Annotated in this window: 97 protein-coding genes and 3 pseudogenes (2 of these 100 cut by a window edge); 35 read left to right on the top strand and 65 right to left on the bottom strand. The window is 46.3% G+C overall.

Going from position 1 to position 115,343, the window contains the following annotated elements:
* From G7035_RS06675 to G7035_RS06725, 11 genes and pseudogenes are all read right to left on the bottom strand, one after another.
* Positions 1-498, bottom strand: a pseudogene (locus G7035_RS06675) (FAD-dependent oxidoreductase); it reaches 1,112 nt to the left of the window's first position.
* Between the two features lie 25 nt (positions 499-523).
* On the bottom strand, positions 524-1,465 hold the full coding sequence (locus tag G7035_RS06680; RefSeq protein WP_230877453.1) for an ROK family protein: 942 nt from the start codon (positions 1,463-1,465) through the stop codon (positions 524-526).
* A gap of 116 nt (positions 1,466-1,581) precedes the next feature.
* Positions 1,582-2,421, bottom strand: a complete 840-nt coding sequence (locus tag G7035_RS06685) for a MurR/RpiR family transcriptional regulator (RefSeq protein ID WP_017425714.1) — start codon at positions 2,419-2,421, stop codon at positions 1,582-1,584.
* The gene (locus G7035_RS06690) at positions 2,399-3,118 is read right to left on the bottom strand and encodes an N-acetylmannosamine-6-phosphate 2-epimerase (RefSeq protein WP_019685891.1); all 720 of its coding nucleotides are present in this window, start codon (positions 3,116-3,118) and stop codon (positions 2,399-2,401) included. Before G7035_RS06690 ends, G7035_RS06685 begins: the two co-directional genes overlap by 23 nt.
* A 5-nt stretch (positions 3,119-3,123) precedes the next feature.
* Positions 3,124-4,665, bottom strand: coding sequence for a DUF4127 family protein (locus G7035_RS06695; protein ID WP_019685890.1), 1,542 nt, complete (start codon positions 4,663-4,665; stop codon positions 3,124-3,126).
* Between the two features lie 103 nt (positions 4,666-4,768).
* Complete coding sequence (locus tag G7035_RS06700) at positions 4,769-6,586, bottom strand: protein O-GlcNAcase (RefSeq protein ID WP_230877838.1); 1,818 nt, start codon at positions 6,584-6,586, stop codon at positions 4,769-4,771.
* A 50-nt stretch (positions 6,587-6,636) separates the two neighbouring features.
* Positions 6,637-7,527: a carbohydrate ABC transporter permease gene (locus tag G7035_RS06705; RefSeq protein WP_019685888.1), complete on the bottom strand. Its 891-nt coding sequence runs from the start codon at positions 7,525-7,527 to the stop codon at positions 6,637-6,639.
* Complete coding sequence (locus G7035_RS06710; protein WP_016820245.1) at positions 7,527-8,408, bottom strand: carbohydrate ABC transporter permease; 882 nt, start codon at positions 8,406-8,408, stop codon at positions 7,527-7,529. Before G7035_RS06710 ends, G7035_RS06705 begins: the two co-directional genes overlap by 1 nt.
* 64 nt (positions 8,409-8,472) lie before the next feature.
* Positions 8,473-9,747, bottom strand: coding sequence for an ABC transporter substrate-binding protein (locus G7035_RS06715; protein WP_019685887.1), 1,275 nt, complete (start codon positions 9,745-9,747; stop codon positions 8,473-8,475).
* A gap of 184 nt (positions 9,748-9,931) precedes the next feature.
* Positions 9,932-10,498 carry a DUF420 domain-containing protein gene (locus G7035_RS06720; RefSeq protein WP_013369012.1) on the bottom strand — a complete coding sequence of 189 codons (567 nt, stop codon included), beginning with the start codon at positions 10,496-10,498 and terminating at the stop codon, positions 9,932-9,934.
* A gap of 288 nt (positions 10,499-10,786) precedes the next feature.
* A complete protein-coding gene (locus G7035_RS06725; RefSeq protein WP_013369011.1) occupies positions 10,787-11,062 on the bottom strand; it encodes a GNAT family N-acetyltransferase in 276 nt (91 codons plus the stop codon).
* 192 nt (positions 11,063-11,254) lie between these two features.
* On the opposite strand from G7035_RS06725, the gene G7035_RS06730 reads away from it, so the two are divergent.
* The 3 genes from G7035_RS06730 to G7035_RS06740 all read left to right on the top strand — a co-directional run bounded on the left by G7035_RS06730 (position 11,255) and on the right by G7035_RS06740 (position 13,787).
* Entirely contained in the window at positions 11,255-12,217 is a 963-nt protein-coding gene (locus tag G7035_RS06730; RefSeq protein ID WP_019685886.1) for an ATP-dependent DNA ligase, read from the top strand.
* Between the two features lie 110 nt (positions 12,218-12,327).
* Positions 12,328-12,879 carry a MarR family winged helix-turn-helix transcriptional regulator gene (locus tag G7035_RS06735; protein WP_016820242.1) on the top strand — a complete coding sequence of 184 codons (552 nt, stop codon included), beginning with the start codon at positions 12,328-12,330 and terminating at the stop codon, positions 12,877-12,879.
* The gene (locus G7035_RS06740) at positions 12,864-13,787 is read left to right on the top strand and encodes an alpha/beta hydrolase (protein ID WP_019685885.1); all 924 of its coding nucleotides are present in this window, start codon (positions 12,864-12,866) and stop codon (positions 13,785-13,787) included. The genes G7035_RS06735 and G7035_RS06740 overlap by 16 nt, the downstream gene beginning before the upstream one ends.
* A gap of 74 nt (positions 13,788-13,861) precedes the next feature.
* On the opposite strand, the gene G7035_RS06745 is transcribed toward G7035_RS06740, so the two are convergent.
* Positions 13,862-14,797 (bottom strand): manganese-dependent inorganic pyrophosphatase, encoded by a 936-nt coding sequence (locus G7035_RS06745; protein ID WP_016820240.1) that lies wholly within the window; start codon positions 14,795-14,797, stop codon positions 13,862-13,864.
* A gap of 362 nt (positions 14,798-15,159) precedes the next feature.
* On the opposite strand from G7035_RS06745, the gene G7035_RS06750 reads away from it, so the two are divergent.
* The gene (locus G7035_RS06750) at positions 15,160-19,452 is read left to right on the top strand and encodes a S8 family serine peptidase (protein WP_019685884.1); all 4,293 of its coding nucleotides are present in this window, start codon (positions 15,160-15,162) and stop codon (positions 19,450-19,452) included.
* An 84-nt stretch (positions 19,453-19,536) separates the two neighbouring features.
* Here the strand turns inward: G7035_RS06750 and G7035_RS06755 are convergent, their stop codons facing one another.
* Together G7035_RS06755 and G7035_RS06760 are read right to left on the bottom strand one after the other, a co-directional pair.
* Positions 19,537-21,033: a sensor histidine kinase gene (locus G7035_RS06755; RefSeq protein ID WP_019685883.1), complete on the bottom strand. Its 1,497-nt coding sequence runs from the start codon at positions 21,031-21,033 to the stop codon at positions 19,537-19,539.
* Positions 21,030-21,716: a response regulator transcription factor gene (locus G7035_RS06760; protein ID WP_016820237.1), complete on the bottom strand. Its 687-nt coding sequence runs from the start codon at positions 21,714-21,716 to the stop codon at positions 21,030-21,032. The genes G7035_RS06755 and G7035_RS06760 overlap by 4 nt, the downstream gene beginning before the upstream one ends.
* A gap of 289 nt (positions 21,717-22,005) precedes the next feature.
* Here G7035_RS06760 and G7035_RS06765 point away from each other — a divergent pair, with 289 nt between their 5' ends.
* The 5 genes from G7035_RS06765 to G7035_RS06785 all read left to right on the top strand — a co-directional run bounded on the left by G7035_RS06765 (position 22,006) and on the right by G7035_RS06785 (position 27,730).
* Positions 22,006-24,348, top strand: coding sequence for a glycosyltransferase family 39 protein (locus G7035_RS06765; RefSeq protein WP_019685882.1), 2,343 nt, complete (start codon positions 22,006-22,008; stop codon positions 24,346-24,348).
* Between the two features lie 17 nt (positions 24,349-24,365).
* Positions 24,366-25,457 carry a glycosyltransferase family 2 protein gene (locus tag G7035_RS06770; RefSeq protein ID WP_016820235.1) on the top strand — a complete coding sequence of 364 codons (1,092 nt, stop codon included), beginning with the start codon at positions 24,366-24,368 and terminating at the stop codon, positions 25,455-25,457.
* Positions 25,458-25,460: 3 nt separating this feature from the next.
* Complete coding sequence (locus G7035_RS06775; protein WP_019685881.1) at positions 25,461-25,862, top strand: GtrA family protein; 402 nt, start codon at positions 25,461-25,463, stop codon at positions 25,860-25,862.
* A gap of 17 nt (positions 25,863-25,879) precedes the next feature.
* Positions 25,880-26,761 (top strand): UTP--glucose-1-phosphate uridylyltransferase GalU, encoded by an 882-nt coding sequence (galU, locus tag G7035_RS06780; protein WP_017425700.1) that lies wholly within the window; start codon positions 25,880-25,882, stop codon positions 26,759-26,761.
* A 141-nt stretch (positions 26,762-26,902) separates the two neighbouring features.
* A complete protein-coding gene (locus tag G7035_RS06785; RefSeq protein ID WP_016820232.1) occupies positions 26,903-27,730 on the top strand; it encodes a class I SAM-dependent methyltransferase in 828 nt (275 codons plus the stop codon).
* Between the two features lie 166 nt (positions 27,731-27,896).
* Here the strand turns inward: G7035_RS06785 and G7035_RS06790 are convergent, their stop codons facing one another.
* The 12 genes from G7035_RS06790 to G7035_RS27300 form a co-directional block, all read right to left on the bottom strand.
* A complete protein-coding gene (locus tag G7035_RS06790) occupies positions 27,897-28,643 on the bottom strand; it encodes a glycerophosphodiester phosphodiesterase (protein WP_019685880.1) in 747 nt (248 codons plus the stop codon).
* Positions 28,644-28,733: 90 nt separating this feature from the next.
* Positions 28,734-29,795 (bottom strand): hypothetical protein, encoded by a 1,062-nt coding sequence (locus G7035_RS06795; protein ID WP_019685879.1) that lies wholly within the window; start codon positions 29,793-29,795, stop codon positions 28,734-28,736.
* A gap of 24 nt (positions 29,796-29,819) precedes the next feature.
* Positions 29,820-31,715 carry an HSP90 family protein gene (locus G7035_RS06800; protein ID WP_019685878.1) on the bottom strand — a complete coding sequence of 632 codons (1,896 nt, stop codon included), beginning with the start codon at positions 31,713-31,715 and terminating at the stop codon, positions 29,820-29,822.
* 424 nt (positions 31,716-32,139) lie between these two features.
* Positions 32,140-33,654 carry an arabinosylfuranosidase ArfA gene (arfA, locus tag G7035_RS06805; RefSeq protein ID WP_019685877.1) on the bottom strand — a complete coding sequence of 505 codons (1,515 nt, stop codon included), beginning with the start codon at positions 33,652-33,654 and terminating at the stop codon, positions 32,140-32,142.
* A gap of 182 nt (positions 33,655-33,836) precedes the next feature.
* A complete protein-coding gene (locus G7035_RS06810; protein ID WP_019685876.1) occupies positions 33,837-35,426 on the bottom strand; it encodes a S8 family serine peptidase in 1,590 nt (529 codons plus the stop codon).
* A 146-nt stretch (positions 35,427-35,572) separates the two neighbouring features.
* Complete coding sequence (locus tag G7035_RS06815; RefSeq protein WP_019685875.1) at positions 35,573-36,355, bottom strand: hypothetical protein; 783 nt, start codon at positions 36,353-36,355, stop codon at positions 35,573-35,575.
* A 97-nt stretch (positions 36,356-36,452) separates the two neighbouring features.
* The gene (locus tag G7035_RS06820) at positions 36,453-36,728 is read right to left on the bottom strand and encodes a peptide maturation system acyl carrier-related protein (RefSeq protein ID WP_019685874.1); all 276 of its coding nucleotides are present in this window, start codon (positions 36,726-36,728) and stop codon (positions 36,453-36,455) included.
* Positions 36,729-36,741: 13 nt separating this feature from the next.
* Positions 36,742-37,866, bottom strand: coding sequence for a TIGR04066 family peptide maturation system protein (locus G7035_RS06825; protein ID WP_019685873.1), 1,125 nt, complete (start codon positions 37,864-37,866; stop codon positions 36,742-36,744).
* An 11-nt stretch (positions 37,867-37,877) separates the two neighbouring features.
* Complete coding sequence (ccpM, locus tag G7035_RS06830; protein ID WP_029514785.1) at positions 37,878-39,332, bottom strand: Cys-rich peptide radical SAM maturase CcpM; 1,455 nt, start codon at positions 39,330-39,332, stop codon at positions 37,878-37,880.
* 73 nt (positions 39,333-39,405) lie between these two features.
* A complete protein-coding gene (locus G7035_RS06835; RefSeq protein ID WP_080561119.1) occupies positions 39,406-39,591 on the bottom strand; it encodes a CLI_3235 family bacteriocin precursor in 186 nt (61 codons plus the stop codon).
* A gap of 106 nt (positions 39,592-39,697) precedes the next feature.
* Positions 39,698-40,288, bottom strand: a complete 591-nt coding sequence (locus G7035_RS27295; protein WP_230877419.1) for an ATP-binding cassette domain-containing protein — start codon at positions 40,286-40,288, stop codon at positions 39,698-39,700.
* 38 nt (positions 40,289-40,326) lie between these two features.
* The gene (locus tag G7035_RS27300) at positions 40,327-41,439 is read right to left on the bottom strand and encodes an ABC transporter transmembrane domain-containing protein (protein ID WP_230877420.1); all 1,113 of its coding nucleotides are present in this window, start codon (positions 41,437-41,439) and stop codon (positions 40,327-40,329) included.
* A 330-nt stretch (positions 41,440-41,769) separates the two neighbouring features.
* Here G7035_RS27300 and G7035_RS06845 point away from each other — a divergent pair, with 330 nt between their 5' ends.
* Complete coding sequence (locus G7035_RS06845; protein WP_230877856.1) at positions 41,770-42,243, top strand: RNA polymerase sigma factor; 474 nt, start codon at positions 41,770-41,772, stop codon at positions 42,241-42,243.
* A 94-nt stretch (positions 42,244-42,337) separates the two neighbouring features.
* On the opposite strand, the gene G7035_RS06850 is transcribed toward G7035_RS06845, so the two are convergent.
* The 3 genes and pseudogenes from G7035_RS06850 to G7035_RS06860 all read right to left on the bottom strand — a co-directional run bounded on the left by G7035_RS06850 (position 42,338) and on the right by G7035_RS06860 (position 45,384).
* On the bottom strand, positions 42,338-43,192 hold the full coding sequence (locus tag G7035_RS06850; protein ID WP_013368987.1) for a carbohydrate ABC transporter permease: 855 nt from the start codon (positions 43,190-43,192) through the stop codon (positions 42,338-42,340).
* Positions 43,193-43,210: 18 nt separating this feature from the next.
* A complete protein-coding gene (locus G7035_RS06855; protein ID WP_016820227.1) occupies positions 43,211-44,095 on the bottom strand; it encodes a carbohydrate ABC transporter permease in 885 nt (294 codons plus the stop codon).
* A gap of 36 nt (positions 44,096-44,131) precedes the next feature.
* Positions 44,132-45,384, bottom strand: a pseudogene (locus G7035_RS06860) (sugar ABC transporter substrate-binding protein).
* Between the two features lie 572 nt (positions 45,385-45,956).
* Here G7035_RS06860 and bglX point away from each other — a divergent pair.
* The 3 genes from bglX to G7035_RS06875 all read left to right on the top strand — a co-directional run bounded on the left by bglX (position 45,957) and on the right by G7035_RS06875 (position 52,755).
* Positions 45,957-48,131, top strand: coding sequence for a beta-glucosidase BglX (gene bglX / locus G7035_RS06865; protein ID WP_019685868.1), 2,175 nt, complete (start codon positions 45,957-45,959; stop codon positions 48,129-48,131).
* 13 nt (positions 48,132-48,144) lie between these two features.
* On the top strand, positions 48,145-51,585 hold the full coding sequence (locus G7035_RS06870; protein WP_019685867.1) for a GH36-type glycosyl hydrolase domain-containing protein: 3,441 nt from the start codon (positions 48,145-48,147) through the stop codon (positions 51,583-51,585).
* 165 nt (positions 51,586-51,750) lie between these two features.
* Positions 51,751-52,755 carry a LacI family DNA-binding transcriptional regulator gene (locus tag G7035_RS06875; RefSeq protein ID WP_019685866.1) on the top strand — a complete coding sequence of 335 codons (1,005 nt, stop codon included), beginning with the start codon at positions 51,751-51,753 and terminating at the stop codon, positions 52,753-52,755.
* Between the two features lie 94 nt (positions 52,756-52,849).
* Here the strand turns inward: G7035_RS06875 and G7035_RS06880 are convergent, their stop codons facing one another.
* The 6 genes from G7035_RS06880 to G7035_RS06905 form a co-directional block, all read right to left on the bottom strand.
* A complete protein-coding gene (locus tag G7035_RS06880; protein WP_019685865.1) occupies positions 52,850-53,527 on the bottom strand; it encodes a hypothetical protein in 678 nt (225 codons plus the stop codon).
* Positions 53,528-53,615: 88 nt separating this feature from the next.
* On the bottom strand, positions 53,616-54,833 hold the full coding sequence (locus tag G7035_RS06885) for a stalk domain-containing protein (protein ID WP_019685864.1): 1,218 nt from the start codon (positions 54,831-54,833) through the stop codon (positions 53,616-53,618).
* A 364-nt stretch (positions 54,834-55,197) separates the two neighbouring features.
* On the bottom strand, positions 55,198-55,683 hold the full coding sequence (locus tag G7035_RS06890; protein ID WP_017425683.1) for a cytochrome c biogenesis protein CcdC: 486 nt from the start codon (positions 55,681-55,683) through the stop codon (positions 55,198-55,200).
* A gap of 39 nt (positions 55,684-55,722) precedes the next feature.
* Positions 55,723-56,490 carry an ABC transporter permease subunit gene (locus G7035_RS06895; RefSeq protein ID WP_019685863.1) on the bottom strand — a complete coding sequence of 256 codons (768 nt, stop codon included), beginning with the start codon at positions 56,488-56,490 and terminating at the stop codon, positions 55,723-55,725.
* Entirely contained in the window at positions 56,487-57,200 is a 714-nt protein-coding gene (locus G7035_RS06900) for an ABC transporter ATP-binding protein (protein WP_019685862.1), read from the bottom strand. Before G7035_RS06900 ends, G7035_RS06895 begins: the two co-directional genes overlap by 4 nt.
* Complete coding sequence (locus G7035_RS06905) at positions 57,197-57,610, bottom strand: GntR family transcriptional regulator (protein WP_019685861.1); 414 nt, start codon at positions 57,608-57,610, stop codon at positions 57,197-57,199. The genes G7035_RS06900 and G7035_RS06905 overlap by 4 nt, the downstream gene beginning before the upstream one ends.
* Before the next feature lie 213 nt (positions 57,611-57,823).
* On the opposite strand from G7035_RS06905, the gene G7035_RS06910 reads away from it, so the two are divergent.
* Entirely contained in the window at positions 57,824-58,396 is a 573-nt protein-coding gene (locus G7035_RS06910; protein WP_019685860.1) for a hypothetical protein, read from the top strand.
* 259 nt (positions 58,397-58,655) lie between these two features.
* On the top strand, positions 58,656-59,201 hold the full coding sequence (locus tag G7035_RS06915) for a GNAT family N-acetyltransferase (protein ID WP_019685859.1): 546 nt from the start codon (positions 58,656-58,658) through the stop codon (positions 59,199-59,201).
* Between the two features lie 50 nt (positions 59,202-59,251).
* Here the strand turns inward: G7035_RS06915 and G7035_RS06920 are convergent, their stop codons facing one another.
* Positions 59,252-59,584 (bottom strand): hypothetical protein, encoded by a 333-nt coding sequence (locus G7035_RS06920; protein ID WP_016820215.1) that lies wholly within the window; start codon positions 59,582-59,584, stop codon positions 59,252-59,254.
* 186 nt (positions 59,585-59,770) lie between these two features.
* Between G7035_RS06920 and G7035_RS06925 the strand changes: the two genes are divergently transcribed.
* Positions 59,771-60,595 (top strand): alpha/beta fold hydrolase, encoded by an 825-nt coding sequence (locus tag G7035_RS06925; RefSeq protein WP_019685858.1) that lies wholly within the window; start codon positions 59,771-59,773, stop codon positions 60,593-60,595.
* Between the two features lie 82 nt (positions 60,596-60,677).
* On the opposite strand, the gene G7035_RS06930 is transcribed toward G7035_RS06925, so the two are convergent.
* From G7035_RS06930 to abnB, 3 genes are all read right to left on the bottom strand, one after another.
* Positions 60,678-60,893, bottom strand: coding sequence for a cold-shock protein (locus G7035_RS06930; RefSeq protein ID WP_013308357.1), 216 nt, complete (start codon positions 60,891-60,893; stop codon positions 60,678-60,680).
* 131 nt (positions 60,894-61,024) lie between these two features.
* The gene (locus G7035_RS06935; protein WP_007428290.1) at positions 61,025-61,225 is read right to left on the bottom strand and encodes a cold-shock protein; all 201 of its coding nucleotides are present in this window, start codon (positions 61,223-61,225) and stop codon (positions 61,025-61,027) included.
* Between the two features lie 384 nt (positions 61,226-61,609).
* Complete coding sequence (gene abnB / locus G7035_RS06940; protein ID WP_019685857.1) at positions 61,610-64,045, bottom strand: arabinan endo-1,5-alpha-L-arabinosidase AbnB; 2,436 nt, start codon at positions 64,043-64,045, stop codon at positions 61,610-61,612.
* Between the two features lie 430 nt (positions 64,046-64,475).
* On the opposite strand from abnB, the gene G7035_RS06945 reads away from it, so the two are divergent.
* The 5 genes from G7035_RS06945 (at position 64,476) to G7035_RS06965 (ending at position 69,873) form a co-directional block, all read left to right on the top strand.
* A complete protein-coding gene (locus tag G7035_RS06945) occupies positions 64,476-64,817 on the top strand; it encodes a DUF805 domain-containing protein (RefSeq protein WP_017425676.1) in 342 nt (113 codons plus the stop codon).
* A 154-nt stretch (positions 64,818-64,971) separates the two neighbouring features.
* The gene (locus G7035_RS06950; RefSeq protein WP_019685856.1) at positions 64,972-66,567 is read left to right on the top strand and encodes a spore germination protein; all 1,596 of its coding nucleotides are present in this window, start codon (positions 64,972-64,974) and stop codon (positions 66,565-66,567) included.
* 35 nt (positions 66,568-66,602) lie between these two features.
* Positions 66,603-67,808: a Ger(x)C family spore germination protein gene (locus G7035_RS06955; RefSeq protein WP_019685855.1), complete on the top strand. Its 1,206-nt coding sequence runs from the start codon at positions 66,603-66,605 to the stop codon at positions 67,806-67,808.
* Between the two features lie 302 nt (positions 67,809-68,110).
* Positions 68,111-69,232, top strand: a complete 1,122-nt coding sequence (locus tag G7035_RS06960) for a GerAB/ArcD/ProY family transporter (RefSeq protein ID WP_019685854.1) — start codon at positions 68,111-68,113, stop codon at positions 69,230-69,232.
* A gap of 242 nt (positions 69,233-69,474) precedes the next feature.
* Positions 69,475-69,873 (top strand): hypothetical protein, encoded by a 399-nt coding sequence (locus G7035_RS06965; protein ID WP_019685853.1) that lies wholly within the window; start codon positions 69,475-69,477, stop codon positions 69,871-69,873.
* 73 nt (positions 69,874-69,946) lie between these two features.
* Here G7035_RS06965 and pyk read toward each other — a convergent pair whose 3' ends face one another.
* Positions 69,947-71,362: a pyruvate kinase gene (gene pyk / locus G7035_RS06970; protein ID WP_019685852.1), complete on the bottom strand. Its 1,416-nt coding sequence runs from the start codon at positions 71,360-71,362 to the stop codon at positions 69,947-69,949.
* Positions 71,363-71,540: 178 nt separating this feature from the next.
* Here pyk and G7035_RS06975 point away from each other — a divergent pair, with 178 nt between their 5' ends.
* Positions 71,541-72,329 carry an AraC family transcriptional regulator gene (locus G7035_RS06975; protein WP_016820209.1) on the top strand — a complete coding sequence of 263 codons (789 nt, stop codon included), beginning with the start codon at positions 71,541-71,543 and terminating at the stop codon, positions 72,327-72,329.
* Between the two features lie 171 nt (positions 72,330-72,500).
* Here the strand turns inward: G7035_RS06975 and G7035_RS06980 are convergent, their stop codons facing one another.
* The 5 genes from G7035_RS06980 to G7035_RS07000 all read right to left on the bottom strand — a co-directional run bounded on the left by G7035_RS06980 (position 72,501) and on the right by G7035_RS07000 (position 78,905).
* Positions 72,501-73,919 carry a sucrose-specific PTS transporter subunit IIBC gene (locus G7035_RS06980; RefSeq protein WP_016820208.1) on the bottom strand — a complete coding sequence of 473 codons (1,419 nt, stop codon included), beginning with the start codon at positions 73,917-73,919 and terminating at the stop codon, positions 72,501-72,503.
* Between the two features lie 67 nt (positions 73,920-73,986).
* On the bottom strand, positions 73,987-75,462 hold the full coding sequence (locus G7035_RS06985; protein ID WP_019685851.1) for a glycoside hydrolase family 32 protein: 1,476 nt from the start codon (positions 75,460-75,462) through the stop codon (positions 73,987-73,989).
* Positions 75,463-75,644: 182 nt separating this feature from the next.
* On the bottom strand, positions 75,645-76,667 hold the full coding sequence (locus G7035_RS06990; RefSeq protein ID WP_019685850.1) for a LacI family DNA-binding transcriptional regulator: 1,023 nt from the start codon (positions 76,665-76,667) through the stop codon (positions 75,645-75,647).
* Positions 76,668-76,834: 167 nt separating this feature from the next.
* Entirely contained in the window at positions 76,835-77,677 is an 843-nt protein-coding gene (locus G7035_RS06995) for an aldo/keto reductase (protein ID WP_019685849.1), read from the bottom strand.
* A gap of 31 nt (positions 77,678-77,708) precedes the next feature.
* Positions 77,709-78,905: an MFS transporter gene (locus G7035_RS07000; RefSeq protein ID WP_019685848.1), complete on the bottom strand. Its 1,197-nt coding sequence runs from the start codon at positions 78,903-78,905 to the stop codon at positions 77,709-77,711.
* A 140-nt stretch (positions 78,906-79,045) separates the two neighbouring features.
* Between G7035_RS07000 and G7035_RS07005 the strand changes: the two genes are divergently transcribed.
* Positions 79,046-79,411, top strand: coding sequence for a winged helix-turn-helix transcriptional regulator (locus G7035_RS07005; protein WP_013368959.1), 366 nt, complete (start codon positions 79,046-79,048; stop codon positions 79,409-79,411).
* An 81-nt stretch (positions 79,412-79,492) separates the two neighbouring features.
* On the opposite strand, the gene adhP is transcribed toward G7035_RS07005, so the two are convergent.
* Positions 79,493-80,509 (bottom strand): alcohol dehydrogenase AdhP, encoded by a 1,017-nt coding sequence (adhP, locus tag G7035_RS07010; RefSeq protein ID WP_016820203.1) that lies wholly within the window; start codon positions 80,507-80,509, stop codon positions 79,493-79,495.
* 241 nt (positions 80,510-80,750) lie between these two features.
* Between adhP and G7035_RS07015 the strand changes: the two genes are divergently transcribed.
* Both G7035_RS07015 and G7035_RS07020 read left to right on the top strand, forming a co-directional pair.
* Positions 80,751-81,584 carry a carbonic anhydrase gene (locus G7035_RS07015; protein WP_019685847.1) on the top strand — a complete coding sequence of 278 codons (834 nt, stop codon included), beginning with the start codon at positions 80,751-80,753 and terminating at the stop codon, positions 81,582-81,584.
* 261 nt (positions 81,585-81,845) lie between these two features.
* The gene (locus G7035_RS07020) at positions 81,846-82,373 is read left to right on the top strand and encodes a hypothetical protein (RefSeq protein ID WP_143069152.1); all 528 of its coding nucleotides are present in this window, start codon (positions 81,846-81,848) and stop codon (positions 82,371-82,373) included.
* Positions 82,374-82,480: 107 nt separating this feature from the next.
* Here G7035_RS07020 and G7035_RS07025 read toward each other — a convergent pair whose 3' ends face one another.
* Positions 82,481-83,767: a Gfo/Idh/MocA family protein gene (locus G7035_RS07025; RefSeq protein WP_019685845.1), complete on the bottom strand. Its 1,287-nt coding sequence runs from the start codon at positions 83,765-83,767 to the stop codon at positions 82,481-82,483.
* 137 nt (positions 83,768-83,904) lie between these two features.
* Here G7035_RS07025 and G7035_RS07030 point away from each other — a divergent pair, with 137 nt between their 5' ends.
* The gene (locus G7035_RS07030) at positions 83,905-84,741 is read left to right on the top strand and encodes a helix-turn-helix transcriptional regulator (protein WP_019685844.1); all 837 of its coding nucleotides are present in this window, start codon (positions 83,905-83,907) and stop codon (positions 84,739-84,741) included.
* 10 nt (positions 84,742-84,751) lie between these two features.
* Here the strand turns inward: G7035_RS07030 and G7035_RS07035 are convergent, their stop codons facing one another.
* From G7035_RS07035 to G7035_RS07100, 14 genes and pseudogenes are all read right to left on the bottom strand, one after another.
* Positions 84,752-85,582 carry a carbohydrate ABC transporter permease gene (locus G7035_RS07035; protein WP_019685843.1) on the bottom strand — a complete coding sequence of 277 codons (831 nt, stop codon included), beginning with the start codon at positions 85,580-85,582 and terminating at the stop codon, positions 84,752-84,754.
* The gene (locus G7035_RS07040) at positions 85,572-86,444 is read right to left on the bottom strand and encodes a carbohydrate ABC transporter permease (RefSeq protein WP_017425662.1); all 873 of its coding nucleotides are present in this window, start codon (positions 86,442-86,444) and stop codon (positions 85,572-85,574) included. The genes G7035_RS07035 and G7035_RS07040 overlap by 11 nt, the downstream gene beginning before the upstream one ends.
* A 38-nt stretch (positions 86,445-86,482) precedes the next feature.
* Positions 86,483-87,781, bottom strand: coding sequence for an ABC transporter substrate-binding protein (locus G7035_RS07045; RefSeq protein WP_019685842.1), 1,299 nt, complete (start codon positions 87,779-87,781; stop codon positions 86,483-86,485).
* Between the two features lie 268 nt (positions 87,782-88,049).
* On the bottom strand, positions 88,050-88,607 hold the full coding sequence (locus G7035_RS07050; protein WP_019685841.1) for a GNAT family N-acetyltransferase: 558 nt from the start codon (positions 88,605-88,607) through the stop codon (positions 88,050-88,052).
* 77 nt (positions 88,608-88,684) lie between these two features.
* Complete coding sequence (locus tag G7035_RS07055; RefSeq protein WP_019685840.1) at positions 88,685-89,719, bottom strand: iron chelate uptake ABC transporter family permease subunit; 1,035 nt, start codon at positions 89,717-89,719, stop codon at positions 88,685-88,687.
* A 274-nt stretch (positions 89,720-89,993) separates the two neighbouring features.
* Positions 89,994-90,443: a hypothetical protein gene (locus G7035_RS07060; RefSeq protein WP_016820194.1), complete on the bottom strand. Its 450-nt coding sequence runs from the start codon at positions 90,441-90,443 to the stop codon at positions 89,994-89,996.
* A gap of 47 nt (positions 90,444-90,490) precedes the next feature.
* Positions 90,491-91,462, bottom strand: a complete 972-nt coding sequence (locus tag G7035_RS07065) for an ABC transporter ATP-binding protein (protein ID WP_172494045.1) — start codon at positions 91,460-91,462, stop codon at positions 90,491-90,493.
* Positions 91,449-92,485: pseudogene (locus G7035_RS07070) on the bottom strand (ABC transporter ATP-binding protein). The gene G7035_RS07065 and the pseudogene G7035_RS07070 overlap by 14 nt, the downstream one beginning before the upstream one ends.
* Before the next feature lie 59 nt (positions 92,486-92,544).
* Positions 92,545-93,390, bottom strand: a complete 846-nt coding sequence (locus G7035_RS07075; protein WP_016820191.1) for an ABC transporter permease — start codon at positions 93,388-93,390, stop codon at positions 92,545-92,547.
* A 4-nt stretch (positions 93,391-93,394) separates the two neighbouring features.
* A complete protein-coding gene (locus tag G7035_RS07080) occupies positions 93,395-94,345 on the bottom strand; it encodes an ABC transporter permease (RefSeq protein ID WP_016820190.1) in 951 nt (316 codons plus the stop codon).
* Between the two features lie 73 nt (positions 94,346-94,418).
* Positions 94,419-96,038: an ABC transporter substrate-binding protein gene (locus tag G7035_RS07085; RefSeq protein ID WP_019685838.1), complete on the bottom strand. Its 1,620-nt coding sequence runs from the start codon at positions 96,036-96,038 to the stop codon at positions 94,419-94,421.
* A 159-nt stretch (positions 96,039-96,197) separates the two neighbouring features.
* Complete coding sequence (locus G7035_RS07090) at positions 96,198-96,560, bottom strand: DUF1304 domain-containing protein (RefSeq protein WP_019685837.1); 363 nt, start codon at positions 96,558-96,560, stop codon at positions 96,198-96,200.
* Between the two features lie 135 nt (positions 96,561-96,695).
* Entirely contained in the window at positions 96,696-98,207 is a 1,512-nt protein-coding gene (locus G7035_RS27800) for a methyl-accepting chemotaxis protein (protein WP_019685836.1), read from the bottom strand.
* A gap of 259 nt (positions 98,208-98,466) precedes the next feature.
* A complete protein-coding gene (locus tag G7035_RS07100; RefSeq protein ID WP_016820186.1) occupies positions 98,467-99,720 on the bottom strand; it encodes a cation:dicarboxylate symporter family transporter in 1,254 nt (417 codons plus the stop codon).
* 211 nt (positions 99,721-99,931) lie between these two features.
* On the opposite strand from G7035_RS07100, the gene G7035_RS07105 reads away from it, so the two are divergent.
* Complete coding sequence (locus G7035_RS07105) at positions 99,932-101,236, top strand: sensor histidine kinase (protein ID WP_019685835.1); 1,305 nt, start codon at positions 99,932-99,934, stop codon at positions 101,234-101,236.
* A gap of 5 nt (positions 101,237-101,241) precedes the next feature.
* Complete coding sequence (locus G7035_RS07110) at positions 101,242-102,171, top strand: response regulator (protein ID WP_019685834.1); 930 nt, start codon at positions 101,242-101,244, stop codon at positions 102,169-102,171.
* A gap of 103 nt (positions 102,172-102,274) precedes the next feature.
* Here G7035_RS07110 and G7035_RS07115 read toward each other — a convergent pair whose 3' ends face one another.
* Complete coding sequence (locus G7035_RS07115) at positions 102,275-102,757, bottom strand: MarR family transcriptional regulator (RefSeq protein ID WP_019685833.1); 483 nt, start codon at positions 102,755-102,757, stop codon at positions 102,275-102,277.
* A 102-nt stretch (positions 102,758-102,859) separates the two neighbouring features.
* On the bottom strand, positions 102,860-104,353 hold the full coding sequence (locus G7035_RS07120) for a monooxygenase (RefSeq protein ID WP_019685832.1): 1,494 nt from the start codon (positions 104,351-104,353) through the stop codon (positions 102,860-102,862).
* Between the two features lie 306 nt (positions 104,354-104,659).
* On the opposite strand from G7035_RS07120, the gene G7035_RS07125 reads away from it, so the two are divergent.
* The gene (locus G7035_RS07125) at positions 104,660-105,157 is read left to right on the top strand and encodes a DinB family protein (RefSeq protein ID WP_019685831.1); all 498 of its coding nucleotides are present in this window, start codon (positions 104,660-104,662) and stop codon (positions 105,155-105,157) included.
* A 184-nt stretch (positions 105,158-105,341) separates the two neighbouring features.
* Entirely contained in the window at positions 105,342-106,541 is a 1,200-nt protein-coding gene (locus tag G7035_RS07130; protein WP_019685830.1) for an MFS transporter, read from the top strand.
* Between the two features lie 23 nt (positions 106,542-106,564).
* On the opposite strand, the gene G7035_RS07135 is transcribed toward G7035_RS07130, so the two are convergent.
* Together G7035_RS07135 and G7035_RS07140 are read right to left on the bottom strand one after the other, a co-directional pair.
* A complete protein-coding gene (locus G7035_RS07135) occupies positions 106,565-107,386 on the bottom strand; it encodes an endonuclease/exonuclease/phosphatase family protein (protein ID WP_019685829.1) in 822 nt (273 codons plus the stop codon).
* 5 nt (positions 107,387-107,391) lie between these two features.
* Entirely contained in the window at positions 107,392-109,056 is a 1,665-nt protein-coding gene (locus tag G7035_RS07140; RefSeq protein ID WP_016820178.1) for a PTS transporter subunit IIBC, read from the bottom strand.
* A gap of 245 nt (positions 109,057-109,301) precedes the next feature.
* On the opposite strand from G7035_RS07140, the gene G7035_RS07145 reads away from it, so the two are divergent.
* The 5 genes from G7035_RS07145 to G7035_RS07165 form a co-directional block, all read left to right on the top strand.
* The gene (locus tag G7035_RS07145; RefSeq protein WP_019685828.1) at positions 109,302-110,309 is read left to right on the top strand and encodes a LacI family DNA-binding transcriptional regulator; all 1,008 of its coding nucleotides are present in this window, start codon (positions 109,302-109,304) and stop codon (positions 110,307-110,309) included.
* A 154-nt stretch (positions 110,310-110,463) separates the two neighbouring features.
* Complete coding sequence (locus tag G7035_RS07150) at positions 110,464-112,746, top strand: glycoside hydrolase family 65 protein (RefSeq protein WP_019685827.1); 2,283 nt, start codon at positions 110,464-110,466, stop codon at positions 112,744-112,746.
* A gap of 24 nt (positions 112,747-112,770) precedes the next feature.
* A complete protein-coding gene (gene pgmB / locus G7035_RS07155; RefSeq protein WP_016820175.1) occupies positions 112,771-113,436 on the top strand; it encodes a beta-phosphoglucomutase in 666 nt (221 codons plus the stop codon).
* 166 nt (positions 113,437-113,602) lie between these two features.
* Entirely contained in the window at positions 113,603-115,081 is a 1,479-nt protein-coding gene (locus G7035_RS07160; protein ID WP_019685826.1) for a spore germination protein, read from the top strand.
* A 4-nt stretch (positions 115,082-115,085) separates the two neighbouring features.
* A protein-coding gene (locus G7035_RS07165; protein ID WP_019685825.1) for a Ger(x)C family spore germination protein crosses the window boundary here: on the top strand, positions 115,086-115,343 show its 5' end (the start). 897 nt of this gene lie beyond the right edge of the window; 258 of the gene's 1,155 nt are visible here — the first part of the coding sequence; it begins with the start codon at positions 115,086-115,088; its stop codon lies beyond the right edge, outside the window.

Genomic DNA, 115,343 nt, shown 5'->3' on the forward strand with positions numbered 1-115,343 from the left:
CACTCTGAGGCCACTCTTATGATCAGGATTATGCGAGGTACGGACGGTAACAGAAGTAATACAATCTCCATCTGTCTGAGCAGCAATAGGCACGGTGTGATAATATACACGAACGCGTCCCGTATTTAAGTAAGGAGCAAGCATATCCTCAAGCACCTGTAGAGCTACCCGTGGTTCATGGGCCAGACGACTTACCCAGCCGTTCCCAGGATTAAGAATCGGATCATTGTAGGCTTCTTCGGTTAACGGATAGTTCTGACGGTAATACTCGCGTACACGATTACGGAACTGACGATATGTTGCTGTGCAACCAAACTGTTCGATCCATCGGTGTTCATCTGGGGGAACAGCCTGTGAAGTTAATTGCCCTCCCAGCCAGTCCGTCTCCTCTGTCATGATGACTCTCATACCAGCTTTCGCCGCCGCAAGGGCTGCCGATGTCCCTCCCAGACCTCCGCCAATCACAACAACATCGGCATCAAGCCGTTTTTGCGTCATGGTTCGTTCCCCTTTCATTTTTGTACTAAGATTCCATCACTTCAAAAGCTAGTCTAGCAGCGCCTATGAATCCAGCGCGATTGCCCAACATTGCCCGACTTACTTCTGTTTGAACTCCCAGTTGGTACAAATGCTTTTCGAGCAAGGGCCACCATACCTCCCCCGCATCCGCTACTCCTCCCCCAACAATGATCAACTCAGGATCGAGGGTCACCGAAATATTAGCCAGAAGCACAGCCAAATCTGCCGTGTAGTCATCCAGCGCCTGAATTGTCTTCAGATTGCCGTGAGTGGCCTCTGTCACAATCTCGTTCCCCGAACGGTACAATTTTCCGGTGTATTCACTGCCTCGACGTAACAGGGCACTACCTGATACGTATTGCTCGGCACATCCCTTTTTCCCGCAATTACAAGGGTGACCTTTGGGAAATAAAATACTGTGCCCCCAATCGCCGCCGCTCCAGTGAGCCCCTCTACACAAGAGGCCATTTTCCATATACGCGCCTCCGACCCCTGTTCCCAAGGTGAGCATGACCAAGCGCTGTTTGCCCTTCCCAGCTCCCTGCCACGCTTCTCCTAGTAACGCAGCGTTCGCATCATTATCTGCAACCGCACGTAGCGCCAACTTTTCTTTAGCCCACTCCACCAAGGATGTCCCCTGCCAGCCAGGCAGGTTATCTGTGGCGTACACAACTTCACCGCTCTCCACGTTCACTCTGCCAGCAGTAGCAATACCTAAAGCGCCTATACCTATAGGGGTACTCACACTGGTATCTCCAAATGAACGCATCAGTCCGAATACAGCCTCAGACACACGCGACAACACCCATTCACGCCCACGTGAGGCATCTGTATCCATTCGGATTTCATCAAGTACCGATCCATCCCGCGCCACTATGGCGGCCTTTACGGAAGTTCCTCCAATGTCGACCCCAATGACTTTGTTCAATGCAACTGCCACCACCATATCCTCCTTGTTCCCCCACATAAAAGCTTACGAGCTCTTAGCACAAACCTTCTATAGATAGAAAAACATGATGAACTGTCGGAGCGTATCATATTCTAATCTACAACCGCAGAATCTCAATAACTTCGTTCAATAACCGCCCTCGCTGTTTTTTCCTTCATCTCTTCGGTGCGGCTTGTGTGCTTGCGAGCAAGTCCTTCGCAGATGAGGTCAATCACGAATAGCTGTGAGATTTTGGCGCCGATTGAACCGCCTTCTATCGGAGCTTCCTTCCCTGCGGTCAGTAAAACAATATCTGCAATGGAGGTAATAGGTGATTTTGCATAATTCGTAATTGCGATAACTGTTGCTCCGTTCTGCTTGGCCTTGTGCAGCATGTCGTTGGTATCCAGTGTACTTCCTGATACACTGATGCCAATAGCGACATCACCAGGACTCATGGACACGGCCATCATCGACTGAATATGTCCGTCTGCCACAGCCTCGGCGCGCCGCCCAATCCGCAAGAATCGGTTTTTAGCATCCTGTGCGGAAATTCCCGATGCACCTACACCGAAAAATTGAACATAACCCGCTTGATCGAGACACGCTATCGCACGACTAAGCTCCGAACGGTCCAAGAGCCCCATGCTGGAGTGCAAAATATCGAGCATATTGTGATACACCGTGCGGGTAATATCATGTTCGTGATCTGGGTCGATGTTCTCCTCGCTCATATCGGTTTTTCGATAAGTCTGGTTTTGTGCCAGCGACAGTCGGAAATCCTGATACCCTTTAAAACCAATTTTCCGGCAAAAACGCATAACCGTCGTTTCGCCTGTACCTGCAAAGTCAGCCAGCTCCGTCACGGAGAAATATATGATGTCAGCGGGGCACTCCAGTACGCACAAAGCGACTTTTTGCTCCGATTTCGTTAATGAAGGATAATACGTGTTAATTCGGTCGTTCATCTCCATAGATGCATTTCACTGCCTTCCTTGCGGCATCGGCAAACCGCTGCGTAATCAATTGGGGTCTAGTAATCGCCGAGCCTACAACCACTGCATGTGCACCCAGCCGAAATGCTTCCTCTACTTGTGCCGGATCATGGAATCTGCCTTCTGCAATGACAGGAACAGGAACCAGCTCTGATGCTCTCCGCACCAATTCCAGGTCTGGACCCTCTATCTGAATAGAATATGGCGTATAACCGGATAACGTCGTGGATACGCAGCCTACACCAAGGGAAGCCGCATGAAGCGCCTCCTCCAGTGTCGATATATCCGCCATGGAGGTGACTCCGTGCTCATGAGCGTAATCTATGAGTTGCTTCAGCTTGCTCCCCGCTGGGCGCGGTCGTGATGTGGCATCCAGCGCAATGATATCTGCACCTGCCTCCACCAGTTCCTCCATTTCACGGAGGGTAGGCGTAATGTAAATATCAGAATCATCATAATCCCGTTTAATCAAACCAATGACTGGTAGAGGGATCGCCTGTTTAATCGCACGTACATCCGATGCACCATTGGCACGAATTGCTACAGCTCCACCCTCCTGTGCAGCACGTGCCATTTTGACCATAAAATCTGTTCCATGCAACGGTTCGCCAGGTAGCGCCTGACAGGAAACGATCAGTCCATGCCGAACCTTGGATAATATAGCTTCCATCTCCATAGGAATCACTCCCTCTCCTCAGCATAATGCCGAACGGTCAATCCAACTTCAAAGGTACGGTTCCACGGCATGTAGCAATCTGTAATTTCCACGCGACCCTCCGGCCCGTTCACATATTCATCGAGCGCCCGCTCCAGCCGTCCGCGAATAACTGTAGCTACCGATCCTCTAGGTCCATCAAGCATAAACTTGTTAAAACCCATCTGCTCCACAATTCCATTATTCATAGCTGTACGTACCACAGCGCAATAACAGGCATCCTCAGCGTAGCGTAGCCCCAGAAAATCCAGGTGTTCCTCCGTAGGACCATAGCGAACATAAAGCATGGACTGGGCAATGACGGTACCGAGCGTATTAGAACTGGTATTCCAGCCTGCATAGCCTGCCAGCTTAAAAAGCAGTCCTTTTTGCTTCAATAGTCTAAGCAGCTTGAGATCGGCGCCGTTGGCGTAAGCTACATCAGCAATTGCAATATGTTTATTGGCATCATGCTGCATATGAGCACCGTACTCCACCAGTTCTACCAGATTCCGATGTACATCATATCCGGCCATCGCATGCTGCTGGGATGAAGCTTCTGCCATCGTGTCACCAGGTGTGTTGGCCAGCAAAATCAAATCAGCCTCCGCTGCTGAGGAAGCAATCAGCCCACCTGCCGCTATAATCTGATACTTTAACGTTTCGTAAAAATAACGATCCTCAAAAAGCGGGACTACGAACGCCCCCTGCAAAGCAGATAATCGAGGATATACCAGTGGAACTACATGATTCGTCCGATTCACCCAACGAGCTAGCAACGTACAACCCACTTCGTCTGCCCCCGGATACATGTATACTTTCAAATCCAGCCCAAGCTCGGAAATACGACTTCTTAGTCGCTGTTGATCCTTGGCGGTATAGCCGTAGGGAGCCGAATCATCCTGTGGAATGATCAGAAAATCAATCACGCCTTCTGCTACCAGTTCCAGTGCTACTTGATTAGCTTCCAAATTCACACGGCGACGCCCTAGATAATCGTCCAAAATCTCTATAGGCAAACGCTTGTTGATGTCCGCTAATTCCAGCAACTCTTCTGCGGTAGCAATCGCTAGCTCCTGACGATGCTCAATGAAACCCTTTCTGAATATCTCACGACCCCAATCAGCATAGTAGTCTGGTTCCTCATCAGCCAAAGAGTATTGCGGACAACGCATAATCAATTGAAAGGCATACAAAGTCAGTTGCGGGTATAGCTGCTTCAACCTGCGAAGACGATTAGCCCTGTCCCTGACCTGCTCACTCGACATTCCGTGTAGCCGGGAGGGTACGATTCCCCCGTACAGCAGCGTATCCATCGCAATAATCGCTCCATCAGCAGTCGCCGCACGTTCTTCGAGCCACGTCCATAGCCTGGTCGTATCGCCAGGGATTTTCTTTTGTCCCATCCATTCTAAAGGAGGGCGCTCCATTTCAAGGTCTGTGCCCTGTGCTAGTAAGTAAGGAAATTGATAATTGCAGGGCCGCTCATCCAGCGGTACAAAAAGTAATCGGGTATTTGGCTTCACCATACGCTCCACCTCTCCTGGAAATTACCGTTATTCTAACGGCAAATGGTAATTTTCAAGGCAGCTATGCTGTCTTGTTTCTTAACCATCACCAATTCTCACAAGATCAGTCGATATTTGCCTTGTTCATCCTGATCGACATAGCCCCACTGCACGGCGGCACGGATCGCTGGATTGCTCCCAGTCGAGTCTCTGCTTCTAGGCAAGCCGTGATACCGCGTCGTAGTTCGTCCACGACCTCGTCCGTCAGAGGCGGCGGCTTTTGTCCGCCAGTTGCTTCGCTCTGCATGAGGTTTCCTAGCGACTGCACATCGTTCTGGCGCTCGTTGCCTAGCGCAGCTTGGCGCAGCACATGCCACAGGTCCACATCCAACTTGGCACGTTCCAGCCAAGGCGTAGCCTGTGCCACGAAGCCTGCCGCCGCATCATTAGCAGATATATTCTGTAGGACGCTCACAACGTGAAGCAGCCGCTCGAAGTAGATATCCAGCGCAGGGATATCGCGCATTTGCAAGGCAAGGTCCACGTCCTCATACGTGTTGCCGCCCAGTCGGCTGTTCTTGTTTTGGCGACAGAAAAACATCAGTTCATCTGCATGCTCCCCCGCTAACTCCCGCACAGCCCATGCCCATGACAGCCCCGGCATATAACGCTCACTGTTCCACATATAGTGGGACATCGTAATAAGCGTCACCTTGGAGCACTCCCATTGGTTCATTGGGTTGGCCACCATGCCGGTATGTCCGCGAGCTGGAAGCCTGGAATACCGTCCGCGCAGCGGATCGAGGAATAACCGATCATGGTCACAATCATTCACCGGGATGTTATCCCATAACCACAGCTCATGCCCATAGAATGCATGATTATCGGCAGCATGCTGGCGACCAATCTGTGGAGCAAATACAAAGTATCCCGTCCAGAATACCTTAATATCTGGATGCAATCGCTCCCGGAAATCCTTTTTGTATTCGGTATCCCAATAGGACCAATATTCCGATGGACAGACTGTCAGCGTAAATTCAGGCAGCCGCTCAGCCAACCATGTATGGACCTTGTTCGTCAAAAAGACATGGGCGTGGCCCGAGCGGCCCAGCAAATGCCGATTTTCTCCTTTAAGGACGTAGTCAATGTCATCCATTAATACAGAAAAATGGCGCACGCCTATCGCTATCATGGCTGCCAGCTTCTCCGTCAATTTGAGAAAATCTTCAGCGCTACCAAAATTCAGGTCATTCCCTGGACTAATACAATAGTGAAAATCAATCTCGTGCCGTTCACAGGCTTCCTTTAATTCGCGGATTTGGGCAAACATCTCCTCGGGGTACGGTTCCCTCCATAGCTCGCGATGATAGGGATCGTCCTTGGGAGCGTACATAAACGTGTTCATCCGATGCGCAGCCATAAAATGAACGGCATCCAGCCGATCCGCGAAACTCCACGGTTTCCCGTAGAAGCCTTCAATGATTCCTCTGACCGGAAAGGAGGGCTCATCCCGAATAGACATCACCGGTAGCGTACATCGTTCCTGTTCTACTTGAAGCAGGAGATGCAGGGCATCCATGCCGTATTTGAGCCCTCTTTTATTGGATGCATGGATTTCAATTCTCCCTTCCTTCTGAATGTCCAAACGATATCCATCGGCAGTAAGCGTTCCGTCATATTCGAGCATCAACTGCACGCTTCCCCTTGTTTCAGTCGGAACACCGGGCCCCGGAGGTGCAATAAGTCGGATCGGTCCCTCGGGGTCAAGCACACCTTCATACTCCTGATTCATTGCAAAGCGAGAGGACAGTTCACAGATCAGGTTCGGTTCAGCGATAACCAGTTTGTCCCCACTGTCATACACATCACGAAAATAATATTGAATCTCCTGCGGTGTTAGCCCTACACCAGAATTAGGCCTCATTCCTTTGGACAGTTCCATGCTAATCGTCTCCTTCCATTTACGGGCTCTCCGTAGCCGAGACTTCTGAATTATCCTTTCACCGCTCCCGCCAAGCCTTCCATATAATAGCGCTGTGTGAACAGGAACAATATAATGATCGGCAATACCGAAATCATTGTGCCTGCAGCAATCCAGCCAAAATTATAGGCAAACTGACCATTGAGATACGTAAGTGCAGCTGCCAGCGGGTATAGCTCCGTATCGTTCAGAATAACGATAGGCCATAGGAAGCTGTTCCAGAACGACATGGCCTCCAACAGAGAAATCACAGCAAGCGCCGGCTTGACCAGCGGAAGCACCAGTTGCCACCAAATTCGAAACTCCGAAGCGCCGTCCATTTTACCCGAATCACGCACATCGGCGGGAATATGAATAAACGTCTGCCGCATTAGAAAAATGTTGAACACAGAGACTGCCCCAGGCAACACCACACCCATATATGTATTGCCCAGATGAAGCCCTTGAATGGTCAGATAATGCACAATAAATGCCGTGTAAGAAGGAATAATCATTGTAGCAATCAGCAGCGTAAACACCACATTTTTACCCTTAAAGCGAAACACAGCCAAGGGATATCCCGTCAAACTGGCCAGTACCACATTGAGCACAACGCCCAACACCGTAATGATGACCGTATTCAGCATATATTTAGGGAAATCCATGAACTGCCACACCTGAACATAGTTGTTGAAATCAATAAAGGTCGGGAAAATCGCAGGCGGCGTTGAAAAAATATTACGGCCTGGCATGAGGGATACGCTAAGCAGCCATAGAAACGGTCCCATCAAAAAGAGGGCTAGCAGCACTAAAAGCACATACATTACTGTCATTCTGAGCACCCGACCAAGACTACGCACGATGCGACTGCTTTCTTTTTTAGGAAGAGACGAGCGCAGCATTTTATCATTCTGTAGATTCATCAATAGGGATTGACACCGCCTTTCCTATTGAATCGGAATACAATAATACTAAGTACCGCAATCATTGCACCGACAATTAAGCCAAGTGCCGAAGCGTACCCAAAATTAAACTGCTCCATCCCCTTTTGAAAAATGTACAAGCTGGATGTCAACGTGGCCGTTCCCGGTCCACCCTTGGTTAATACATATACCTCATCAAATACGCGAATAGCTGACATGAGCGATATGAGGGTACAAAACAGAACGTATGGCTTCAGCAGCGGAAGTGTAATATGAACAATCAGACGCCATCGACTGGCTCCATCCACCCTAGCGGCTTCGTACAGATCTTGAGGAATGTTTTGTAATCCTGCCAGATAGAGCATCATATAATACCCGAGTCCCTTCCACATCGTGATGAACATCAGTACATACAAGGCTAAATTGCTGTCCGATAACCAGTGTATGTCTTTGCTAATCAAACCGACTTGTATAAGCAAATAGTTCACTACGCTGTTATTGCCCAACAGCCAGCTCCAAATTAAGGCCACAGCTACCATCGAAGTCACAACAGGGATGTAGTAGGTCGTACGAAATATTTTAATTCCGGGGATACGACTGTTCACCAGCACAGCCATCAGGATAGAGAATATTTGAAGAAAGGGAACAATGAGCACGTACAACAATGAGTTCCAAATCGAAATAAGAAAGTTACGGTCCTTAAACGCTGCTTCAAAATTATCCAGGCCGACAAAATGGGTATCTGATATGACAGAGTAGTCCGTCAATGCCAGCGGAATGCTGTAAATAATAGGCCAAAATACAAAGACGGCAAGCAATAACAGTCCCGGCGTCATAAAGGCCCAGGCCGTAAAGGACTCCGACCTCAACCATTTGATCATGCTGCATCACCACCTGATTTTGATAAATGAACAGGGGAGTATTCGCATTACTCCCCTGTCATACCTATTGCTTTAAAATATCATTCACTTCCTGCTCCAAGGCAGTAAGCGTCTCCTTCGTATTACTTCCGTTCAATAAAATATTTTGCAAGGCTCGCGCGATCGCGCTGTTCACATCCTTGGCATTAGGCACACCGACCATATAATCTGTCGCCTTATCCAAGCTTTGTGCAGATACTACCTTGGCTTGTGCCTCTAATGATTGGTCAGACTGAGTAAAATACGGGTCTTTAATCGATTCTTTCGTGGAAGGTAGTGTATTGGCCTCTTTAGAAAATGCCGTTTGACTCTCTGCATTTGTTAAGAAAACAGCAAATTTCACCGCCTCGTCTATATGTGCAGACTTGGTAGGTACGACCAGGTCCATAGAGTTGGAAAGCCGCAAATCAGCTTTGCCGGTTGGGACGGGAACAGCAATCGTATTTTTATATACGTCCGGCGCTGCCGTTTTGATAAAATTAATGAATGTCGGGCCCGCCAGCTCGAAGGCAACCTGCTCGCCAGCGTAATATTTCACTTGCTGTGAGAAGTCAGCATCTTCCTTGAGCACGACACCATCTTCCATCTGTTTTTTTAGATTATCAATCATGGTGACTGCTTCTGGTGTGTTGAATGCAGCTGCTGTCTTTTCTTTATTTAAGATAGGAATACCGTCAACCGCAAAAAGCTTGGATACAAGCTGCTGAGCATAGCCGGCCTTACCGATTTTTCTATTGATTTGGCGGCCCCATTCTGACAATTCCTCCCGCGTTTTGGGCGGATGGGCAGGGTCCAATCCAGCAGCTTTAACTAGCTTTGTATTCATGTAAAGCACTTCCGTGCCTGTATACCAGGGGAGTGCATAAGCTTTACCATTAATAACAGCCGAATTATAAATCCCCTCGAAATAAGCAGCCTTTTCCTCAGGCGACAAGTGTTCATTCATATCAACAACAGCGCCCTTAGAGCCCATTTGGCTAGCAAATTCCGTATTGAGATTCACTACATCCGGACTGCTGTTGCTAGCGATACTCGTCAACAACTTATTGGTCACTGCATCATACGGGTAATCCTTCCAATCAATTTTGACATTAGGGTTCTTCTGCTCATAATCGGCAATGACCCGATTAAAATACGGGGTAAATGTAGGTTGTAGCGCAATGGTCCAAAATTGGAGTGTCACTTTCCCTCCGTCTACCTTTTCCGGCTTTGAGCCTCCGCCACCGCAGCCGCTCAGCAGTACAACCAGCGCCAGCATAGATACAAGCAACCGTAACCTGCCTTTCGCTTTCTTTGTCACATGGTGACCCCCTTGTTCTTAGTTGATTAAGGTAAATTATAACAGAAATACCGTTATAGAAGGAACATTTTTTCAATAAAATAAATTTAGAAGGAATAATTTTTCTTTTATTGGATACAAAAAAGACGCCTCTTCAATAGAGACGCCATGTTTGCCAAATCAACCCACAGAGGATTCATATCTATTAATAATATGGAGCCATGAAAACGTACACCAAAACTCCAGTCAAGCTCACATATAGCCAAATAGGCATCGTCCAACGGGCAATTTTACGATGTTTTGCTACCTGCATCGTCCATCCCCATACAACTGTGAATAGCGCCAACGGTACGATAATCGCCGCGAGTATACTATGCGAAATCAACAGCGTAAAGTAAATCGGCCGAAGGATACCCACACCGCCATATTTTGCAGTTTCCGGTGAAATGTAATGGAAGGTCAGATAGGAAAATAAAAACAAAACGGTACTGGCGAAGGCCAGCAGAATAAAGGTTTTATGCACCTTAATGTTTTTCTTGAAAATCGCAACCAATGCAGCCACCAAGAAAATAAATGTGAAGCTGTTAAAAATCGCATTCAACCTTGGGAAAATAGTGAGATCAAAACTAACACTCCCCTGGTATCCGATCGGCGAAAAGAACAACAGCAAAATAATCACATTGGCTATAATGGAAACGGTGATAATCAAGGCTGTAAAATTACGATTGCTCGTTGGAACGTACTGCTTGTCCTCACTCGCTTTATTCATCATGAGCGTCTCCTTCGTTTAAATTCAGGTTTTCGTTATTTTTGCGGTCATAACCATAATATATTATATAGAACTCATGGATAGCCTGTGAAGTGACAACAGTATGAACAATTTCACAGCCATTCTCCAGAAAATATGCTTCATCGATTTGGGAACCACTCTTACTTCCCAATATCAACGGTAGAATGCATTCATTTTACAAGCTTTATGCACACAAAAAACACCGGGAAGGGATCGTTCCCCACTCCGGTGTTGTGTCGGCTATGCAATAACGCGCCTTGATAGCAATATTCATTGCTGCCAGACGTCACTGTATTCCTGATGGCGCTTGAACAGAGCCAGCGCATACGAGCAAGCCGGGATCACCTTTTTATGCTGTTCCCTCGCCATAGCAACAACTTTGTCGATGAGCTCCTTGCCAATTTTTTGACCCCGTAACTGTTCAGATACAAATGTATGGTCAATGACCAGAGAGTGGTCATCTACAGATTTATAACCTACTTCTGCAACTACCTGTCCATCATCCACCATGACTACTGCATGGTCCTCCTCGCGAATTTGTCTCATGAGACCAATCCCCTTTCTGACTGAAGAAATGCCGTAACGACTCCATGCGAACGAACGCTGCATTCACTTGATACCCACGCTAGATATCCTTATCATTCCCCTATTTAGGGAACAGCGAAACATCACATACATAAAAAAGGAACTATCGTCGACACTATATTTATTCCAATTAAGGTAAAGGGAGGTGCTGTATTGGGTACGGAAATGAAACCTGTCATCCCGTTTGAACCAGAACTGAGTGAAAAAGTCCCTATAGATGCAGGCCCTTGGCGTTACGAAATAAAATGGGACGGTACAAGAATTTTAACGTATCACGACCAGGGCAACACGCGTCTGTTCAATCGTAAGCAGCATGAACGAACGCTGTTGTACCCGGAGCTTGCTCGCTTCTCCTCCTACTGTAGGGCAGATTCAGTCATACTGGACGGGGAGATGATCGCACTTGGTGCCGACGGTAAACCGTCGTTCCATGAAATTATGCGCCGGGATCTGATTCGCCGAACGGAGCGAATTCAGGCAGCCTATGAAGCCGTACCCGCTACTTACATGTTGTTTGACATTGTATATCTAAATGGGGAATGGGTTCATCGCAAACCGTTACAGGAAAGGCTTGAACTGCTGCATCAGATCATCATACCGAATGAACGGATCCAACTGGCTCCTGCTCATCCTGATGGACAGGCTCTTTTTCAGGTTATGTGCAGCCAAGGAATGGAAGGTATTGTGTGCAAAAAACTGGATAGTCCCTACACATTGGGCGGACAGGACAGACGATGGGTCAAGGTCAAAAATTATGGCGATATCATTGCCGTTATCGGTGGCTATACCCTGAACGGAGGTGTGATCAACGCTGTATTGCTGGGCCAGTATGATAAGCAAGGAATGCTGCGCTATATCGGGCACGTGGGTACAGGTAAGCTGACTCGTGGAGATTGGCGTCAGCTTACCGAGCGCCTGATGCCACATACTCTATCGGAGCGACCTTTTATTAACAAACCGGATCGGCATCAAGACGCATTTTGGGTGAAGCCCATGTTTACCGCCAAAATTCAATATAGTGAGTGGCGGTGGCAAGAAGGACGTACCTTGCGTCAGCCCTCCATCCAAGCTCTTGTGGATCAAGGTATTGAACAGTGCATCGGACCCTGGAAGTGACGTTTTGCCGATACTTTTTCAAAAAATGCAGAACAAAGTTTGTATAAATCATTGCAACCAGTGGTTAATTAAATTACAGTTAACTAATTAACTACATCGAGGTGGATCGCATGTTCTTTTTTTTGGACTCCGAAATTCGTCAACTGGCCTATAACCTATTTCCAGGTGGCAATAAACCGATTGGTGTTTTGGTAGATTTATTTTCTATAACATACGAAATAAGAAAAAATATGGAAAAACGTTCGCGTGAGTTTGGTCTCTCCTATGGGCAATATATTGCACTTTGTGTACTTTCTGCGCAAAGAGATGAAATGTCATCTCCTTCAGCGTTGGCTGAAAAGATGGGTGTCAGCCGGGCAGCCATCAGTTCTATGGTCATTTCTCTTGAGCAAGAAGGATTCATAAATAAATACGACGATCCCAATGACAAGCGGGGAGTTTTTGTTTCTCTGAATGATAAAGGAAGAAGTAAAATCCAGCAGATGGACCCTTTTTTCATAGGGCTGGCTTCACGTCTGATGTCAGACTTTACTGAATCGGAACTCTGCCAGTTTCAGACCTATTTGTCACGCGTACGAGATGCTTTTGAAGATGTTAAAGGTTCGCGTCTAACCACCCCCAGCGCCCTCAGAGAGGAGAAAGACAAATGGTGCGAAGACTAAGACAAAATCTGTTCGTCAAACTTGCCCGCAGATCGGCTGGTCGAATGATAACAGCATCCGATTTTAAGCCTTCGCATGCTCCCAAAGTACATCGGACTGAGAGAATGATCCCCACCTCTGTAGGTGATTCCAGGGTAATTGTATATGAACCTTCCCTCCGGTCTGCTGATCCACTCCCTGTATTCGTCAATTTTCATGGTAGCGGATTCATAATGGGCAGCGCTGAAATGGATGACCCCTGGTGCCCGGTCATTTCCGAACGAGCGAATTGTGTCGTCGTTAATGTCGATTATCGCTTGGCCCCGGAGCATAAATTCCCTATTCCGCTACAGGAAAGTTATGATGTGACCCAATGGGTGTACAAGCATCCTGACGTACTAAACATCGATCCCCAACGCATTGCGGTCGGCGGACATAGTGCAGGAGGTAATCTTGCAGCAGCGCTGTGTCTTATGGCCCGGGATCGCAAAGAATTCCCAATTGTGTATCAGGTGCTGGATTACCCATCACTGGATATTGCTACAGATCCCAAGCTGAAGCCCCAATTTGAGAAGGCGATCCCGCCTCGCGTGGCAAAAATCTTCAATGAAAGCTATTTGCGCTCGCCAGATGAGGCACGAAATCCGTTGGTTTCTCCTATTTATGCAGAATCGCTGCATGATCTTCCTCCTGCGCTGATCATAACGGCCGAGTTGGACTCCTTGGCTGAGGAAGCTGAGCTGTACGCCAAGCGGCTGATTGAAGCGGATGTGCCCGTAACGTATAAGAAATATATGGGCGCCGCACATGCTTTTACTCATAGCGGGGATCTCGCTGTAGCTGAAAGTGCCTGGCACCTGATGAGCGATCAGTTGAAGTTAGCATTTGAATTTCGTATCGAGGACACTCTGGCAGAGCTGAAGAAATAAAAATAAAAATAAAAATAAGCCTCCTGCTTCCACTGCCCTCATGCAGTCGGGTTCAGGAGGCTTATTTTTTATCATTACAAACTGTTAAAAGCTTCAGTCAATACAGGTACAATTTGCGATTTGCGCGATACGACGCCTTTCAGAACAGCCTTGTTGTCATCCAACTGTACATTGTAGGCTTTTTCAACTGCCTGAGCCTGGCTTCCCAGCGCAATACCAATGGAATCACTGTTCACAATGTCTGTTACGACGAACAAGAACAGATCAAGATTTTTGGCTGCAATGGTTTGGGACAAAGCAGCTTCCAGATCAGCTTGACGGGACAATACGTCGTTTACGTCTACTGCGTTCACTTGTGCGATTTCCACTTTGCGTCCATTCATCTGGAATTCTTTGGCGTCCAAGCTTACTAACTGCTCAATCGTGTGGCCACTCAAATCAGCACCCGCTTTAAGCAAGTCAAAACCGTAACGGTCTGCATCCACACCAGCAATTTCAGCCAGTTCGCGGGCAGCGGCTACATCCTGATCTGTGCAAGTCGGGGACTTGAACAACAGGGAATCAGAAATAATCGCGGACAACATCAGACCTGCGATTTCTTTGGGAATGGCTACACCATTTTCCTTGTAGAGCTTGTTCAAAATGGTGGCTGTGCAACCTACTGGCTCAGCGCGGAAGTACAGCGGCTGGCTTGTTTCAAAGTTAGCGATCCGGTGGTGATCAATGACTTCAGTTACGCGCACCTTGTCAATGTCAGTTGCGCTTTGCTGGCGTTCATTATGATCGACCAGAATGACGCTGTCTGTTTCGGCAGCAACCTGCTCAACCAGACGCGGCGCGCTCACTTTGAAATAATCCAGCGCATACTGCGTTTCCCCGTTAACCTCGCCCAGACGAACCGGCTCTACGTCCGCGCCCAGTTTGGTTTTCAAGTCTGCATAAGCAATAGCTGAGCAAATGGTATCCGTATCCGGATTTTTATGCCCAAAAATCAATGTTTTTGCCAACATAATCGACTCCTTCACCTTAAGCATTTTACGTGATTGTGTAACCTCTACAATTCCAATGCAGATTATATCATTAAATCTTGCATTCTCCCATTCCTCTTCGATTGATTTCAAAAATAATCTAGTAAATTCATAACATTTCCATGGAATCTATATGTGAAGTTAACCTTATTTTTTCTAAAAATATAAAAAACATATAGTAATATATCCCACCAATATGGTAAGATATGCCTCAAAACTGGCAAGTTAGTCACCAGTGGTCAATTCTATTATTTTAGATATTAAGGGAGGCGTGAGAACAACGGCAGTGGCTTCAAATCCTAGTATGTAGAGATATCATATTTTGATTGAAAAGAGGGAAATCTTTGAAAAAGCCGATCATTTTGCAAAAAATACCTGTCGTATCACTCGCTCTTGCCTTGACGGTAAGCTTATCTCTACCGTCTTTCAGTTCTGCCGCTACTGCAGATCTGCCAATCGACTCATTTTTAAAAGCTCAGGAAGCATTAACTATTGAGTCGGCTCCAGCCTTTATCTCACCTGAGCTGAGCACAGACTCCTCTCGTCAGGTCAGAGTCATCGTACAGCTTGATGGCGAGCCCCTAGCTGTGGACAAATATGCCGCACGTTCAAGCGCCAAAGCTTTCACCGCTCAATCCGAGCAAAAAGCCGAATCTGCGATCGCCACCGAGCAAACAACGTTCGTAGACCAAGCCGCTGAGCACGGCATTTCCCTTCAAGTGAATTACCAGTACAATACGGTGCTTAACGGACTGGAGGTTACAGTGCCAGCCAATAAAATTCCAGAATTGGCTAAACTACCAGGCGTTAAATCCATTCACGAAAACAAAACATATTATTCCATCCCCGTGCAGGACCCACCAACACTTACAGCCAATGAAGCCACTTATGACAATGCACCACTGGACCAAATTGGTGTGCCTGAAGCCTGGGCCAAAGGATTGCATGGCGAGGGAATCAAGGTCGGGGTTATTGATACCGGTATTGATTATGAGCATCCAGATTTGAAAGAAGCCTACAAAGGCGGATATGACTCTTTTGAACAGGACAACGACCCTTACGAGGAACCGTTCCTTGAAAAAGAGAATGATCCGTACGGCACAGGTTTTAGTGGAACGACACATGGTACTCATGTCTCCGGTACAATTGCCGGGAAAGCTGCAAATAAATCCTCGGATATTGTACAAAAAGGCATTGCCTATAAATCGGACTTATACGTGTATAAGGTGCTTGGACGCAATACCAAGACCGGTCGTTCCTCCGGTTCCTCGGCTCAGGTCATTGACGGTATTGAACGTGCTGTCAAGGATGGCATGAATGTCATCAACCTGTCGCTAGGTTCAGATTCTGAAAAGGATCCCAACTCCCCGGATGCCATCGCCATCAATAATGCGGTACTTTCCGGGGTAGTCGCGGTCATCGCGAACGGTAACGCTGCACAACAAGGACCCTATTTTTATTCCATGGGTTCTCCCGCAACATCCCAGCTAGCGATTTCCGTTGGTGCAGCCACTTCACCAAGCAAGAGCTTCTCAGGCACAGCCTCAGTGACACGCGACTCCTATTGGGAGGACAACGGTGAATTAAAGAAAACCGTAACTACTGATACCTATGCACATTACGACTTTAATTTGATGGGCTGGGAGACAGGCAGAGAGGACTTTGCCTCCGTTATGGGAACTGCCCCTTATGAGCTTGTATATGCTAATTTGGGACAAGCTGATGATTTTGAAGGAAAAGACGTAGCCGGTAAAATTGTCCTCGTATCACGGGGCAACCTGGCGTTCGTGGATAAAATCGCAAATGCGAAAGAAAACGGCGCGAAAGCCGTCATTGTTTTCAATGGAAATACGAAACCTGGTGACATCACCAAGGCTGATTTAGGGGAAAGCATTTCAGGTCGCGATGACTACGTAAATTCCAATTTGGGTGACAGCTTTGACTTTATTCCGACCTTTGACATGAAAGGTAAGGAAGGTCGCGCGCTGGCTAAACAAATCGTAGACAACGCTGGAGAGAAGTTCTCCGTTTCCTTTGGTGCAGACTATATTCGCACAGATCATTCAGGTAATACCATGGCCGATTTTAGCTCCCGTGGACCCAATGGAGATGAACTGCTGAGCATCAAGCCAGACGTAAGCGCACCGGGTGTTGGCATTTTGTCGACGTACCCTGCCTTCGCCAAGTTCTATCCAGATGCATCCTATGAGCAAGCTTACAAACGCAGCAACGGAACGAGTATGGCATCTCCTCATGTGGCTGGACTTGCGGTGCTGCTGAAGCAGCAGCATCCGAACTGGACACCGTTTGATATCCGCGCTGCTCTGGCAAACACTTCGGTTACACTCTTTGATGAGGATAAAATCCAATATGATGTGTATTCCCAAGGTGCAGGTCTTGTAAACATTGCAAATGCGATTCAGACTCCAGCCCTGCTGGAAACCGTTGAAAAGATTACGATTCTTGACAAGAACTTTAATCGGCAGGAAGTTGTGAATTACAATCCTTCCGCCAGCTTCGGGGTGTTACGACCGGGTAGTGATGCGAAGCAGATCCAGCTTCAGCTCAAAAACTTATCCGCAAACCCTGTGCAGTATGAAGCCAGCTACGTTTTACATGATAATGTCACCTCTGATCCAACTAAGCCTATTGCAACACCTGACGTGAGCAACATTACCGTTCAGTTGCAGGGGGTTGGCACGAATGGATCTATCTCGGCAGAACCAGGCAAATCGCAACCGTTCTTCCTGTCTGTACAACCAAGTGCGAATGCAGCTACAGGTGTATATGAAGGAGAGGTTATTCTAAAAAGCGCTGGACAGCCGACACTTCATCTTCCGTTCGTTGTGCATGTCGGCAAAGAAAACCCAACGACAGGTTTCGGCTTGCAGGATCTAAGTTTCACGAACCCGATTATTTATCCAAGTCGTACAGGTGCGGAGCGCACAACAGATTTGGCTTTCCGTCTGACCACAGATAAAACCAATCAGATCGCGCTCTATGTATACGGATTAGATGATAAGCTAATCGGTCTGATTGATGGGATTGCCACTACCAAAGAACAAGGAGCTAACGCTCGCCTCAAACAAGGCGCATATTCCTTTAAGGGGATTAACGGAAGTTATGTTGAATTTGATGACAATGGCAAGCCTGTTCTGGATGCTAACGGTCAGCCGGTTATTCAACACTTGAAGGATGGCGTGTACAAGCTGGAAGTCAGCTCTCCAGAACTGAATGAAAAGGGAGAAGTTGAACGTAATACCGATGGTCCTAAACTGTTCACTGCCACGAAATCGATCCGTGTGGATAATAGTGCCGCATCCGGTGGTAGTAGCGGCGGCGGAGGTGGTGGAGGTGGCGGCAGAAGCAATACTACACCTTCTGCTGCAACGAAAACATCCACCCCTGTCGCTACATCTGCACCTTCACTGCAAAGCGTAGTGAAGCAAGGACAAGCTGTAAAAACTGTGCCTACAGCCGTTGCGTTAAACAATAATGTACAGTCACTGACAGTAGCTGATGCAGACCTGCAGGCTGCCGTGACAGCAGCTGGCTCCAGTCCGACAGCTATCGTATTGTCGGCTACTAGCCAAGCAGGCCAAACGACTAAGGCATCACTCACTTCGTCACAGCTGGCAACACTGGGCAAAGCCGCAGCAGGAAGCAGCCTGATTGTGAGCAATACAGGTTCTTCCCTGGCATTGCCGGTATCTGCTCTAAAAAATGCACCTGAAGGTGCAGGCATTGAAGTGGTCATCAGTAGCCAGGCAGAGGCGAGCGGCACATTTACAAGCAAGCTTAAAGGCTCGAATGTGATCGGCACCCCGGTAGGGTTTGAGGTCAACGTTGTCACTGGTGGCAAGAATCAACCGCTTAAAGTGGTCCCAGGACAGTTCATTAGCCGATCCTTTACCGTACCTGGTCAAATTGATCCTAATACAGCCGGTGTGCTCTATACGGCGAATGGAAATGTCTATCCCGTTCCATCCGTTTTCACCAAGCAAGCTGATGGATCTACCATCGTTAAGGTAAGTCGTCCAGGCTTCTCCACGTATGCAGCGGCGACACGTCCTGTTAGCTTTGAAGATATTTCATCGTCGTATGCCCAATCCGAAATTCGATCGCTAGCGAATAAGTTGCTAATTAACGGCACAACCGATACAACATTCTCACCGAAGCAAAACGTGACGCGTGCAGAATTTGCAGCCTTGATCACCCGGGCACTTGGCCTGACACCAGGTACTGCTGCACCATTCAGTGATATTCCGGCAGGTAGCTGGTATTCCGGGGATGTGGCAGCCGCATATGAGGCCGGATTGATTACAGGTCGCAATAACGACAAGTTTGATCCGCAAGCAAATATCAGTCGTCAAGAAATTGCTGTTGTGCTGGGCAAAGCAGTGGACTTGCTTCAAATCAAAACAGCAACCGATGGTCCTGCACGCACACCGTACCATGATACTTCATCCTTTGCAGGCTATGCCAAGGACAGTATTGAAAAAGTAAGTGCAGCAGGTATTATTAACGGAGCCACGATCAAAGGCTCTTCCTACTTCCAGCCGAATGCGCCTACAACACGTGAGGCATCTGCCAAGGTGCTGCATGTACTTTTAAAAAAAGCTGCGCTGATTAACTAACAATTAAAAAAGCCCCCCAAGCCGTTATTTAACCAAAGTCGCGGTTTGGGGGGCTATTCTTATGTTAGACCATAATCTGCGATACTATACTGTTCCTGCTAAAGGCAACGTTACTTTAAATATACTCCCCGTTCCAAGTGTGCTTTCAGCTGTAATGCTCCCACCGTGAGCTTCCACGATCGATTGTGTAATAGCCAGACCAAGGCCCGCTCCGCCTGAGCTGCGTGTACGCGATTCATCTCCACGATAAAATCGCTCAAATATCCGCTCCAGCTGTTCCTTCTCCATGCCGGGTCCATTATCACGAATTTGAATATCTGCCAGTTTCTTACCAGCCGATAGGTTGACATGGATCACGCCCTTCTCCATATCGGTATGTTGAACAGCATTGTGAAACAGGTTAAGCACGACTTGTTTGATCTTATCGCCTTCTGCCAATACCCGTACACCTGCTGTCATATCAAAAACTACCTTACGTGTGCCTGCCAGCATAAGGAGCTGCGGTTTCATTTCCAGCAGCAATGCATCTAGTGATATGTCTTCCAGCTTCAACTCCGGTGTTCGATCCAGCTTAGCCAACAATAGCAAATCAGAGACAAGCTTATTCATCCGCTTGGATTCACCATACATACTCTCTAGTGCTGATTGGAGCTGCTTTGGATTGGAGGCTGCTCCACGAAGCAGCACTTCCAAGAAACCGTGAATGGATGTGAGCGGGGTACGCAGTTCATGGGAGGCATCCGCAATAAATCGTCGCATTTGCATCTGCAATTCCCGCTCGGCAGCAAAAGAATGCTCCAACCGCTCCAGCATTCCATTAAATGAAACTGCCAAGCGATCTACCTCATACTGACCCTGCTCTGCGTCAAAGCGCTCGTCCAAATTGCCCGCATCAATACGTTTGACTGCCTCGACCATTCTGGAAAGAGGAACCAATGTGCGGCGAAGCACAGGAAGCATAAGTGCTAAACCAATCGCAAGTGCAATCAGGGACAATAAAATAAAGGTGCGGAGTTGATTGATCAACTGCGCCTGCATAGAATTCGTGGATACGCCCATTTGAAGTAACCCTGACGAACGGTCTGGTGGTCCGAGTGGGCGAAACACAACCAGCTGTTCTTTTCCCTGAGCATCCGTAATTAATTGATAGCCGTGACGCATGCGCTTGCTCTGCTGCATTGCTCGATACTGCTGAGTGGTGAGGCGCGGCGGTTTAAGTCCATTTTCATTGGACAAGCTCTGGAAGGTGCCGTCTATACCTATAGAAGCAAGCGACATATCCGGCCAAAACAGAAATGGTCCCGGTCGATTACTTCTCCGATTGGTCTCATCTTGAGGAACAGTGACCCCAGCCCCGCTCTTTTCCTGCGAATCCTTAATCAATAAGTCGGCAGGTATTGAATTCAGCTGTGTATCCATAGCTTCCGCCCGACTGCGATACAAAAAATCTTTCATTAAAAAGTATTGGAGAAAACCGATCAATACGAGCAATAAAGCCAAAATGAGTAAGGTTCTGGCCAAAAGCTGGGACCGGAGAGAACGAAGCGCATATTTTCTCCGACTTTTCCCTCCCGCCTTCATAACAAATCCACTCGGTACCCAACACCACGCAGCGTCCGAATGACCCGATGCTCCTTATCTTTGAGTTTTTCACGCAAGGAGCGAATATACACTTCCACAATATTATCCTCGCCCCCAAAATCATACCCCCAGACTCGGTCCAAAATACGACTTTTACTCAGCACAATTCCGTGGTTCAACACCAGAAACTTCAATAGTTCGTATTCGGTAGGCGATAACTCCAGCACCTGGTTCTGATAGCGAATCTCCTTCCGTCGGTCATCCACTTGAAAGGGTCCGTGAACCACTTCCCCCAACAGGTCTGGGAACTGATTTCGCAAACGCGCTTCGATGCGAGCCAGCAGTTCATTAAAACTGAAGGGCTTTACGATATAATCATCCGCGCCGAGCTTGAGCCCTTTTACCCGATCGTCCACATCATCCTTGGCTGTCAGCATAATAACTGCGATGTTATCCTCTGTCTCCTTAAGACTTTGGCATACCTCAAAACCGTTCATTTCAGGCATCATAACATCCAGCACCGCTACATGCGGACGAAACTCTCTAGCCAGATCGAGCGCTGCACTCCCGTTCTCGGCGGTTCTGACTTCATACCCTTCATTAATCAGTCCAAGCTCTAAAAATTGCAAAATATGAGGCTCATCGTCCGCCAGCATAATCTTAACTCCGTGTATTGGATTCATCATTAATCTTCCCTTTCATATTGGCGCATTTTTCTCACATTAAAAGTCGGTTCATTTCTTACCTGTATCTAATATACCTGAATCCTGCCGTAAAAAAAGCACCTCATCTCAGCTTTCAGCTAACGTTCAGGGAGCGCTCAGAACTCATTAAGGTACGTATGGCATGATAATAGCAAGCCGGTAGTTCACCGGGCCAAGATCGGAAGCGACTGGTCATTCCGCAGTCCTGAAGATAGCGGCTAGAACAACGGAATAAAAACAAAGAATTTTCACAGGGAGTGGAATGAACATGATTAAGAAATGGTTCAAGACCAGGGCGGACATCCCCCTGATCATCATTATGCTGATATCCGCATTTTTGAACGGATACAACATCTGGCAAGACAAATACGTAAACACCTACTACACGACGGCAGTAGCAAGCATGCTGCAGAGCTTTCATAATTTCTTTTTCGCCTCACTTGATTCTGCAGGATCGGTAACGGTAGACAAACCGCCAGTGGTGTTCTGGATTCAGACGTTGAGCACCTATATATTCGGGCTTCACGGATGGAGCGTAATCTTGCCGCAGGCGCTGGCTCAGGTCGGATCGGTCTTGCTCGTTTACTTACTCGTTAAACCGAGCTTTGGTACACTGGCCGCACGCTTGGCTGCCTTCGCCATGGCAACAACACCGATAGCCGTAGCGGTTAGCCGCACGAATAACATTGACGCTATGTTGGTCTTCACATTATTGCTCGCAACCTGGCTGTTGTTCAGAGGCCTTAAAAATAGCAAAACCGGGTTGATCCTGGCTGCTTTTGCAGTCGTCGGCATCGCCTTTAACGAAAAAATGTTGCAAGCCTATATGATCGTTCCGGCGTTGGGCCTGTTCTATCTGCTGGCTTCCAAGTTTAACTGGAAACGTAAAGCAATTACGTTGGCAGGCTCGGCAGTAGTCCTCTTGATTGTATCGCTCTCTTGGGCAGTCATAGTGGACTCCACTCCAGCCGATGAACGTCCTTATATGGGGAGTAGCGGCACCAACTCTGTACTGAATTTGGCCTTCGGTTATAACGGCCTGTCCCGCCTGACAGGAGATCAGGGAACAGGTGGAAATCGTGGTGGTCAACGCTCAGAGCAGAACAACAACGCTGCAACCAATAGCAACAATACGAACACGGATCAGATCCAGACAACTCCATCATCCGACAGCACTACCACTACAGATGATTCTGGTGCCAACAACATGACAGCAGGCGGACCTGGTGCAGGTGGTCAAATGCCACCGGGCGGATTCGGTGGGAACGGACAAGGCGCTCCTGGTGGAGACGGACAGGGTGGTCCTGGTGGTGGCCCGGGTGGAAATTCCGGTGGCGGCATGTTCGGTACTGGTGAAAAGGGGCCTTTGCGGTTGTTCCAATCTTCCCTATCAGGCCAAGCCAGCTGGCTACTTCCGTTCGTAATCATTGCTTCTATCGGCTTGCTTGCCGGTATTCGACGCCGTAATATCACACAGAAATATAAAGAGGTTATCTTCTGGCTCGCCTGGTTGATTCCCGTAGCTGCATTTTTCAGCGTAGCAGGTTTCTTCCATCATTATTACCTGATTATGCTTGCACCACCGATTGCAGCGCTCTTTGGAGCAGGGTTCGTAGAATTGTGGCAGCAGTATCGTGAGCGTTCCAACTGGCTCTCCTGGCTATTACCCGTGGCAGTATTGGCAACATCGGTATTTAGCTGGTTCATTCTGCAAAATTACAACGACACCATCGGTAGCGGCTGGTCCATCGCGGTATTGATCGTAGGGATCATCGGCACAGCACTTCTGGTAGTAGCACGAATGAAATCCGAGAAGTTCACAAGATATGCCATTATTGCAAGTGTACTCGCTATGTTTATCGGTCCTGTGTACTGGGCATTGACACCAATCGTCTACGGGGGGAACAGCATGATTCCACAAGCTGGACCGACTCAATTTGGCGGCGGTGGTGGAATGCCAGGCCGCAATGATGGCAACAGAGGTTCAGGCTTCAATGGACAACAAGCTGAAGGAATTCAAGCGAATAACCAGACCAATAATGCAGACAATCCCAGCTCTGACGGAAATACTTCAAACACACAAACAAGTACTACCACGGAACAGAGATCTTCTACCCGCTCCAGAGGAATGGGAGGACCGAATGGCAGTCAAAGTTTAGATCAAAAAACGTTGAGCTACTTGCAAAAAAACAACACAGGGGAAACCTATCTTTTCGCAGCAAGTAATTATTCAACAGCCGCTCCTTACCTGATCGAAGCCGGACAAAAGGTAATTATTATGAACGGTTTTGTGTCTTCCGATCCGGTCTATACCGTCGATAAAATCAAGGCGCTGGTTGAAAGTGGGCAAGTGAAATACTTTATGATTTCTGGTGGCGGCGGTGGACCGGATGGCGGCAACTCCGAAGTCACTGCATGGATCAAGGAACACGGCAAAGTAATCCCTACAGATGAATGGAAAACAACAACAGGGGAAACAAGTACAGCAGCGAAAGCAACCGACAGCGGAAACGACACCACAAACAGCAATGCGAGCGCTCAGAATGGCCAAGGTGGACCTGGCGGAGACGAGCGTGGCGGAAGCGGTACTTTATACGAAATCACATTATAAATGAGGAGGAACTACGAATGAGTGAACCCATCCGTTATTCCATAGTTATTCCAATGTACAACGAGGAAGCCGTTATTACGGAAACCTATCGGAGGCTGAAACAAGTCATGGGCTCAATGGGAGAGCCCTACGAGCTAATCTTCGTCAATGATGGAAGTTCGGACCGCAGCGTCCAGCTTATTAAGGAATTCAGTCTCAGAGATGATACGATTGTATTGATTGATTTCTCTCGCAACTTTGGTCATCAGCTAGCTATTACCGCCGGGATGGATTATGCGGTGGGAGAGGCGGTCGTCGTCATTGACGCCGACCTCCAGGACCCGCCGGAACTGATCGTTGAGATGGCTAACAAGTGGAAGGAAGGCTATGAAGTCGTCTACGCCAAACGGCTCAAACGCAATGGCGAAACTCGCTTCAAGAAATGGTCTGCCAGCCTCTTCTACCGCGTTCTTAAAGCATCAACGGATATTAATATCCCGGTTGACACCGGGGACTTCCGCCTAATGGATCGCAAGGTCATAGATGAATTGAAACGACTGCCGGAAAATAACCGATTCGTACGCGGCCTGGTCAGTTGGATCGGTTTTAAACAAACCGCTGTTGAATATGAGCGCGATGAGCGGCTCGCAGGCGAAACCAAGTATCCGCTAAAACGCATGATCAAGCTCAGTCTCGACGGGATCACATCCTTTTCGATTAAGCCGCTCAAGCTGGCAGGGTATATCGGCGCACTTCTATCCATGTCCGGCTTCCTGTATCTGATGTATGTATTGTTTCTTAACCTTTTCACCGATTCCTATGTGATGAAAGGCTGGTCATCCATGATTAGCATCAGCCTGATCTTCGACGGGGTGATTCTGATTATCCTCGGTATTATGGGTGAATATATTGGACGGATTTATGACGAAACCAAAGCGCGTCCACTCTACATTGTCCGTGAGCGTCTGGGTGGACAATACGATAACGGTCCGACGCATGCTATGAAGGTTCCTGAACAACGCGACTCCCTGTACATGCAAGGAGCCCGTGACAGTCTGATTTCGGGTGCACGTACAGTACGCGGCAACAGCGCGGTATATACTGAACCCAAATCCGGCCATGGAGCCTAACCCATGAAAAGTCACATGGCCCAGCTGCTTCCTATGATCCGATTTGGCATCGTAGGTCTGGTGAATACGGGTGTAGATTATATCATTTTCATGCTGCTGGCTTGGACTGGAGTGCCGGTCGTGGTGGCGCAGATCATTTCGTACAGCTGCGGCACAGCCAACAGTTATATTTTGAACAGCAAATGGACATTCAGCAAACAACAAGCAAACAACACAAGCAAAGGTCAGTTACTCAGATTTATCGTCATCAACCTCATCGTATTGGGGATAACCTCCTTATTACTCCAAGTGCTTCACACTAAAACCGAGCTGCCGCTTGCTTTAGGCAAGCTGATCGCCACTGCAGCCGGAATGATCATCAATTATATCGGGAGCCGATACTGGGTGTTCGGTTCCCCATCCTGAAAGGAAAGTGAGTCCCTATGAGAAAAATTACAAAAGCCGTTATTCCTGCCGCCGGTTTAGGTACCCGTTTCTTGCCAGCTACGAAAGCTTTGCCAAAAGAAATGCTTCCCATCGTAGACAAACCAGCGATTCAATATATCGTAGAAGAAGCCATCAAATCCGGAATTGAGAGCATCATTATCGTTACGGGGCGTAATAAAAAAGCCATCGAAGACCATTTTGACAAGTCCGTAGAGCTGGAGCAAGTACTGGAGAGCAAGGGTAAATATGATCTCCTGCGTGAAGTACAAAGCATCGGGGGCAAAGCAGTCATTCATTATATCCGTCAAAAAGAACCCCTAGGGTTGGGGCACGCGGTACGCTGCGCCCGTCAGTTCATTGGCGATGAGCCCTTCGCCGTGTTACTGGGCGATGATATTATGAATTCCTCCACTCCGGCGATTCGTCAAATGATGGATGTATACGAAGCCACTGGCAAGCAAGTGGTCGGCGTGCGTACAGTGGAAGAACAGGATGTAAGTAAATACGGCATTATTGACTCTATCCGCCAGAATGGTCTTATTCATGAAGTCGGCGGGCTTGTTGAAAAACCCGCTCCAGCAGATGCTCCTTCGCGACAGGCCGTCATTGGTCGCTATGTATTGGAGCCTTCTATTTTCTCCATATTAGAGAACATGTCGACTGGAGCGGGCGGTGAATACCAATTGACAGATGCTCTGCATCAAGTAGCATTGCAGAACCAACTGCTCGCATTGGAGCTGGAGGGCACACGCTATGATATTGGTGATAAAGCCGGCTATCTGGAAGCGGTGCTCCACATGGGCATGCAGCGCGAAGATTTACGTCCAATGCTTGACTCTATGATGCGTGAGTGGGCGCTTGCTTCAATGATAAAATAGGAGACTTTCCTCCACCGAAATCCGATGATGTTGTGAAAACACAAAAGTAGCTGGTTAAGCACATAAACTTGTACAATGTAAGAGTACAGAACATCGGAATTTGTTCGGTCGCCCGGCCGAAGCTAAGGAGGAAAAGACCCTATGATTCCTGAGGGAAATCTGCAAAGTAATGTGGATCGTTTCAATGGCTTTGCCGACAACTACGATCAGCACCGTCCAGAAGCGCCATCACTCGTGGTGGAAATCATCAGCCGCTATCTGGATCGGAACGTAGAGCTAGTTGCCGATATTGGCTGCGGTACCGGACTTTCAACTTTCATATGGAAAGACAGCGCTCAGCGAATCGTCGGCATCGAGCCTAACCCGGACATGAGAGGAATAGCGCAGCGCAAGCTGGAGAGAGCAGGAACGACAATGGCAGGAGCTATTTCCTTCGAGAGCGGGTTCTCCAACAACCTGCCCTTTGAGGACAGCACTGTAGACGTCATTACCTGCTCTCAATCCTTTCACTGGATGGACCCCGAGAGCACGCTTCAGGAAGCAGGCAGGGTCTTGGCTCAAGGCGGTGTGTTTGCAGCCTTTGACTGTGACTGGCCTCCAGTGCTGCAATGGCAGATCGAGCAAGCTTATACAGAGCTTATCACCAAAGCAGATGCCACTTTGGAACAGGAAGCGCCAGTAGAGCAACGAGCTCATAAATGGAGTAAGGATCAGCATCTAGCTAATCTGCACCGCAGCGGACAATTTCGCTATACTCGGGAGATTGTCTTCCACAATCGTGAGCAATGTGACGCTGCTCGTTATACTGGGCTCGCTCTTAGCCAAGGGGGGATTCAGAGTCTTTTCAAACTTGGCAATCGAACGCTTGACGACGATATAGCTCGCTTCGTGAAGCTGGTAGAGAATCATTTTGAAGGCAGAACACTGGATATCCTGTTCAGCTATCGTATGAGACTCGGCATCAAATAGAACGGAACCAAAATTGTCGTGATCATATTCTCTTCGGCTCAAGCAAAAAAAGACTCTCCTTGTCTCGTGAAAGCGAGTACGTAGGTGAGTCTTTTTTCTTTCAATACATTTCTACTACAATTTCCGTACAATCTCTAGTAGTAGTGTAGTTTTGCTGCGTCTTCTCTTAAGAAGAGTGGACAGCTAGAATGTGCGCCAACCGATCAGGATAGTCTGTGATGATGCCGTTCACTCCGGCCTCCAGCAGACGCTCCATTTCTTCCGGCTCATTCACCGTCCATGGGTGGTAGACGACACCTAATGCCAAAGCCTCAGACACAGCTTCTGGTGTAACCACTTGCTTATAGGCATGAAGTGCTGTAACCCCAAACTGGGTTGCATACTCCGCTGGGCGAACCATAATTTCAATATACAGCGCTCCCGTCTTGATCTCAGGGGCAATCTGCACACAGAGCGCGAGCGATTCGTGATTGAAGCTGGATAAGATCACCCGCTCTTCCAATCCAAAACGCTTCACAGCGGCAATAACCTCTTCCTCCATCCCTGGATAGAGATGAACACTATTTTTCAATTCCAGATTAATAATGGTATCCGAGGACTGGGCCAGTTCCAATAACTCATCCAGCATCGGTACCCGCTCACCTCGGAATTTCTCATCAAACCAACTGCCTGCGTCCAGTTTATTTAATTCTTCCAGCGTGATATCTCTTACATCTAGTGGACAGCCTGTCGTGCGCTCCAGCGACTCATCGTGAATTAGCACCAAATGCCCATCTTGGGTACGCTGCACATCCGTTTCAATACCCGTTGCTCCCAGTTCTAACGCATGGCGGAAAGCCACCATCGTATTTTCAGGACATACCCCTGAAGCTCCGCGATGTGCAAAATTAATCACCTTCTGGGTCATAGTCACGATCTAATCCCTCCTGTCATTTCAAACAAGAACATTGTAATCGTTCATTGTTTTGGCTGTATAAAATATTCGCCACAGCTGCCTGTTCTTCTACACTGGTTGAACGATCCTCCCGATCCAATCCGTATAAAATGTATTCCCATTCCGTCGATCAAATTCGGCTGCTGCTGACTCTGCCAGAGGTTTAAAATATGCGATGATCTCTTCTAATGTACGTTCCTGTTTGCCCCATTCAAAAGACGCAGGCATCCGAATCAAACGAAGTTTGCTCGAAGTATCCAGCTTTTGCAGCAACCCCACCATCGCTGCGTAAAAATACATTTGCTCCAATCCGCTCTCATAGTCCAGTGCGATGTGCAAATGACGTTCCACCACTCCGATGCCTTCAATCGGATTTGCAACTGTCAAATACTCAATATGCTCTGCGATCGTTTTCAGGAAGTCTCGGTCATCACGAACCAGGCGATAGCCTTTGCGATACTGCTCCTTCGCCTGATCAACCTCGCCTTGACGATACAGCGGCAATAGCACCTGCGAGAGCGTCACATGCGGTACTTCTGCACATCTCATCCGTCCCGATAAAATCGGTTTTGCCACGGCAAGCGCCTGCTCGTCTTCTCCGGTCAAGTAATAGAACCGCACCATCTGGCTCTGCTCACAGGCTTCACAATCGCTCATACTGTCTGGCTCAATCACGCGGAACATATCCAGATACCGCCGTGCTTCATCCAGTTCCCCCATGTCCATCGCGATGCGGAACTTATAATAGTAATATGGACGCTCATTATACCCGTATTCGGCATAACGTCTGCGCATATCCTCCACCAAATCTTCGATTTGAGTCTTCGATATATTGGAAAAGCTGCACACCTTCCCGAGTATCCATTTGTAGTTCCACAACAGCTCAACGGGGTCGTACTCCTCTGGATTTTGGTCAAATTGACCCAGCTGCCATGAAAAAGCAATCAGTGATTTCAATGGATATCCGTTAAAAATAGCACAGTCTACAATCTCTCCCCGAATTTCATAAGCGAGCTCCTTCAAACCTGAAGTATCCGCCAAGCGAACAGCCTCTTCCAGAATCGCCAGCTTCGCCGCCCCTCCGGGCATATCCTGCGCCTGCTCCATCAATTCATATATCGTCTCTTCCATTTGAATCCTCCTCTAATTACGCAATTACGTATTCTGTCCGTTCCCTAATCCCCAATTGATAAAATGCAGCACACTCCGGTTCATCAGCTCCAGCTCACTGCGGTTCATCGGATAGTGACCCATCATAAGTGCATTCACATACATCATTTCTGTGGCAGCTGTAATCATCTGTGTATCAGTAGCTTCAAAAATTCGCGCCACTACCGGGTTGTTGAAATTAAAATACAAGGTCGAGTAGCCCGCGTTCTGCTGGACTCCCGCTTTTAGACTATCTAGCACATTGGAAAAAAGTGAAGTTGTCTCTTCAACTGTGTGTTCCATGGAGCGCAAGGTTAGTGCATCCTGTGAAATGGTGTAAAGCACAGGCAAGCTCGCAGGCTCAAAACGCTTCAACTCAGCACGGCAACGCATTGGCTGCAATGCAGCATCCATCACACGCAGCACACCGTAATACTTTGTGTGCTCTTCCTGCGTCAGTCCGGTAAATGATAAAGATACATCCTCAGGGCTGAGTCGCTCTGTTTGCAGGGTAGCGTCGATCCAGTGCAGCTTATCCAAAATTTCTGCATCATAGATATATCCGCCATTGATCACCAGCATCGATTGCGCTGCCGCCACATGCGTAATCTGGCGATACTCATCCACGGTCGCCGTGTAATGGAGCGGACGTCCGCCCGCCTCTCGGATCAGTTCACTCAGCTCGCGCCGCCCAAATGTACTTTCGAAGGAAAACCAGCGATGCATAATCCGCAGAAACTCATCATCCTCAACCGCGAGCGCCTTCATGGACAGCTCATGCAAACGAATCCAGTGCTGCAAGCGGTCTGGCTCATATTCCGCCATGCGTAGCAGTTCTTCGCGAATACAGGTCCCCAATTCAGAACGAACCGCATCAAGCTGCTCATTTTCATAAAAATATTCACGTGATGCCGTTGGTTGCAATTCATCTGTCCAAATCAGGCTTTTAATGAAAAATGCCCATTCTGGCAATACATTTTCCGCTTTGTCAGACACGAGCATATGCTTCAGGTACACCCGATGCTGCCGCTTGCTGTTCAGATTAACACTGCGAGGCAAAATGAATGCAATCCCGCCTGTTCTACCCGATGCTGTCCGTAGCGGTATAAAATCACTGAAGCGCTCACCCATCAGACGATAGCCTAAATCCAGCACCTCACCGCGGCGGCTTCGTAATTGTTCCGGGTCTTGCATCCAGCTTGTCGATGGAAGATTGACCTGCTTGGTCTCCCCGTCTACAGACAGCAGGACAGGATAGGGAAGCAAGGCTCCATAATAAAATAAAGAATCTTTCACCTGAGCTGGCTCATAATAAAACTCGCTCCCTGGCTTGCAGCGCAAATAAATTTGCGTCCCTGTAGGCAGCTCAGTCTCTAATCGACGAATTGTATATGTCCCATCCGGCTTCCCTTTCCATTCCATAGAGACGCCTTCCTTCACCGAACGGGTCAGTACTACAATCTCATCACTCACCATAAAACAAGACAGTAAACCAATCCCAAAACGCCCGATAAATGAAGTCTCCGAGGTCAGCAAGTCAGCTCCCTTCTTGGAAGACTGCCCGATGATCGACAGAAACCGGTGAATGTCTTCTTCCGACAATCCAATCCCATTATCCTGAATCATCAATACCTGCTGGTCCCCGGCACCGGATAGCTCCACGATGACTTTGCCTTCATAGTCGTTACTCTCAAAAGCTGTATCTCCAAGAGTATTGTCTTCTTTCATTGGTTTACTTTCAGCAGCAGCCTTCCCCAGCTCCTTGCGAGCTGTGATCGCATCTGTTGCATTTTGCAGTATTTCACGTATAAACACTCGTGGACTGCTATATAAATGATTGGCCAAAATATCAATCATGCCGCCCAAATTCACTTGAAAACGATATTCGTCCGTTTGACTCATAGAGATCATTCCTTTCTCGAAATGCTACAGCCATCTTTTTTAATAAATAGCCACTTTTTAAAGTATAACGTGGATTCAAGTCGGATTACACACCCTCGTTTCAGATATCAATTCATTGACAACGGTATAACAGGGTCTTTTTTCACCCGGGAATGTCGGACCTGGGTCTAATTAACTTCACAAAAATGAATGAAGCACGAATACTTAGTGAATAAGGATCATCTTTGCCTAGTTAAATTTAGGAATAAACATAATATTTATTAAATTTATCTCTTCCTTTCGAGCACTAGATCAATGGAGGGACAAATGACTCATTTTATACAAAAAGCCCGCATTCCTGCTCTTGTAGTAGCCTTACAAGAGAGAATGCGGACTTATTAGGCATAGCCTAGTGCGTTCCTTTTAGAAAGAGAATTAATGAGAATTAATGAGACTTTGCAAGACGGATCACGTTCCACGAGGCTTTACCCAAATGGGCTTTTACAATTCCGTCTTCAAGCTTGGCATTGCCACCGTTATGAGGTGTAACCTTTTCACCAGCTGGGCTGTTGGTCGCTTTGAGATCATCATGTTCCAGCACAGTATGCTCGACAATGCGGTAACCCTCAAAACTGCGTACATCTACCGTCAGCTCCAGCGATTCAGACAAGTGACGGTTCACTGCAAAGACCGTCAGCGCATCTCCCTCTTCATCATAAACTACTGCGCTATCCAGGTAAGGAATATCTGTAAAGTCTTTGGAGTCGTATTTTTCGGAGTCCACTACAGGCATCAGTGATATCCCACGACCATAACGGGAGGCATGCAGATACGGATAGAAGATCGTTTGCTTCCACGCTTTTCCGTTATTTTCAGTCATGATTGGTGCAATAACGTTGACCAGTTGAGCCATACAAGCCATTTTTACACGGTCTGCGTGACGCAGGAACGTAATCAACATGCTGCCGACCAACAATGCATCTTCAAAATTGTAAATATCCTCAAGCTGCGGTGGTGCCACAGACCATGGATCAATTTTTTTGTCCGCATCATTGGAGTGGTACCACACATTCCATTCGTCAAAGCTGAGCATCACTTTTTTCTTGCTGCGTTTCTTCGCTTTGATATAATCACAAGTCGAAATTACTGTACGAATAAAATGATCCATGTCCATAGAACGTGCCAGATAATTAGCCGTATCATTGTCATGGTTGCCGTAGTATTGGTGCAGGGAAATATAGTCAGCTACCTCATACGTATGATCCAGTGTGGTTGCCTCCCATTCCGGGAACGTCGGCATCGTGGAACTGGAACTCCCACAGGATACAAGTTCAATGTCAGGGTCAATCAGCCTCATAGCTTTTGCAGATTCTACAGCCAGACGACCATATTCCTCTGCTGTCTTGTGACCAATCTGCCATGGACCGTCCATTTCATTGCCAAGACACCAGGTCTTAATCTTATGTGGCTGCTCTACACCGTGACTACGACGTAAATCACTCCAATAGGAGCCCCCTGGATGGTTGCAATATTCCACCAGATTACGCGCCGCATCAATACCACGCGTACCCAGATTTACCGCCATCATTACTTCGGAGCCAACATCCTGGGCCCATTTAAAAAATTCATTCGTCCCTACTTCATTCGGTTCGACCGTTCTCCACGCCAGCTCTAACTGTCTAGGTCTGGATGCGACAGGGCCAACGCCGTCCTCCCAATTGTAACCGGATACAAAATTACCGCCCGGATAGCGTATAATAGGAACATCTAGTTCTTTTACCAGTTCTTTAACATCATTACGGAAACCGCTTTCATCACTAGTTGAATGAGTAGGCTCATAAATACCACCATATACAGCACGCCCGAGGTGCTCTACAAAAGAACCATAAATGCGTTTATCGACTTCAGCAATACGAAAAGACTTGTCTACGATCATCTTTGCTTTTACAGCTGCTGCCACCTAAACCATCCTCTCTGAATGCGAAAATAAAATTTGTTGTACCTAAAGCTAACAAGCCATTTTATTAACGCTTTCAATATAACACACCATAATTAACATAGTCAATATTATTATTAAATACTTAATATATATATTAATAAAATAATATTAAACGATAAGTATTTGGTTACGTATTTTATATATCAGTTTACCAGTAGCTGCTCTAAACTTGTATAAAAACGACCTATATCTCCCTCGTTTAACTCCGGAAAAACCCATTCTTGCGAATATCGCTGCTCTGTCTGTATAGAGATTTGAATGCTGTCAGCCTCTGCTACAGATATCACAGAAAGCTCAATATCAACCACTGATACATCTTGCTCTTTGCTCCAATTTGAAATATGCTGAGCCTCTACGCAGAAAATGGCAATATCCGTATACGCACTATAAGCCATTGCCCCGGCAGCGATTATTAATGCCTGTAATCCATGGATTGCAGCTTTAAGAGGCAAATACTCCATATCATGCAGCATAGCGGTAGGCTGGTCTACCACGATCCAGCTTTGATATCCATCTCGGGCAAAGAAATCTCTCAGCACATGCAAAAAATATAGGATATCAAACTCCTTGCTATAATACATGCAAATAAGCGGAATGTGAGAAGCTTCTATCGCAATCGTCTCCTCCTGCTTTATAAAGAAATGATCCTCTTGCTGCCACCAGCGCAAATGGTCAGATAAAAAGGGCGGGGCAGGAGTGTGGCGTTGACTTGTAGAGATATAAACGACATGTTTTCTATAATGCACAGCCAATTGCTCCACTTCCTGCAACTCTTCTGGTTCCATTGTGCCCAGCAAGACAATCGTATCTGTCAGATCCCCACTCCATTTTCCCGTCCTAAAGGCTGAATCCGGCTGCTGCTCCTGCTCCCGGAGGATCGCTTGTTCGATGAATGCAGCTACTTTTGTGCGAGGAATTTGGGCTTCATATGGGGTCTGAAAATAATAAGGTGCTACCGAGCCAACTACGCCCTCCCCCTTAAACACATGTGCACGTCGTATCCAATCTGGATGTTTGTATTGGATTACAGGTAAATCCGTATCCTGTATCGGACGGTAGCTATTCTCATACAGTATATATTTTAGCTTCTCTATAGAAGGAACATGCTTGGACTGCTGCAAAGCTTTACACACCTGGGCCGTAACGAATGGAGTGGCATAGCTATTGCAATTGGAGCAGCGCACAATCCCTCCCGTTGAATCTACCAGTTCATGTCTGGCAAAAGCGGTAAATTCAATACCACTTGAATAAGCTTTTTCAGCATCATATGTATATTGCCCTACCATAAGTATGCCGCTTCGGTCACAGCGTACTCCAATCACATTAGCAAAAGAAGCCGGATAAGTAAGAAGCCCCCCGTTTTGTGCAGCACATACCATAATCAGTCCTGCTCTAGCTGCATCATTTACAGCTTCTCGCAGCATTTCTCGATCCCGATACTTTATGCTTCCCAGGCTCATATTCGCTACCTGTACCCCATGCTTTACACACCAATCCAGTGCGGCACAAAGCTGCACCGCATTTCCTTTTCTATCGTTCATTATTTTCACACTGCTAATCATCGCATCCGGGAAATACGTTTGTACAATAGCAGCACACAGCGTACCGTGATTTAAGCTACGCCCATCTTCTGCGCCCCCATGCGCTATTTCGACGTCGTATAATAAATGAGAGTTCAGGAAGTCAGCATTCACCCCATCGTCAATGATGGCTACATGGATCTTGGCATTCATTGTTTCTCCCCCTCCTCCTTCGGATCGCGAAATGGTTCTCACTGCTCTGTTCCATTTCATTAAGTAAGAGGAGGGTGCCTCTACGAACGTTAGCGTTCGTCTATAAGCACCCTCCTAGTTCGTGTACTATACGCAAAATAACTGGATCAGACTGCAATATTTACGTTCGTACCTGCAGCCTTCTCCTCTTTTTTAGCCGAATCCTGGTAGGCATTGATTTCTTGTTCAGTCCACACTCTGCCGGCCTCTGGACTTACCTCCTTCTCATCCTTTGGCTCATCCCGTTCAGTCATCGTCGGTGCATTATTCGCGGCTTCACTGATGCGCTCATTAATACTCGCTGCGATTCCCATAATTTCTCCGTCAAGCCCTTCTGCCTTCTCACGCAAAGCCGCTGATTTTGCAGGGTTAGTGCTTTCCCAGCCCTTAGCCTCGCTTCCCAATGTGATTTGTGCCATTTTAGCTATTTTGGCATTCTTCAACTCATTGTTTGCAGATACTATACCATGCATGGTATAGGTGATCAGATTCTGTCTCTGTTCCTCAGCAGTCTTGGGTATATATTGTTCCTTTTTACCTTCCTGAGCCTCTTTTTTACTGTCCTCATCCATGCCTAAGGCCTTTTTTTGTTCTTCCAGTGACTGTTTTTGAATGTTCTCATCAATTTGCTGAATCTGCTTATCGATCTCCTCCATTTCAGCCTTTACAGCTTCTGGACCGAGACCACGCTTGAGGGCATTACTTACATAGTCCGAACGCCTCTCCATTAAATTTTGCTTTTGCTCTGTCAATTGTTGAATAATCTTGTTTTGCGGCTTGCCTATACTCTTTCTTTCAGCCTGCGCGGAAAGTGGATGCCGTAGTTCAAGTCGGTTGTTATCTGCGGTGCGGAACGGCGATTGGTGAGATGATGTAAAAGATACATTCATCCTAAAACCTCCAATTCTCTTCTAATAAGTGATTCTAGAGGTATATCGGATTTTTTTGTATGTTTTTGTATGTTTTATCATCATTTTCACAAATCCTTCATTCCTTTTCCACTGCCAAGCAATCCTTTATCGTCTCATACAAGCTGTTATATGTAAGCAACCCCCCTTCCAATATACGCTCCTCCGGAATTTGGATGGCGAATCTTTTTTCCACCTCAAATAATAGATATACCAGATCTCGGGGAAACAACCTCATTTCTGGCCCTAATAAAGTAGCCTCTTTATTGATCTCGCTCGCTTTGATGTTAAAAAGTTCCCCAAATACATTTTCCAGCTTAGCTCGTGTTTCTGTTACATCCTGAGTAAAGTTCATATTCTTCCCTCCATTAGAACTGAGCTACATGATGATCGACCGAAAAATAGTGTAAAATGTCCTCCGTCAGCTTGCCCATATCCTCATCGCTAGACAGATTGAGTATAGGCACGGGATAACTGGAAAACTCTTGTTTTTTCTCTTCCACAAAACGAGGATTAACAGAAGCATATTGCAAATTCACTGAGGAAGAAGAATAGCTATCGAATACATTGTTACTCAAGGCGTATCCCAGCAATGAAGAGGAAAAGCGATTTTCCATGTATTGTTTGACATGCTCCAGGTATTTTAGATTATATTCATCATAATGAAGACAACAGATCAGCCCATCGGGTCTAACTGCACGGGATGCCAAAAATGAGGTTACTCCAAAATAATTCGTGAATGTGTTATTAAAAGGAACAATCCCGCCTGGGATACCTACGAGTATCAAATCCGGCTTTTCACTCTGCTCTATTTTTTTCAAATATCGATTAAACATAATAATCTTTTGCGTCTCGGTCATCCCGCCCTCAAACATAAACTGCGGGAAAGAATGCGCACCTATCAGCTCTCCGCATCCGTTAGATGTCACTTGCGATACCTGATATCCTTGTGCTTCAAGCTTCTGCCGGATGTTAAGCTGCAAATTAAGCTTATGGGTTCGCTCGTTCAGACCTATTACAAACAAAACCGGTGTAAAAAAATCATGTATGGCGGAAGACGGGTCCGGTGGTGAAATATGTTCCGTGCGCACATCAAATGTATTTTTTAAAATCAGCTTGTAGCCATGCTCCTCACCGGGCTGAATGAGTTCCATACATGAGTCTGGCAAAGTGAAATTAAACATAACTTTTTTTCCAAGTTGTCCAGCCTTCTTGATCACTGGGAGATACACCTCAGCTACATCCAGCTTGAAGTTAGATTGTACCAGTAAAATGTCATCACAGCTCTCTAATTCCTGTTCCAAGCAAGACACCGGCTTCACGATAAGGCCTGTTACTTGTCCCTTGTCCACCACACAGGCATCTTTCCCGATCATACCCGACCCTTGAAAAGAAATAAGTACAACTTCCCCATAACTTCCTAATAAGTTCAAGTTTCTAACCAGAGCTATCGTTTCATAATCAAATGGAAAAATGATTAATTTATTCGTCATGGAGACACCCCTCATGCTTTTTCAAAATCAAGGATCGTATCCTCAGAGAAATCATATCCCAGCTCATTCATCATGCAAAAATCAAGTAAGGTATGCCTGATATCATTCTTAACTACAGAGCAGTGACTCAGCTTCTTTTCTTTAGACAAGGTGTGCAGATCATCTGCTACAGCCACACATAGCGTACAAAAACGGAAGTTCCAGCAGTCTTTACATGCATCCTCCGTAACCGTCCCTACATTTAAAATTTGGCTGATTTTATCTATTTCAAAGCCAGTGTCCACCTTTCCAATCTGCACGACCTCCGACTGCTCACTCACCCGTTCGCATGGAAACAAGTTTCCATGTACATCAGCAAACAGGCGTTGAACACCGGGCACACAGGGTCCGCCATGATGTGCTTCTATAGGCATCCCCGCCGAAGGCTTTCTATAATGAAACATTCGGAAATAAATCTGAATATAATAGTCTTTAATCAGTTTGGAGACATGGCTTTCATCTACTCTTCCAAACTTGGAGAGCATCATTTTAAAAACCTCATAACCCCTCTGCTCAATAAATTCATTCCTGTACAAGATTTCATCCTTCACATAAGCATCATTAATGTAGGAAGACCTCACACTGTACAGACTTTCGAACGTTTCATAGTTCGTATAAAAGTCGTTAATGCAACCAAAATCATTGCGAGTATCCAGCACCACATTAAAATTAATCCATTCAAAGAGAGCAGGGTAATTCCTTTTAATTTTGTCTACATTGGCAATGATCGTATCGAACGAGCCCCGCCCGTTAACAGCAAACCGTCTGTTTCTGTCATGATTCTCCTGATCTCCGTCCAGACTGATCGTCAGCACAAAATGATGCTCATCCAAAAAGTCCAAAATCTCTTCATTAAGCAGCGTACCATTGGTCGTTAAGTGAAAACCCACATCTCTGTATGCTACCTGCTCCTTGATATATTCAACACATTGCTTGATCAAAGGGAAATTAATAAGCGGTTCTCCCCCATAAAAACCAAAGTCCAAGCGGTCACTGTCCACTGACCGATCAATGACAAAATCTATACACTTGCGCGCTGTCTCAAAATCCATCATCAGACTGGTATGACCCCGATTCTCATATCCTCCTGAATACACGCAATAAGAGCATCTAAGATTGCAATTTTGAGTGACCTGCAAAGTTAGGGTCTTCAACTGATGCTGAAGCATATGCTCCAAGTGCTTCGTCTTCGGATGCATCATAATCTGTGGACGCTGCGAAGATAAAAATCCGTTATCCAACAAGTCACGGATATACTGCTGCAACTCCGGTGTAGCATCCATCTCATCCAGGTCGAAACTGGAATGCGAATTCAGAAAATGATAAGCCTCCTCTTTAATCCGTAAGATTAAATTGGTATTTACATCATATACATAATGGTGGAGTCTCGTCTGAAACGTGTATATAAAAGGTTGGCACATGTTCATGATTCACACCTACTCTGTTTTGATGTGGACAGAAGAGCCTGCAATTTCCAGGCTCCTCCATACAAATATAAACTTAATAATTACCAATTCCCGTTCCATTATCTCTGCGATAAGAACCGTCACTTTCTCGCGATGTATTGGAGCTTCGAGTCAAACTGCCAGCACAATAACAGGAGCAAGGACAATAACAGGAACAACCACAGCCAAATGCCTCAATCGTGTCGCCTACATTCGTACTTCTTTTCACAAGCTTGCGCATGTAAAACTACTCCTCTCATTTTTTAATATGATTAAAACGGGTGTTCACCCATACTAATTCCTTACATAGTGTTAAATCACACGATGAAAGCGTTTGTTTTTTTTCATCATTTTATGGGGACCTCTTCTTTCTCTGATATCCATCCTCTGTATTCCGTATGACAGGTCATAAAATGTGAATGTGTTCCGATTTGGAGTGGTTTGCCACGTTCCAACAAAATAACTCTATCGACATGCGCTAATATCTCACTGTGATGGGTAACGATCATTACGGTCTTGTCACGCAATCGGGTCTTCAACAATTGTTGGACATTTAGCCTGCCTGCCACATCCAAATGGGAAGTCGCCTCATCGAGAATATACAATGGCGCTTCTCTGACCAATGCCCGGGCCATGGCTATTTTCTGTCTTTGCCCTCCCGACAGCTTGGAGCCATTCGAGCCTATTGGGAAGTCATCTGCGAAGCTGTGAACCAAATCTTTCAGACCAACCTCCGCGATAATTCCCTCTATCGCTTCATTACTGACTTCTGTGCCTAAGAGGATATTTTCAAAAAGAGTAGTATCAAATAAATATAAATGCTGGCTGACCAAGGCTATCTGACTTCGATACTCATCTATTTCATAGCTTTGAACGTCCATGCCGTCATAAGTGATCATCCCCTGATCAGGCTGGCTGAACCTCATCATCAAATCCAAGAGCGTAGACTTTCCTGCCCCGTTTGCTCCTATGATAGCTATCTTTTCCCCCGGGCAATCCTAAAGTTCACGTCGGATAGGATCGGCTCATCCTTGGTATATGAAAAAGAAACATGATGAAACGAAATGTGGTCCTCAGGAGGCGGCTCAGGGAGAACAGACGCAACAGGGACTGAATTAGATGTCTCTTCCTCTGCCCAATCCAAAAACTGATAGTATCGCACGGCAGAAGGAACAACTTCGGCCAGCATGTAGCCAATGTTTAAAATAGCGAAAATGGGAGTGGTAACATAAGCACTGTAAGTAACAAAGGCAAAAATACCACCTACAGTGAGCTGTAAACGAAAAATAAGATCAGCTCCAACAACATACACAAGCATCATCAGAAGTTGAATTACAATCGATTCTGAAGCGATATTCCAAGCATCCAGAAGAGACAGTTTCCGTTCCGAATCTACAATTCGCCGCTGTTTGGATGAGAATTGCTGATGCTTACCAGGGATAAGACCAAACATCCGCTGCTCCTTCATACCCCCGACAGATTCCCCAAACCACTGGGCAAAATTACTGCTGCCTTCAATCAAATCCCCCACCAGTCTTTTTCTGCGCTTCACAAAATACTTCACTACAACATATTTGATAGGCAAAAAGCACAGCACAATTACAGTCATTTTCCAACTAATAAGCAGCAGACCACATAAACCACCAATCATACTGAACGCCTGCATAATAGTAAAAAACACTCCACTATCTGTGATCCTTGAAACATTACCTACATCTGTACTAATCTGGTTCAACAGTTCAGCTTCGTTGGTTCGTTTAAAATAGCTCATTCGGACTCTTGTCAGATGCAGATACGCCTTTTCAAATAAGGAAAAAGTAACCTGTGCGCTTAAGCCTGCCCGAAAGAATTCTTTACACACATTCAGCAGCTTGTCCAAGCAAACGATGAAGAACGCAGCAGAAGTGTACAGGACTACAGCCCGCATATCTCCTTTCAAGAGACCTTGATCTACAATAGTCTTGCTTGTCAAAGGCAACAATATATTCAAGCCCGCTGATACGATGAGACATGTCACAATGATCACGACTGTCTTCAAATGAGGTTTAAAGGTTGCTGCCAAGTGTTTGTATACTACAGAATCCTTCATCCTTTTCCCCCTTCAGCTGGTGCGCCCTCTCCCCCTATTAACTAATTCCGTATCGGAATCAAAATCACCTTAAAATATCTCTTAACTGTTCTAGTAATTCCACATTTGCGAGATTAAATATGATTTTTGTCATTCTTCAAAATTGGTATTAATGTATACGATTGGAACATGTAAAAGTCATTTATCTTTTTATCCGTCCAAAGGGGGCTTGAACAAATGCCGACCACGATGGTTACTGACTGTTGCAAAGAGGATCAATGCAGAGGTAGTTCCAGATGCTTTTACAAAAAAATTTGTGAACTGTATCTGAGTGAGGTATATCGGTTCTGTATGCATTTAATCAAGAATCAATCTTGTTTTAAATTTATGGCAGAAGAATGTACACAAGATACTTTTGTAGCGGCAAGACAGCAATTGGTCAAGCTCAAGCATCACCCCAATGTTAAGGGATGGCTGTACCTTACGGCTAGGAATCTCATATATAAATCATTTAGGTGCTACTATACGCAAAGAAAGCATGAAACTACGCTTGAATGTGAGAAAATATGTGGTTTTTCGAATTCGGTAGAGGAGGAGTGGGAGAATCAAAAGCTGGAAGATGTGGATACGGTGATTGTTAGCATACTGACGCAGCTTTCCAACATTGAATATACGCTCTATCAGGATTACTTTTGTCAACAACTGCCTGTTTCCTTCCTCGCTGACAAATATAATATTTCAGTTACGGCGACAACGACCCGGATTTACAGACTAAAACGAAAAATTCGCACATTATCCCATCAATATTGTCTAACTCATATATAAATATATCCATGTAAAGCAAAAAAGCGGAGCTTCTCTCCTAAAGAGAAGCTCAGCTACTCGTTCTGGTGACTAAACTTGCTTTCACCCTATACCCCTACTTAATTCCCGAAATTGTATAATTCTCGATAATATACTTTTGGAAAATAATGAAGATAATCATAATCGGAACGACCATAAAGGTCGAACCCGCCATTTGCAGGGCAAATTGACTTTCGTTCTGTCCCTTGAGCAGTGATAAACCTACGGACAAGGTGTACAGCTTCTCATCGTTCGCAATAATGAGCGGCCATAAGAAGCTGTTCCATCCACCGATGAAGGTCAGGATCGCCTGTACCGCAATAATCGGTGTCGAAATGGGCAGCACGATTTGTAAAAAAGTGCGGAACTCCCCTGCTCCATCAAGTCGTGTCGCCTCCAGCAGTTCTTCCGGGATATCGGACATGAACTGCCGGAAGAGGAAGATCGCGAACGCGCCCACCAATCCAGGAAGCACAATCCCCAGCATGGAATTGGTCAACCCCATCTGGTTTAGAATCAAATAGACGGGAATCATCGTCACTTGACCTGGAATCATCATGGTTGCCAGCACCAGATAGAACAGGAAACCTTTGCCCTTAAACTGAAATTTGGCAAAACCATAACCCGCCATAGCGTTAAGGAATAATCCGAAGAAGGAAGCTAGGACAATGATCAGCGTATTCGTCAGGTAGGTTCCAAACGCCATGCTATCGAATAGGATTTTAAAATTATCCAGTGTAAAATGCTCCGGCCAGATGGTTGGAGGAATTTTGGTTACCTCGCCCTCTGTCTTAAAGGAGGATAAAATCATCCACGCAAAAGGCAGCACCATCAACAGACCTCCCACAGTCAGGAGAATCGCCACGAACCATTGAAATGTTTTTTCACCACTGCGCGTATTGGCGCGGGCTTGCTGAACAGCTGTTTTCACGCTCATCACCTCTCTCTATCAGGACTCCGCTTTATTTTGCAAACGGAACTGAATCAGCGTTACCGCGATGATCGCGAAGAACAGAATGAACGATCCCGCCGCGGCATACCCGAATTTACTAAATTGGAAGCCGTTATTGTAAATGAACAAGGATGCCGTCAGCGTGCCGTCCAGCGGTTTCCCTTTGGTCATGACAAAAGGTTCCTCGAAAAATTGCAGCCAGCCGATCATCGTCGTGATGGACACGAAGAAAATAGCGTAACGAAGCTGCGGCAGCGTAATATAACGAATTTGCTGCCATGTATTGGCCCCGTCAAGCTGGGCCGCTTCATAATAAGAGCCTGGAATGCCTTTAATAGCCGCAATAAAAATAATCATGTTTAAACCGATGCCCCGCCAAACCGCTAACACAATCAGCGAAATTTTCGCTACTGTTGGATCGGTCAGCCATGGGACGGGACCTAAATTCACCAGACCAAGCACGTAGTTGAATAACCCAAGCGTCGGATTATACAGATAGCTCCAAACCACTGCGACCGCAACCACATTCGTTACGGACGGCAGATAGAACACGACGCGGAATACTTTGAAAGCACGTGATTTACCCATGTTAATCAGAATCGCGATGCTGAGCGAAAATATCAGCACCAGCGGAACGCCAATGATAACAAAGAACAACGTATTCCCAATGGACTTCAAAAAGGAAGGGTCCAAAAGCACGTTCGTGTAATTTTCCAATCCTATAAAGCGAATACTTTCATAATTAACGAGTCCGGACAGATCCATATCCGTGAAGCTGATCACGAGCGCCAGTAGTATCGGCAATAACGAAAACAGCGTTAACAGGATGATGGAGGGACCGATAAACAAGTATGGCGCAAGCTTCTGCGAGCTTCCTTTCATGCCTTCACTCCCTTTGACAATGACGGATATGGATCATTATTTTTTCATTATACTTGCAGCCTGCTGATTAAAGTCATCCATTTCCTTCTGTACATCGGCATGACCGCGGTAAATACGCTCAAAGCTCTTGATGAATTGTTGAGAAACCTCTTCCCATGCAGCCAGTTGCGGCAATGCTGCGGAATGATCCAGCTGTTTGCGAATCGTCAGAAGCATCGGATCACTCTTCAGTTTGGCATCTTCCCACGATTTAGTAGTCGCAGGCAAGTTACTGGACAGCTCCATCCATTTCAGTTGTGTTTCTGGTTTGCTCAGGTAAGCCAGGAATTTGGCCGACTCCTCTGGGTGCTTGCTGAATTTCATAATTGAAAGGTTAGCTCCACCCAAAACGGATAGGTTGTTTACTTTGCCAGGAAGCTCCGCAATATTCCACTTGCCTTCCAGTTCTGGTGCCTTGCTCTTGATTTCTTTAATCATGAAAGGACCGCTGATAAACATTGGAACGATCCCCTCGCCTTGCAAACCTTGAACGGAATCAATTCCAATATCCACTGCGTTAGAGCCATTTTGGAAAAAGGTATTTACATACTTCACAGCATCTACAAACGGTGCTTGGTTGAATAGCGGATTGCCCTGCTCGTCAACCAGCTTGGAACCGTTCTGGAGAGCAAACATAAAGCCCATGGACTGCTCCTTTGCACTAAAGGAGATACCATATTTGCCTTTACCCCGAGCCGCTAGTTTTTGAGCAGCATCGGACAGTTCCTCCCACGTTTTAGGTGCTTCATTGTATCCAACCTGTTTCAGTAGGTCCGAACGATAGAATAAAACTCGCGTTTCAGTGTACCAAGGTACGGCGACCGGTTTAGCTTCAAATTGAGCCGTACTCACAGCGCCCTTGAAGAAATTTTTCGCTTCAAGCTCAGGGTATTTGCTGATGTAAGGCGTGATGTCTGTTAGTGCACCCGCAGATGCTAATTCCGGCACCCATGATGTACCGAGCTGGACAACATCTGGACCTGATTTTGAGGCAACCGCCGTGAGCAATTTGTCGTGAGCGTTATCCCAAGGCAACGCCTGTACATCAACGTGAATATCTGGATTTTCTTTTTCAAAATCTTTTACAATTTCAGGCAGCAACTTCCCTTCCGCTCCCATTCCCCACATAGTGATGGTCGTCTTGCCATTTGCATCTTTGCCCGACGAATCATCCTTGGATGAACAGCCTACCAGCGCCCCCCCAATAATAAGGTGCTTGCCAAAATGATCCCCAATGTTCTTTTCATCATACGAATTCCTCCCGAGATGATCAGTTTACCGATCATGCAATATGATAACGGATTCAAGCACATGAATTTTGCAAAAATTCAATAAGCGACTTCCAATGACCAAATATTGCAATTTGGAGCGACTGAAATCGAATTTTGCAAAATCCTGATACATGCAAATACATAGCAGTTAAAGCATACCGTTATAACAATTATGTTTAAAGCCTAAGGACCATACTCATCAATAGAAACGTTTCGATAGTCATTATAGAACAAATTGAAACCGTATTCAATAGGGATATTATTTTTTATTTACTTGGAATCGCATCTCTTTTTCATTTATTTCAATCTTTATTACGCTATTTGTCCTATAAAAAACCCCCGTTTTGCATTTGACTCTCCATTTGGAAGCGTATATAATCCAACTGAGTCCAACAATAGAAACGTTTCGATTAATAATACAACAGAAGATTATGCTTCTATACTAGCTATTAGCCTGTTCAGCACTTTTTTGAATCAACTTTATCCAAAAAATCTCATGAATCTGAAAAAGAGAGCTGTTTTACCAACCAAACAGCTTACGGAGGATTATGATGGAACAACACCTGAATTCCTATTTACAAAACATGACTCTTGAAGAAAAAGTTGACCAACTGCTTCAGCTTGTGGGTGGCTTTTTTGAAGAAGCGGGTACAGAGGGCCAAATTACTGGGCCTATGGCTTCTCTCGGCATCACAGAGCAGACGGTTCACAACGTTGGTTCCGTGCTCGGCCTTGCAGGAGCCCAGGAAGCAATTCGTGTTCAGCAGGCTCATTTGAGTAAAAACCGTCTGGGTATCCCGCTTTTAATTATGGCAGATATTGTACACGGCTTCAAAACGATTTTCCCTATACCGCTGGCTATGGGTTGCTCATGGGATATGGAACTTGCAGAAGAGAGCGCTACCATCGCTGCTCGGGAAGCAGCCGTATCCGGTGTTCACGTCACATTCGCTCCTATGGTCGATCTGGTACGTGACCCACGCTGGGGTCGTGTAATGGAATCTACTGGGGAAGACCCATATCTCAACAGTCAATTTGCCCGTGCGTTTGTGCGCGGATTTCAGGGTAATGATCTGACGAATGATACCGAGCGGGTAGCCGCATGCGTGAAGCACTTTGCTGCTTATGGAGCCGGTGAAGGCGGACGTGATTACAATACCGTAGATGTATCCGCATGGCAGCTGCGAGAGTATTATCTCCCTTCCTACAAAGCTGCTTTAGATGAAGGCTGCGAAATGGTGATGACGTCCTTCAATACCGTAGAGGGCGTAGCGGCAACGGGCAACAAGCGCCTGATGCGTGATCTGCTTCGTGATGAATGGGGTTTTGACGGTGTGCTCATTTCGGATTGGGCCGCGATCAAAGAGCTTATTCCTCACGGCATCGCCGAGGATGAACGGGAGGCAGCAAAAAAAGCATTGCTGGCAGGCGTAGATATTGAAATGATGACCTCCTGCTACAATGGGCACCTGCCTGAGCTGATTCGCAGCGGACAGCTGGATGAAGCGCTCGTTGATGAAGCAGTGATGCGTATATTGAGGCTTAAACAAAAGCTGGGCTTGTTCGAGAATCCGCTACGCGGCGCAGACCCTGAGCGTGAACGTGAAGTGGTATTCTGCGAAGCCCACCGTGCGGTTGCTAAAGAACTAGCCATTAAATCATGCGTGCTGCTCAAAAATGATTCTGTGCTTCCATTGAATCGCAATCAACATATTGCATTGATCGGGCCTTTTGCAGAGAGCGGCGATATTCTGGGCTCTTGGTCATGGAGCGGTTCACAAGAGGAAGCCATTCGTGTTGTTGATGGATTCCAATCGAAAATATCCTCCTCGCTGCTCACGGTAGCGGCAGGATGCTCTGTAGACAACATAACAGAGGAGCAATATGCAGAAGCTCTGCATGCTGCCAGTCAAGCAGAGATCATCGTACTAGCGCTTGGCGAGCGCTCAGATATGAGTGGTGAAGCAGGCAGCCGTTCAAATATTCGCCTGCCGCAGGCTCAATTGGAATTGGTGAAACGCCTGAAGACACTGAACAAGCCCATGGTAGCTGTACTGTTTAATGGTCGTCCATTGGATCTGCACGGCGTCATTGAAGAAGCAGACGCTGTACTGGAAGCCTGGTTCCCTGGTGGCGAAGGCGGCGCGGCAATTGCCGATTTGTTATACGGTGATGCTGAACCTACGGGTCGTCTGACGATGTCCTTCCCGCAATCGGTCGGACAGGTGCCAGTGTATTACAATCATTTTAATACTGGACGTCCGCAGTTAGATCCGAACACAACAGAACGCTACGTGTCTCAATATCTAGACGTACCGAACGAACCTTTATTCCCGTTCGGCTATGGCCTGAGCTACACCGATGTAGCCTATGACAGCTTACAACTTTCAGGCGATACTCTTATTCCCGGTCAAGAACTGACCGTTAGAGTGCAGGTAACGAACACAGGAACACGTCCAGTCGAGGAGACCGTTCAGTTCTATGTCCGTGATATCAGCGGTGATACGGTTCGCCCCATGAAGGAACTGAAAGATTTCTGCAAAATCCTGCTTGCCCCAGGCGAAAACCGGGAAGTGGAGTTTACAGTGACCGAGCCTCAGCTGCGGTATCATCATGCAGATTTGAGCTTTGACAGTGACAGCGGTGAATTCGCCGTCTTTACAGGACCTAACAGCCGAGATACTACTGAAGGCCGTTTTCGGTTAGTAAAAGAAACAGGAAAGTGAGGCGTTCCCTTTGATGAATACAAGTCTAGACCAAAATATTTTGCTGCGGGCCGGAGACCTGTCTTTTACCTTCTTAAGCAGCGGTGATGTGTACAAGATCGCTCACGGCTCAACGATGATCAACCAACTGTTGACCAATTCAGTCGATGGTTCCCTGAACAATCTGTACTTGAGACTGTATCGTCCTTCCGGCGTAAGCATCACTCCTCTGCTGGGAGTTCGTTCGCCCGGCGTAATCCGACAAACGGATCAGCAGATTATATGGGAAGGGTTCACTGCCGGTGTAGGCTATCAGGTGACCTTCACACTCAGCCGCCTGGGAGTATGGTTCTGGGATGTAACCCTACAGGGCGATGATGTTGAAGCAGATATTGTGTACGGTCAGGATATCGGCATTGCCGATACCGCTGCTGTGCGCAGTAATGAAGCATATTTGTCTCAATATATTGACCATACTGTCTATCATGATGAACAAAGAGGCTATACCGTTTGCTCACGTCAAAACCAGCCTCAAAGTCAGGCATTCCCATACATTCAACAAGGCTCGTTAACCCGCACTGTTGGTTACTCGACAGACGGATTTCAGTTCTTTGGACTTTCTTACAAGGAAACGAATGAGCCGGAAGCACTGCGCCGCGACACGCTCGCCAATGAAGTGTATCAATACGAATTCGCTTATACGGCGCTGCAATCTGAGCGGGTAAAACTCGCTGGGGAAGCTCGCTTTACGTTTTACGGTCTGTTCCAGCCGAGCCATCCGGCTGCAGTGACGAAGCTGGAGTATCAGGACCTGGTAACCAAAGCACGCGATGAAGTAGCTACCGTTCTAGCGGACGCTTCTGAGACCAGCATACCAGCACACGCGGCAAGTGATCTTCAGGCAGGGCGTGTGGCCCCAGCTCAAACCATCGGCGAACCGCTGCGCACACTGGACTTGACCGATGCCGAAGTGAATCAGCTTTTCCCGAAACGCCAGGAAGAAGAACGGGATGGCGATACACTACTTTCCTTTTTCACGGATAGCTATGAGCATGTCGTACTCAAATCCAAAGAGCTTCGTGTAGAGCGTCCTCACGGACACATTTTAATGGGTGGGCATTACTCTGGAGGTAAGGAAGAAACCATTACAACCACTTCCTATATGTACGGGGTATTCAATTCCCAGCTCGTGATCGGCAATACGAATTTCAACAAAATGATCACCAACGTGCGTAATGCGCTCAACATTCCCAAGACATCCGGTCAACGTATCTACGTCGGAATTCAAGGAAAATATCGCCTGCTCACCATGCCTTCCCTGTTTGAGATTGGCTTTAATTATGTGCGCTGGTATTACAAAACGGCTGACGACACATTCATTATTACAAACCATACGAATGCCGATAGCCCAGAAGTGCGGCTTCACATGCGCTCGGCAAGTGGTAAAGCCTACCCATTCCTGATCACTCAGCAAATGTGTATGCATGTGAACGAATATGAGCTTCCGTTTCATATGGAACGCGAAGGTGACGACCTGCTCTTTAGAGCTGATTCCGCTTCCCTGAGCGCCGAGGCCTATCCCGACCTGCTTTACCGAATGCACGTAGAGGGCGCTCCATTACAGCATGTGAGCGACGCTCAAGCACTGCTACAGGGTGGAGCCTCTCCTGAGGCATCACTGGTCGTTTTGGAACTGGGCGACAGCAGCGAATGGACCTGCACTGTACAGGGCTGGCTGCATGGCCGTTCGACCGGGAAGGACCGAGCACACAAGGAGCTTCACGCCTCCTTTGAAGATGAGCGCGAGCGCTACCAGGAGTATTTTGCCGAGCTTATGAATGGCTTCCATCTGACGCTTGGCCAACAGGAAACCAGCGAGCTATTCCGTGTGAACGCAGTGGCCTGGTGGTACACCCACAACATGCTCGTCCACTACTCTGTGCCTCACGGTCTGGAGCAATACGGCGGAGCAGCCTGGGGAACACGTGATGTATGTCAGGGGCCTGTGGAATATTTTTCGGCAGTGCAAAATTTTGATGAGGTTCGTTCCATTTTGCTAACTGTATTCAGCCATCAGTATGAAGACAGCGGAAACTGGCCGCAATGGTTTATGTTTGACAACTATACTCACGTGCAGCAAGAAGAAAGCCATGGGGATATTATCGTTTGGCCGCTCAAGGTACTGGGCGATTATTTGACCGCTACCCGTGATTACAGTATTCTGGGAGAAAATGTGCCTTACACCCATCGGCATACTTTCGATTATACCAAGCAGACTGCGCCCCTTATGGAACATGCCCTGAAGGAAATCGAATATATTCGAGAGAATTTTCTGCATGATACGTACTTATCGGCTTATGGCGATGGCGATTGGGATGACACCCTCCAGCCAGCCAATGCGCAGCTGAAGCAATACATGGCGAGCAGCTGGACGGTTGCACTCACCTACCAAGTGATTCGTAACTTTGCTGCTGCGTTGGAGCAAGCTCCAGTAAATGTAGTAAGCGAAGCTGATAAGATCGCACAAGATCTACATCAGATGGCGAACGGCATCCGTAAAGACTTCAATCGCTACATGCTGGAGAGCGGAATTATTCCAGGCTTTGTATATATGGAAGAGCCTGGTCAACCCAAGCTCATGCTCCATCCGTCCGACACCGAGACGGGAATCCACTACCGTTTGCTGCCGATGACACGCAGCATGATCAGCCAGTTGCTCACGCCTGAGCAAGCATTGGCTCATGAGCAGCTCATCCGCGAGCAGTTCCTCTGCCCGGATGGTGTGCGTCTGATGAACCGCCCTGCTCAATATGATGGCGGTGTGAGTTCGCACTTCAAGCGCGCAGAGCAAGCGGCCAACTTTGGACGTGAGGTGGGGCTGCAATATGTGCACGCTCATATCCGCTTTGTGGAAGCCATGGCCAAGTTAGGACGCAAGGATGACGCTTGGCACAGCCTGAAGCTCATCAATCCGGTCGGCATCCGCGCGACCGTACCGAATGCCGAATGGCGCCAAAGCAACGCGTATTTCAGCAGCTCGGACGGTAAATTTAACACCCGCTATGAAGCACAGGAACGGTTTGGTGAACTGCGGGAAGGAGCCGTACCCGTCAAGGGTGGCTGGAGAATCTATTCCAGCGGTCCGGGAATCTACATGAATCAGCTCATATCGAATGTCCTTGGTATTCGTCAGTCAGGCGAGGACCTGATCCTGGACCCTGTGCTGCCGGACGATCTCAACGGATTGGAATTTAAATTTTCCTTTGCAGGAAAGCCAATCACCTTCGTCTACCGCATGCTGCAAGAGCATACGAGCGGTGAGCAAGGCCGTGCAGTATTGAACGGTGCCCCTCTGGAAAGTGAGCCAGCCGATGATAATCGCTATCGTTCCGGTGCCTTGCGCATCAAACGTGAGACTTTCGAGCAGGCGTTAGCAGAACATGATGGTGTACACCGTCTGGAGATTATTTTATAAATCGAATGATGCATAAGCAAAATCAGGTATAGGCAACAAAGGAATGGCGATCTTGCGGGATCGCCCTTTGCTGCTTGCATGTAGAACTACGACATTTTGAATAGATATGTGGTTAATAATCCATATACAATAGCACATATAAGACGAACACAAGGAGGTGACGTTGTGGTCAGCATTAAAGATATCGCCAAACAGGCGGGCGTTTCCATATCTACCGTTTCATATGCTTTGAACGGTAGCGATAAGGTAACAGAAGAGACTTGCGCACGTATTTTGGCCATTGCCAAAGAGCTTAACTATGTGCCCAATGCCGCCGCACGGAATCTCAAGAAAAGGCAGACCAAAATTATTGGCGTATTCCTGACTGATTTTCGCGGAGACGTTTATGGAGATTTGCTGTACGGCATCAAGGAAATTTTGAACCGCAAGGGCTATGACCTCATTGTCTGCAGCGGCAAGCAATCACATCGAATGCTGCCAGAACGCATGATTGACGGTGCCATCGTACTGGATCAGACGTTTGATAGTCAGGAGCTGCTGAACTACGCCGAGCGCGGACATAAAATTGTCGTATTGGACCGCGAACTGAATCATCCTAACATTAACCAGGTGCTGCTGGATAACAAAGCAGGTGCCGCGCTCGCCATAGAGCATCTATTGGAATTGGGACACCGCAAGCTATATGTTGTGACCGGACCAGAAGGTTCTTATGATTCCTGGCAGCGGATGCAGGCGGTCAAGCAGACCATTGAGCGTAGCGGCGTCGCCGAGATGATTGAAATTGACGGCAATTTCGAGAAATCGGGCGGTGAGCAGGCGGCTGAGATCATTTTACAGCAGCAGGCTCGCCCAGATTCGGAACCTGTAGCTGTATTTTGTCTCAATGATGAAATGGCCGTAGGCTTTTACAATCGAATGGCTCAGTCAGAGCTTACCATTGGCAAGGATGTTCATATCGTCGGCTTTGATAATATCGAGCTGGCGCAATATATTCAGCCCCGGCTGACAACGATAGACTACTCCAAGCGCAAATGGGGCGCTGTAGCCGCTGAACAGGTTCTCAAAATCATTGCCGGGGAAGACGTGGAGCATGAACGGTTGTACGTTACGCTTGTCCAAAGAGAATCGGCAGGCGCGGCGCTCATCACCCAAGACCAGCAGGAGCACTAATGAATCGTACAGAAGTGCCCCCACCTACCCACTTCCAAAAAAAAGAACTTCCACTGTCCCAAAATGGGTAGGAAGTTCTTTTAGCTATACTTATTTAACCTAACAAAACCTCAAGTAAATTCGCCAACGACCGTAAGGGATTGGCAATCGTCAGCCCTGTCTCCAACTCCACCTGCAACGCAGCATCAACCATCGATAACTGTGCTACAGCCAGCCCTCTGCTGGGATCAGCCTTCCTCAATTCATGCAATGAACGAACCAGCAATTCCTCATACTCATCTTTACGTCCCTGCATAATCAGTTCAAAAGCGCCCTCCACCACCTTGACCTCTATTAAAGAAGAGAGGTCCGGCTTGCCTAATAGATTGGCCGTATGATAAAGACGCTTCATCGTGCCCTCTACGGTAGCCGGATTCGTGAATACCAAGGTTCGTGGCAGCAAATCATCACACATCTCATGAAATAGAGGCTCATCCAGTGCGACAATTGGCGTAGGCATTGACCCTTGAGCCTTCTCCGCCAAAGCAATATAATTCGTACACGTTATCAAAATAACGTCTAGATCGCTTTGAGACATCCATCTCAGCTGCTCTTCTACCTTGCGACTGGCATCATCTGAAGAAAAATGCGGATCCGACGATACCCGGCGCATAAGTCCCGGTTCCACAAAATGTACCAGCTCCACCTCATAAGAAGCAAAAGCTCGTTCCACATAGGCAATGTTCGAGTGATGCGCATGCAGGCAACCCACACGTTGCTTCAAGTCTTCCACCGTCCAACCCCCTGATATGTTTGCCCCATTTTAACAGGAACCGGACGGTCTGGACAGTGCCAATCAGATCACATGACGAGCGTATTCTTTAAAATTTACTGTTCGTATTTTTCCACTCTGTTTTAGCTGGAATCTCCTGAACTACATCCCAATGCTCGGCTATTTTGCCGTTCTCCACACGGAACAGATCATAGACAGCAGCTGAGATTCCCTTAGGAGATTTCAGTTCACTTACAACCAGCACGAAGTTGCCTTCTCCAAGAACCATATGCACCTGATCATATCCAATAGAAGCTCCTTGACCCGTAGCGGATAATGCTTGCTTCAGACTGGATACACCGTCACCAAAAAGAGGATTATGCTGAATGTACTGATCCCCATTATAATAGCTTTCCAATGCTGCACGATTTTTGCCAACCAGCACATCATCTACAAACTTGCGGATCAGCGTTTTGTTTGTCTCGGTTTGGTTGAGATCCGTGACTTGTGTTGTTCCGTCAATCATGGTATGTCCACTTGGATTGGTTGGAGCCGAGTCCTGCATGTTATCCCAATGCTCAACAATTTTACCATTGCTATCGAAGCGGAAAATATCAAAAGCAATGCTCGTTTTCCCTGCAATAGACTTTTTATAATGTACTGCTACATCATTGCCATCCTGAATAACCCGCTGGACTTCGACCAGCACATTGGCTCCCTTGGATTGGCTAATCCCTTGCAAAAAGGCATCTCTCCCGCTAGCAAAGCTCGGATTATGCTGAATGTACTGATCTTTGCTGATCCAAGCCTCAGCTGCTTTCGTATCGCCCGTTTCAAAGCTCTTCAGAATCTCTACAACCTTATCCTTATTACTCACCCCGATTTGCAAGGTTTGGCTGGCCGGGTCCCAAATCACTTGCTTGCCCCACGCTTCTTTGACGACATCAACTGGTACATAGGTTACCCCTTGCTTGGTCAAGATGGTCGAGGTGGATAGTGGTACCTTAATCCCGTTGATTTGCGCTTCCGGACTGCCTGATACCAGTACAACCGTCGCTTGATCATAACGAATCGTCGTACTTTGACGCGCCGTATTGAATGTAATATGCTTGGCGTCCAGCGGAATTCCCAAACTAGTAGCCAATTGTCTCAGGGGGATCAACACCTGCTTATTTCTCACGATAGGCGCAATTTTGTAAGCCTCCTTCTTGCCATCTACCCAAACCTGGATACCCGTAGCAGGTTTTACGTCGGCTGCTAAAGCCGGTACAGCAGAAGACAGAACGAGCAAGCCAGCAATTGCAGCAGTAACCGTATGTTTTTTCATGAATGTAAGCCCCTCTCAACCTGTAAAATAGAGTATGGAACGCAATTTCTCTTTATGTAACTAGTGTGGTTGCAGTTAACTACGAAGGTATATGAACTCTTCCCCACCTATATAACTTTAAACCCCATTTAAATCATTTGAAACCTTATTAACCCTCCTTTGAATTTTTATACTTATGACCGTTGTCATGCAAGTCACAAACCTTCGAATAAAGGATATGGAAAGCAATAACAATGTATGATCATCCTCATCATTTTATTATAAATAACATGTACTAATGAAGGTAGCTCAAAAAAAACGGCTCCTATCACCAAGCGAATGGACGCTTTTTGAATAGAAAGCCGCTGTTACCTCATTCATATTGTTATACAGATAACGTCCTCCGAAACTTGATAAAGCTCCCAATTCGCCAGATTGAGATATATACCAGCGCCATCGTAATGGCCAGCATGCTAATTTCGGTCGTACCCAAACTACTGAGGTATTGAGTCAGAACAACCCGAATCAAAATAATAGCGATAATAATATACTTAAAATATTGGTTCGGCTTGGGATAGATGAGACCGTCATCCCGTCTTTCATACGCCGTATGCAGCAAAATAACGTAGCCAAACAGAGCCCCTAATAACCCAGCAACCAGTAGCTCCCAAAAGGCGGGAGGCGCGTACGTTTGACCAGGAATATGCATCAATTGATATACCGATATCATCATAGCTGGGAAAGCGATAAACATAGGGAGCAAAATCCGAAATCCTTTTCCCTTTACCGGGCCCCTTCGTCTTTTGGTTCTCAACCAAATCATCAGACCCACCAGAACAGCCATCAATGCATAGATAAAGATTGTCGCCATGGTGAAATTCCTTTCTAATATAGAGTCATTTATCCTAAGTTAAATCGACAGTTTTTTCTCCAGCAAATAAGCGTTCAAGCGGATCAATGCATATGCAGCAACCCAACTAATCAACACCGCAACCGGAAAATGCCAGGTAAAAGGAAACCACTGTCCGTTGTGAACATGATGAAACTGCTCATAAATCCGCTGATCGCCTGACCAATAAAAGACGCTTCCTCCACCCATCAAAAGAATCCACAGGATTGGGCTAAGCGGCCGCAAGGTGCTATATTTGGTACTGGCCGTCAGCAGACCCAGCGCAATAACCAACGGCGTAAAGGCGATAATCATTACAAACCAGTTTAAGCCGGCTATCATAAAAGACGCTGCATCCGCAAACGTATAAGCCTGTATGGTCGATGAGATAAATAGCGCGTATAGAGAACCTACTACAAACAAGAGCAATATCACGACAATGGTTTGTAAAATAGCAGCAATCCATTTGGCGCTAATTAGCCACATACGCGGATAGGGAAGGGTCAGCCACCATCCGTAGGTGTCATTTTCCCATTCTCTTCTCAGCATTCCCACACCCATGAAAACAATCATGTACGGCAAGCCCAGGGTGACATACCACAGCCTTGTCAATTCGAGTTCATTGTGAAGAGCGAAGTACAAGGAAATCGCGAACGCCGCAATTAGAAATAGTGAAAAATATACAAGTCTCCACGATCTGGGCAGTCGATTGCGGCTTTGCTTTCTCCAGCTTCCTTTATTTCGAAATTCATGGCGTATTAAATCTTTGAACAGCCCGAATGAATTCACGCCTTCCACTCCCTTTTGTACAAATTGCGGAACACCTGGTTCAGCGAGCCATGCTCTGCACGCAGATCATCCGATTCACCAGACCATATCACTCGCCCGCGGTCCATCATGACCGTGTAATCAAACAAGCCTTCCACTTCCTGAATATCATGTGTGCTAATGAGTATAGATTGTTGCCGATCCTCCAAATAATCAATAATCCCAGCTACGATCGCTTCTCTAGAGAGAACATCAATACCTACAAAAGGTTCATCCAGGATCATAAGCGGTACTTCTCGTGCCAGGCACAGAATCAGCAGCACACGCGCCTCCTGTCCGCGACTCAACCCGGCCATCTTTAGCTCCAATTCCACATCCATATGGTCAGCAAGTTTATAGGCATCCTTTATATTGAAGCCAGGCAAAAAGGACTTCCCCCATTCTAGCGTCTGCTGAACTGTATGATTGGGATACCAACGTGCCCGGTCAGGAAGATAGGATATATTCCGGTTGGTTTCCCAGCCAGGCTGTTGGCCCAGCACCTGAAGCTCGCCCCCGTCCGGCTGAATTAACCCCGTGATGGCTCGAAAGAGGCTGGACTTCCCGCAGCCATTGGGCCCAAGCACACCTACAATACGTCCTGCCGGAATGACGACATCCAGTTGGTCCAATGCTTTTTTATTTCCATATTGCTTCATCAGCTGCTTTGCAGTTACCACAGACTCCGTCATGCCTTTTCGCCTCCTTCCTTGTGATCTCCGTCCTGTCGGCTTCTTATATATTGCTGTACATCTTCCCAGGATAATCCCAGGCTGCTCATCTGTCCGAGAAACTGATCGATATACGTCATAGCCAATTGTTCCCGAAAGCTGGCAATCCGCTCACTGGACGAAGTTACATACGTACCCAGACCGCGTCGCTTCTCAGTCAATCCGTCCCGTTCCAGCTCCTGATACGCCCGCATCACGGTATTCGGATTCATACGCAATTCCTGCGCCAGATCACGCACAGATGGCATTTTGCTTCCCATTTCAATCTCTCCTTTAGCAATGGAGCTTCGTACTTGATTTAATATTTGTTCATATAATGGCTGGCTAAAGTCTATTAAAAATCGGAACGAGCCAACCCGTTGTTCTTCCATGGGTGTTTCCCCCTAATTCGGCTGTATCTATCGTGCCTGTAGTGTATTATATCACTTAATACACGTAATACAATAGCAATTCGTTAAAATGCTAGTCCTGCCTTGCAAATTCCATTCAGTAAATGCTCAGCTTGCGCTCAGATAGCATTCAAGTTAATCCCTTATGATGTATCACGTACCCAACAAACCATAAACGAAAGGTGGAAAATGAAGATGAAGAGCACCAAGAAAGCAATTTTGGCCGGAACGTTGGCGTTGGCATTTTTAGGAGGCGGAGCGCTGTACTCCACAGGCGCAGCCCATGCTGCTTCAACTACACCTGAGAAGGCTCCTACTGCAAGTAAAGCACAGGCACCTAAGGGAAACCCTGGCGATGCTAACGGTCCACAAATCGCAGGAGGAAACTATGCTGAGAACAAGGCTCTCCTGAAACTATTGAAATTGTCCTCCAGTCAGTTGGATACACAGTTGAAGGCTGGTAAATCCCTTGCTACGATCGCCAAAGCACAAGGCGTGAGCGTAAACTCCGTGATTGATGTGATGGTCTCGGATATGAAGTCAAAACTCGCTACGGAAAAACAAAACGGCAAGATTACCGCAAGCGAATATAATCAGCGTGTTTCCAACCTGAAGCAAATGATTACCGATATGGTGAATGGCGTTAAGCCTTCTAAGCCACCAGTAGACGGGGCTAAAGGAGAAGCAGGTAAAGCTCCAGCTAAAACAGATGCGGCTAAGGCTCCTGCTAAGCCAAATGCAGCTCAAGCCTCTGATAAGCAAAAATAGCTACAGCTTCTTTTTTCCAAAAGCTGTAGCTCGATAAGTCACATTCATAAGAACGATTTGTTAATCTGACACAGCCACTCCACAATAATAAATCTCCATCCGGCCTCCCTGTACGGATCGAGAATGAATAAGCCTGCCCTCTGCTACGATACAACAGAAGAGGACAGGCTTATTTTTCATGTACTTGATACAATATGTGGTAAACTAACTTAAGCCAGAGATCACACTTTTTATCCTGATTCAGCAAAAGGAGTATGTAATGAAAATAAATAAACAGGAATTTCATGTACAAGGAGTAAGCTATATCATTAGATCGGCTATGATTCAAGATGCGATGAATTTGTCTGAAATCCGCTTACTGATAGATGGAGAGACTGAAAATTTAGACAGAGAAAAGGGAGAAGCATTCATAAGTACATCCGGTTTTGAACAGCTTATTAAAGCCGATACAGAGCACGCCAAAAATCTATTTTTAGTTGCGGTCGTTCATGATAAAGTCGTTGGATTTTCAAGATGTGAAGGTCATGTTCTGCGTCGATTCGCTCATAAAGTTGAATTCGGTGTGTGTGTACAAAAGGATTTCTGGGGGTATGGAATCGGGACGAATCTTCTGAAAAAATCCATTTCCTGGGCAGACTCTAACGGCATCCAGAAAATGAGCCTACAAGTTCTAGAAACCAATAATAAAGCCATTGAACTTTATAAAAAGCATGGATTTGAAATCGAAGGGTTATTAAAAAACGACAAGATTCTCTCAGATGGTCAATACTACAACACCATAATCATGGGAAGATTCCATAACTAAAAAAGATCCTGTTCCACAGGATCTTTCATCATTTCGAGGCGATATTGGCCCTAGTAGCGATAATCATCGTAGGGATTGCGATTACGATAATGGTCTCGCGGCTGTTGGGCTGCGGTAATCATCAAAAATATGCCTGAGAGCAGGTGCATTAACCAGCCTACAAATGGAATCCACCCAACAACCGAGGTCACAATCCCTAAAATAGATCCATAATAAGTCTCTTTATTAGTTACCGATAGCACCAACGTCACTATGTGGAAAATCAACATAAAGAACAATACAGTATACGCAGAATTTATGACGAGCAGCCCGCCCAAAACAGGAATAGCAAAAAATAGCTCCAATCCGCCCGTAATCCATTTTAATGTTTTTGATGGTGTCATTGTTCCACTCTCCCAATGCTGTTTCATTCCATAAGTATATCCTATCCCCATGCAGGATGACATACATATTTTACTAATTCTATACTTGTATAGCGGCGATCTCACCCCTTTTTCGAATGAGCTAAGCCCTGGCTACATATATGTGAGAGAGAACGAAATTTCGTGATTTTTAAAGGGGGGAGCATCATGGGATATTATATTGAAGTGGAACGTGGCGTTAAGCTGTATGTAGAAGATATAGGAGAAGGCATCCCTGTTTTGATGGTGCACGGCTGGCCGCTGGACCATCGAATGTACGAATACCAGGTTGCCCAGTTGCCTGCTTACGGATACCGCTGTATTCAAGTTGATCTTAGGGGGTTCGGGAAGTCTGATCGACCATGGCATGGCTACAATTATGATCGACTGGCAGACGATCTCCTGGCTGTTATACAGGCCCTTCAATTAAGCCATATACGGCTGATCGGTTTTTCTATGGGGGGAGCAATTGTCACGCGCTACATGAGCAGACATAGGGGATGGGGTGTTGATCAGCTAATTTTGATCGGAGCTGCCACGCCTCGGTTTACCCCAACCAGCGACTTTCCTTACGGCACTCCTGTCGCAGAGGTAGATAAACTCATCAAACAAGCCTATACAGATCGTCCGCAACTGGTAACATCATTTGGCGAAATGTTGTTCGCCAAACCCGTCAGCCAGAGTTTACGTGACTGGTTACGTGATCAGGGCTTTGCGGCTTCGGTTCATAGCATGGCTTGTACTTTGTATTCACTGCGTGACTCTGATTTACGGCCCGATTTGCCATGTATACACGTGCCTACGTGGATTCTACACGGCAAGCTGGATCGGGTCTGCCCTTTCCCTCTAGCGCTCCAAACTCAAAAAGGAATTGCCGGCTCCAGGCTTATTCCTTTCGAACGAAGTGGTCACGGTGTATTTTATGAAGCACTACCTGAATTTAATTCCACCTTACTGAGCATACTATCCCCATCCTCTATACACCCTAATTGAAAGCCTGTTCTCAGAAAAACAAAAAAGACGCCTCAGCGCCGTTACGGCTATGGGGCATCTTTTACTACAAACATGTATCCGCTTAGGATTGTTTGGTATGATTAAAGCTCGTATTGTTTAAAACAGCCAGCTTTTTCTCGCCCTTCACCATGGCAGAACCGCAAATGGGGCATGTCGGCTCGACAGAAAAAGCGAAGTTATCCCGCATCCAGCCGTTGCATGTATCACTGGCGCAATTCCAAACAGTTGTAATTTCCTCAGGAATTTCATCCATTGGCTTTTTCCGTGAATTGTACATAAACATCCCTCTTTCTTCATGATTTATAAAGCGATAAGATGTAATCAGTTCAAAAACGGTCTTGTGAACAGATAAAAACAAATGCCCCAAACGCTATGTTCGGGGCATCTGAAGTAGGCTGTAATTTAAAATTACAGTTTTACAACGTTCTCAGCTTGTGGTCCACGGTTTCCTTCAACTACGTTGAATTCTACGCGTTGGCCTTCGTCCAAAGATTTGAAACCTTCGCCTTGGATTGCGGAGAAGTGTACGAATACATCGCTTCCACCTTCAACTTCGATGAAACCGAAACCTTTTTCTGCGTTAAACCATTTAACTGTACCTGTTTGCATGGAATTACCTCCAAAATATATTTATATGACCTTTATTTTTTACAAATAAAAATTCACATATTGCACAAGGTTATTTCAACCTAAAACAATAACCCTCTACAATATGTGAATCTCAGGTCACAATTTCAATATACTCATATTACCATAAGTGTATTGAAAACGCAAGCACTGGAGAATTTAATTTATGCAGAGTGCTTATGTCATCTATTGCTGCCTCAAGCTGTCTCCATTAGACAAGAGTGAGTCATTAACGCCTACTTAAAACATTATATCCGCAATTGCTTCCTATTATACCAGTAATCAAGAAATAAATATACACAACGTTGCGCAGGAGATGAACTTCTTGAGAAAAAGTCCATCCCCTGCTTTGTTTGCTCATTTTAATTACAAATCCGCTAGTGCTTTAATTTCCTCTGCTGTCAGCGCTTTGTTATATAACTGTACCTCGTCCATGCTGCCGTTAAAGTAGGCATCAGCGACAAAGCGGCTTTTACCGAGATACGCCTCGTTTGTCAGCAACTCATTAGGGTTAAAGGTAATACCGTCATTTACAGCTACTTCTTCACCATTTACATACAGCTTCCCTGTATTCCCCTCCAGTGTAACCGCCACATGGGTCCACTGGTTTAGAGGTAATGATGATTTGGAGAGCAGGCTCTGATCCGTACCTTCATGGATTGTAAACTGGAGTACACCGCTTCCTTGAGAAGGGGTGAGGAACATATGACGAGCCTGGCCGTTGCCGAAATCAAAAATCCGTTGCCAAGCGGCTCCGCCCTTCCAGTTTACCCAAGCGGAAAAGGTAAAGTCCTTCGCATCCGTTACCGTGTTGGGCAGCTGCACGTAACCATCCTTGCCGTTCAGGGCAAGAGCACCGCCAAGCTTCCCATCTTTATCCCATGTGGCACCACCATAGGCCTTACCGTCGAGTTGATTATATGTGCTGTCGACAACCGAAGTTCCTTGGTCCTCACTCCACGAGTAACGTGCGAGCTGAGGGCCTTGAGCCTGCTCGGGAACAATGGCACTAAAACTTTTCTTTGCTGTAGCTTTGTCCTTTTTAATAGTCGCCGTCAATGTAACTGCTGCAGGCTGGGAACCGGCTTCTGGACGGTACACTTCACCAGTGACAGAAATAATCTCAGGGCGGGAAGATTCCCACGAAATCGTGGTATCTTGTGCAGCTTGAGTAGGTAGCGTGAGATCATAAAAAACGTTGCTTGTGTCGCCTAGACTCAGATCCTTCTGCACTGCAGCTACAATCTTGCTGGCCTTCAGATCAGGCTTTAGCGAACCCCATACTGCAACACCCTTGGAGGACAGTGCGGTAAAAGCAAGGGTTTTGGCTCCCGTGTCTGGATCACGGTGCCGCAGGAATACCCCTTTGTACTTCGCACCATCTGCTGTAATTTCCAGCTGATTGTTTGCCCCCAGCTTCCATGTACCGTTCACTCCGCCAGACAGTTTGCCACCGTGATCCAGATTGACGGTAACAGCTTGCTTAATATTGGATGAAATTTCCTTCCCGTGATTTACATACGAGTATTGACCGATGACATCCTTCTCTGACAGCTTTTTCAGTGAATCCTCATCTCCTGAATAGCGATAAGGAGCAACTACAGGCCAACCATCGGCGTTCATGAACATTTCATGTACACGCACTTCAAACTGCTCACCTCTCCCCGGAAAACGGGAGTGAAAAATGACAAAATGCTTTTTCGTCTTGGGATCATAATAAGCCGAGTTATGTCCGGGCGACACATAGCCTGTTCCCAGCCCTGTTCCCGGATCACCAATTTCTCTTGGAATTAGGTAATTACCTATTAACTTGACGCCGTATGGCTCAATGGAAGCGTCATCAAAAAGAGGTTTGTCAGGATTCGCTTTAACCTTGATCATGTCGTTGCCTTCAGCATCGTAGAAAGGACCATCCGGTGTTTTGGACCGAGCCACACGCAAGTTATATCCGCCATCCGCTGACAATCCGCCATAGGACAGGAACAAGTAATAGTAGTCCGTTTGTGGACTGTATTGTATGTACGGCCCCTCCATACGAGCATGGTTACCGCCCGTCAGTTTTTTCCCGTAGCCTTGGCCTGGTAAAGGCTTCCCTGTTTTTTCATCCATCTGCATAATGAAAATGCCTCCGGAGTAGGAGCCATATACCATCCACAGCTTGCCGTTCTTATCATAGAAAGTGTCAGGGTCTACGGCATTGGGATGCTTGGTTGCGTCATAGATCGTCCCATCTTCACTCGGTTGATCCCACATGCCGGACTTCAGGAAAATTCCTTTATTCTTATAAGGTCCTTCAATTTTATCAGCCACCGCTAGGCCCATAGCTGAACGCGGGGAGTCTCCTTTACAAGCGTTATAGTACATATAAAACTTGCCATCCGCCAGTTGAATAACATCCGCTGCCCACAGCGTGTCTGTCTGCGCCCAATCCAGCGCTTCCTTTAATTCTTCTTTGACGTTGGGAATCAATGCATTACCATTTGCCACACCTGTCGCAATTGTATCCCAATTCATGAGGTCTTTGGACTTGGCAGCCGCCAGATGTGAGCCAAAAATGTAAAATATATCTTTCACTTTCAGGATGGATGGATCATGTACGGAAGTCTCCTTGAAGGAAACAGCCTTTTTACTTTGGCTTAAAATATTATTCAGACCTTGAGCTTGAAGGATGGTTTGCTCCAGACTTTGAATCCCAACTGTATCTGAATTGAGTGTGGACTCGGCGCCCACCAAAGAAGCAGGTAACAACAGTGCACCTGCCAGAGAAGCAGCCGTTACTTTACGAACAAATAATTGCTTCATAAATCAATCTCCTCTCGTTTTGAACATTCCTGCTAACATAAAACAATAATGAATAAGACGGTCAGGATTATGTTTGTATTAACTTCTCCACTCTTAAATTAAATGTTGATCATCCCCCTCTTTGAATTAAAGCGCTTTCAACTAATGTGAAAAATAAAACCTCCTGCTGTTAAGAAGGACGATTCAAACCTGACGGTCAATCGTATCTCTATATTATTCAATGAATATGGAAAATTCAATATGTAATTTTATAATTTTATGAATTATTCGTTTAATTATTAACCTTAATAAATGTGTTGCTTTAATTCCTAGTTTAAAGTTATAATTTGACAAGTAAAATTCTATATGTTACCTGCCGATATATCTAAAAAGAATTGTTTTACGATGAATATAATACAAATATTTACATTTTATGAGGAGGTGAAAATTTATGCAATGGTATTTAAATGGATTAAAAAACTATGTAGGATTCCAAGGTAGAGCAAGACGTACAGAATACTGGATGTTTGTTCTATTTAGTGTAATTGCCAGTTTTATAGTCGGTCTGATCGATGGTCTTTTGGGCTTAACTCCAATATTGACTCTCATCTACTCTCTGGCTGTCCTGTTGCCATCCTTGGCAGTTCTTGCTCGCAGACTGCACGACACGGGTAAAAGCGGTTGGTGGATTCTGATTGCTCTTGTGCCATTCGGTGGCATTGTACTGCTTGTATTCGCATGCCTAGACAGTCAGCCTGGCGACAATAAGTATGGGAAAAATCCTAAATTGTAATTTGATGTAGTTGGTCTAAAACCTCTTTCACTTTTGTGAAGGAGGTTTTTTTATACCCGCTTTTCCCCTATCGAAATTCCAGCTATAAGTTTACCAAGAGACTCCAGCGTCCATACTGGATTAAAAAGTATCCTCAAAGAGAGGAAGAACGTACATGCGTTTTCGGAAAAGAACCCCCCTTAACAAATTTAGAAAGGCACCCGTTCAGCAAAGCGAGAGTAAGCCTGAACATCCCGCAGAACAGCTCAGTGCAAATATCGGAACCAATCTTCAGCAGATCAGACAAGCGCTTGGCAACAGCACCGACATCGTCATAAGAGAAATTCGAATCGGCAAGGACGGTGACCAGACCATTGCGATCCTCTATACCGACGGTTTGGTGGACCAAAATATAGTCTCCGACTTCATTATGGAATCAATGATGCTGGACAGCAGCTTGTCCAAGGACGTGGAATGCCGGATTCAAGCTTCCTCTAACGTCATGCAAATGTTGAAAGATTACGCCCTTACTATTGGCAGCATCCAGGATATTAATGACTTTGAAGCCTTATATAACGCGCTGTTGTCGGGGGATGCAATCATTTTGATTGGGGGTGAGACGCAGGCAATATCGGCCAGCGCACGTGGATGGAAGGATCGGGGGGTCACCGAGCCTGCCTCAGAAAATGTCGTCCGTGGGCCTCGGGAAGGATTTTCTGAGACATTGCGTACGAACACAGCCTTGATTCGACGTAAAATTAAAGATCCGAATCTATGGCTGGAGACCAAACAAATCGGTCGTGTAACCCAGACCGATGTCGCTGTCATGTATATAAAGGGGATTGTGAACCCTAAATTGGTTGAGGAAGTACATGAACGATTGAATCGCATAGATGTAGACGGCATTCTCGAAAGCGGGTATATCGAGGAATTAATCCAAGACAAAACCTTCACCCCCTTTCCGACAGTATACAATTCAGAACGCCCAGACGTGATCGCCGCCGAGCTGCTGGAAGGAAAAATTGCGATCCTAGTGGATGGTACCCCTTTTGTGCTTGTCGTGCCTGCATTATTTGTTTCCTTCCTGCATGCGGCGGAGGACTATTATCAGCGTGCAGACATTAGCAGCTTCATCCGTGTCCTTCGTTATACCGGAGTTTTTATTTCCTTGCTCGGTCCGTCCTTATATGTTGCCATCACTACGTTTCATCAGGAAATGCTGCCGACCTCACTGCTAATCGGTCTAGCAGCACAGCGCGAAGCGGTCCCCTTCCCTGCCTTTATTGAAGCACTCATGATGGAACTGACATTTGAAATATTGCGGGAAGCTGGCGTTCGCATGCCCAAGTACATTGGGGCAGCCGTCTCTATCGTCGGCACACTCGTCATTGGACAAGCTGCTGTCGAGGCGGGCATCATATCTGCGGCAATGGTTATTGTTGTATCGATTACTGCTATTTCCAGCTTTGTTCTTCCTGCCTACAATATGTCTATCGCTTTTCGCATGCTGCGGTTTCCCTTAATGGGGCTTGCCGCTTCCTTTGGGCTGTTCGGAATTATCGTCGGAGGCATTGCCCTGATCCTGCATATGTGCAGCCTTCGTTCATTCGGCGTTCCCTATATGACTCCTTTTGCACCTCTCATACCGGCAGACACCAAAGATACCATCTTTCGATTCCCTCACTGGATGATGATGTCACGTCCCCGGTTAGTCGATCAGAAAAATGTCAAACGTCGAAACAGCACTCCGCCCCGCAAATCACGGGAATAGAAAAAAGAGAAACCGTCAGAAAGGAGTGGATCATCATGAAGCGGAAGAAGGCGTTTCTCTTCCTGGTTCTTGCACTCGTCTTACTTCTGACAGGCTGTTGGAATCGTAGAGAGTTGAATGAGCTAGCCATCGCCGTCGGTATGGGAATCGATAAGCAAGGAGATCAATTCCGGGTCTCTATCCAAGTGGTGGACCCTGGCAAGGCATCGGCTAAAAAAGGAGCAGGAGGCGGGGCTCCAGCCACCTTGTATACAGAGGAGGCGGACACCATATTTGAAGCGATCCGAAAAATAACAACAATTAGTCCCCGGAGAATGTATTTTTCTCACCTGCGCATATGTGTTATCGGTGAGTCGTTAGCTGCCGAAGGGATGGCAAAATCTTTAGATTTACTCTCCAGATATCATCAGTTCCGCACTGATTTTTATATTGTAGTGTCCAAGGACGTTAGTGCGGAGGATACGTTGAAAATTATGACGCCTTTAAATCCGATTCCCGCCAATGACCTTTTTTCTTCCCTGGAAACATCACAGAAAAACTGGTCGCCTAGTACGACGGTAACCTTGGATGAATTGATTGCAGCTATGACTAGTGAAGGAAAGCAGCCTGTGTTGACAGGACTTCGGATCATTGGCAATAAAGAAATGGGAGAAACCAGCGACAATGTGCAAAAGATCGCTCCGTTCAGTCGTTTACAGTATTCAGGACTTGCTGTATTCAGAAAAGATCGACTAATCGGATGGTTAGATGAAACTGAAAGTAGGGGCTATAATTTTATCCTTGGCAAAGTGCAAAGCTCTGTCGGTTACGTTGCTTGCCCTAGAGGCGGCAAAGTCGTCTCCGAAATCATTCGCACCCAAACCACTGTAAAAGGAAGCACCTATAGGGGAGAGCCCCAGATTCATATTAAAATGCAGGTTGAGGCCAACGTGGGAGAAGTCGAGTGTACTGACCTCGATTTGACCAAGGTAGGAACGATTTATGACATTGAAAAGCAAGAAGAAGAAAAAATAGAAAATATTATGAAGTCGGCAGTTAGAAAGGCCCAACAATCGTACAAAACGGACATATTCGGATTCGGTGAAGCCATTCACCGCGCTGCCCCGAAGACTTGGAACAGACTGAAACAAAACTGGGATGAGGAACACTTTACAGAATTACCCGTAACGATCAAAGTCGATTTCAAGATTCGGCGCTTGGGCACCATTGGTAGCTCCTTTATTAATGATATGAAAGAGTAATTCCTCACTCCACAAAAGAAGGTGTTTTGCAAAGTGCTATCTCAAATCGTAAAAATCATCGGCATATTCCTCGTCGCTGCTGTAATTAGCTTAATTGAAGTCCCCGACATGTGGAAAAAAGGATTTAAAAAAGAGCTTTGGTTATTTTTCATCCTACTCTTTTTTGCGGTCGGAATTAGTTGTGCCAAGGTATTACACTGGCTCATTCCCACCCCCTGGATTGGATAACAGCCATATATAGACCATTCAGCAATTTCCTGATCCATATGGGCCTAATAAAATAAAGAGGAGGTGAAAAACGGGTGCCCGCACAAATCAAAATCTCAGCACGACAAATCATGATCATATCTGCTTTATTTACGGTCGGAAGTGCAATCCTCATCGTCCCTTCAGGGATGGCACTTGTAGCCAAACAAGATGCGTGGATTGCCGCGCTCGTGGGGGTCGGGGCTGGGCTACTTATCTTGTATATGTACAGCAAGCTTGCGGCGCTTTATCCAGAGAGGACCCTGGTTGAGATGATGGAAACTCTACTCGGAAAATGGTTAGGCAAAACCGTAGGTTTTCTATTTTTCACCCTACTATTCATTAATGCTCCTGTACCGGTGTTATTTTATTTAGGAAATTTTATGACTACTCAAATGATACCAGAAACGCCGATTCTAGCGGTGAATATTCTTTTTGCACTTATCATAGTATTCGCTGCTCGGCTGGGTCTCGAAGTCCTGGCTCGTTCGGCCGAACTGTTGTTTCCTTTATTTACTCTGCTGTATATTTCTTTTGTAGGTTTAGTGGTATCCAACATTAAGCTGGAAAATGTCCAACCTGTATTGGAGGCAGGAGTAGGGCCGATTTGGCCTGCTGCCCTGTCCTTTGTTAGCACAGTATTTATACCTCATATTATTTTGCTCATGATCTTCCCTTCTTCTATAAATCGTTCCGATCAAACCCGTAAAGCTTTTTTCATAGGAAGCCTGATTGGCGGATTAATGCTGGTCGTGGTGGTTGCATTGACAATTTTGGTATTTGGTCCTGACTTAACGGCAAGAAATATATATCCTAGCTATGCGTTAGCCAAAAAAATTAGCATTGGCAACTTTCTACAGCGCATCGAAGCCATCATGGCTACAATGTGGTTTATTTCACTTTTTTTTAGAATCACACTGTATATGCACACCACAGTGACAGCAATCGCCCAAATCTTTTGTCTGAAAAGCGATCGGCAACTGGTGCTTCCTCTCGGGATGTTATTAGTCATCCTGTCCATCATCGTGTACCCTAATGTCCCTTACCAACAAACCTATGATACAAAGACGTGGATTCCCTATTCTCTATCCATTGGGTTGTTTTTCCCCTTACTGCTGCTCTGTATTCATGGGATACGAACAATCTGGTCAAAGAAAAAAACAGCATCCAAAGGGTAAATCACACTCTTTTTTCGTTATCTGCGAATTTTTTTAGCGCTACCTGTTTACAATCTCCTCTTTTAGTTTATTTTAAACGAGTATTAAGCTGGCGCTAAGATTGGGCGTGTATGATGTATTTAAGAATCTGGTAACTACATAAGCCGGATGGGCTAAAGGCATAAACATCACTCCCGTTGGATATCCATATACCGTTCCACCCCGTCAGAAATTTAATGAAACACAAAAGGAGATTTACACTTATGAATCGAAAACGAATGTTGGTCATCTGCACACTGTTGCTGGCGTTATCTATTGGGCAGTCATCTACTTGGGGAAGTCGGGCTAATGCTGCTGCACTGGCTCCAGAGAGAGCCCTTCATGTACAGGACAATGAAGCTTCCAAGGATGATGATCTGTTGAAAGCACTGGGTATATCCTCGGATGAGCAATTATATGATGCGTTATATAATGGTCAAACCTTGGCTGATATTGCACAAACCCATAATCAGGATGCTCAGGCTATCGTTGATCTACAGGTAGCTCAGTTGACGGAGCAGTTGGATCAACGACTGGCCAATGAGAGCATTACCCTAGAGCAATACCAAGCCCATAAGGCAGAACTGACACAAGTCGTTGCCAAAAGTGTATTCGGGCTGTAAGCCTAGACACGACCGAACATCAAAAAGGCGCTGAACCCTTAGAGGATCAGCGCCTTTTCTGTATTGATATAACTTACGCTTGATATACCCGAATCAGATTGGTCGTGCCTGCCTCAGCGACAGGGACGCCTGCTGACAGGACTACAGTATCTCCTTTATGGATATATCCTGCATTCAGCGCGTTACGGATGGAAGATTCGAACATTTCATCCGTTGTGGCTACCTTATCCCCTTTAATCGGGAATACACCGGACAACAGGCAAATTTTAGCGAATACCGTGTTATTCGGAGTAACCGCAATGATCGGTGCCTTCGGACGATATTTGGACACCATACGAGCCGTGAATCCACTGGCAGTCGAGGTAATAATCGCTTTGGCATCCAGCTCCAGAGACGAACTCACCGCACCCTGACTAATGACTTCAGTAATGTTGGTGCTTTGGCGTGCTCTGCGCTTATCGAACTGCTCCTGGTAATCCAATTGGGATTCTGCACTGGCAGCTACCGCAGCCATGGTCCGTACGGATTCAACAGGGTATTTACCTGCAGCAGATTCGCCCGACAGCATCACTACGTCAGCTCCCTGCATAACGGCATTGAACACGTCACTAACTTCAGCTCTCGTCGGACGCGGGTTCACCTGCATGGACTCCAGCATGTGAGTAGCAACGATAACGGGCTTGCCGACCAGATTACATTTGTCGATCATTTCTTTTTGCATCACAGGCACGTCTTGAATTGGCACTTCCACGCCTAAGTCGCCACGAGCTACCATAATGCCGTCCGAAGCTTCGATGATATCATCCAGGTTTTCCATACCTTCGGCATTTTCAATTTTGGAATAAATCTGTACATGCTCGGCATGATGTCCCTTCAAAATTTCACGGATTTCACGGATGTCGTCGCCTTTACGCACAAAAGAAGCCGCAATAAGCTCGATACGCTGCTCCACCCCAAATTGAATGTGCTTCACGTCGCGCTCTGTTACGCCTGGAAGAGTTGTATGAATCCCTGGCAGATTCACACCTTTTCTCGGCTTCAAAATACCGCCGCTTACGATATTACAAATCATCTCGGTACCTTCGATGGAGGTTACAGTCAGATCAACCAAACCGTCGTCGATGAGAATACGGTCACCTGGTTTGATATCCTTCGGCATATCCGGGTAATTCACCGAAATACGATGCTCGTCCCCCAAAATCTCTTCCGTGGTCAGAATGAGCTGGCTGCCTGGCTTCAGTAGAACAGATGCCTCTTTCAGCTTGCCAATCCGTATTTCCGGTCCTTTAATATCCATCATGACAGGGATACAGGTATTCATTTCCTTCGCTGCCTGTCTCACATTTTCAATACGTTTAACATGATCCTCCAGCTCCCCATGAGCCATGTTCAAGCGAGCTACAGTCATACCAGCCTGGATCATTTCTTTTAACAAATCAATGGAGTCGCAGGCAGGTCCCATAGTACAAATAATTTTCGTTTTAAGCATAGTAATGTCATCCTCCTGAATGTCTTTACTGTATAACTTCTTCTCCACTTTGCTTCTCTATCTACATTAAACTTATATAGTCCTATTCTACCTGTACCCGTTCACCAAGACTATGAACTATAGTATGATGGATGTATTACAGTATGATGAATGTTGAAGACATTGGAGAGTGAGTTTTGTGATTACATTGACGGGTATACGGCAGGACAATGGCGTAGACTGGTATGAAAAGGCTGGTGCAAATACCGACAACGATGACTTGCTATTCATTTTGGTCACCTTTGGCAAATGTGTATATTGGGTGAACGATAGCAAGATCATTCTGGGCAAGGGTGAAGCACTGCTTTTACCCGCTCATCTGAATTACTATGGCAAGAGCATTCCTACACTTTTCCATACCAAGTATGTGATACATTGCCGCAAAACATGTACGAACAGCACACTTCCCATACTGAATACAGACCAGCCGTTATGGATCAAGCCCGGATGCTACGATTTGCTGCATGAACGGATCAAATCGATGTATTATCAATGGACTGAACACCCAAGCTACTACGCCCTGATGGCTGACTGTCTGCTGACCGAAGCCATGATTTATATGAACCAGGAATGGGACAAAGGTACCGTTCCTCGCGATAAAGAACGGCATGTAGAACATATGAAACAGTACATTCAGAATCACTACAGGGAAAAGGTAACCAAAGAAGAGCTTGGTGATGCCATTCGCAAAACCCCCAATTATGCCGCGACACTGCTGCGTGAGGTTACAGGCCAAACGATCAGCGAGCATGTACATACGCAACGTATTAAAACCGCTATCTACATGTTGACGGAGTCGCGGCTAACGATTCGTGAAATTTCGGAGTATGTGGGCTATAGTGATGTGTCCTATTTCCATCGGATCTTCAAACGGTTGACAGGTTGCTCGCCATCCGAGTTTCTGGATGAACGTTCCTCCATCGTCTAATCTGATAGCCTGAAGCAGAATTTCACAGATAAAAAAATGGCCGCTTCACATCGAATGCTGCTCTAGTTATCCTTTTTTTCATTAAGGGACAAGAGCGCTCCGTGTAAAAGCGACCATTATATTTATAGTTACACGCATGAATCTGCGTATATTGGTGCTGACTGAATGATATTATTTGGAGGAACCCGCTGTTTTGACTTTGTCCAGCATTTTATCGTTAAAGCCAAACATCCAAGTCAGGACAAAGGATACTGCCATAGCAGCCAAGTTCGCCAAAATATAAAACGGAAGCTGATGGTTCATGTAGAGCAACGTACCTGGAATAACAGTAACCGCCATCCCTGTAGCCGCCAAATGCAAGACCGAAGCAATAAAACCACCAACCGCTCCGCCGATGAGACCCATGACAAAAGGCTTCATATATCTCAAGTTGACCCCGAAGATAGCCGGCTCTGTAATTCCTAGGAAAGCAGAGAACGAAGAAGGAAGCGCCAACGCTTTCAGCTTGCTGTCCTTCGTTTTCAGACCAACTGCCAGACAGGCAGCTCCCTGTGCAGCCATTGCGCAGGTAATAATAGCATTGAAGGCATTTACGCCGTTCTTTTCAAGCAGTTGAATCTCCAGGAAATTAAATATATGATGCACACCTGTAACGACGATAATCTGATGCAAAAAGCCGATGACGATCCCTGCAATACCGAAAGGCAAATCAAGTACAAATATGGTTCCGTGCAGCACCCATTCTTCAAGTGAATGGAAAACTGGACCGATAGCAAACAGTCCCAAAGTGATCATAATCAACAATGTTAAAAATGGTGTGAGAATCAGATCCAGCGCTTCAGGCACTCGTTTGCGTAACGCCCGCTCCAGCTTGGCTCCGATCAAGCCCACGAAGAAGGCTGGTAATACCGAGCCTTGATAGCCCACCACAGGAATGAAACCGAACATCGTCAACGGATGGGCTGAGCCGTCCGCAACACTATACGCGTTAGGCAAAGCCGGGTTTACCAGCATCAGACCGAGAACGATACCCAGCACCGGACTGCCGCCGAATACTCTAAAGGCTGACCATGCGACTAACGCAGGCAAAAAGGCAAAAGCCGTATCCGTTAATACCTGTGTATATAATAAAAAGTTAGGTGAAATATCCTGCGGCGTCATGCCGAGCAATGCGAGAATTTGCGGCTGAGTGAGCAAACCGCGCAGTCCCATGAACAACCCCGTAGCGACCAGCACTGGAATAATCGGTACAAACACGTCGCCAAAGGTGCGGATAGACCGCTGGAAGACGTTGCCCTCCTTTTTCGCCTGACTCTTCACCTCTTCTTTAGATGAACCCGTCACGCCAAGCTTTTCAACCTCATCAAAAATCCGATTTACCGTTCCTGTACCAAAAATAATTTGATATTGACCTGAATTGAAGAAAGCCCCCTTAACCTTGTCGATCTCCTCAACCTTTTTCTGATCAATTTTCTCTTTATCATGCACCATAATGCGCAGGCGCGTTGCACAGTGAGCAAACGAAGCGATATTTTCCTTTCCACCGATCGCCTCGATCACTTCTTTAGCTATCTCTCTGTTTTCCGCCATGATGTTCATCCCCTCGTTCATTCCGTTATGTTTGATGATTAACGATCCACTTGATGAATTAGCCTACTCATGTAAAATTCCATTTTACCGCTTGGAAGAGAGCCTCTCCCTTGTCGGCAAAAAAGCGTATTTCGTCACTCTCTGGGTGCGGAAAAATACGACTGGTGAACACTTCTTCCCCATCATTGACGAAAATCTCAACTGAAGATGTATCTACAAACAGATGAAGTTTAATATGATCCTTGTCCCATGCACACTGCCGTACTTCACCGTACGAAGTGGCTACAGGCTCACCCGATTGCGTACGATCCAATACAAGTTTACGGCTAACGGCATTATATTTAATCACCGTTTTCTCCGTCTCACTCGCACGGAATTCAATACCGAATGCCTTGGCATCCAAAAGATCTACTTCGCAGATCATCTCATAGGCAGTACCCTTAAATCCTTCGTAGGTTTTGCTCTCTGAGGACAACGTGTCAGCTACCCGATCCTCACTATTTCTACGCAGCGTGGTTAATTCGGGGATAGGCCGCTGCAAGAGTTTTCCCTCATGAAGCGTAAGTTCCCTCGGTAATGTCAGACAGTGGGCCCATCCGTTCGGATCTGTCGGATATTCGATATCCGGCAGCCCCATCCAGGCCACCATAATACGACGCCCCTGCGGGTCAATCATCGTCTGTGGTGCATAGAAGTCGAAGCCCCGATCAAGCTCCTGGAATGCGCCGTGCTCCAGTGTTCTTGACTCTGTATCCAGCAGTTTGCCGATGACGTAGCCCGATTGATAAATATTGTGGTTTTCATCCCCTGAAGGCTCCAAGCCCTGTGGAGAAAAGACCAACACACCCGCTCCATTCAGTTCAAAATAATCCGGGCATTCCCACATATATCCAAACGATTCCAGCCCCGTGCTCAGTTCTCCCTCGAACTGCCAAGTGTGAAGATCCGTTGAACGATAAAGGACAACGCAGCCTGTTGAATCTGTTCTTTGTGCACCAATCACACAGTAGAAACTATCGCCGTCCTTCCACAGCTTGGGATCACGAAAATGGTCTGTATAACCTTCTGGCACATGGCCAATAACAGGATGCTCCCACTTGGTAATGTGACCGCTCTCATCCATAACAGCCATGCATTGATAAGGATGTCTGATCCAGTTTTCGTCACGAGTATTTCCTGTATACATCATGTATAATTTGCCCTCATGCTCCAGCGCGCTGCCGGAATAAGCCCCATGCGAGTCGAAGTAGTCTCCAGGTGTGATGCCAATGCCTGCACTATGCCATGTGACCAAATCTTTGGATTTCAAATGATACCAATATTTCATTCCGTGATCGGTTCCTAGTGGGAACCACTGATAAAATAAGTGGTATTCGCCTTGATAATATGAAAATCCATTCGGATCATTGAGCAAGCCTGTCGGTGGTTGGATATGAAACGACTGCCGCCACGGACATTGCTCCACCTTTTTCTGCAAGCTTGCTATTTCACCGGGCTCAGCCTGCTCGATTAATCGATACTTTTGTTCTTTTGTCATTTTCATAGGTGTACCTCATTTTTTTAAAACTTAGATTTTTGGGAACCGGTTCCAATGTAATGAAAAAAAATTAAACGGAACCGGTTCCTATACAATGAAAAAAATATACTCATCCATGGATTTGCAACCGATTCCAATTGTGCAAGAGTGCAATGGAACCGGTTTCGAAGAAATTATAATCCACCTGCTCAGCGTTTGTCAACGCTTTCTCTTTCAATAAGGGTATAATCCATGACTGTCACTTGCTCTACCGTTTTATGTTCTACCAGCCGTACAATGTTTTGGGCTGCTACACGTCCGGCCTCCATATACGGATATTGAACAGTTGTTAGCGCAGGGTGAATGACCTCCGTAATATCGTATCCCCCAAAGCCAGTGACCGACAAATCCGACGGGATGGTAATTCCTCTGGAATAAGCCGCGTTGATTACCCCAAGCGCGATATTATCCGTAGCACACACCATCAACGATGGCTTGAATTGGTCTAAGATGGCGGATGCGGCAATCCTTGCATCGGACATTTTAAATCCGGTTTCATAGTATCTGATATCATATCCTGCGGCTCGCATCGTCTCGTCCGTATAACACGTAGCAGGTAACGCATCGCGAACAGCCTGCCTAAAGCCCTCTTTGCGTTGCACACCGACAGCAACGTCCCTTTCAGTAACACCGACATAGGCAATTTCACGGTGGCCCTGTGACAGGACATATGCACCGATATCATATCCGGCACGATAATCATCATGGATAAGGCTATGGATCTGCTCATGTTGTTGGCCTACCAGCAATACCGGAATACTGATATCTCGAATCGCGGTCAGGTGGTCGTCTGTAATTTGAGCAGCCAGCAGAATGATGCCTGAAATTTTTTGTCGTGCGAACTCATAGATCGCTTCGATTTCACGCTTTACATCCTGACTCGTATTAGAGATCAGCATCTGGTAATGTTGGGAACGCAGCTCCTCATCAATCCCCATTAACGTATGGGATGTCGCAAAGGAATCCAGCCGTGGCACGACGGTTCCGATAATGTTGGTTCGTTTTGCCTTCAAACTTTGGGCAAAGGTATTGGGCACATACCCCGTGGCCTTAACCACCTTTTCAATTTTACGCTTAGTGTCCAGGCTGACAGATCCGCCGTTCAAAAAACGGGATACGGTGCTCTTGGATACACCAGCCATTTGGGCTATATCTGCAATTGTCTTATTCATGAGGTCCCCCGGAGATTTTCATTTTCATAAGCGTCCAAAACTTCTCATTTCATATAATTCTATAATACCATATGGCAGGATTGGATTGCTGTAGCTTCAGTTTCACTATGCACAAAAAGCCGTCCCTTCCATGAAGAAGGAAACGGCGTTTTATGATGGACTGAATTTTAAAAATCAAAGTTGTCCGGATCTGGACCTACCCGAAGATTGGCATTTAACTCCTGAATTTGATCCATATCCTCACGCGTCAATTCAAAGTCAAAAATATCGGCATTTTCGACGATTCGATGCGCCTTGGTGGACTTGGGAATAGTGACGACTCCCTGCTGTACATCCCAGCGTAAAATCACTTGAGCCACCGATTTACCGTGCTTGTTCGCTATGTCTTGCAGCACCGGATGATCGAGCAATTGACCCTGCATGAGCGGGGACCAGGCTTCCATTTGGATGTTGTTCTTTTGACAGAATTGCAGCAGCTCGGTTTGGGTTAGCTGCGGGTGAAATTCCACCTGATTGACCATTGGCTTGATTTCTGCATCCTGCATGAGATCTTCCAAATGATGAATTTGGAAGTTGCTGACTCCGATGGCCTTAATCCGTCCTTCTTTATACAAGGACTCCAAAGCTCTCCAAGCTTCTTTGTACTTCCCTTGAACCGGCCAATGAATCAGATATAGATCCAGATAGTCCAGTCCCAGTTTGTTTAGGCTTGCTTCATAAGCCGCTCGTGTCTCTTCATAGCCTAAATCTGCATTCCACACTTTGGAGGTGACGAATAGTTCTTCTCTGGACAGATTATTCTCCGAGAGGGCTTCCTGAATAGCCTGTCCTACACTGTTTTCATTCGCATAGATTGCCGCTGTATCTATACTGCGGTAGCCATGCTTTACAGCAGCCTTCACAGCATTGACCAGCTCTGAACCTTCTTCTACTTTAAATACCCCGATGCCAAACCAAGGCATGCGAACTCCGTTGTGCAATGTTGTTGTGCTTTGTAGGTTTTGTGTCATTTTGTATCTTCCTCTCTATTTTTTAAAAGTTTTAGCCTACCAAGGCGGTTGTATCCCTTTTTTCGAGCATACGACTCCAGACTGTCAGTAGAACCGCCACCAAAACCATTACCCCACCGACCCAAGTTGTATGCATGAGACCCATTGAATCTGTCACAATACCTCCCACATATGCTCCGATTGCGATCCCTGCATTGAAGGCCGCAATATTAACAGCAGAGGCGACATCGACCGCTTTGGGTGCAAAACGTTCGGCTAACATAACTACATACACCTGTAGACCAGGCACATTCATAAACGCAAGCAATCCCATAAAGAAAATCGTCACCAGACCTGCCGTTTGAAATGGCACGGTAAACCACAGCAGAAACAGGATCACAGCTTGAATCAGAAACATGTAAAACAAAGCTGAAAGCGGTCTGCGGTTCGCAGCTTTTCCACCGATGACATTCCCGATAGCAATGGCGATTCCATACAATAAGAGAATGAACGTTACCGTATTTTCTCCAAAACCGGTTATGTCATGAAGTAATGGAGATAAATAAGTAAACACGACGAATGTGCCCCCATATCCCAAGGCAGTAATGATAAATGCAAGTAGCAAGCGACCATTCGTAACCAGTTTGACCTGCTCGCTGAAAGGAGTCTTATTCCCTTTTCGGAGCGTAGAGGGCAGCAGAATCAGATTAGCAATGAGGGCCACAACACCGACGACCACAATGGCCATAAATGCAGCCCGCCAACCCCATTGCTGCCCCACGTAGGTGCCCAATGGTACCCCTGTGACGGTGGCAACGGTCAAGCCGGAGAACATAATCGAAATGGCACTCGCCCGCCGATCATCGGGAACAAGGTCGGCCGCGATGGTGGACCCGATGGACATGAACACTCCATGGGAGAACGCCGAGATGACACGTGCAATCAGCAGCAGGGTGATTCCACTAGAGACCGCAGCAAGGCTGTTGCCTGCTATAAACACAATCATGATCCACAGCAGTAGCGTTTTACGAGGAACACTCGATGTTAACGAGGTCAACACAGGTGCCCCAATGGTAACCCCTAATGCATACAGCGTTACAGTTAGTGCGGACATTGTTACGGATATGTGCAAGTCTTCAGCGATCAGGGGAAGCAATCCTACGCTGATGAACTCAGTGGTCCCAATGGCAAAGGCACTTACGGCTAAAGCCAGTAATGGCCAGATACTTCGTTTGGATTCTGGCGACATGTTTTTCACTCCTATCTATAGTAATCTTCGACCAGCAGATGTTATTATGAGTTATTCAATCAATTATGAACAGTACGTACTTTTTAGTGATATAGGTACCAAAAAGTACCCTAGAGGCGACATACACGGAGGGATCGGCATTGGGAAAGAAAAAATACAATATCTCTGTTGAGGCGACATTAGAGGTGATCGGGGGAAAATGGAAGTGTGTGATTCTGTGTCATTTGACCCATGGAAAGATGCGAACAAGTGAATTAAAGCGCATGATGCCTTCCATAACACAAAAAATGCTGACTCAACAGCTTCGTGAATTAGAGGAAGACGGCATTGTCAATCGGATTAGCTATAATCAGGTTCCACCCAAAGTGGAGTACGAGCTTAGTGAATATGGATGTAGTTTGAAAAGCATTTTGGATTCACTTTGTGCCTGGGGAGAAAGACATATTATTAAAGAATACGGGGATAAATCTGCGGTTTTGGAGGATAACATTCTGAATAAGCTGTAAAGCAAAAAAAAAGCGTCTGCACTAGATCAGCAGGCGCTTTCTCTCTCTTACAATTCCAAGATTTACGAATTGGACATCATTTTATTTGGTAAAATCAATGACCATACGTCCTTGGATTTTGCCATGCTCCATCTCTTCGAAGATCTCATTGATGTCTTCAAGCGGACGTTTTTGTACAAGAGGAACAACTTTACCTTCTGCAGCAAACTGGAACGCTTCTTTAAGGTCTTCACGAGTACCGACCAAAGAACCGATTACTTGAATGCCGTCCAGAACCAGACGCGGAATGTCCAAATCCATTTTATCGGTTGGAAGACCTACAGCTACGACACGCGCGCCAGCCTTCACAACGTCAATGGCTTGGTTGAAAGGTGTTTTGGCAACAGCAGTAACCACGGTTGCATCCAGACCAGCACCGTTCGTTAATTCCTTAGCTCGGGCGACTGGATCTTCTTTCATGCTGTTAACAATATAGTCAGCACCAATTTTTTTGGCCAGTTCGAGTTTTTCATCACTGATGTCAAACGCTACAACTTTAGCATTGAATACATTTTTGGCGTATTGCACAGCCAAGTTACCCAAGCCGCCGATACCGAAGATACCGATCCATTGTCCTGGTCTGATATCGCTTACTTTAACTGCTTTATATGTTGTAACCCCTGCGCAAGTTACACTACTTGCAGCGGCAGGATCAAGGTTATCTGGTACTTTGACCGCATAGTCAGCTGTGACAATACATTGTTCTGCCATTGCACCATCTACCGTGTATCCGGCATTTTTAACTTCACGACACAAAGTTTCCCGTCCGGTTAAACAATATTCGCAGTGACCGCAGCTTTCGAACATCCAGGCAATACTTACGCGATCGCCAATTTTAAGACTGGTCACTCCTTCACCTAATTCAATGACTTTCCCAATACCTTCATGTCCCAGAACTCTGCCTGTGACATCACCGAAATCTGCATTTTTTACGTGTAAATCTGTGTGGCAAACCCCACAATATTCAACTTGGACTAACGCTTCCCCATGTTTCAGGGAGCGCAAAGGTTTCTCTTCTACACTAACTTTCTTGTCTTTTGTAACAATTGCTGCTTTCATGTAGATCTCTCCTTTGAGTAGATATGGAATTATTTTGTAACGCACACCCCACTATTATAGTTACTTCCCCCAAAGAGGACAAACAAAATTTCACCACTCCATTATTCTTTCTACACCCCGGTAATAATAAGCAACCATTTCTACCTTTTTCCTAAGTCCTTGTACCCTTGCAGGAACTTTGTACAATAATTTACAATGTAAAAAGTTTCACATACTCTATTTGGAAGAAGGATAAAGAAACATGAAAAAACATTGGAGAGGTTGCTTGTTCAGCATATTTTCCATAATCTTGGCACTGTCGGTAACAGGATGTACATCACCCGCCACTTCTAGTCCTACTAGCGCATCATCGTCCTCAGCTAACAACGCTCATGCAGTTATTCAGAAAAGCCCGCACTGGTCCTACGAAGGGGATGAAGGACCGGAGCATTGGGGGGAGCTGGAAAAGGATTTTGTCGCTTGTGGTAACGGTCAGGAGCAATCTCCCATCAACATAGAGCATTCCCATCTGGAAGCTTCGCATACGCAGCAGCCGTTGCAGGTTCATTATTCAACCACTAAAGTATCCATACTAAATAATGGACATACCGTACAAGTCAATGTGGCTAGTCCCAGCAATAATATTGTCGTGGACGGCGCTACATTCACCTTAAAGCAGTTCCATTTTCATCATCCAAGTGAACACCAAATAGACGGTAAAAATGCTGAAATGGAGCTTCATTTTGTTCATCAAAGCGACAACGGAAGCACAGCTGTCTTAGGGGTTCTTATACAAAGTGGCAAAGAAAACAAGGCCTTCAACCGCATCTGGTCCAAACTGCCAAAAGGTATCTCTCAAGAAGCGAACTTGGAGGGAGAAATAAATCTTGCCTCGCTGCTGCCAAAAGACCTGCACTCCGTTCGCTACAACGGATCACTGACTACCCCGCCATGTACAGAACATGTGAATTGGACGGTATTGGAACAGCCTATTGAAATGTCGGCAGACCAAATCAATCAGTTTGCTGCCATTTTTCCCGACAACCATCGACCTGTACAACAGCTGGGAACCCGTGAGCTGAAGACCGATAAATAATAAAATATGTCTGGACCAAAGTCTTCAGGCCAGTAGTAATACTGACCATCTTCATCACAGCGTCAGGAATCTTCACGATCAGATCAAGAGACACAGCCCCCCCTCTTTCGGGTAGTTTCACTGTGTCTATCCCACCGGTTGCCTTGTCACTCACTATAATATAAACGGGAATATAGTAGAAATTATGTGCCGATAACTAACACTCTCTAAATGAGAGCCACATACTTTATACTAACTATTTATAGTAAAGGAGTTGGCAAGATGTCTGTTAAAAGAGTTAGCCGCCGGACTAAAAAAGTTGTCCCTCCAATTCTTAGATATCGAACTAAACGTCAAACTAAATTTAGAGTTACTCAAGTACGTAACGGGAGTTTTGAAAATAGTTCCTTTTCGCCATGGCGTCCTGTAGGTAATGTATCTCTCTCGCGCGTTCGCCCTCATACAGGCAGGGCAAATGCCCGCTATTCGGTTCTGCCAGGTCAAAGTGCATCATTAACTCAAACTCTTTCTCTAAGTCCCTTTCGTTCATATCGATTAACATTTTTTGCTGAATCACCAAGTTCCACTGGTATCCTCCGGGTTAGACTTCTAGGTAGCACATTTTCAGGTGGAGTACTAAACCTCATAAGTATTCCTTCAGGAAGATACCAAAGTTATAGTTTGACTATTCCAGCAGCTTCTTTATTAGGCCGTTCAGTCTTTAATTTAGAATTCCAAGTTACTGGTACAGGAACAGGTTCCCAGCTGTCAGTATTAAATCTTGATACTGTTTCTATGGTTTCTATATAATAAACCAAATATAAAGGCCGCCTTATATATAATACAAACAAGAAGCCTCCTCATTCATCTCATAGAGGAGGCTTCTTGTTATTAAAGTTGCTGTCTACTGATCATCGTTATAATCGCACCAGTTGCTCCACCTTCACCGGCAGACCTGTGCGCATAGAACGGTTGGCAGCGATGCCTGTTAAAATGGACCATGCGCCATCAATATGAGAGGCCGCACGATGAAACCGATCCTCTGCCGGCTTATCGAAAATATCCCGCAGCATGACCGGATCTCCTCCGCCATGTCCCCCCACGCCTTCCTCTACTTCGACCTCGTAAGGTGCTGCAAAGTGAGGATAGATCGTGATAGTTTTCTCTTTTAGCGCCCCCTCATCTGCCTTGCTGCCACCGGAATTAACATAGGATTGCTCGGACACCCGAACTTCCATCCGTCCCTTGGTGCCGTTAAATACAATGATAAAGCCCTCCCATGGCATATAAGCGTTCAGTGAATAGTTCATTACCGTTTTATTCTGATACTTCACCATGACACTGAGCGTATCCTCAATACTGATATTGTCGCCAAATACGCTTTGGTCCCGCACATATCCATCCTCATGCTCCGCATCCAGATACATACTTTTTAGATGCTCGTTACGATCCAGGTGTAAGGCAAAAGGGTCATTCTCCGCCGCCTTGCTGCCGTAAGCCCGTTGATAGAACTCCGTCACGCCACGCTGCTCCGCATTCTCCCGGCCGTAAAATTTCAAATCACCCAGCGCATACACTGTCTCCGGCTTCGAGCCAAGCCAGAAGTTCATCAGATCAAAATGATGGGTTGATTTGTGCACCAGCAGACCGCCGCTATTGCGCTTGTCCCGGTGCCAGCGGCGGAAATAATCCGCGCCATGCTGGGTATTCAGCAGCCATTCAAAATTGACTGATAAGATGTCACCCAGTGTCCCGTCCATGATAACCTCACGGATTTTCGTATTATGCGGGGCATAGCGATAGTTAAAGGTGACGCGCAGCTTCCGTCCCGTGCGTTCTATGGCATCCAGAATGTCTTGGCATTTATCCTCGTCCACCGTCATCGGCTTCTCGGAAATGACATCACAGCCCAGCTCCATCGCCCGGATAATATACCGATGATGCACTCGGTCAATGGTGGTGACGATGACGATATCCGGCTTCACCTCCGCGATCATCCGATCAAATTCGTGAGCTTTATAGGTTGGAATCAGCTGGTGCTCGTATTTCTCTTGCAACAGCTGATTGGCATAGTCCATTCTCGTCTGGTTGACGTCACAGAACGCGACCAGCTCTGATGTATCTTTGAAAACGGTAACAACTTCACCGTAAAAAAATTCAGCTCTTCCTCCGGTGCCCACAAGCGCATATTTGATTTTAGCCAATTGGTTCACACCCTTTACATGAATTACTTCTATTTTATAGTATAAGAAAGAGCGAAATCTTCGCTTTTATTGTGAATTCGTCCAAAAAGTATGCATATATTATCCTCATGAATACTTTCATAAAGGAGCACGTCGTTATGATCGCCACACCCCTTTTTGCCATCGAGCAAGCGCTTCGGATGGTGCCGTTTAGCATGTCTGCTGACCATGTCCATCAAGCGCATGAAATCTATTATCTGCTGGCAGGAGAGCGTTACTACTACATTAATCAGCGTGTATACGCACTACAGAAGGGCGATCTGATCTGGATCAGCAAACATAATTTTCACCGTACGAGTAACAAAGGGAGCGGCAGCCATGAGCGAATCTTGATCAACTTTGATGAAGCGTTTGTAGGCTCGTCCGCGTCTGTCACTCCATCCGGCGATCAGAATCACCTGCTATTGCCTGAAAAAAGCTTTTTGCTTCGCCCCTCTGCAGCAGAACAACGTGAGCTGGAGCATTTGTTCCAGCAAATGCTGGATGAATACCATCAAGAGCATGCATACCGCCATATGTATCTTCAAAGCCTGTTGCTCCAGTTGCTGATCCGAATCCGCCGTATACAAGCGGCTGCTCCTGAGACCATAGCGCCGGAACGCAGCGAGCAGCAGCAGCGCGTGTACTCGGTGATTGAGTACCTGCATGCCCACTATGCCGAGAAGCTATCGTTGGAGCAACTGGCAGGACATTTTTATATTAGCAGCACCTATCTGTGCCGCATTTTCAAGCAGACCACAGGCTTTACGTTGGTCGAGTATCTTCAGGATGTACGGGTTCAGCAGGCTCGGGCGTATTTGAAGGAAACAAACTGGAAAGTGACCGCCATTGCTGAAAAGACGGGCTTTGACAGCATTGCTCACTTTGGCCGTGTATTCAAGCATTTCACCGGGCGTACTCCATTACAGTATCGGAAAGTACACAAAAAGGAGTAGGGAAAAGCCCCTACCCCTTGATACCTGTTAAGGTAATGCCCTCAATAATTTGCTTTTGGGCGATGATGTAGACGATGAGCACCGGGACGACGGAGATGGTGGTACCTGCCATCATCAGTGACCAATCGGCGGTATATAGTCCTTTGAAATTGTTGAGCAAAAGTGGAACTGTAAATTTCTCTGGTGTATTGAGATAGATCAGCGGATCAAGAAAGCTGTTCCAGGCACCCAAAAAAGTGAAAATCCCGATCGCCGCCAATGCCGGACGAATGAGTGGCAGAATGACACTCCAGTAAATGCGAATGTATCCCGCCCCGTCCATGACTGCTGCTTCCTCCAGATCGCGTGGAATTCCCATGACGAATTGACGGAGCAAAAACACCGCGAATGCATTAAACAAGGCTCCAGGTACAATCAGCGACCAATGCGTATCCAGCCAGCCGATACGATCCATCACCAAGTATAGCGGAATCATCGTTACCTGCTTAGGCACCATCATCGTAGCGAGGAACAAAATAAACAATATATCCGAACCCGGAAAACGGATTTTAGCAAAGGCATACGCTGCCATAGATGCGCTAATCAGCGTCGCTGTCACGATGATAAACGTAATGTAAAAGCTGTTCATGTACGCCTGCACGAAGGGCATGGCCTCCAGCGATGCCGGATAGTTGCTCCATACAAACGGATCGGGAATCCATTGTGGCGGAACGACAAAAATTTGAGAGATATCCTTTAAAGAACTGAGGATGGTCCATAGAAATGGAAAAAACATGATTAAAGAACCGACAGCGAGCAGCAATTGGCGCAGGAGCATCCTGCCTCTGCAACTAATCTCCATAGTGCACCCACCTCTTTTGCATTTTAAATTGCAGCAGTGTAAATATGAGAATAATCACGAACAAAATCATTGCCGCTGCCGCACTTTCTCCCATCGTGAAATCAATGAATGCCTGATCGTAAATGTGATACACAAGCGTATAGCTTGCTTTGGCTGGCCCGCCGTTTGTCATGACGAACGCCTGATCGAACACCTGAAAAGAGCTGATGACCATCATGATGGTGACAAAAAAGGTTGTTGGTGACAATAGCGGCAATGTGATATACCTTAGCTGCTGGAACTTGCTGGCCCCGTCAATTTCGGCTGCCTCGTAATAGCTTTTGGAGATGCCCTGAAGTCCTGCCAAAAAAATGACCATGTTGTATCCCAGTCCCAGCCATATGCTAAGTAGAGCAATCGACGGGATCACCCAATGCGTATCGGTAAGCCACATCGGGCCTGCAATGCCAATCGCTCGCAGCAAGTGGTTTAAAATGCCAAATTCACCATTCAGTATCCACATCCAGATGACCCCCACCGATACCGAACTGGTTACGACAGGCATGAAAAAAAACAAGCGATAGATTTCCCTACCCTTCACTTTATTGAGTACGATGGCTACGAGCAGAGCCAACACAATCCCCACCGGAATGACCAGCACCATATAGTACACCGTATTAATGAGCGCCTTCCAGAAATCAGGATCAGATAATTGACCTTTAAAATTGTCCAAGCCGACAAACAAAGGTACCCCAAAACCATCCCAATTGACAAAGCTTAAGTAAAACGCATACAGCAAGGGCAGCAGTGAAAAACATAACAGACCAAGAAACTGGGGGCCAATAAATAGATAGCCCCACAGCGCTTGATGCTTTTTCTGCATCTTGTCACCTTCCTCCCTGGTCACGGCCCATCCCGTGTTTACTTGACCGCCTTGGATATGATCTGGTTCAACTTCTCAATAGTTGTCGCAGCATCCTGCTTGCCCAGGAACATCAGGTCAATGGTTTCCGTGATATCGGAGTTCAACCCGGGCACCTGTGCATCATATGCCAATGCGGAACCATAAGCATGCCCTTTATCACGTCCCTCAGTCAGATAGCCCGAGTGCTCAATCGTCGCCTTTTTCATGATGCTCTCATCTGCGGCAGCAAGCGTACCCATGGCATTGCCACCTTCAACCAGCCGCGCCTCCTGCCCTTTCACAGAGACGTAGAAAGCTGCCAGCTTCATGGCCTCTTGCACATGCGGACTGTTTTTGTTGACAGCTACATATGCAACCGGGATGGCGACAGGCTCATTTTTACCAGTGTTGGAGGGCCAGTAGATATAATCAAAGTCGAGGCTTTTATTTTGGCTAAACAAGGGCTCCAGCCATCTTCCTGCCGCCAGCATGCCGACCTGATTGGACATGAACATGGCATCTGCCCCCTGCCCTTTTGGGAGTGAGCCAAGGTATACCGCATTTCCCTTTTTCACCATATCGTACATAAAAGCGAACGCTTCCTTGCCCTTTTCATTGTGGTCCAGCACATACTTGCCTTGTTCATCAAAGATCCGGCCACCATTCGACCACACCCATGAATACCAGTGAGCCCACCAGTTTTCCGCAATATAGCCCTGCTTTCCGGCGGCCTTCAGCTTGGATGTAACCTCCTCAAAGGCGTCCCAGTTCCACTTGCCCTCATCATAGTATTCCTGCGGTGTTTTCACACCTGCTTCCTTAAATACCTTTTTGTTGTAGTACATGACCATCGGGTTTGAGTCAGGAGTGACCCCATAGATTTCCCCATCACGCTTGGCCGGACCCCATAATCCTTCCGGAAAATCCTCGGCCTTCACGTCACTTGCCTCACTTTTTAAAAATTCACCCAAAGGCTGCACCTGTTTTGCTCCGATCAAACGCGCAATCGTCGACTCATATGAATAAAAGACATCCGGTCCGCGACTTCCCTGTAGCTGTGTCAACAGCTTTTGCTCATATTGGTCTCCCGGTACTGGTACCAGCTTAACTTCGATATTCGGATTCTCTTTTTCAAATGCATCCAGTGCCCGCTGATACACCTTCACCTCCGCAGGGTTACCCCAAACTTGCATCGTAAGCCGCACCTTTTGTCCATCTGTATTCTCTATTTTGGGAGAAGTGCTGCATGCCGTTGCAAGTAAAAACAGAATGCTGAGGGAAAATCCAATTTTTATCCAACTCATGTAATTGTCCACCTTAACCGCCTCCTGTAGCTTCGCATGGTTGTATATCACCCTTCTTTGAAGCGCTTACAAAACTTTCCCTATCATCATATGTAGAAGGAGAAAGCGCGATATCCCCATTTTCATTTTTATATAAATTTTTTTCTTTTGAGTGGCTCTGATATGACAGTAACCAAGAGAAAGACATCACGAGGACGTAAAGGTCTGCACAACAAAAAAAAAGAAGAATGCAGATCACCTGCTTCCTTCTTTTGTATTCCTTCAATTATGATTTCGTTTTCTATGACTTTATTAGCATCTTTTCAAAAGTGTTATAGCCATTTGTTTCGCCTATATAAGTATAGCCACATTGTTGGTAAAAACCGCTAAGCTTGTCATTGCCCGCAATACAATCCAGACGGATTCGATCCTTGCCTGCGAAGCGGATACCTTGCTCAATCCACTGCATAAGCTCACGGCCCAGTCCCTTCCCCGTGTTATCGCGATCTACAACCAAACGATGCAGATACACGGAGGTACCTCCCTCGGAATTCATCCCGTCTAATCCCCACAATCTACAATCCCAAGCACTGGGCTGCTGCTGCAAGATCACTGCGCCTGCCAAGCGATGATCGTCTGAGGTTCGGAAAATAACCACTTCTCCGCGTGAAATAGCACCACCCAGATTGTGATCATCTTCTCCTTTTAGTAATTTGCCCCATTGCGTGGAACCCTTGCTGTGCAGCCATCTGGCCGTCTTTAAAATTAACTCCTGAATCTCAGCCTGATCTTCATTACTTGCCTGATAAGCCACTAATCCTGGTTTGACGGATGGATCGACAATCGTCATTGATGTCATGCTGCACCTCAACTCTATTTTTTTATGTATAAAATATAGCATAAAAAAATAGAGTTTGATGCTCTAGCTATTAGCGTTCAGAATTTACCATTTTCAAGCATAGAGCTTCTTTGCCATTCTCTCCACATCATAAAGATCAAAAGGGGTATGCCGATGCAGGCCAGTACTGGGGTTAAGGGCAACCCAACCGGCTCATGGATTCTAGCGGAAATGACTTTGGCCAGCATCAACAACCCGCCTCCCCAAAGGATGGAGCCCAACAAGAGAAGCCGTGGACGCTTTCCTATCATACAGCGCATGAAATAAGGCACAATAAGCCCTATATATCCGATGGTACCACATGCCCACACCGTAATGGCGGTCAACACAATTGCGAAGGGAATGTACAGGGGTTTCAGCTGCTTGGGGAATGCGAAGACAGATCCTGCGACGAGAAGTGTAACCAAGGTAAGCCAAAACGTAAATGACCCTTCTCTTATTCCCCACCCTCCCACAGACATTGCCCACTCTTGCTGATTTTCTCCAAATAGCACAATAAATCCAGAGATTGAACGAAGGGCTACATCAATAATGAAACCAATCATGAATAAATGAATTCCCGCAGACCGTCCTCGAATGAAACGGATTCTATTTAATGTAAATACAATGAATCCCCCAAATACCGCCCCTGCAATACAAAGGGCCATACCACCAAGAGAGTCTATGTTCATTCCCAGTAAAAGGACAATACATAACCCCACCATTGCCCCAGGCATAAGTCCGGTTAAGGTGGGTGATGCAAATGGATTAGCTATTCGTAGTTGTAAAAGAGTGCCTGAAACGGCCAGACCTCCTCCGAGCAACAACATATCCAAGGCAAATGGCATACGAGTTTGGTATACAACTTCCTTCAATATGGGATCAGGATTGGAAGAAAACAACACTTCCCATAACTCTGCATAGCTGATAGGAAATATACCTGTGGTTAGCGATAGGAACAAACTAAAGATCAATAAAGCGAACCCTGTAACCAGGGTCAAAACTATTCTTTGTGGACGTGGTGGAACTGCGTTCGGTTCAGCAACGATCGTCCCACCTCCACATTCACTCCTATGTATTTCTTGTTCACTCATCAGATTTAAAAGGTCCCCTTTCCTCATTTCCCATAAAATATAAATAATACTATACTTTTATCGGTCATATATGGTGAAAAATGTAACCTTTCTAATCATTTCAACTGATGATATCCATATGAGGAAAGATGGAAGGGACGTGAATGAGGTGCCAAGCCGTAAACCTATTTTCTAAAGTATGAAAAGATGAAGAAGCATCGTATTAAAAAACGAGCTGACCTCCCGGTCAGCTCGTTTCAAATCCTGGTAAAGTGTGCTGCTCCATATTCACAATTTAATTCGTCTGTGCAGCAGGCACAATGCGGTACAATCCTGCAGTATCGCCAGTCGCGGGCCGTACCTCCTGAATGACCCAACCTAACGACAGCACCTGTTCCAGCCGATCATATTCGGCCTGCGTCAGTTCGGATGTGACAGCTTCGCTTCCTTCCTCCAGAGACAGCTCTGGCTCACCTCCAAGCGCCACGGCAATCCACGTACGAATGCCACGGATCGTATTATATTTGATCTGATACCCGTCTGTTACCGCGCTGACAAACACCTCCGGTTCATTGGCCGCCAGCCCGGTGGCAAGCTCCGCATAATCAAATTGTCCGTCCGTTGGCAGCTCATTTTGCTGCACCCGACGGATGAGTTCCTCAGGGGACCAGCCTAATGAACGTAAAGATTCCAGCATGAGCGCGTCCCACTGGGAAATACGTACTCTTTTCGTTGATTCAGTCATCGTTTTTTACCTCCTATAGGTTATGTACACGTACAACCAATCTTAACCTAACGGCTAACCGGGTACGCCACATAATGTCCGGGACTAATTTCTTTCAGCTCGCCAGCATCGTTGCTATCCTTGTCCCATACCCATGAACCGTCGGGTTGAGCCAAGCTATTCTGCCGCTCGCCGACCGCTCTCGGATCAGGCACAGGGATGGAGGAGAGCAGCGCCTGCGTATAGGGGTGAGCGGGCTGCTCATACAGTTCATCTGCGTCGGCTACCTCCACCAACCGTCCATGATACATCACGCCGATTCGATCCGAAATATGCCGCACCATCGACAAGTCGTGAGCGATGAACAGATACGTCAGTCCGAACTCCTGCTGGAGATCCTCCAGCGTGTTAATGACCTGCGCCTGGATGGACACATCCAGCGCCGAAATCGGTTCATCACAGACGATGAACTCGGGATTCACGGATAAGGCACGAGCGATGGAAATCCGCTGGCGTTGACCGCCGCTAAACTCGTGCGAATAGCGGTACAGGTGCTCTCGCTTCAGCCCTACCTTCTCCAGTAAAGCCACTACGGCATCCTTACGCTCACTGCCCTGATGCAATCTGTGAATATCCATCGGCTCACCAATCAGGTCAAGCACGTTCATACCCGGATTAAGCGAGGAATATGGGTCCTGAAAAATGCTCTGAATACGCCGACGTAGCGGCTTGAGCTGCTTGTCATTCAGCTTGGAAATATCCTGACCGTCAAAGCGTACCGTACCTTCCGTATAATCGTATAACCGTGTCAGGCAGCGTCCAACTGTCGATTTGCCACTACCGGACTCACCAACCAATCCGAACGTCTCGCCGCGCTTGATGTGGAAGCTTACGCCGTCAACCGCCTTGAGCACCTCGGAGCTGCGCCCTAACAAATCCTTTGCGGTCACAAAATGCTTCTTAAGCTGGTGTACCTCCACCAAGGGCTGATCCTCACCCGCCACATGGTTGGCCTCTCTCAACGCTTCATTCACCGTCATTCCCCTCCTCTGCACGACCCGCTTCGGACGTCTCGTAGACTCCGGCAGGCACGGCGTCCGGCTCGTTCAACCAGCAGGCTGCTCGCTGGTCAGAGCGCAACTCCACCATTGGCGGCCGCTCCACACAGCGGGCAAACGCATGCGGGCACCGTTCCATGAACGGACAGCCTGATGGCGGGTTCACCAGATCCGGGGGCGTGCCCTCAATCGGCACCAGCCGCTCACGGAAGCCGTTCGTACGCTGGGGTACAGAGCGCAGCAGACCCTGCGTATATGGATGCCCAGGACGATAGAAGATATCGTCCACACGCCCCTCCTCCATCACCATGCCTCCGTACATTACGATGACACGGCTGCACACCTGGGCGACGACGCCCAGATCATGGGTGATCAGGGCAATCGCCATATCGGATTGCTGCTTGAGCGTCTTGAGCAGCTCCAAGATTTGCGCCTGAATCGTCACATCCAGCGCTGTAGTCGGCTCATCTGCAATCAGCAGTTCCGGACTGCACGAGAGCGCCATTGCGATCATCACCCGCTGACGCATCCCTCCGCTGAATTGATGCGGGTATTGATTCATTCGACGCTCCGGTTCAGTAATACCTACCTGTCGCAGTAGCTCCACAGCTGCCTGCGTAGCTGCTTCCTTGCTCAATCCTCGATGCCTGCGAATCACCTCGACCAGGTGATAGCCTACTTTTTTGACCGGATTCAGCGAAGTCATCGGGTCCTGAAACACCATTGCGATTTGGTTACCGCGTATTTTACGCCATTGTTTTTCTGTCAGCGCGGTCAAACTTTCTCCACGGTAACGGATATCGCCGTTCAGCCGCTTGCCGGGTGGGGCAATCATCGACATGATCGCTTTCGCCGTAACGCTTTTGCCGCTACCGGATTCTCCTACAATTCCTACCGTTTCTCCAGCATCAATATGAAAGCTAACCCCTCGAACGGCCTGATTCTCCCCCCACGAGTGAAAAACGAGACCTCCAGCTGTTCGACAGACAGCAGATGTTCTGTCATTGTGTTTTCGCCCCTTCCTGTCGCTCCTGGAGCCATTGTTAATGGATCTATGCTGTAAATCACCGTTTTACTAATTTGGGCTCAAAGCCTACACGCAGTACATCTCCCAGTACATTAAAGCTCAACACGGTCAGTAAAATAAGCAATCCCGGAAACAATGCCATATATGGTGCCTGTGCAATATAACCTTGGGCATTATTCAGCATACTGCCCCACGTAGCGTTCGGCAGTTGAACACCAAAGCCGAGAAAGCTCAGTGATGATTCCATCATAATGGCTGAAGCGATATTGTTCGTCGCTCCTACGATAATGACTGGAATCAGATTGGGAACGATGTGCTTCAGGATAATGCCAAATGTACTTTGTCCTGAAGCCTTAGCGTATAGTACATACTCCCGTTCGCGCAGCGTCATCGTCTCTGCCCGCACCACCCGGGCGATATTCATCCACATGAGCAGGGCGATAATGACAATGATATTGCCAACGCCTGGCTTCAAAAACACACTAAGCAGCAATATAACTAGAAAAGACGGAATCGACATGATTAGCTCCAAAATCCGCATAAGCAGGTTGTCAATCCACCCGCCAAAATAGCCGCTCACAATGCCTACCACTGCACCAATACTGGTCGCAATAATCATAGAGGCAAAGCCCACCAGCAAGGATACACGACCGCCATACAGCGCTCTTGTAAAATAGTCCCGACCGTAATCGTCCGTTCCAAACCAGTGTGCGCCTCCCGGTGGTTGGAGGCGCTCCAGTACGTTCAGCTTATTCGGGTCCTGCGGTGATAAAAATGCGAAAATCGCTCCCAGCGAGAATACGATCAATAGTATGAGGGCGACGGCGCCCATTTTGCTCGTCATCAGCTCGATCCCGATGTTGCGCCATTTGCTCCGATTCATGTTTTCACCTCGTTGATTTAATTCTCGGGTCCGCCATGCTGTACAAGATATCTGCCAGCAGATTGCCCAGGATCAGCAGCAAAGCGGAAAATAAAGTAATCCCCATAATGACGGGATAATCCATTCCTTTTACAGCCGTCATGCCCAGCGAGCCAATGCCCGGCCAGGAAAATACCGTCTCCGTCACAATGGCTCCCGCTACCAGATCCGCAACCGACATACCAAGCAGCGTAATGATGGGCAGCAGCACATGCTTGAGCACGTGTCGGAACAAAACCAGTCGCTGTCCAGATCCGAACGCGTACTGTATCTGCACGTACTCTTCCTTAAGCTGCGTAATCGTGCTGGAACGGATGTACCTCACATAGACGGATAGAAAGCCAAAGGCCAGTACAAAACATGGCAAAATTCCATGCTTGATTACATCCAGCACCGAGTCCGTTCCGATCGTACGCATCCCTGTACTTGGAAGCCAATGCAAATAAATTGCAAATAGATAAATAAGCAAAATGCCAAGCCAAAACAATGGGACAGAAATACCGATGTACGACATTAGATTAATGAGCTTGTCGATCCAGCGATTCCGATTGGCCGCAGCAATCAAACCAAGTGGAATTGCAATCAACACAGCGAGTATGATGGAGGCGCCCATTAACCCCGCTGTCGCCGGGAGACGGTCGAGAATCTGATCCAGTACAGGCTGATGATTAATTAGCGAATAACCTAGATCTCCTGTCAGGCTTTTTTTAAGCCATAATATGTACTGTACATAAGCGGGCTGGTCCAGCCCCAAGCTATGCCTCATTCTTTCAATATCTTCCAGATGCATATTCGGTGTAACAAAAGAGAGAACCGGATCACCTGGAGCCAGCTTGATCAAGCCGAAGCAGACGATGGACACAAAAAATAGCATCGGTATAACTTGCAGCAACCTTCTGGCGATGAGTTGTCTCATACGTTTTCCTTCCCCTTGCTGTTTTCGAAAAAAATAAGCTGGTTACCCCAGCTTATTTTTTGAAAACCCTGTCTTATTTGTGATAAATTTTGGACAAATCCTCGAAAATCACGACCGGCTTCAACACAGCCTGATCAATACCGCCATACTGCTTGTCGAAGGCCACAATCGTTTTGGTGTATGCAATTGGGTAGATAACCGCATCATCAGCCAAAATTTCTTGTACCTTTTTATAAATTTCTCCACGTTTAGTCGTATCCGACTCACCCGCGCCCTCTTCCAACAACTTATCTACTTCTTTATTAGAATAATGCGAATAGTTGGAGGACGATCCCGTGCTATACAAAATACGATACGCGTCAGGGTCATACCCCATGATATAGCCGCTGATCGCCAGATCGAAATCCTTGGCATTCGTATCAACGAATTTTTGCGACCACGCTGAGGAATCCATACTGTTCACATCCAGCTGAACGCCAATATCCTTGAACTTCTGCTGGATATACAGCGCCTGTGCTTCCTGAACCTTGTTGCCGCCCGGAATGATAATGCGCAGCTTCAGCCCTTCAGCGCCGGCCGATTTCAGCAGCTCCTTCGCCTTGTTCACATCATTATTGAAAAATGCAACATCATTCGTGTGATACAGTACATCCTGTGTCAAAGCGGACTTTGCAGTATCTGCATAATCTTTGGAGCCATACGATACCTGGATCAATTCATCCTGATTCAGTGCATAAGAAAGCGCCTGACGTACTTCTTTTTTGTTCAACTGCTTTGTATCACTGTTTTCATTAAACATCAGGTAAGCCAAGCGGCCTTCGCTGTAAGGGAAAATGTCAAACTTATCTGTCGCTTTAATGGTGTCTACGTTTTGTGGGTCGAGATAGTTTACATTGATTTCACCATTTTGCAGGGCTAAATTGGCAGCATTCGAATCTTTAACAATCCGATATGTCACAGAATCCAGATGCGGCTTGCCGCCAAAATAGTTATCGAACCGTTCAAGTGTAACGTACTCGCCAGTTTTGTACTCTTTAAATTTGAAAGGACCTGATCCAACCGGAGTGTTGTTTTTCGTGCTTTTCTCAATATCCGCTTCATTCTCAAAAATGTGCTTCGGAATCGGGGATACCTGTACCAGGGCCGCCTCAAAAGCTGGGGCTGGCTGAGGAAGCTTGAAGTCCACCGTCGTATCATCAACCTTGCTCGCCTGTACTGGCTTGCCGTTGACCATAAAATTACTTCTCAAGAAGCTGTGCTGCTTCTCATCTAAAATTTTGTTAATCGTGAAAACGACATCGTCAGCTGTCAGCTTCTCGCCATCATGCCAAGTCAGATCCTTTTTCAGTTTTAGTGTATAGGTCAACTTGTCTGCCGAAGGAGTCAGGCTATCTGCCAAATAAAACGTCTTCTTGCCATTGTTCACTTGGAACAAAGGTGCAAATATCGCTTGATCTATCGTCAGACTTACCCGGTCACCCGCATAGTTCGGATTCAGCACCACCGGATCGGCTTGCACGCCGATAATCAGGCTGCCACCATCTTTGGGCTGTCCGTTATCCGCTGTAGTTGCATCTGTGCCAGACGCACTACCATTCGTCGCAGACGAAGATCCCGAATTTCCGCCGGAGCATGCACTTACTACCAACATTAATACGATGAATACGAATATACCTGTCAAATTACGACGCATCGCTCTAGCCTCCAAATTCTTTAAGTATGTATTAAAAAATATTATAAATCGGAATAGTCGGATTTACAATCGTTCAAAAACTGTTTATTCCCCTTGTCATTAGCATTGCAGACATTATGTGATCGAATTAGCAAAAAAGACACCCGTTAAGGGCGTCTTTTAGAAGACCAGCAAACTGATTAATGCCAAGATGGCAGGCAGACCTTGCTTTAATAAAATAGACTTATTAGCCGTTAATGCACCATACACTGCAGCCACTACTACGCAAATGACAAAAAATAATTCGATTTGCCGCCCGATCACAGGATCGGGATAGATCAAGCCCCACACCAATCCAGCAGCCAGAAATCCGTTATACAGCCCCTGATTGGCTGCCAAGGACTTGGTCACTCCTGCCAGTTCCTTCGAGGTACCGAACGTACGCATCGCGCGTGGAGTCGTCCACAAAAACATTTCCAATACTAAAATGTACACGTGCTCCAGCGCTACAATTCCAACCAATATTGAACTAAGTAGGCTCAAATCGCTTCCTCTTTTCCACATGAAATTACTCTGAGGTCATCTTAGATTGATCCTCAAAAGTATAGTTCATCTACCAAAAGCAGTAAAGAGACCGAGCCTATGGCCCGGTCTACTATTTACATGAAGTCTAAAGCCTTACATCGTTCTCGCAAAATCCAACAAAGCTTTGGACATACTGTTGATCTCGTCCGTAGATGCATTGACTTGCTGTGTTAGCGCGGCTTGTGTTTGTGTCAGCGTAGACATATTCCCGATGTTGTGCAGAATTCGCTCGATGAGTGTTTTCATTTCGTCCAGACTGGTCTCGATATTCCCGGTCGCATCCGCACTATGGATGGCAAGTTTTCTGACTTCATCTGCAACTACTGCAAAACCCCGTCCCTGCTCGCCTGCACGCGATGCCTCGATTGCAGCATTCAGACCCAATAGATTCGTTTGATTCGCAATCTCTTTAATGAAGTTCGAAATGTTTTGCGTCTCTTCTGCACTGACTTTGGCCTGATTCGCTGCCTCTGTCGATTGCTCTTGAGCCGTAGCCAATTCCTGTGCCTGGTTACTAACCGAGTTAACACCGTTCACCATTTCTGTAATGGAATCGGAGAGATGCTGAATTTTGAGCGTAAGCTCGTCTGCAACAGCCTGCTTTTCCTTTTCCACTGTGATATCACGGATTGTTCCGGCAATGCGAATAGGTACTCCCCTGCTATCGCGCAATGTTTTCCCACTGCAATAGTACCAGCGATGTTCACCATTCTTACGCACTAAACGGCATTCCATTTCGTACGGTGTGCGCCCCGTATAATCATTTAAATGATCATTCAAAACTTTAATCGCCATTTCAGCATCCTCGGGATACAGGATTGAAGCCCAGCTGCTAAGCTTGCTTGGAAAATCCTGCTCGTCCTTAAAACCCAGCGTTTCGCGGAATTGCGGTGACCACCAAAATGTATTATCCGGATTCTCTATGTCCCCTCCGATAATATTTACATCGTAAGGAGCTTCAACCAACACGAGGTTGATGAGATCATATCTTGTAACTAGCGCCTGAAGCTCCTCTGACTTAATCTTCTGATCGTGCACATCCAACAGAGCGCCCGCAATACGAAGCGGTACTCCCTGCTGGTCACGGATCGTCGTTCCGGTAGCCCGGAACCAGCGATATTCTCCATGCTTCAGCCTCAAACGATACTGTACGTCATAAGGGGTTTTTCCCGTAGTATCCAGTAAATGATCAGACAATTCTGCCAAAGATCTGTCATAGTCTTCGGGGTGTAGTCGAGATGACCAGCTGTCCAATACATTGGGGAATTCCTTTTCGCTCTGATATCCCAGCATAGAACGGAATTCTTCGGACCATGTGAACGTATTACTTGGATTGACGGGATCACCCGCAATGACCTCCATGTCCCATAAGCCAATCTCTATCGCCTTGGTAACAAGCTTCAAACGGATATCAACATGTTGAGCATCATTTTTCATGGACTCTATCGCTTGGTTGACATTGTTTGCGATTTCTTGAATTTCAGGAGATGCTGAGGGAACCTGTATTGCAGCAGAATAATCCTTTTGCTGTATTCTTTGTGAGAGTTTGCGGCTTTCTTCTACTAAAGGAGCAAGTGATTGAGACTCATTTTTCTTGAGAAACATATATGATCTTCCCTTCTAAGCCAGTTATATAAAACGGTATAATTTAATATCGGAATTTTATTAAGAATCATTATAAATAAATCTATAATCGTATAGGTATTAAGACTTATTTTTCGTGTCCATATACCTATATATCCATACAAAAAACATCGAAAAATGTCGAAAAAGGAAGTGTGTTAACAAGTCTGGAAACAAAAAGAACACCTCTGCATTACTTCGCAAAGGTGCTCTTGGTATCCACTATTCGGTTCAATGTATCTTATTTAATTGAAGCAACGTATTCCTCGCCTTTTTCTTTATCATATTGTCCTTCCCATTTGGACATGACTACAGCCGCAAGCGAGTTCCCTAAAACATTGACTACCGTACGCGCCATATCCAGAATACGATCAATACCAGCGATAAAGGCCAGACCTTCCAGCGGGAGATTCACTGCTCCCAGCGTAGCGAGCAACACGACAAAGGAAGCGCCCGGCACGCCTGCAATACCTTTGGAGGAAATAATCAGCACGAGTACCAGCGTGATTTGGGTCGTGATCGGCAAATCAATGCCATACATTTGGGCAATGAAAATTGCAGCCAGTGCTTGATACAGAGTGGAGCCGTCCAGATTAAAAGAATATCCGATCGGAATGACAAAGGATGTGATTCCCTTCGGACACCCGAATTTCTCCATCTTCTCCATGATCTTAGGCAGGACACTTTCCGAGCTGGCCGTCGAATATGCAAGCAACAGCTCACTTTTCAAAATTTTAACCATAGTCCAGAGACGGGTACCGCAAAGCTTGGCGATAATTCCAAAGACAATCACAATAAACAGTAACATGGAGCCATACACTGACAGTACAAGCTTCAATAACGGCCATAACGAGGCTAATCCAAACTTGGCCACTGTCGTGCCAATCAGTGCAAATACACCGAACGGAGCGAGGCGCATGACCTGATTGGTTACCCAGAACATGGCGTCGGCTACACCTTCAAAGAAATTCAGCACAGGCTTGCCCTTGTTACCAATCGCAGCTACTCCTAGTCCAAACAACACGGAGAAGAATATAATAGCCAGCATATCTCCTTCGCCCAGGGCTTGAATAACATTGGTAGGTACAATATGCACAATCGTATCTATAAAGTTATGGCCTGACTTTTCCGCAGTCTCCACATAGGAATGGATATCGCTCTTGGCCAGGTGGGACATGTCCACGCCCTCACCGGGGCGAACCAGATTGGCAACAAGCAGACCAAACAGGATCGCAATGGTCGTTACAATTTCGAAGTACAGAATCGACTTCCCGCCGAGTTTCCCCAGTTTCTTCATATCTCCGACGCCGGCTACACCAATAATGAGCGTTGAGATTACAATAGGTACGACAATCATCTTGATTAAGCGGATGAAAATATCACCGATCGGCTTTAAGTAGACTTCCACCCCTGAATTGCCGTAAAATAAGGCACCAACAATAATACCTAAAGCCAGACCGATAAAGATTTGCATTGTTAAATTAATCTTTTTCACTTCATGTCCCCCCTGGCTGGTTTGTATATTTTTGCAGTATGCAGCTCTTAATATTCAAATGATGTTATTTATACTACAATCCGAACTATAAAAACCGACAGTTATCTACACATGTATTTGTTTTTTTCTATAAATTCACAAGTATTAATGCTAAGCCTGTGAATTTATCTTACATTGACTTTCTGAAACAAATACCCGGAGGTGAATATGGATGAAGCTAAATACCCTTCTTTTCCTGCTGATGCTTATCTTTATACCCCTAGCAGGTGAGTTGAATATTCACCCGTTCGATAATACATTTCGTCTCAGCTTTGGTACGCCCGTATTTTTTTTCTTTCTGTTATCTATACGTCATATTCCGCCTGCATTATCGGGAGTGTTTGCAGGGATAGCAGTAGTTGCATTTCGTATTTCACTCAATCATTACCTTCATCCCGGCTCTTCCTTTGAAGAATTAATGACCTTGCATGGACCTACCTTTTTTTATTATATGGTTTATGGCCTGCTCTTTCAGGTTCTTAACATTAATGCTGAGCCTTACCGCGCACTGCGTGTGGGCATCCTCTCTGTGGGAATTGAGGTTGCCGCAAGTGTGGCAGAGCTTAGTGTCCGGCGAAGCATTGACGGTGATTTCTGGGACATCGTTAAGATCAGTAAAGTGGCTTTTATGGCCATGATCCGCAGCTTCTTTGTGCTTGGGTTCTATAATATGATTCGATTAAATCAATCTGTTCAGCATGAAGAGGCACAAAGACAGCAAACGGAACGAATTTTACTCCTGGTATCAGACTTGTATGAGGAGTCAGTCCAGTTAGGCAAAACTTTGTCACATGCAGAGCAAATCACCCGTGAAAGCTATGAGCTATACCGCGAGCTGCAGCAGGATGAATCTCTGAAAGATAGAGAACATTACGCCAGACAGGCACTTCGTATTTCCGGACAAGTCCATGAGATTAAAAAAGACAGCCAGCGGATTTTTGCCGGTTTGTCCAAGCTCATTGATTCGGAAAGCGACGTGCATTATATGACCTCACAGGAACTCGGCGAGCTGATCGTCCGAACGAACAGCAAATACGCCCAATCGCTAGGCAAGTCTATCCGTTTCACGCTGAATTTCGATCCTTTGTTGCCCAAACTGCATGTTTATACAGTTCTCACTCTAATTAACAACCTGACCTCCAATTCAGTAGAAGCGATGAAAGACAGTGGAAGGATTGACGTCTCCATTCATTTTCTACCAGGACAAGAGGATATAATATCCTTTAGTGTCACCGATAACGGTCCAGGTATTCCTCAGCGCAAACGGGAAATGATCTTCACACCGGGATACACGACCAAGTATGATGAGGGAGGACAGCCTTCGACCGGCATGGGTTTATTTTATGTGCGTGAAGTCGCGGAGAGTCTTGATGGAACGCTTGAACTACTACAGAATGAAGATGAGCATACAGATAGATTACAGACCACTTTTAGAATCATATTACCTTTACGGAAACTGACGGAGAAAGGAAGATAGCCTGGATGCGTTTTTATATTGTAGATGACGATCAGGGGATTCGTTCTATGCTGGCAGACATTATTGAAGACGAGGGTTTAGGAGAGGTTGTTGGGGAAGCGGAGGATGGTTCCTACGTGAATAGCGGCCTGCTGGAGCTGAACCGAATTGATGTATTGCTGATTGACCTGCTGATGCCGCTTCGTGACGGCATTCAGACCGTGCGTGCACTCGGTGATCAATTTAGCGGAAAAATCATTATGATTTCTCGGATTGAATCCAAAAACATGATCGGTGAGGCGTACTCACTCGGTATTGAATATTATATTGCCAAGCCCTTAAACCGACTGGAAATTATTGCAGTTATCCAAAAAGTAACCGAACGCCTGCGTATGCAGCAATCGATTACAGATATCCAACGCACACTGCAAGGACTGTCGATGTTCACATCGAATGGCCCATCAGCGACACTGGAACCGACCCGAAACATTGTGAGTTCGGGACAGTTTCTGCTCTCCGAAATGGGAATGATCGGCGAAGCCGGAAGTGTGGATTTACTGGATATGTTGGAATACTTGGACCAATATGAGGAGGAAACAGGCAATCTATCCCCCTATCTGTTTCCCTCGCTGAAGGATATATTTGCCAATATAGCGTTGAAACGATTAGGACACTCAGCTTCAGCAATAGAGCTAAGCAAGGAAATCAAGGCATCGGAGCAGCGTGTCCGCCGCGCTATTTTCCAGACATTAAGCCATATTGTATCGCTCGGATTGACCGACTATACCCATCCTAAGTTTGAAAATTATGCATCCAAGTTTTTTGATTTTACAGAAATCCGCAAAAAAATGTTGGAACTGCAAAACAATGTGGAGCCTTCACTATCTCAAGCCCGCATTAATACGAAAAAGTTCGTGCAGGTGCTCTATATGGAAGCAAAACGGCTATTGCATTAAAAGAAAAGCACCCGCATCTCTCCATGTGGCTATCACATGAAGAATAAACAGGTGCACATTGTCGATGATTTAAATGTCCTTTGGAATTGAGACTCATCTTCTGCTACTCCATAGCTTCCAAGAAACCTACGCCATCGGACAGCAGACGCTTCAAGACATTTAGTTCTTCAGAGCTGTAACGATCTAAAAATTGAAATAACTGATGCTGTGCCTTAGCATGCAGCCGCTCATGTACAAGAAAGAGCTTTTTCCCCAACGGGGTTAGCCGAAAATAAATCTCTTTTTTGTTGTCGTTCAGCTGGGTTCTGCGAATCCAGCCTCCCTTGAGCAGCTTGGTGCTAACTTTCGAAACGGTACCCTTGCTCAGCTCCATTCGTTCCGCTAAGGTTGTAACATTGATCGGCTCATGCCTCCCAATACAATCCATAACGTGCACATCCGTCATATTGAGCGAAGTCATTCCGTCAAAGTGCTCGCGGATTTCCTCGAGAAAGATCATGCCCTCTCTCTGCTGATGCTGCTCCAGCTGGTGATTCATCTTAATAAGCAAATCATAGACATGCTGAACCGATGTCGCCTTCTCCATACGAACAAGTAGTCACTCCTTTGGCATACTCCTCCTTTCATTATAGCCCACATTTGTTTCACAGGAAACAATATGGTCATGATCATACCTTTTTCTTTTATATTAACGTGACAATGCATCCTTAATAACACTCAATATATCCGTTTGTTTCACAGAAACAGCCCAAGCGATATACCCATCCGGACGGATGAGAACCGTATGCACATCTCTCCATCCAACGGGCAATTCTTCAGCTACGGCCTCCACATATGAAATATGTGAAAGTGAGATATGGCGAAACTCATTCGATACCTTAGTATCCTGTGCAAGATGGAGAAGTACAAATCGGCCTTCATGAAGAAGATCGTAAGCATACGATGTCACTCCGTTAGGCAACCGCAATTCAAAATCAGCAAACCGTTTCCCGTTCAGCGGATGCTGCGGTATATTGCCAGCCCCTGGATAACATACATCCAGTGCACTAATCTGCTCTGCCATAGACCGATTAATTTCCGGATGGCGGAACCATTCCTCATGTAATTGGCGGTGCGCCAAGACAGCAGGCGTAAAATCCATTAAGCGGGTCTGAACCTCGGTATTCCGTAAAAACTGCGTATTAACCGGATAGCGTTCGTCATGATACCTATTCAGCAGCGTGTCTGGAGCCCAGCCACGAATCACTCCTGCAAGCTTCCATCCCAGATTCGCAGCCTCTTGCAAGCCAACATTCATTCCCTGTCCGCCTGCCGGGAAGTGGATATGCGCAGCATCACCTGCTAGCAGGATTCTCCCTTTACGATAGGTCTGCGCCTGCCGCGTTGCATTCCCAAATCGAGATAACCAGCGAGGATTGGATACGCCAAGATCTGTACCAAGCAGATCGTACAGCTCTGTGCGCACTTCTTCCAGCGTTACAGGTGCGTCTTTCGGGACATCCATCAATCGAAGTGTAGTCAAAATAACCCGATAAATACCTGGAGACACGGGGGCAATCATCACCCCGCCTCGTTTATTATATTCGGAATGTACGCCATTTTCAGGCGGATTGGCTAACTCTACATCCGCTAATACAGCAGTCAGAGTAGTATCCGTGCCCGGAAAAGCAATCCCCGCTTGTTTCCGCACGATGCTCCCGGCCCCATCCGCTCCTACGACATAGGCAGCAGTCATCACCGATACATTGGCTTGTGGTCCAGACGCGCGTACACTCACCACTTCTACGCCCTGCTCCTGCTCCCGTACAGATACCACTTCCATGCCACGATGGACGACAACTCCCAGCTTGAGCGCATGCTCCTCAATCAGCTGCTCTGTAATCACCTGTGGGATAAACAATGTATAATTGGAGGAACTATCAAGCACAGAAAAATCCAAGCGGGTATCCAGCATTGCAAAGTGACCTGTACGTATAGGTCTGCCGTGCTTCATAAACCGCTCCTTCAATCCACGCATATCAAACATCTCAAGTGTCCGTGGATGTAGCGTAAGCGCACGCGACTGGCGAATAGGCTCCTCCAAACGTTCAATTACACATACGCTTACCCTCGCCAATGCCAACTCAGCAGCCAACCACATCCCAACGGGTCCGCCGCCTACAACAATCACTTCGTAATCCATGTTCACACCCCTATCTAAAAACTTTATTCCCACCACCTATTGTTTCAACAGAAACAATATATATATACAGAAAGCTCCCCTTAACGTTTCCGTATATACTAAACAACACATATAAATGTCGTTTATTGTTTCTCTTGAAACAATATTATTGTAATTTAATTGAGAACAATTATCAACTACTTTATTAAAATGATTTCTGCCCTTTACTTTAAACCACGTATTCATTTACATTTTGGAAAATATAATTGTATAATCGTAAAATAAGACTAAGCTAGAAACAAGCTCTCATAGAAGGGATGATCCTACATGTCGGATGCCAACCAATTATTCGGTCAAGCGCTGGTTAAATCACTGGTCGGGGAACGTGGACATATTCGCGTGGTTCGGGCTTTGCCAGATATTAACGTCGAGCTAGCAGGTAAGAAAAACGCAGAAATGCCCTACAGCATTTATCAACTACTGAAACATATGATTTACTGGCAGCAATTTATGTTGGAGCATTTGGAAGGACGGAAGCCCCAGCTTCCGGGCAATGTCATGGAAAGCTGGCCCGAAGAAACTGGACCGCAAAGCGAAGAGGCATGGCAGGCTGTCATTAATGAATTTTTACAAGGCGTAGATCGGGCTGTGCAAATTGCCGAAACCGCGCAACTGGATGAATCACTGGCTCATTTCCCAGGTGAAACAAAAGCGGGATTGCTGCGAAATATCGCTTCCCACAATTCCTATCATTTGGGTGAAATTGTACTACTGCGCCGTATTTATGGAGCTTGGCCACCACCAGGAGGCGGCTTTCCTGCATAAAGGCACACCTACCCTTGCCATACGTGGCACACCTCCAAATGGCATTGGGATTTAGGCACAGCGTGGAGTACGCCTGCGTATCCTATGAAGGAACCCGCTAGCGAATGGAAGCCGTTCATGCATAATCAGGAGTCATCGGAAAAACGGTTCCCATAATGCAAGCTCAAAGAGAGGCTCCGAGGATATGGTAAAACACTTATATTTAAATCGTAATATTGCCTGTATGATCGTGATCAGCCTTATTGCTAACATGAGTGGAAGCATGATCCTTCCACTCTTTGCTATTTATGTAGAGCAATTCGGGATATCTACACTTGGCATGAGCATTTTATTTTCTTTGTTTTATGTGGGAAGATTTCTTGGTGGAGGCATGGCAGGACAAATATATGAAAAGATCGGTGCAAAACGCTTGGGGTTGAGCTTACTCATCGCCGAAATTGTTTGTATGCTTCTGTTCCCGTTTGCAGGAAGCTTTATTGTTTTATCTATACTTAGACTTCTTCAAGGCTTGGTGGCTATAGGGCTAACCGTCTTCGTCAGAGTCACGATCAACCATATGAGCACCGCAGAGAATCGAGGCACGCTCAATGGATATATCAGCAGCAGTGAAGGTGCTGGTATGATTTTAGGCCCTCTTATAAGTGGAGTTATCGTTTCTTATTTTTCTTTATCCTTTCCATTCTATTTCGTTGCCTTTTTTGCCTGTATATCCTTCGTTGCCGTTTCAAGAATGACTTTCGCTAATTCTTTCTTAAAGCCACAGCCATATCATCCCCCCTTTCAAAAATCGCAGAGAAGAATCAAATTAACGAAACAGTTGTTGCTTTATTCCACCGTTCATTTTCTTGAAATGAGTGCATTTGCTATATTTTTAACATACTTCTCGGTATATGCGACCTACAAGCTCCATTGGAGTCCAGCAGAAATCAGCGTAGCCTTTACAATCATCGGCATATCGACCTTTGTATCAGCACCCTTTATTGGCAAAATATCTGATATGCTCAAGGATCGCTTGCTGCTATGTATCATCGGTCTATTTTTAATCATGATAGAAATTATCTTATTTTTATGGTTCACAGAACCGTGGATTGTATACTTAGGGATGTTCATCGGAGGTATAGGAGGAGCCAGCTATTTGGATTCCTTTTACTCGCAGCTAGGAGATGTTATTCCTGAAGACAATAGAAGCTCATTTATCGGCAACGTCGTATCTTTGTCCGAAGTGGGGGCCATTGTGTCTCCAATCATTGCAGGCGCGCTCATGGACCGTTTTAGCCTCAATACCCCCTTTTATTACAATATGATATTAGTATTGATTGCGATTGTTATTCAATATATTATTCGTTTAAAATCAAAATCCATAAGAAAAAGGCCACTTGCATAAGCAAATGGCCTCCTTTGTGTTCATCACAGTTCCAACTCGACTGCAACGCCGAAATGATCGGATACAACGGGTCCTGTTTTCCCGTTCAGTACGACCGTTGAGGATTGAACCTGTACTGTCTTATTGGAAAAGATATAGTCAATACGGAGCGGCTCCGCATTACTTTCCCAGCCAGCAATAGCCTTGATGACCGTGTGTCCTGCATCACGTACAGCTGCATTCGGATAGGTGTCTGACCAACCGGATTGCAATACATAGTCATATCCTTCTCCGCGCACTTCAGCCGCGTTGTTGAAATCCCCCATCACAAACATAGGAGCCGGAGCTAAAGGAGCGAGCACTTCGATTGTACGATCCCATAGTCCGCGGAAGGATTCCTCATCATTCCACCAGTTATAATGCCCACTGACAAACCAGGCCTGCACTCCGTCCACCACAGTCTGAATGCCCACAATTTTACGCGAGCGGTAGTTGTCATAGTCCTGTACCGAGGAAACATATTCATTCACCGTAGCTGTAATCGGTGCTTTGGACAGAATCGCCAAACCCTCGTCATATTTGGCAAAACCCACATGCGCAGGAGCCCACGTCCAGTGATAGGCATCGGACAATAGCCCATTCAGTACATAAGCATAGTTATCACGTTTAATGACAACTTCAGGATCTGCACTATAGTACGCGCCCAAATCGTCCGCTGACAAAGGAGTCTCTTTCATGGACTGATTCACTTCCTGCAAAGCAATGACATCAAACTGCTGTTCATCAATAAAAGCAGCCAATTGCTTCAGCTTATCGTGCTGGTTTTCTTCCATCCAAGCATGTGCATTTAAGGTTAACAATTTCAAGCTAATCACCTATTGAGTATGTCTTGTATATCTGATTTAAGCACATCGGCCTTTGGCCCGTAAACCGCTTGTACCCCATTATCTACTTTAATTAAGCCCAAGGCGCCTAGCGCTTTCCACGTCTTTTCATCCCCGACAGCTTCTGTATCCTTCACCGTCACACGCAGACGGGTCATGCAAGCATCCACCTCGACAATGTTTTGCTCACCCCCAAGTGTCTTGATGATATCCGCAGCCAATTGATTTTGAGTTGAAACCGCTGCCACACCATCCGTTAATGTACTCTCTGCCTCGGAAGTCGCTTGAGGCTCCTCATCCGTATAGTTCCCCAGTCTTCCTGGCGTAGCCATTTTGAATTTACCGATCATAAAATACGCGATAAAGTAGGTTGCTACCGCAAACACAACACAAGTCAGTACGAAGTTGATTATATCCTGTACCAACCCCGCATTTATAGACAATGGCAATCGAGTCAGCAGTTCAATCATACCAAATGAATGTAAACGCAGATGTATGATATCAGCCATTCCGAACGCGATTCCGGTAAGAATAGCATAAACTACATACAACACGGGCGCTACGAACATAAACATGAACTCCAGCGGCTCCGTCACCCCTGTTAAAAAGACGGCTGCTGCTGCAGAGAAAATCATTGACTTGTACTTGCTGCGTTTATCTTTATCTACACGACGATACATAGCCACGGCCAGCCCCATAAGGATACCCGCTCCGCCGATCATCTGTCCTACTTTGAAGCGGGCAGGCGTTACGTCTCCCAGCAAGCTGTTGTAGGCTGCCGGATCCGTACCACGAAGCGCACTGAGATCACTAGCCCAAGCCAGCCACAGCGGGTCTTGCCCAGCAACAACGCTTCCTGCTCCAGAACCCGTGAGCACCGTGTAAACGCCACCAAGTTGAGTATAGTTAATAGGAACGGTCAGCATATGATGAAGACCAAAAGGAATCAGCAGTCTTTCTAGTGTACCATAGACAAACGGCGCTACAAAAGGAGCCGACTCTCCCGAAGTCGCCAACCAGACGCCAAATTGGTTAATCCCTCCTTGGACAAATGGCCAGACAGCAGACATGATCAAACTAACGATTACAGACCATAAAATCACGACAAACGGGACAAAACGCTTACCGTTAAAAAAGGCTAGAGCATCGGGGAGCTTGCGGTAATTATAATATTTATTAAATACCACGGCCCCAACGAAGCCGGAGATGATACCGACAAACACGCCCATATTGAGTGCAGGCGCCCCCAAAATAGAGGTGAAATAACCACTAACTGGAATTGTTGCACCGAAGAGGGTATGGGTAGTTGCTCCCTCTTGTGTTAGCATCTTCGAGGATACGCCCAAAATCGTTCCTGTTGAAATATTGATGAGAACAAAGGCAATTAAAGCCGCAAAAGCCCCGCCCGCTCGTTCCTTAGCCCAGGAACCACCAATCGCCACGGCAAACAGGATGTGTAAATTGTTGATAATGCCCCAGCCCAGATTCTCCATGACCCCGCCGACAGTCACCCAGAAATGAATATCGCCAGCCAACATCGCCACTACTTTACCAAGTGAAATCATAATCCCGGCTGCTGGCATGACAGCAACAACCACAAGAAGTGCCTTCCCAAGCTTTTGCCAAAAATCAAATGATAGAAGTTTTTTCATGCTCGTTCAGTCTCCATCCCTTATAGTATGTATAGCATGGGTAGTGCTCAATAAAAAATATTATGCAATCGGTTGCACGATTATTATAATGATATCGCTTTCTATTGGCAATACCCTAGTTATAAATATCTTGGTTAATGATGATAGAAATACTCGAAAAAGCCGCTAATTTGTTGAAATTGGAGCAATATCGTATGATAGAACATAATATTTTCTGCTTGAGATAGCAAAAGGAGACGAAGACGATGGCAGTAACCATCAAAGATGTCGCAAAACGTGCTAAAGTTGCTACTTCCACCGTATCCCGTGTCATTCAAGACAGCCCCAAAATCAGCGAAGCCACCAAGGCACGCGTTCGCAAAGAAATGAAGGCGCTTGGCTATGAACCCAACTATTCCGCTCAAAGCCTGGCTAACCGTGTCACACAGTCAATAGGCATTATTATGCCTGAATCGGACGTGGCGATCTTTCAGAATCCTTTCTTTCCGGAAAGCCTACGCGGGATCAGCGAATGGGTAAACGAGCACAACTATACACTGTCGATTGTCACAGGCAAGACGAGTGATGAATTGCTATCCCGCGTAAAGCTAATGACCCGGACCGGACGCGTTGACGGCTACATTGTCCTGTACTCCAAGCAAAAGGATAGCATCGTGGAGTATCTTCATAAAGAGAAAATTCCCTATACCGTCATCGGCAAGCCTCAGCAGTTTATCAGTGAAACTACCCATGTAGACAACGATAACTACCAGGCTGCCAAGGATGTGGTCACTTATTTGACGGGGCTGAACCATGAGCGCATTGCTTATGTTGGCGGTGATCAGGAACACATCGTAAATCTTGAAAGACTTCGAGGCTACCAAGACGCACTACGAGAAGCCGGCTTGCCTCTACCAAAAGAATACGTGGTTAGGGAGCCCTTTAATCTGGAGGACATGCGCACGTTATTACAGGCTTCCCCGCCACCTACAGCGATGATCGTTAGCGATGACCTTGTAGCCATGGCCGTACAGAAAATGCTTGCTCAGTTAGGCGTATCCATGCCAGAGCAGCTTTCCATGGTGAGCTTTAATAACTTGATGCTGGCTGAGCTGATGAATCCCCCTCTTACTTCCGTGGATATTGATATCTTCAGCCTTGGTTATCAGGCTGCCAAAAGTCTGATCGAAAAAATTAAAGACCCGAAAGAATTGACCAAGCACATCATTGTTCCCCACCGAATTGTAGAGCGCAAATCAAGCCAGACACTATGAATCTCTAAGAAATGAACAAGAACTGATTTTGTGGATATTCATAAAATCAGTTTTTTTGCGTTGACAGGGCAAACGGTTGCACTATATACTGAACTCGCTCATATATTGGTTCCGTTAAAACAACGATCTCATTTTCCGAGAGGGGTACGCAATCATGGTTTACAACCGATTATTTGACGTAGATAGTTGGAAGCTGACAACACACACTCTACATAGCACACACATGCGATTACAGGAAAGCTTAACGTCCATAGGCAACGGTTATATGGGCATGCGCGGCAATTTTGAAGAAACTTATTCAGGGGATCGTCATCAAGGGACGTATATCTCCGGTATATGGTTCCCTGACAAAACAAAGGTAGGCTGGTGGAAGAACGGCTATCCTGAATATTTTGGCAAGGTCATCAATGCTATGAATTTCATCGGCATCCGTCTGATTGTAAACCAAGAGGAAGTGGACTTATTTACGGCACAGATCAGCGATTTTGTGCAGGAGCTGGACATGAAGCAGGGAATCCTGCGGCGCGCTTGTACTGTGAACGACCAGGTTCGTATCACTACAGAGCGTTTTCTGAGCATTACCACACGTGAATTATGCCTGATTGATTATCAGGTCGAAAATATAAGCGATCAGCCTTTAAGCATTGAGCTTGTTCCTTATTTGGACGGCAATACGAAAAATGAGGACACCAACTATGACGAGGTATTTTGGCTGGAAGAGGCCCGTGAGGTTCAAGAGCAATTCATCAGCCTGTCCACAACGACGATAGATAATCCCTTCGGTATTCCGCGCTTTACCGTAAACGCTACCATGGGTATTGTAACCGAGGGGCAAGATGAGCAGACGACGGAAGAAAGCTTTTTGTATGCTGCACGCCACTATCAGTACAACGTCTCATCAGGGGACCGTATCCAACTGCAAAAAATTGTAGCCGTCACCACTTCACGCGATATGGAAAAGGATGCATTGATTCCGCAAGGTGAACGCATCGCTGTAGAAGCTGTCAACAAAGGCTACACCTCTCTTAAGCAGGAGCATATCGACGCTTGGGCCAGACGCTGGGATAAGGCAGATGTCGAAATCGAGGGGGATACGGAGGCCCAACAGGGAATACGCTTTAACATTTTCCAGCTATTCTCTACGTACTACGGTGAAGATGCCCGTCTGAATATCGGACCGAAGGGCTTTACGGGTGAAAAATATGGCGGTGCCACCTATTGGGATACAGAAGCATATGCCGTACCTATGTACCTGGCGCTTGCAGACCCGGACGTAACGCGAAATCTGTTGCTGTACCGTCACCAACAACTGGAAGGTGCCAAGCATAACGCAGCCCAGCAAGGGCTTCGAGGGGCATTGTACCCTATGGTCACTTTTACAGGCGTGGAATGCCATAACGAATGGGAAATTACCTTCGAGGAAATTCATCGTAACGGTGCGATTGCCTATGCCATTTACAATTACACCAATTATACGGGTGACTTGACTTATCTGCATGAATACGGAATCGATGTACTGGTCGAAATTAGCCGCTTCTGGGCCGATCGGGTTCATTTTTCTAACAGTCGTCAGCAGTATATGATCCACGGGGTTACTGGGCCGAACGAATACGAGAATAACGTCAATAACAACTGGTATACCAATACATTGGCTGCGTGGGTTCTGAAATATACATTATCGGTCTTGCCTCAAATTTCGACTGAGAAAGCGCAGCGCCTGGCAGTTACAGCTGATGAGCTTGCACATTGGCAAGATATCATCAACAACATGTATTATCCGTATGATGAAGAGCGAGGCGTCTTCGTACAGCACGATACTTTTATGGATAAAGATTTGCAGCCTGTATCCACTTTGCATCCGAGCAATCTGCCACTTAATCAGAAATGGTCATGGGATAAAATCCTGCGTTCCTGCTTCATTAAGCAAGCAGATGTGCTGCAAGGGCTCTATTTCTTTGGAGACCAGTTCACGCTGGAGGAAAAAGCGCGCAATTTTGCATTTTACGAGCCAATGACCGTTCATGAATCCAGTCTGTCTCCTTCGATTCATGCCGTGCTGGCCGCTGAACTCAAAATGGAAGATAAGGCAGTCGAAATGTATAAACGGACAGCCCGTCTGGATCTGGATAACTATAATAATGACACCGAAGACGGACTTCATATCACCTCCATGACAGGAAGCTGGCTGGCGATTGTACAGGGATTTGCCGGGATGAGAACCTATAATGAAACACTCAGCTTTTCCCCTTTTCTGCCGAAGGACTGGAATAAATATACGTTTAAAATCAACTATCGCGGCCGCTTGCTAAGTATTCTCGTACAGGAGGGTGAAGTAGTCATTACCCTGCTGGACGGAGAACCGCTGACGCTGGAGCTGTATGGACAGCCAACACACATTACCAGTGGGCAATCGTTAATGGCGAACAGTGCTTCATAAATGGACCAGACAGGGGGAAAGCAAATGAAAGCAGTTATTTTTGATCTGGACGGAGTCATTACAGATACGGCTGAATATCATTTTCAGGCATGGGGCAGCTTGGCGGCAGCGCTCAGCATCCCTTTTGATCGGGAATTTAATGAACAGTTAAAAGGAATCAGCCGTACGGAATCACTCGAAAAAATACTAGTGCGTGGTAACCTGTCCGATACGTTATCAGAAGAAGGCAAGCAAGAACTGGCCATGCAAAAAAACACCGAGTATCAGCGGCTTATCTCAGCTTTAACTCCCGCAGACGTTCTTCCCGGTATTAAAGCGCTTCTGAAGGAGCTTCGTGAAGCCCGAATCGGCATCGCGCTCGCCTCTGCGAGCAAAAATGCAGCATTTATACTGGATCGGCTGGAGCTAGCACACTATTTTGACAGTGTGGTGGATGTTACGTCCATTCGGAATGGCAAGCCTGACCCAGAAATTTTCCTCGCCGGAGCTGCGAATTTGGGCGTTCAGCCTGCCGATTGTATCGGCATAGAAGACGCACAGGCCGGCATTCAGGCGATCAAGGGCGCCGGGATGTTCGCAGTTGGTGTAGGAACGCCTTCGCAAATGCAAGGTGCGGATATCGTGGTAGCCACTACAGCCGAGCTTTCTTTGAGTATGCTGGAGGAACATTTTTACGAGTTCAAAAAATGATCTCATTCTGATTAAGTTCATATGACGTTATGTATGACTAGAGACGAACACCATTAGGTGTTCGTTTTTTTCTTGTACTGTACAAAAGGATTCATGAATATTTATCACTATTTTACACATATTACATGCATATCATGCTTTAAGTTTTTTGAAGGGGGAAGCGTCATTGGCAAGATCACTCGAGGCGAAATTAGATTATCTTGAAAAAACCCTGGGTCATCTTCCTGATGTCGTCTTCAAAAAAATGAATGTGGGCCAAACGGGAATCCATGTCATTATGATCTATCTCTCCGGTATTGCGGATACGAGCATCATTAACGAACAAATCGTCAAGCCACTCATTTTAACTGGAGTCCGTGAAAGCCAATCCCAAGTTAATCCCGAGAAAATAAAGGAGGAACTGATACAACAGACAGCATTTACGATCGATATGGAAGAAGAGACAGACCTTGAGACGTGTGTACACGAAGTGTTATCGGGAAATACCTGTCTGCTGATCGAAGGAAGCAATGAAGTCTTTTTTGCTTCTACAGGCAAATTTCCTTCGCGAAGTGTTGATGAACCCAGCACCGAAACTTTGGTTAGAGGACCAAGGGAAGGTTTTATTGAGGATTTGGAAAGTAACCTGGCAATGGTTAGAAGGCACATCAAAGATATTAGTTTCAGAATAGACAAAATAACCATAGGAAGGAGATCCTCCCGTAAATTAGCAATCTTGTACATATCGGATATCGCAAATCCGGAGCTAGTTCAGGAAGTGAAGCGAAGAGTCGAGACGATTGATGTGGATGATGCTTCTGATACCGGGGTTATTGAGCAATGGATCGAGGAACATCCATGGTCTCCGTTTCCCCAGATTCAAGCCTCTGAACGCTCGGATAAAGCGATAACGGCCTTAATGTCAGGGAGGGTTGTCATTATGCTAGATGGCACCCCTTTTGTCCTAATTGCTCCCATGACCTTCTGGATGCTGGCTCAATCGCCAGAAGATTATTATGAGCGTTTCCCCTTAGGGACATTTTTCCGTATGCTTCGTTTAATGGCTTTGTTCATTGCAACATTCCTGCCTTCGTTGTACGTTGCACTCATTTCTTTCCATCCTGGATTAATCCCGCCTGAGCTGGTCATATCTATCGTTGCCTCAAGGGAAGGGATTCCCTTTCCTGTTTTTGTGGAGGCTTTAATTATGGAAGGGGCATTGGAAATATTACGTGAGGCAAGTCTGCGGCTACCCAAAGGGATAGGACAGGTTATTGGGATTGTAGGCGGCCTGGTTATTGGACAAGCAGCTGTCGAGGCGGCGGTTGTAAGTGCTTTTCTAATTATTGTTGTTGGTCTTACTGCCATTGCGTCCTTTGCAAGCCCGCAGTACAGCGGCAGTATCGGAATCCGGCTTCTTCGTTTTCCCATTATGATGATCGCGGGGGTTTATGGGCTGTATGGAGTAATTTTAGCCTTTATTTGTTTAGGCGTACACATGGTCCAGATCAAAAGCTTTGGAGTTCCTTACATGTCACCCCTAGCCCCTGTTCGGCTAAGAGATCAACAAGACACCTTGGTACGGGTTCCTTTTAAATACCTCAGAAAGCGTCCTATGATGCTAAAAACACAGGACGAAACACATTCTAACCGGAAAAGGAAGTAAACCTATGATTTCTTACGCCTTTCTGTTTCGTCGCACCCTCTGGGTGCAAAAATGCTTTGCCGCATGGATCGTGTGTGCTCTCCTCACCGGTTGTTGGGATAGCAGAGAGATCGATAACTTGAGTATTATTCAAGGTGTCGCCATTGATATGGATCAGCAGGATATGCTGGAACTTACCTACCAGCACTTAATCGCGCAGAAATCCAGAAAAAATATGTACAGCAACGTAACAACCTTTAACAAAGATTCCATCCAGTCTGCT

The organism is Paenibacillus polymyxa, assembly GCF_015710975.1.
Classification (GTDB): Bacteria; Bacillota; Bacilli; order Paenibacillales; family Paenibacillaceae; genus Paenibacillus; species Paenibacillus polymyxa.

Bases quoted from the DNA above. Each gene is read 5' to 3' on its own strand.
- G7035_RS06680 (WP_230877453.1), bottom strand. From the start codon at position 1,465: ATGGTGGTGGCAGTTGCATTGAACAAAGTCATTGGGGTCGACATTGGA.
- G7035_RS06685 (WP_017425714.1), bottom strand. From the start codon at position 2,421: ATGGAGATGAACGACCGAATTAACACGTATTATCCTTCATTAACGAAA.
- G7035_RS06690 (WP_019685891.1), bottom strand. From the start codon at position 3,118: ATGGAGATGGAAGCTATATTATCCAAGGTTCGGCATGGACTGATCGTT.
- G7035_RS06695 (WP_019685890.1), bottom strand. From the start codon at position 4,665: ATGGTGAAGCCAAATACCCGATTACTTTTTGTACCGCTGGATGAGCGG.
- G7035_RS06700 (WP_230877838.1), bottom strand. From the start codon at position 6,586: ATGGAACTGTCCAAAGGAATGAGGCCTAATTCTGGTGTAGGGCTAACA.
- G7035_RS06705 (WP_019685888.1), bottom strand. From the start codon at position 7,527: ATGAATCTACAGAATGATAAAATGCTGCGCTCGTCTCTTCCTAAAAAA.
- G7035_RS06710 (WP_016820245.1), bottom strand. From the start codon at position 8,408: ATGATCAAATGGTTGAGGTCGGAGTCCTTTACGGCCTGGGCCTTTATG.
- G7035_RS06720 (WP_013369012.1), bottom strand. From the start codon at position 10,498: ATGATGAATAAAGCGAGTGAGGACAAGCAGTACGTTCCAACGAGCAAT.
- G7035_RS06725 (WP_013369011.1), bottom strand. From the start codon at position 11,062: ATGAGACAAATTCGCGAGGAGGACCATGCAGTAGTCATGGTGGATGAT.
- G7035_RS06735 (WP_016820242.1), top strand. From the start codon at position 12,328: ATGTTCTTTTTTTTGGACTCCGAAATTCGTCAACTGGCCTATAACCTA.
- G7035_RS06740 (WP_019685885.1), top strand. From the start codon at position 12,864: ATGGTGCGAAGACTAAGACAAAATCTGTTCGTCAAACTTGCCCGCAGA.
- G7035_RS06745 (WP_016820240.1), bottom strand. From the start codon at position 14,797: ATGTTGGCAAAAACATTGATTTTTGGGCATAAAAATCCGGATACGGAT.
- G7035_RS06755 (WP_019685883.1), bottom strand. From the start codon at position 21,033: ATGAAGGCGGGAGGGAAAAGTCGGAGAAAATATGCGCTTCGTTCTCTC.
- G7035_RS06760 (WP_016820237.1), bottom strand. From the start codon at position 21,716: ATGAATCCAATACACGGAGTTAAGATTATGCTGGCGGACGATGAGCCT.
- G7035_RS06765 (WP_019685882.1), top strand. From the start codon at position 22,006: ATGATTAAGAAATGGTTCAAGACCAGGGCGGACATCCCCCTGATCATC.
- G7035_RS06770 (WP_016820235.1), top strand. From the start codon at position 24,366: ATGAGTGAACCCATCCGTTATTCCATAGTTATTCCAATGTACAACGAG.
- G7035_RS06775 (WP_019685881.1), top strand. From the start codon at position 25,461: ATGAAAAGTCACATGGCCCAGCTGCTTCCTATGATCCGATTTGGCATC.
- galU (WP_017425700.1), top strand. From the start codon at position 25,880: ATGAGAAAAATTACAAAAGCCGTTATTCCTGCCGCCGGTTTAGGTACC.
- G7035_RS06785 (WP_016820232.1), top strand. From the start codon at position 26,903: ATGATTCCTGAGGGAAATCTGCAAAGTAATGTGGATCGTTTCAATGGC.
- G7035_RS06795 (WP_019685879.1), bottom strand. From the start codon at position 29,795: ATGGAAGAGACGATATATGAATTGATGGAGCAGGCGCAGGATATGCCC.
- G7035_RS06800 (WP_019685878.1), bottom strand. From the start codon at position 31,715: ATGAGTCAAACGGACGAATATCGTTTTCAAGTGAATTTGGGCGGCATG.
- G7035_RS06810 (WP_019685876.1), bottom strand. From the start codon at position 35,426: ATGAATGCCAAGATCCATGTAGCCATCATTGACGATGGGGTGAATGCT.
- G7035_RS06815 (WP_019685875.1), bottom strand. From the start codon at position 36,355: ATGAATGTATCTTTTACATCATCTCACCAATCGCCGTTCCGCACCGCA.
- G7035_RS06820 (WP_019685874.1), bottom strand. From the start codon at position 36,728: ATGAACTTTACTCAGGATGTAACAGAAACACGAGCTAAGCTGGAAAAT.
- G7035_RS06825 (WP_019685873.1), bottom strand. From the start codon at position 37,866: ATGACGAATAAATTAATCATTTTTCCATTTGATTATGAAACGATAGCT.
- ccpM (WP_029514785.1), bottom strand. From the start codon at position 39,332: ATGAACATGTGCCAACCTTTTATATACACGTTTCAGACGAGACTCCAC.
- G7035_RS06835 (WP_080561119.1), bottom strand. From the start codon at position 39,591: ATGCGCAAGCTTGTGAAAAGAAGTACGAATGTAGGCGACACGATTGAG.
- G7035_RS27300 (WP_230877420.1), bottom strand. From the start codon at position 41,439: ATGAAGGATTCTGTAGTATACAAACACTTGGCAGCAACCTTTAAACCT.
- G7035_RS06845 (WP_230877856.1), top strand. From the start codon at position 41,770: ATGCATTTAATCAAGAATCAATCTTGTTTTAAATTTATGGCAGAAGAA.
- G7035_RS06855 (WP_016820227.1), bottom strand. From the start codon at position 44,095: ATGAAAGGAAGCTCGCAGAAGCTTGCGCCATACTTGTTTATCGGTCCC.
- bglX (WP_019685868.1), top strand. From the start codon at position 45,957: ATGGAACAACACCTGAATTCCTATTTACAAAACATGACTCTTGAAGAA.
- G7035_RS06870 (WP_019685867.1), top strand. From the start codon at position 48,145: ATGAATACAAGTCTAGACCAAAATATTTTGCTGCGGGCCGGAGACCTG.
- G7035_RS06885 (WP_019685864.1), bottom strand. From the start codon at position 54,833: ATGAAAAAACATACGGTTACTGCTGCAATTGCTGGCTTGCTCGTTCTG.
- G7035_RS06890 (WP_017425683.1), bottom strand. From the start codon at position 55,683: ATGGCGACAATCTTTATCTATGCATTGATGGCTGTTCTGGTGGGTCTG.
- G7035_RS06900 (WP_019685862.1), bottom strand. From the start codon at position 57,200: ATGACGGAGTCTGTGGTAACTGCAAAGCAGCTGATGAAGCAATATGGA.
- G7035_RS06905 (WP_019685861.1), bottom strand. From the start codon at position 57,610: ATGGAAGAACAACGGGTTGGCTCGTTCCGATTTTTAATAGACTTTAGC.
- G7035_RS06910 (WP_019685860.1), top strand. From the start codon at position 57,824: ATGAAGAGCACCAAGAAAGCAATTTTGGCCGGAACGTTGGCGTTGGCA.
- G7035_RS06915 (WP_019685859.1), top strand. From the start codon at position 58,656: ATGAAAATAAATAAACAGGAATTTCATGTACAAGGAGTAAGCTATATC.
- G7035_RS06920 (WP_016820215.1), bottom strand. From the start codon at position 59,584: ATGACACCATCAAAAACATTAAAATGGATTACGGGCGGATTGGAGCTA.
- G7035_RS06925 (WP_019685858.1), top strand. From the start codon at position 59,771: ATGGGATATTATATTGAAGTGGAACGTGGCGTTAAGCTGTATGTAGAA.
- G7035_RS06930 (WP_013308357.1), bottom strand. From the start codon at position 60,893: ATGTACAATTCACGGAAAAAGCCAATGGATGAAATTCCTGAGGAAATT.
- G7035_RS06935 (WP_007428290.1), bottom strand. From the start codon at position 61,225: ATGCAAACAGGTACAGTTAAATGGTTTAACGCAGAAAAAGGTTTCGGT.
- abnB (WP_019685857.1), bottom strand. From the start codon at position 64,045: ATGAAGCAATTATTTGTTCGTAAAGTAACGGCTGCTTCTCTGGCAGGT.
- G7035_RS06945 (WP_017425676.1), top strand. From the start codon at position 64,476: ATGCAATGGTATTTAAATGGATTAAAAAACTATGTAGGATTCCAAGGT.
- G7035_RS06950 (WP_019685856.1), top strand. From the start codon at position 64,972: ATGCGTTTTCGGAAAAGAACCCCCCTTAACAAATTTAGAAAGGCACCC.
- G7035_RS06955 (WP_019685855.1), top strand. From the start codon at position 66,603: ATGAAGCGGAAGAAGGCGTTTCTCTTCCTGGTTCTTGCACTCGTCTTA.
- G7035_RS06965 (WP_019685853.1), top strand. From the start codon at position 69,475: ATGAATCGAAAACGAATGTTGGTCATCTGCACACTGTTGCTGGCGTTA.
- pyk (WP_019685852.1), bottom strand. From the start codon at position 71,362: ATGCTTAAAACGAAAATTATTTGTACTATGGGACCTGCCTGCGACTCC.
- G7035_RS06980 (WP_016820208.1), bottom strand. From the start codon at position 73,919: ATGGCGGAAAACAGAGAGATAGCTAAAGAAGTGATCGAGGCGATCGGT.
- G7035_RS06985 (WP_019685851.1), bottom strand. From the start codon at position 75,462: ATGAAAATGACAAAAGAACAAAAGTATCGATTAATCGAGCAGGCTGAG.
- G7035_RS06990 (WP_019685850.1), bottom strand. From the start codon at position 76,667: ATGAATAAGACAATTGCAGATATAGCCCAAATGGCTGGTGTATCCAAG.
- G7035_RS06995 (WP_019685849.1), bottom strand. From the start codon at position 77,677: ATGACACAAAACCTACAAAGCACAACAACATTGCACAACGGAGTTCGC.
- G7035_RS07000 (WP_019685848.1), bottom strand. From the start codon at position 78,905: ATGTCGCCAGAATCCAAACGAAGTATCTGGCCATTACTGGCTTTAGCC.
- adhP (WP_016820203.1), bottom strand. From the start codon at position 80,509: ATGAAAGCAGCAATTGTTACAAAAGACAAGAAAGTTAGTGTAGAAGAG.
- G7035_RS07015 (WP_019685847.1), top strand. From the start codon at position 80,751: ATGAAAAAACATTGGAGAGGTTGCTTGTTCAGCATATTTTCCATAATC.
- G7035_RS07020 (WP_143069152.1), top strand. From the start codon at position 81,846: ATGTCTGTTAAAAGAGTTAGCCGCCGGACTAAAAAAGTTGTCCCTCCA.
- G7035_RS07030 (WP_019685844.1), top strand. From the start codon at position 83,905: ATGATCGCCACACCCCTTTTTGCCATCGAGCAAGCGCTTCGGATGGTG.
- G7035_RS07035 (WP_019685843.1), bottom strand. From the start codon at position 85,582: ATGGAGATTAGTTGCAGAGGCAGGATGCTCCTGCGCCAATTGCTGCTC.
- G7035_RS07040 (WP_017425662.1), bottom strand. From the start codon at position 86,444: ATGCAGAAAAAGCATCAAGCGCTGTGGGGCTATCTATTTATTGGCCCC.
- G7035_RS07050 (WP_019685841.1), bottom strand. From the start codon at position 88,607: ATGACATCAATGACGATTGTCGATCCATCCGTCAAACCAGGATTAGTG.
- G7035_RS07055 (WP_019685840.1), bottom strand. From the start codon at position 89,719: ATGAGTGAACAAGAAATACATAGGAGTGAATGTGGAGGTGGGACGATC.
- G7035_RS07060 (WP_016820194.1), bottom strand. From the start codon at position 90,443: ATGACTGAATCAACGAAAAGAGTACGTATTTCCCAGTGGGACGCGCTC.
- G7035_RS07065 (WP_172494045.1), bottom strand. From the start codon at position 91,462: ATGACGGTGAATGAAGCGTTGAGAGAGGCCAACCATGTGGCGGGTGAG.
- G7035_RS07075 (WP_016820191.1), bottom strand. From the start codon at position 93,390: ATGAATCGGAGCAAATGGCGCAACATCGGGATCGAGCTGATGACGAGC.
- G7035_RS07080 (WP_016820190.1), bottom strand. From the start codon at position 94,345: ATGAGACAACTCATCGCCAGAAGGTTGCTGCAAGTTATACCGATGCTA.
- G7035_RS07085 (WP_019685838.1), bottom strand. From the start codon at position 96,038: ATGCGTCGTAATTTGACAGGTATATTCGTATTCATCGTATTAATGTTG.
- G7035_RS27800 (WP_019685836.1), bottom strand. From the start codon at position 98,207: ATGTTTCTCAAGAAAAATGAGTCTCAATCACTTGCTCCTTTAGTAGAA.
- G7035_RS07105 (WP_019685835.1), top strand. From the start codon at position 99,932: ATGAAGCTAAATACCCTTCTTTTCCTGCTGATGCTTATCTTTATACCC.
- G7035_RS07110 (WP_019685834.1), top strand. From the start codon at position 101,242: ATGCGTTTTTATATTGTAGATGACGATCAGGGGATTCGTTCTATGCTG.
- G7035_RS07115 (WP_019685833.1), bottom strand. From the start codon at position 102,757: ATGGAGAAGGCGACATCGGTTCAGCATGTCTATGATTTGCTTATTAAG.
- G7035_RS07120 (WP_019685832.1), bottom strand. From the start codon at position 104,353: ATGGATTACGAAGTGATTGTTGTAGGCGGCGGACCCGTTGGGATGTGG.
- G7035_RS07125 (WP_019685831.1), top strand. From the start codon at position 104,660: ATGTCGGATGCCAACCAATTATTCGGTCAAGCGCTGGTTAAATCACTG.
- G7035_RS07130 (WP_019685830.1), top strand. From the start codon at position 105,342: ATGGTAAAACACTTATATTTAAATCGTAATATTGCCTGTATGATCGTG.
- G7035_RS07140 (WP_016820178.1), bottom strand. From the start codon at position 109,056: ATGAAAAAACTTCTATCATTTGATTTTTGGCAAAAGCTTGGGAAGGCA.
- G7035_RS07145 (WP_019685828.1), top strand. From the start codon at position 109,302: ATGGCAGTAACCATCAAAGATGTCGCAAAACGTGCTAAAGTTGCTACT.
- G7035_RS07150 (WP_019685827.1), top strand. From the start codon at position 110,464: ATGGTTTACAACCGATTATTTGACGTAGATAGTTGGAAGCTGACAACA.
- pgmB (WP_016820175.1), top strand. From the start codon at position 112,771: ATGAAAGCAGTTATTTTTGATCTGGACGGAGTCATTACAGATACGGCT.